99 protein-coding genes and 2 pseudogenes (1 of these 101 running past the window's edge) are annotated in these 104660 nt (G+C 65.9%); 41 read left to right on the forward strand and 60 right to left on the reverse strand.

Features of this window, described 5'->3' with window-relative positions:
• Together E1N52_RS23870 and E1N52_RS23875 are read left to right on the forward strand one after the other, a co-directional pair.
• Positions 1-115, forward strand: partial view of an enoyl-CoA hydratase gene (locus E1N52_RS23870; protein WP_133185199.1) — the final stretch only. 671 nt of this gene lie to the left of the window's left edge; the window shows 115 of its 786 coding nt (coding positions 672-786); the start codon falls outside the window, past its left edge; its stop codon occupies positions 113-115.
• A gap of 3 nt (positions 116-118) precedes the next feature.
• Entirely contained in the window at positions 119-1267 is a 1149-nt protein-coding gene (locus tag E1N52_RS23875; RefSeq protein WP_133185200.1) for an enoyl-CoA hydratase/isomerase family protein, read from the forward strand.
• Between the two features lie 4 nt (positions 1268-1271).
• On the opposite strand, the gene E1N52_RS23880 is transcribed toward E1N52_RS23875, so the two are convergent.
• Positions 1272-2708: a chloride channel protein gene (locus tag E1N52_RS23880; RefSeq protein WP_133185201.1), complete on the reverse strand. Its 1437-nt coding sequence runs from the start codon at positions 2706-2708 to the stop codon at positions 1272-1274.
• Between the two features lie 106 nt (positions 2709-2814).
• Positions 2815-3135: a pyrimidine/purine nucleoside phosphorylase gene (ppnP, locus tag E1N52_RS23885; RefSeq protein ID WP_133185202.1), complete on the reverse strand. Its 321-nt coding sequence runs from the start codon at positions 3133-3135 to the stop codon at positions 2815-2817.
• A gap of 235 nt (positions 3136-3370) precedes the next feature.
• On the opposite strand from ppnP, the gene E1N52_RS23890 reads away from it, so the two are divergent.
• Positions 3371-5632 (forward strand): TonB-dependent receptor, encoded by a 2262-nt coding sequence (locus E1N52_RS23890; protein WP_133185203.1) that lies wholly within the window; start codon positions 3371-3373, stop codon positions 5630-5632.
• Between the two features lie 97 nt (positions 5633-5729).
• Here E1N52_RS23890 and E1N52_RS23895 read toward each other — a convergent pair whose 3' ends face one another.
• Together E1N52_RS23895 and E1N52_RS23900 are read right to left on the reverse strand one after the other, a co-directional pair.
• Entirely contained in the window at positions 5730-6530 is an 801-nt protein-coding gene (locus E1N52_RS23895; RefSeq protein ID WP_133185204.1) for a family 1 encapsulin nanocompartment shell protein, read from the reverse strand.
• Positions 6523-7608, reverse strand: coding sequence for a Dyp-type peroxidase (locus E1N52_RS23900; protein ID WP_133185205.1), 1086 nt, complete (start codon positions 7606-7608; stop codon positions 6523-6525). The genes E1N52_RS23895 and E1N52_RS23900 overlap by 8 nt, the downstream gene beginning before the upstream one ends.
• Positions 7609-7756: 148 nt before the next feature.
• Here E1N52_RS23900 and E1N52_RS23905 point away from each other — a divergent pair, with 148 nt between their 5' ends.
• Entirely contained in the window at positions 7757-8029 is a 273-nt protein-coding gene (locus E1N52_RS23905) for a hypothetical protein (protein WP_069261746.1), read from the forward strand.
• 16 nt (positions 8030-8045) lie between these two features.
• Here the strand turns inward: E1N52_RS23905 and E1N52_RS23910 are convergent, their stop codons facing one another.
• The 5 genes from E1N52_RS23910 to E1N52_RS23930 form a co-directional block, all read right to left on the reverse strand.
• Positions 8046-10130 (reverse strand): VTT domain-containing protein, encoded by a 2085-nt coding sequence (locus tag E1N52_RS23910; RefSeq protein ID WP_133185206.1) that lies wholly within the window; start codon positions 10128-10130, stop codon positions 8046-8048.
• A gap of 282 nt (positions 10131-10412) precedes the next feature.
• Positions 10413-11627 (reverse strand): CaiB/BaiF CoA transferase family protein, encoded by a 1215-nt coding sequence (locus tag E1N52_RS23915; RefSeq protein ID WP_133185207.1) that lies wholly within the window; start codon positions 11625-11627, stop codon positions 10413-10415.
• A gap of 58 nt (positions 11628-11685) precedes the next feature.
• The gene (locus tag E1N52_RS23920; protein ID WP_133185208.1) at positions 11686-12822 is read right to left on the reverse strand and encodes an acyl-CoA dehydrogenase family protein; all 1137 of its coding nucleotides are present in this window, start codon (positions 12820-12822) and stop codon (positions 11686-11688) included.
• A 19-nt stretch (positions 12823-12841) separates the two neighbouring features.
• Complete coding sequence (locus tag E1N52_RS23925) at positions 12842-14038, reverse strand: acyl-CoA dehydrogenase family protein (protein WP_133185209.1); 1197 nt, start codon at positions 14036-14038, stop codon at positions 12842-12844.
• A gap of 26 nt (positions 14039-14064) precedes the next feature.
• Positions 14065-16188 carry a 3-hydroxyacyl-CoA dehydrogenase NAD-binding domain-containing protein gene (locus E1N52_RS23930; RefSeq protein WP_133185210.1) on the reverse strand — a complete coding sequence of 708 codons (2124 nt, stop codon included), beginning with the start codon at positions 16186-16188 and terminating at the stop codon, positions 14065-14067.
• A gap of 147 nt (positions 16189-16335) precedes the next feature.
• Between E1N52_RS23930 and E1N52_RS23935 the strand changes: the two genes are divergently transcribed.
• Complete coding sequence (locus tag E1N52_RS23935; protein ID WP_133185211.1) at positions 16336-17244, forward strand: LysR family transcriptional regulator; 909 nt, start codon at positions 16336-16338, stop codon at positions 17242-17244.
• 52 nt (positions 17245-17296) lie between these two features.
• On the opposite strand, the gene E1N52_RS23940 is transcribed toward E1N52_RS23935, so the two are convergent.
• The 12 genes from E1N52_RS23940 to E1N52_RS23995 all read right to left on the reverse strand — a co-directional run bounded on the left by E1N52_RS23940 (position 17297) and on the right by E1N52_RS23995 (position 30022).
• Positions 17297-18091 carry a DUF4397 domain-containing protein gene (locus E1N52_RS23940; RefSeq protein ID WP_133185212.1) on the reverse strand — a complete coding sequence of 265 codons (795 nt, stop codon included), beginning with the start codon at positions 18089-18091 and terminating at the stop codon, positions 17297-17299.
• A 298-nt stretch (positions 18092-18389) separates the two neighbouring features.
• On the reverse strand, positions 18390-18782 hold the full coding sequence (locus E1N52_RS23945) for a Na+/H+ antiporter subunit G (RefSeq protein ID WP_133185213.1): 393 nt from the start codon (positions 18780-18782) through the stop codon (positions 18390-18392).
• A 9-nt stretch (positions 18783-18791) separates the two neighbouring features.
• Positions 18792-19067 carry a K+/H+ antiporter subunit F gene (locus E1N52_RS23950; protein WP_069261755.1) on the reverse strand — a complete coding sequence of 92 codons (276 nt, stop codon included), beginning with the start codon at positions 19065-19067 and terminating at the stop codon, positions 18792-18794.
• Positions 19061-19555 carry a Na+/H+ antiporter subunit E gene (locus E1N52_RS23955; RefSeq protein WP_133185214.1) on the reverse strand — a complete coding sequence of 165 codons (495 nt, stop codon included), beginning with the start codon at positions 19553-19555 and terminating at the stop codon, positions 19061-19063. The genes E1N52_RS23950 and E1N52_RS23955 overlap by 7 nt, the downstream gene beginning before the upstream one ends.
• Before the next feature lies 1 nt (position 19556).
• Positions 19557-21221 carry a monovalent cation/H+ antiporter subunit D gene (locus tag E1N52_RS23960; RefSeq protein ID WP_133185215.1) on the reverse strand — a complete coding sequence of 555 codons (1665 nt, stop codon included), beginning with the start codon at positions 21219-21221 and terminating at the stop codon, positions 19557-19559.
• Positions 21218-21571 carry a Na+/H+ antiporter subunit C gene (locus E1N52_RS23965; RefSeq protein WP_133185216.1) on the reverse strand — a complete coding sequence of 118 codons (354 nt, stop codon included), beginning with the start codon at positions 21569-21571 and terminating at the stop codon, positions 21218-21220. Before E1N52_RS23965 ends, E1N52_RS23960 begins: the two co-directional genes overlap by 4 nt.
• Complete coding sequence (locus E1N52_RS23970) at positions 21571-24384, reverse strand: monovalent cation/H+ antiporter subunit A (RefSeq protein ID WP_133185217.1); 2814 nt, start codon at positions 24382-24384, stop codon at positions 21571-21573. The genes E1N52_RS23965 and E1N52_RS23970 overlap by 1 nt, the downstream gene beginning before the upstream one ends.
• A gap of 168 nt (positions 24385-24552) precedes the next feature.
• Positions 24553-25026 (reverse strand): carboxypeptidase regulatory-like domain-containing protein, encoded by a 474-nt coding sequence (locus E1N52_RS23975; protein WP_133185218.1) that lies wholly within the window; start codon positions 25024-25026, stop codon positions 24553-24555.
• Positions 25027-25241: 215 nt separating this feature from the next.
• Positions 25242-26945, reverse strand: a complete 1704-nt coding sequence (locus tag E1N52_RS23980; protein WP_133185219.1) for a lactate permease LctP family transporter — start codon at positions 26943-26945, stop codon at positions 25242-25244.
• 91 nt (positions 26946-27036) lie between these two features.
• On the reverse strand, positions 27037-28503 hold the full coding sequence (locus E1N52_RS23985; RefSeq protein WP_133185220.1) for a LutB/LldF family L-lactate oxidation iron-sulfur protein: 1467 nt from the start codon (positions 28501-28503) through the stop codon (positions 27037-27039).
• A complete protein-coding gene (locus E1N52_RS23990; RefSeq protein WP_133185287.1) occupies positions 28500-29219 on the reverse strand; it encodes a LutC/YkgG family protein in 720 nt (239 codons plus the stop codon). Before E1N52_RS23990 ends, E1N52_RS23985 begins: the two co-directional genes overlap by 4 nt.
• An 11-nt stretch (positions 29220-29230) precedes the next feature.
• Positions 29231-30022, reverse strand: coding sequence for a (Fe-S)-binding protein (locus tag E1N52_RS23995; RefSeq protein ID WP_133185221.1), 792 nt, complete (start codon positions 30020-30022; stop codon positions 29231-29233).
• Positions 30023-30227: 205 nt separating this feature from the next.
• Here E1N52_RS23995 and E1N52_RS24000 point away from each other — a divergent pair.
• The 5 genes and pseudogenes from E1N52_RS24000 to E1N52_RS24020 form a co-directional block, all read left to right on the forward strand.
• Positions 30228-30881, forward strand: a pseudogene (locus tag E1N52_RS24000) (FadR/GntR family transcriptional regulator); the annotation flags it as partial.
• Positions 30882-31125: 244 nt separating this feature from the next.
• Positions 31126-31506: a VOC family protein gene (locus tag E1N52_RS24005; RefSeq protein WP_133185222.1), complete on the forward strand. Its 381-nt coding sequence runs from the start codon at positions 31126-31128 to the stop codon at positions 31504-31506.
• Between the two features lie 89 nt (positions 31507-31595).
• Positions 31596-32546, forward strand: coding sequence for a polyphosphate kinase 2 (ppk2, locus tag E1N52_RS24010; protein WP_133185223.1), 951 nt, complete (start codon positions 31596-31598; stop codon positions 32544-32546).
• 100 nt (positions 32547-32646) lie between these two features.
• Positions 32647-32979: a type II toxin-antitoxin system RelE/ParE family toxin gene (locus E1N52_RS24015; RefSeq protein WP_133185224.1), complete on the forward strand. Its 333-nt coding sequence runs from the start codon at positions 32647-32649 to the stop codon at positions 32977-32979.
• The gene (locus E1N52_RS24020; RefSeq protein ID WP_133185225.1) at positions 32966-33253 is read left to right on the forward strand and encodes a helix-turn-helix domain-containing protein; all 288 of its coding nucleotides are present in this window, start codon (positions 32966-32968) and stop codon (positions 33251-33253) included. Before E1N52_RS24015 ends, E1N52_RS24020 begins: the two co-directional genes overlap by 14 nt.
• A 72-nt stretch (positions 33254-33325) precedes the next feature.
• Here the strand turns inward: E1N52_RS24020 and E1N52_RS24025 are convergent, their stop codons facing one another.
• Positions 33326-34915, reverse strand: a complete 1590-nt coding sequence (locus E1N52_RS24025) for an inorganic phosphate transporter (RefSeq protein ID WP_133185226.1) — start codon at positions 34913-34915, stop codon at positions 33326-33328.
• A 161-nt stretch (positions 34916-35076) separates the two neighbouring features.
• Between E1N52_RS24025 and E1N52_RS24030 the strand changes: the two genes are divergently transcribed.
• On the forward strand, positions 35077-36702 hold the full coding sequence (locus tag E1N52_RS24030) for a GGDEF domain-containing protein (protein ID WP_133185227.1): 1626 nt from the start codon (positions 35077-35079) through the stop codon (positions 36700-36702).
• A 44-nt stretch (positions 36703-36746) separates the two neighbouring features.
• Here the strand turns inward: E1N52_RS24030 and E1N52_RS24035 are convergent, their stop codons facing one another.
• The gene (locus E1N52_RS24035; protein ID WP_028209627.1) at positions 36747-37151 is read right to left on the reverse strand and encodes a helix-turn-helix domain-containing protein; all 405 of its coding nucleotides are present in this window, start codon (positions 37149-37151) and stop codon (positions 36747-36749) included.
• Positions 37152-37956: 805 nt separating this feature from the next.
• On the opposite strand from E1N52_RS24035, the gene E1N52_RS24040 reads away from it, so the two are divergent.
• Both E1N52_RS24040 and E1N52_RS24045 read left to right on the forward strand, forming a co-directional pair.
• Complete coding sequence (locus tag E1N52_RS24040; protein WP_133185228.1) at positions 37957-38355, forward strand: hypothetical protein; 399 nt, start codon at positions 37957-37959, stop codon at positions 38353-38355.
• A 59-nt stretch (positions 38356-38414) separates the two neighbouring features.
• Complete coding sequence (locus tag E1N52_RS24045; RefSeq protein WP_133185229.1) at positions 38415-39029, forward strand: hypothetical protein; 615 nt, start codon at positions 38415-38417, stop codon at positions 39027-39029.
• 25 nt (positions 39030-39054) lie between these two features.
• On the opposite strand, the gene E1N52_RS24050 is transcribed toward E1N52_RS24045, so the two are convergent.
• The 5 genes from E1N52_RS24050 to E1N52_RS24070 all read right to left on the reverse strand — a co-directional run bounded on the left by E1N52_RS24050 (position 39055) and on the right by E1N52_RS24070 (position 44908).
• The gene (locus E1N52_RS24050; RefSeq protein ID WP_245623541.1) at positions 39055-39300 is read right to left on the reverse strand and encodes a DUF2964 family protein; all 246 of its coding nucleotides are present in this window, start codon (positions 39298-39300) and stop codon (positions 39055-39057) included.
• Positions 39301-39619: 319 nt separating this feature from the next.
• Complete coding sequence (gene fliD, locus E1N52_RS24055; RefSeq protein ID WP_133185230.1) at positions 39620-41062, reverse strand: flagellar filament capping protein FliD; 1443 nt, start codon at positions 41060-41062, stop codon at positions 39620-39622.
• A gap of 157 nt (positions 41063-41219) precedes the next feature.
• On the reverse strand, positions 41220-41813 hold the full coding sequence (locus E1N52_RS24060) for an IMPACT family protein (RefSeq protein WP_133185231.1): 594 nt from the start codon (positions 41811-41813) through the stop codon (positions 41220-41222).
• A gap of 795 nt (positions 41814-42608) precedes the next feature.
• Positions 42609-42926, reverse strand: coding sequence for a hypothetical protein (locus E1N52_RS24065; RefSeq protein ID WP_133185232.1), 318 nt, complete (start codon positions 42924-42926; stop codon positions 42609-42611).
• Positions 42927-43237: 311 nt separating this feature from the next.
• The gene (locus tag E1N52_RS24070; RefSeq protein WP_133185233.1) at positions 43238-44908 is read right to left on the reverse strand and encodes an acyl-CoA synthetase; all 1671 of its coding nucleotides are present in this window, start codon (positions 44906-44908) and stop codon (positions 43238-43240) included.
• A 211-nt stretch (positions 44909-45119) separates the two neighbouring features.
• On the opposite strand from E1N52_RS24070, the gene E1N52_RS24075 reads away from it, so the two are divergent.
• On the forward strand, positions 45120-45872 hold the full coding sequence (locus E1N52_RS24075) for a Crp/Fnr family transcriptional regulator (RefSeq protein WP_246089199.1): 753 nt from the start codon (positions 45120-45122) through the stop codon (positions 45870-45872).
• A 119-nt stretch (positions 45873-45991) separates the two neighbouring features.
• Positions 45992-46345 (forward strand): DUF4148 domain-containing protein, encoded by a 354-nt coding sequence (locus tag E1N52_RS24080; RefSeq protein ID WP_133185235.1) that lies wholly within the window; start codon positions 45992-45994, stop codon positions 46343-46345.
• Between the two features lie 8 nt (positions 46346-46353).
• On the opposite strand, the gene E1N52_RS24085 is transcribed toward E1N52_RS24080, so the two are convergent.
• Both E1N52_RS24085 and E1N52_RS24090 read right to left on the reverse strand, forming a co-directional pair.
• Positions 46354-48138, reverse strand: coding sequence for a peptidoglycan D,D-transpeptidase FtsI family protein (locus E1N52_RS24085; protein WP_133185236.1), 1785 nt, complete (start codon positions 48136-48138; stop codon positions 46354-46356).
• Positions 48139-48357: 219 nt separating this feature from the next.
• Complete coding sequence (locus E1N52_RS24090) at positions 48358-49905, reverse strand: methyl-accepting chemotaxis protein (protein ID WP_133185237.1); 1548 nt, start codon at positions 49903-49905, stop codon at positions 48358-48360.
• Positions 49906-50322: 417 nt separating this feature from the next.
• On the opposite strand from E1N52_RS24090, the gene aepX reads away from it, so the two are divergent.
• Genes aepX through E1N52_RS24105 form a run of 3 tightly spaced genes read left to right on the forward strand, consistent with a single transcriptional unit; the run spans position 50323 to position 54303 of the window.
• On the forward strand, positions 50323-52029 hold the full coding sequence (aepX, locus tag E1N52_RS24095) for a phosphoenolpyruvate mutase (protein WP_133185238.1): 1707 nt from the start codon (positions 50323-50325) through the stop codon (positions 52027-52029).
• Positions 52026-53225 carry a phosphonopyruvate decarboxylase gene (gene aepY / locus E1N52_RS24100; protein ID WP_133185239.1) on the forward strand — a complete coding sequence of 400 codons (1200 nt, stop codon included), beginning with the start codon at positions 52026-52028 and terminating at the stop codon, positions 53223-53225. Before aepX ends, aepY begins: the two co-directional genes overlap by 4 nt.
• Positions 53226-53235: 10 nt before the next feature.
• A complete protein-coding gene (locus E1N52_RS24105) occupies positions 53236-54303 on the forward strand; it encodes a 2-aminoethylphosphonate aminotransferase (protein ID WP_133185240.1) in 1068 nt (355 codons plus the stop codon).
• A 63-nt stretch (positions 54304-54366) separates the two neighbouring features.
• Here E1N52_RS24105 and E1N52_RS24110 read toward each other — a convergent pair whose 3' ends face one another.
• Genes E1N52_RS24110 through E1N52_RS24120 form a run of 3 tightly spaced genes read right to left on the reverse strand, consistent with a single transcriptional unit; the run spans position 54367 to position 57514 of the window.
• Positions 54367-55824, reverse strand: coding sequence for a YfcC family protein (locus E1N52_RS24110; RefSeq protein ID WP_133185241.1), 1458 nt, complete (start codon positions 55822-55824; stop codon positions 54367-54369).
• A 23-nt stretch (positions 55825-55847) separates the two neighbouring features.
• Positions 55848-56618, reverse strand: a complete 771-nt coding sequence (locus tag E1N52_RS24115; RefSeq protein WP_133185242.1) for an IclR family transcriptional regulator — start codon at positions 56616-56618, stop codon at positions 55848-55850.
• A complete protein-coding gene (locus E1N52_RS24120; protein ID WP_133185243.1) occupies positions 56615-57514 on the reverse strand; it encodes an N-formylglutamate amidohydrolase in 900 nt (299 codons plus the stop codon). The genes E1N52_RS24115 and E1N52_RS24120 overlap by 4 nt, the downstream gene beginning before the upstream one ends.
• Positions 57515-57959: 445 nt before the next feature.
• Here E1N52_RS24120 and E1N52_RS24125 point away from each other — a divergent pair, with 445 nt between their 5' ends.
• Positions 57960-59060 carry a porin gene (locus E1N52_RS24125; RefSeq protein WP_133185244.1) on the forward strand — a complete coding sequence of 367 codons (1101 nt, stop codon included), beginning with the start codon at positions 57960-57962 and terminating at the stop codon, positions 59058-59060.
• A gap of 17 nt (positions 59061-59077) precedes the next feature.
• Here E1N52_RS24125 and E1N52_RS24130 read toward each other — a convergent pair whose 3' ends face one another.
• The 6 genes from E1N52_RS24130 to E1N52_RS24150 form a co-directional block, all read right to left on the reverse strand.
• Complete coding sequence (locus tag E1N52_RS24130; protein ID WP_133185245.1) at positions 59078-60307, reverse strand: PepSY-associated TM helix domain-containing protein; 1230 nt, start codon at positions 60305-60307, stop codon at positions 59078-59080.
• Between the two features lie 263 nt (positions 60308-60570).
• On the reverse strand, positions 60571-60720 hold the full coding sequence (locus E1N52_RS44155) for a hypothetical protein (RefSeq protein ID WP_165822772.1): 150 nt from the start codon (positions 60718-60720) through the stop codon (positions 60571-60573).
• A gap of 121 nt (positions 60721-60841) precedes the next feature.
• Positions 60842-61429: a nucleotidyltransferase family protein gene (locus E1N52_RS24135; RefSeq protein ID WP_133185246.1), complete on the reverse strand. Its 588-nt coding sequence runs from the start codon at positions 61427-61429 to the stop codon at positions 60842-60844.
• Positions 61430-61573: 144 nt separating this feature from the next.
• Positions 61574-63805, reverse strand: a complete 2232-nt coding sequence (locus E1N52_RS24140; protein WP_133185247.1) for a xanthine dehydrogenase family protein molybdopterin-binding subunit — start codon at positions 63803-63805, stop codon at positions 61574-61576.
• Entirely contained in the window at positions 63802-64818 is a 1017-nt protein-coding gene (locus E1N52_RS24145) for an FAD binding domain-containing protein (RefSeq protein ID WP_133185248.1), read from the reverse strand. Before E1N52_RS24145 ends, E1N52_RS24140 begins: the two co-directional genes overlap by 4 nt.
• 16 nt (positions 64819-64834) lie before the next feature.
• Positions 64835-65551 (reverse strand): (2Fe-2S)-binding protein, encoded by a 717-nt coding sequence (locus tag E1N52_RS24150; RefSeq protein WP_133185249.1) that lies wholly within the window; start codon positions 65549-65551, stop codon positions 64835-64837.
• A 20-nt stretch (positions 65552-65571) separates the two neighbouring features.
• Between E1N52_RS24150 and E1N52_RS24155 the strand changes: the two genes are divergently transcribed.
• Positions 65572-65772: a hypothetical protein gene (locus tag E1N52_RS24155; protein ID WP_133185250.1), complete on the forward strand. Its 201-nt coding sequence runs from the start codon at positions 65572-65574 to the stop codon at positions 65770-65772.
• A gap of 127 nt (positions 65773-65899) precedes the next feature.
• On the opposite strand, the gene E1N52_RS24160 is transcribed toward E1N52_RS24155, so the two are convergent.
• Positions 65900-67552, reverse strand: a complete 1653-nt coding sequence (locus E1N52_RS24160; protein ID WP_133185251.1) for an FAD-dependent oxidoreductase — start codon at positions 67550-67552, stop codon at positions 65900-65902.
• A 163-nt stretch (positions 67553-67715) separates the two neighbouring features.
• On the reverse strand, positions 67716-68684 hold the full coding sequence (locus E1N52_RS24165) for a LysR family transcriptional regulator (protein ID WP_133185252.1): 969 nt from the start codon (positions 68682-68684) through the stop codon (positions 67716-67718).
• Between the two features lie 71 nt (positions 68685-68755).
• Here E1N52_RS24165 and E1N52_RS24170 point away from each other — a divergent pair, with 71 nt between their 5' ends.
• Entirely contained in the window at positions 68756-69835 is a 1080-nt protein-coding gene (locus E1N52_RS24170; RefSeq protein WP_133185253.1) for a zinc-binding dehydrogenase, read from the forward strand.
• Positions 69836-69909: 74 nt separating this feature from the next.
• On the opposite strand, the gene E1N52_RS24175 is transcribed toward E1N52_RS24170, so the two are convergent.
• Positions 69910-71205: an aspartate carbamoyltransferase gene (locus tag E1N52_RS24175; protein ID WP_133185254.1), complete on the reverse strand. Its 1296-nt coding sequence runs from the start codon at positions 71203-71205 to the stop codon at positions 69910-69912.
• Between the two features lie 140 nt (positions 71206-71345).
• Between E1N52_RS24175 and E1N52_RS44160 the strand changes: the two genes are divergently transcribed.
• Together E1N52_RS44160 and dapA are read left to right on the forward strand one after the other, a co-directional pair.
• The gene (locus E1N52_RS44160) at positions 71346-71519 is read left to right on the forward strand and encodes a hypothetical protein (protein WP_165979436.1); all 174 of its coding nucleotides are present in this window, start codon (positions 71346-71348) and stop codon (positions 71517-71519) included.
• 137 nt (positions 71520-71656) lie between these two features.
• A complete protein-coding gene (gene dapA / locus E1N52_RS24180; protein WP_133185255.1) occupies positions 71657-72511 on the forward strand; it encodes a 4-hydroxy-tetrahydrodipicolinate synthase in 855 nt (284 codons plus the stop codon).
• A 199-nt stretch (positions 72512-72710) separates the two neighbouring features.
• On the opposite strand, the pseudogene E1N52_RS24185 reads toward dapA, so the two are convergent.
• The 6 genes and pseudogenes from E1N52_RS24185 to E1N52_RS24210 form a co-directional block, all read right to left on the reverse strand.
• Positions 72711-72941 (reverse strand): annotated as a pseudogene (locus E1N52_RS24185) (DUF2866 domain-containing protein); the annotation flags it as partial.
• Between the two features lie 264 nt (positions 72942-73205).
• Positions 73206-73406, reverse strand: a complete 201-nt coding sequence (locus E1N52_RS24190) for a DUF3562 domain-containing protein (RefSeq protein WP_133185256.1) — start codon at positions 73404-73406, stop codon at positions 73206-73208.
• Between the two features lie 273 nt (positions 73407-73679).
• Positions 73680-74741, reverse strand: coding sequence for an alkene reductase (locus tag E1N52_RS24195; RefSeq protein WP_133185257.1), 1062 nt, complete (start codon positions 74739-74741; stop codon positions 73680-73682).
• A gap of 101 nt (positions 74742-74842) precedes the next feature.
• Positions 74843-75166, reverse strand: coding sequence for an ArsR/SmtB family transcription factor (locus E1N52_RS24200; protein WP_133185258.1), 324 nt, complete (start codon positions 75164-75166; stop codon positions 74843-74845).
• A gap of 107 nt (positions 75167-75273) precedes the next feature.
• Entirely contained in the window at positions 75274-76554 is a 1281-nt protein-coding gene (locus tag E1N52_RS24205) for an MFS transporter (RefSeq protein ID WP_133185259.1), read from the reverse strand.
• 26 nt (positions 76555-76580) lie between these two features.
• Positions 76581-78035 carry a M20 family metallopeptidase gene (locus E1N52_RS24210; RefSeq protein WP_246089196.1) on the reverse strand — a complete coding sequence of 485 codons (1455 nt, stop codon included), beginning with the start codon at positions 78033-78035 and terminating at the stop codon, positions 76581-76583.
• Between the two features lie 134 nt (positions 78036-78169).
• On the opposite strand from E1N52_RS24210, the gene E1N52_RS24215 reads away from it, so the two are divergent.
• Complete coding sequence (locus E1N52_RS24215; protein WP_133185261.1) at positions 78170-79069, forward strand: LysR family transcriptional regulator; 900 nt, start codon at positions 78170-78172, stop codon at positions 79067-79069.
• A 12-nt stretch (positions 79070-79081) separates the two neighbouring features.
• Here the strand turns inward: E1N52_RS24215 and E1N52_RS24220 are convergent, their stop codons facing one another.
• Entirely contained in the window at positions 79082-79663 is a 582-nt protein-coding gene (locus E1N52_RS24220; RefSeq protein ID WP_165979437.1) for a cytochrome b, read from the reverse strand.
• A gap of 261 nt (positions 79664-79924) precedes the next feature.
• On the opposite strand from E1N52_RS24220, the gene E1N52_RS45305 reads away from it, so the two are divergent.
• On the forward strand, positions 79925-81406 hold the full coding sequence (locus tag E1N52_RS45305; protein WP_133185263.1) for a methyl-accepting chemotaxis protein: 1482 nt from the start codon (positions 79925-79927) through the stop codon (positions 81404-81406).
• A gap of 145 nt (positions 81407-81551) precedes the next feature.
• A complete protein-coding gene (locus tag E1N52_RS24230) occupies positions 81552-81986 on the forward strand; it encodes a hypothetical protein (protein WP_069261799.1) in 435 nt (144 codons plus the stop codon).
• Between the two features lie 201 nt (positions 81987-82187).
• Here the strand turns inward: E1N52_RS24230 and E1N52_RS24235 are convergent, their stop codons facing one another.
• The gene (locus E1N52_RS24235; protein WP_133185264.1) at positions 82188-82883 is read right to left on the reverse strand and encodes an NADPH-dependent F420 reductase; all 696 of its coding nucleotides are present in this window, start codon (positions 82881-82883) and stop codon (positions 82188-82190) included.
• Between the two features lie 103 nt (positions 82884-82986).
• Here E1N52_RS24235 and E1N52_RS24240 point away from each other — a divergent pair, with 103 nt between their 5' ends.
• The gene (locus E1N52_RS24240) at positions 82987-83958 is read left to right on the forward strand and encodes a LysR family transcriptional regulator (RefSeq protein WP_133185265.1); all 972 of its coding nucleotides are present in this window, start codon (positions 82987-82989) and stop codon (positions 83956-83958) included.
• Positions 83959-83963: 5 nt separating this feature from the next.
• On the opposite strand, the gene E1N52_RS24245 is transcribed toward E1N52_RS24240, so the two are convergent.
• Positions 83964-84797 carry an isocitrate lyase/PEP mutase family protein gene (locus E1N52_RS24245; protein WP_133185266.1) on the reverse strand — a complete coding sequence of 278 codons (834 nt, stop codon included), beginning with the start codon at positions 84795-84797 and terminating at the stop codon, positions 83964-83966.
• A gap of 302 nt (positions 84798-85099) precedes the next feature.
• On the opposite strand from E1N52_RS24245, the gene E1N52_RS24250 reads away from it, so the two are divergent.
• Complete coding sequence (locus E1N52_RS24250) at positions 85100-86095, forward strand: LacI family DNA-binding transcriptional regulator (protein WP_133185267.1); 996 nt, start codon at positions 85100-85102, stop codon at positions 86093-86095.
• Between the two features lie 35 nt (positions 86096-86130).
• Here the strand turns inward: E1N52_RS24250 and E1N52_RS24255 are convergent, their stop codons facing one another.
• The gene (locus E1N52_RS24255; RefSeq protein ID WP_069261804.1) at positions 86131-86877 is read right to left on the reverse strand and encodes an IclR family transcriptional regulator; all 747 of its coding nucleotides are present in this window, start codon (positions 86875-86877) and stop codon (positions 86131-86133) included.
• A gap of 196 nt (positions 86878-87073) precedes the next feature.
• Here E1N52_RS24255 and E1N52_RS24260 point away from each other — a divergent pair, with 196 nt between their 5' ends.
• Entirely contained in the window at positions 87074-88261 is a 1188-nt protein-coding gene (locus tag E1N52_RS24260; RefSeq protein WP_133185268.1) for a pyridoxal phosphate-dependent aminotransferase, read from the forward strand.
• On the opposite strand, the gene E1N52_RS24265 is transcribed toward E1N52_RS24260, so the two are convergent.
• From E1N52_RS24265 to E1N52_RS24275, 3 genes are all read right to left on the reverse strand, one after another.
• A complete protein-coding gene (locus tag E1N52_RS24265; RefSeq protein WP_205965660.1) occupies positions 88258-88662 on the reverse strand; it encodes a nucleotide triphosphate diphosphatase NUDT15 in 405 nt (134 codons plus the stop codon). The two genes, E1N52_RS24260 and E1N52_RS24265, sit on opposite strands and share 4 nt — an antisense overlap.
• Before the next feature lie 100 nt (positions 88663-88762).
• Positions 88763-88996: a hypothetical protein gene (locus tag E1N52_RS24270; protein WP_133185270.1), complete on the reverse strand. Its 234-nt coding sequence runs from the start codon at positions 88994-88996 to the stop codon at positions 88763-88765.
• Positions 88997-89034: 38 nt separating this feature from the next.
• Positions 89035-89499 carry an Lrp/AsnC family transcriptional regulator gene (locus tag E1N52_RS24275; RefSeq protein WP_133185271.1) on the reverse strand — a complete coding sequence of 155 codons (465 nt, stop codon included), beginning with the start codon at positions 89497-89499 and terminating at the stop codon, positions 89035-89037.
• Positions 89500-89635: 136 nt separating this feature from the next.
• Here E1N52_RS24275 and E1N52_RS24280 point away from each other — a divergent pair, with 136 nt between their 5' ends.
• Positions 89636-90262 carry a LysE family translocator gene (locus E1N52_RS24280; RefSeq protein WP_133185272.1) on the forward strand — a complete coding sequence of 209 codons (627 nt, stop codon included), beginning with the start codon at positions 89636-89638 and terminating at the stop codon, positions 90260-90262.
• An 89-nt stretch (positions 90263-90351) separates the two neighbouring features.
• On the opposite strand, the gene E1N52_RS24285 is transcribed toward E1N52_RS24280, so the two are convergent.
• Positions 90352-90858: a DUF1993 domain-containing protein gene (locus tag E1N52_RS24285; RefSeq protein ID WP_133185273.1), complete on the reverse strand. Its 507-nt coding sequence runs from the start codon at positions 90856-90858 to the stop codon at positions 90352-90354.
• 353 nt (positions 90859-91211) lie between these two features.
• On the opposite strand from E1N52_RS24285, the gene E1N52_RS24290 reads away from it, so the two are divergent.
• From E1N52_RS24290 to E1N52_RS24295, 3 genes are all read left to right on the forward strand, one after another.
• Positions 91212-91808, forward strand: coding sequence for a hypothetical protein (locus E1N52_RS24290; protein WP_246089197.1), 597 nt, complete (start codon positions 91212-91214; stop codon positions 91806-91808).
• A 176-nt stretch (positions 91809-91984) separates the two neighbouring features.
• Complete coding sequence (locus E1N52_RS45310) at positions 91985-92116, forward strand: hypothetical protein (RefSeq protein WP_281282714.1); 132 nt, start codon at positions 91985-91987, stop codon at positions 92114-92116.
• 42 nt (positions 92117-92158) lie between these two features.
• Entirely contained in the window at positions 92159-92428 is a 270-nt protein-coding gene (locus E1N52_RS24295; RefSeq protein ID WP_133185274.1) for an RNA-binding protein, read from the forward strand.
• A gap of 17 nt (positions 92429-92445) precedes the next feature.
• Here the strand turns inward: E1N52_RS24295 and nadE are convergent, their stop codons facing one another.
• Entirely contained in the window at positions 92446-93324 is an 879-nt protein-coding gene (gene nadE / locus E1N52_RS24300) for an ammonia-dependent NAD(+) synthetase (RefSeq protein WP_133185275.1), read from the reverse strand.
• Positions 93325-93503: 179 nt separating this feature from the next.
• On the opposite strand from nadE, the gene E1N52_RS24305 reads away from it, so the two are divergent.
• Positions 93504-94742, forward strand: a complete 1239-nt coding sequence (locus tag E1N52_RS24305) for a L,D-transpeptidase (RefSeq protein WP_133185290.1) — start codon at positions 93504-93506, stop codon at positions 94740-94742.
• 47 nt (positions 94743-94789) lie between these two features.
• Here the strand turns inward: E1N52_RS24305 and E1N52_RS24310 are convergent, their stop codons facing one another.
• Positions 94790-95704 (reverse strand): DMT family transporter, encoded by a 915-nt coding sequence (locus E1N52_RS24310; RefSeq protein WP_133185291.1) that lies wholly within the window; start codon positions 95702-95704, stop codon positions 94790-94792.
• 203 nt (positions 95705-95907) lie between these two features.
• A complete protein-coding gene (locus tag E1N52_RS24315) occupies positions 95908-97482 on the reverse strand; it encodes an ABC1 kinase family protein (protein ID WP_133185276.1) in 1575 nt (524 codons plus the stop codon).
• Positions 97483-97670: 188 nt separating this feature from the next.
• Between E1N52_RS24315 and E1N52_RS24320 the strand changes: the two genes are divergently transcribed.
• The 7 genes from E1N52_RS24320 (at position 97671) to E1N52_RS24350 (ending at position 104324) form a co-directional block, all read left to right on the forward strand.
• Positions 97671-98426, forward strand: a complete 756-nt coding sequence (locus tag E1N52_RS24320) for a DeoR/GlpR family DNA-binding transcription regulator (protein ID WP_133185277.1) — start codon at positions 97671-97673, stop codon at positions 98424-98426.
• A gap of 422 nt (positions 98427-98848) precedes the next feature.
• Positions 98849-99931: a 2-aminoethylphosphonate ABC transporter substrate-binding protein gene (phnS, locus tag E1N52_RS24325; RefSeq protein WP_133185278.1), complete on the forward strand. Its 1083-nt coding sequence runs from the start codon at positions 98849-98851 to the stop codon at positions 99929-99931.
• A gap of 129 nt (positions 99932-100060) precedes the next feature.
• A complete protein-coding gene (gene phnT, locus E1N52_RS24330) occupies positions 100061-101170 on the forward strand; it encodes a 2-aminoethylphosphonate ABC transport system ATP-binding subunit PhnT (protein ID WP_133185279.1) in 1110 nt (369 codons plus the stop codon).
• Complete coding sequence (locus E1N52_RS24335) at positions 101148-102062, forward strand: 2-aminoethylphosphonate ABC transporter permease subunit (protein WP_133185280.1); 915 nt, start codon at positions 101148-101150, stop codon at positions 102060-102062. The genes phnT and E1N52_RS24335 overlap by 23 nt, the downstream gene beginning before the upstream one ends.
• Positions 102052-102927, forward strand: coding sequence for a 2-aminoethylphosphonate ABC transport system, membrane component PhnV (gene phnV, locus E1N52_RS24340; RefSeq protein WP_133185281.1), 876 nt, complete (start codon positions 102052-102054; stop codon positions 102925-102927). Before E1N52_RS24335 ends, phnV begins: the two co-directional genes overlap by 11 nt.
• A 157-nt stretch (positions 102928-103084) precedes the next feature.
• The gene (locus E1N52_RS24345; RefSeq protein ID WP_246089201.1) at positions 103085-103696 is read left to right on the forward strand and encodes a GntR family transcriptional regulator; all 612 of its coding nucleotides are present in this window, start codon (positions 103085-103087) and stop codon (positions 103694-103696) included.
• A gap of 73 nt (positions 103697-103769) precedes the next feature.
• Positions 103770-104324, forward strand: coding sequence for a phosphonate degradation HD-domain oxygenase (locus tag E1N52_RS24350; protein ID WP_133185282.1), 555 nt, complete (start codon positions 103770-103772; stop codon positions 104322-104324).
• A 39-nt stretch (positions 104325-104363) separates the two neighbouring features.
• On the opposite strand, the gene E1N52_RS44595 is transcribed toward E1N52_RS24350, so the two are convergent.
• Positions 104364-104660 (reverse strand): hypothetical protein (locus E1N52_RS44595; RefSeq protein WP_205965593.1); only part of this gene is annotated, 297 nt, incomplete at its 5' end.

Below are 104660 nucleotides of genomic sequence, written 5' to 3' on the forward strand. Positions count from 1 at the left end.
CGCGGTCGAGCGCGAGCGCTTCGTCGATCTGTTCGATTCGCCCAACCAGCGCGAAGGCGTCAACGCGTTTCTGGAGAAGCGCAAGCCACGCTGGCATATTGAAACGGAGAACTAGGCAATGAATGCAACACCCGCTTCCGCCCAGGCTGCAACGGAAGCCGAAAAGGAGGTGCTGTTCCGCGTGGTCAATCGCGTGGCGATCGTCACGCTCAACCGGCCCGCTGCGCTCAATGCGCTTTCGCACGCCATGGTGCGCGAACTGGCCGTGCTGCTGGAACGCGTGCGCACGGACGACGGCATCGTCGCGCTCGTGCTGGAAGGTGCGGGACCGAAAGGCTTTTGCGCGGGCGGCGACGTGCGCGCGATCTATCGGCTTGCACGCGAGAAGGCGCGCGAAGGCGCAAACGGCTGGCAGCAGTTCTTCGTCGACGAATATCGCCTCGACTACGCGCTGCATACGTTTTCCAAGCCGCTCGTCGCGCTCCTCGACGGCGTGACGATGGGCGGCGGCATGGGTCTCGGCCAGGCGGCGGCGCTGCGCGTGGCGACTTCGCGCACGAAGATCGCGATGCCGGAAACGCGTATTGGCCTCTTGCCCGATGTGGGCGCGACGCACTTCCTCGCGAAGATGCCGGTGGAGATGGCGCTTTACGTGGGTTTGACCGGCGCGATGCTCAGCGGCGCGGACGCGCTGCATTGCGGCCTTGCCGACGCCTGCGTGCCGGGCGAATGGCTCGATGGCTACGAGGCGCGTCTGCGGGCGGCGCAATGGTCAGGCGATGTGCATGCTTCGTTGCGCGAAGTATTCATCGCGCCGTGTCACGAGGCTAACGATGGAGCGCTCGCTTCCTTCACGCCGCTCATCGTGCGGCACTTCGACCGCCGTCTGCGTGTCGAACAGATCGTCGCCTCGCTGCGCGCCGACCTCGAAAGCGAACACTCGCATGCCGAACAAGCGTGGCTCGAAGCCACACTCGAAGCGCTCACACACTATTCGCCGACGATGCTCGAAGTCACGCGCGAAGCGCTGTTGCGAGGCCGCCAGATGACGCTCGCCGAATGCTTCCGCATGGAGCTTGGCATCGTTGGCCGTGCGATCGAAGAGGGTGACTTCTGTGAGGGCGTGCGCGCGCATCTCGTCGACAAGGACCGCAAGCCGCGCTGGGCGCCCGCCACGCTCGTCGAAGTGCGGACCGAACGCGTGCAGCATTTTCTTGCGTCGCCGTGGCGCGGCGAGGCGCATCCGCTGGCGGACCTCGGCGCATAACGGTTCAGTCGGACGACTCGCGCGCCGACGGCTCGCGCAGGGCGGCGAGCCGCAGTTCACGTTCGGCGCCAGCTGCTGGCGTGCCGTGAGAAGGACCCTGCGCACGCGTCAGCAGCCGCAACGTGGCGACCGAACCTGCCACGGCGAGCAGCAGCGGAATCGCAAGATCGTGATTCGCGTGAGTGAATTCGAGAATCAGCACGGTCGCGGTGATCGGCATCTGCATAGAGGACGCGAGAAACGCACCCGCGCCGACGATCGCAAATGCACCCGGCGATAGACCCGGCCACACGTGATTCACGAGCCCCGCGATCACGATGGCGAGCAGCGCGCCGTTCGCGAGCCCCGGCGTGAGCAGGCCGCCCTTGGCGCCCGCGCGCAACGTGGTCGTCGTGATGAACACGCGCAGCACGAGCAGCGTGGCCGCGAGGCCGATGCCGAGATTGTCGTCGAAGCTCAGGCCGGCCGCGCCCTTGCCGTTGCCGAGCAACTGCGGAAACCAGATGGCCAGCAGGCCAATGCCCGCGAAATTCACCAGCGTGTAGAGCGGCAGCCGCCAGTCTTTGGGCGAGGCGTCGCGCGCGCGGCTCGTCACGCGTGAGAAAGCGTGCGCGGCCGCGCCGAACAGCGGCCCGCAAAGCACCGACCACACCACGAGCTGCGCATTGATGCCATAGGCGGGCAAGTGGTATTGCTGCGCGTCGCCGAGACCGATCCATGCGATCACGGCCGCAATGGCCGAGGTGCTGATCGCGGGCACCGCCACAGACCAGCCGAACGTGCCGAGCAGCACTTCGAGCACGAACATCGCACCGCCCAGCGGGACGTTGTAGACCGCCGCGAGCCCCGCACCTGCGCCGCACGCGATCATCACGCGGCGCTCCGCAGCGGTGAGACCCGTTTGCTTCGCGAGCCAGCTCGCGAACGCGGCGCCGATCTCGCGCGGCGCGACTTCGCGCCCGAGCGGCGAACCCATCGCGACGGTCACGATCTGCAGCAGCGCGTGCACGGTGGTCGCAAAAATGGGCATGCGCTTGCCGCCCGGCTTGATCGCCGCACTGATGCTCACGAGCGGGCGTGCGTAGCGATAGAGCGCCCACCATCCGCCTCCGCCGATCAGCCCGCACGCCACGAGCACCGCGACGCGCCGCCAGGGCGCGGTATCCGTCACGCCCTGCAGAAAGCTCTCCTCGCTAATGATGTGCCCCGCGCCGTAGCCATAGGCGACGTGCTGGATCGCGTGCAGCAGCAGCGCGAGCAGCATGCCGGAGAGACCCGCGCCGATGCCGGTGAGCACGGTCACGATCGCCAGCGTGACGAGCGGGCTGCGTGGAGGCGGACGATCTGCGTTGGCGCGAGGGCGCGGCGAGGGTTGGGGTGTGAGGGATGACACGGCGGGAAGACAAGCGTGGGAGTCGCCAGGCGACGGGCTGGCGCCCATTGTAGCGAGGGCATGGGGGCGGCGCGTCCAGCGCGTTCAGCGCACCCGGCAAAAGCGAAAACGCCCGCCGCGAGTCACGCGGCGGGCGTTCGAATCGATGCAGCGCTTACAGGTAGCTGCAAACGTAGTCGAGCGTCTCGACCACTTCGATGTCGAAACGGCTCTTGCCCGGCACCGAGAACGACTCGCCGGCGCTGTAGGTCTTCCACTCGTCGCTGCCTTCCAGGCGGATGCGGCACTGGCCGGCCTGCACTTCCATCAGTTCGGGGGCGTCGGTGCCGAAGTTCAGCGTGCCCGGCAGGATCACGCCGAGCGTCTTGCGCGAGCCGTCGGCGAACAGCACGGTATGCGAAACGCACTTGCCGTCGAAGTAGACGTTGGCGCGTTTGATTACGGAAACCTGGTCGAATTGTGCTGCTGCCGTCATGGCGGTCTTCCTCTGTCTTCGTGAATGGAACCGGGCGCCGGGACGACGCGTCGTCCGGGGCAAGGCCGCCATCATACCGGCAGTCGGGCGCGGCGGGCGCATGGCACCGCCGTGCCGCCGTACGAATTGCGAATTGAATATTTACAAACAAATGACGAGTTATTACAATCGATATCACAAATGAGAATCATGCGCATTTGCAACTACGACAATTCGCCGACCAACTCGCCTACTCATGTCCGTCCATTTCCCGACCCGGATGCGTGCCATCGCCTCCGTCGCTGCGCTCTATTGCTCCGGTTTCTTCGCCTCGCCTCTCGCACACGCGCAAACCGCGCCCGCTGCCGATAGTCCCGCCGCCGCGAGCGCAGCGGCAGCCACGCCTGCATCGTCCGCCGCGGCCGCCGAAAGCACGCTGCCCGCGGTGAAGGTCGTTTCGGCGCCTTCCGACATGCAGACCAAAACGCTCGAGTCGTACAAGTTCACCGCGCCGCTCATCGACACGCCGCGCTCCATCACGGTGATTCCTGAGGAGGTGCTCAAGCAGAAGAACGTCACGACGTTCCAGGACGCGCTGCGCACGGTGCCCGGCATCACGTTCCTCGGCGGCGACGCGGCGGCGAATCCGTCTGCGGACCGGCCCGTGATTCGCGGCTTCGAGTCGCGCAACTCGATCTTCGTGGACGGCATGCGCGACTCGGGCGTGCAGAACCGCGAAACCTTCGACGTGCAGAACATCAGCATCATCAAGGGCCCGGACTCGGTGTATGCCGGGCGCGGGTCGGTCGGCGGCAGCATCGACATCACGACGAAAACGCCGCAGGCCGACAATTTCATCAATGGCAGCGTGGGCCTTGGCACCGATAGCTACAAGCGCGCCACCATCGACTGGAACCAGACGCTCAACGACACCACCGCGTTCCGCCTGAACGCCATGGGCCACGACGCCGACCAGGCCGGTCGCACCGACGTGTACAGCAAGCGCTGGGGCGTGGCGCCCTCGATCGCGTTCGGCCTGAACACGCCGACCACGGTCACGGTGAGCTACTACCACCTGAACACCTACGACATGCCCGACTTCAGCGTGCCGTTCCGCTCGACGGGCGGCACTCCCGTGTCGTCCAACCGTGGCCAGTTCTACGGCCTGAACTCGCGCGACTACCGCTACGGCCAGACCGATACGGGCGAAGTGAAGGTGGAGCACCGCATCAACGACGCGTGGAAGATCAAGAACACGACGATGTTCGGCCGCTCGACACTCGACTATGTGGCGACCAATCCGCAGTTGACGAACGCGACCTCGAACATCCTCAGCCTGCAGGCCAAGAGCGGCAAGTACGCGACCAACAGTGTCGCGAACCAGACCGAAGCGAACGGCAAGTTCGATCTCTACGGCATGCGCCACACGTTCACGGCGGGCGTGGAATTCAGCCACGAGCAGGACCTGTACGAGGGCTACCTCGTGACCGATTCGGCGGGCAATAACATCCGCTCGGGCGGCCCGTGCTCGGTTGCGTACAACTGCGCGTCGATCAACAACTGGAACCCGAATAACCCGTGGACGGGCAGCATCGTCCTCAACGGCGACAAGAGCTTCCCCGGACCTGCCACGCATACGCAGACGAATATCGCTTCGGCGTACATGTTCGACAGCGTGCAGCTTTCGGAGCGCTGGATCTTCAACGCGGGCTTGCGTTTCGATCGCTATGACGTGAGCGCACAGCAGGCGGGCGTGGCCGATCTGTCGAACACGTCGAATCTCTTCAGCTACCAGTTCGGCCTCGTGTTCAAGCCGGTGCCGACCTTGAGCCTCTATGCGTCGTACGGCACTTCGGCGAATCCACCGGGCTCGAATTCGGGTCTCGGCGGCGGCACGGACCAGATCACGGCCACGAACAAGGACCTCGCGCCCGAGCGCTCGCGCAACATCGAAGTGGGCGCGAAGTGGGACGTGCTCGATCAGCGCCTCTCGCTCACCACGGCGTTGTTCCAGACCGACAAGACTAATGCGCGCGTGAGCGACGGCCTGGGCGGCACAATCAACGCGGGCTCGCAGCGAGTGCGCGGCTTCGAATTCGGCTTCGCGGGCAACGTGACGAACAAGTGGTCGGTGTTCGGCGGCTATTCGTACCTCGATGCGATCACGACCGATGCAGGCCCGGCCAGCCCGACGCTCTCCGGCTTGCCGATGGTGATGGTGCCCAAGCACAACTTCACGCTGTGGACGAGCTACGACGTGTTGCCGAAGCTCACGGTGGGTGCGGGCGCAACGGTTTCGAGCCTGACGTATGCATCGGTTTCGGCGACGTCGCGCAAGTGGACACCGGGCTATGCGCGCTTCGATGCTGCGGCGACGTGGCGTGTGTCGAAGAAGGTCGATCTGCAGCTCAACGTGAACAACATCTTCGACAAGGAGTACTACCAGAGCGCCTATCCGATCTACGCAACCTGGGCGCCGGGCCGCTCGGCGGTCGTGACGGTGAACTTCTATCAGTGATCGCGAACGCCGCTAGCGGCGGTAACGGCGAGTCATGAAAAAAGGGGCGCTCGAAATGAGCGCCCCTTTTTCGTGGCCTGCGAGAATCAGCGCAGGCTTACTCCGGCTTCACCGCCACCGAAGCCTCGGCAGTCAGCATCATGAACGTGAAGCTTTCCTGCAGATACAGCTTCACGCTCTTGTCGTCATGCGACGAATAGCCGATCGACACGTCCTGCCCGAGGTGGAACGCGAAATCGCCGCCACGCGTGCTCAGGATCGCGCCGCCCTCGATGGCCGGCGCCCAGATGATCTCGCCATTCACGAGACGGCGAATGTGCTCGAGAATCGGATAGCCCATGTCGCTCGCTTCGCTCACCGCCGTGTACGCGTCGGAGCCGAGCAGCACCGCATACGGGCCGTCCACGCCTTGCAGGCGCAACTGCTCGAGCGCCTTGGCGATGACCGTGGGGTAGTCGGCGATGTCGGCGGGCATCGGCAGGATCGGGTTCGACGAGCCTTCGCGAATGCCCGTGATCTGCGCGGCCGTGTAGCCGTCGAAAATCGCGCGGTCTTCCGCGAACGCGAGGCGCGTGGCCGCGTCCTTGGCCGGCTGCCAGTCGGAGTCTTCTGCGCCGCGCTCGACGTCGTCGATGGCTTCGCGCGAAAGTTCGAACGGTATGCGCAGTTCCACGATCGCCTTCACTTCGCGCTGGCGCGCACGGATGCCTTCGAGCGGCGCTTCGATGCCGTTCTGGTGGCCGGTGCCGACTGCCGCAAGCGCCGGGCCGCCGGGGCCCTCGACGTCCACGACGCGGCGGCCCGCGAGCGAGCGCTTGAAGGTGCGCGCAACTTCTTCTTCGATTTGCGACCACGCGGCCGTGGAAATGGGCGCCAGCTCGCGATGGAGGTTATTCATACCGGGGTGCTCCTTTGAGGGATCCGATGGCGAGCGAGCCGTCCGTGCTGGGCGCGGCGGCAGACTCGGTTTCTGTTTCTGATGCGTTGGCGGCGCTCACCTCGATGGTGGGCGCGGCGCCCGGGTCGACTTCGGCGAGCGCTTCGAGCAGCGTCTGCGACGGCACGAAGAAGAGGCCCCCCGTGACGGCGCGGCTGAAGTCGAGCAGCCGGTCGTAGTTGCCGGGCGGCAGGCCGACGAACATGTTTTCGAGCATCTGTTCGATCGGCTCGGGCGAGCGCGCGTAGCCGATGAAGTAGGTGCCGAATTCGGCGGAGCCGGGCCGGCCGAACGGCATGTTGTCGCGCAGGATCTTGATCTCGTTGCCCGCGTCGTCTTCGAGCGTGGTGAGCGAGCTGTGCGACCAGCTCGGCTTCACGGCTTCGTCGAGTTCGATGTCCTGGAGCTTGGTGCGGCCGATGATGTGCTCCTGCGCCTCCACGGAAAGCGCGTTCCAGCCTTTCATGTCATGCATGTACTTCTGCACGAGCACGTAGCTGCCGCCGCAGAATTCGGGATCTTCGTTTTCGCCGATCACCGTGAAATGAACGGCTTCGTTGCCCGTCGGATTCTCGGTGCCGTCGACGAAGCCGATCATCGCGCGCATGTCGAAGTTGCGAAAGCCGTGCACTTCGTCCACGGTCGTGACGGCGCCTTCCAGGCGCGTCATGAGCTGCGTGGCCAGCTCGAAGCACAGGTCGGTTTCGTCGGCGCGAATATGCAGCAGGATGTCACCGGGCGTGGCGATGGCTTTGCGCTCGCCCGTGCCGAATTCGCGGAACGGGTGCAGCCCGGCCGGGCGCGGCTCGCCGAACAGCTTGTCCCATGCGTCGGACGAAAAGCCGACCACGCACGACAGATTGCCGGCGGGTACGCGCTTGCCGACCGCGCGCACGAGGTTGGCGACGTCGGCGCACCAGGCGCGCACGGTGGCGCGGCTCGCGGCGTCTTCGTTGACGGTCGCCACGATAAAGAAGGCATTGCGCGTGACGGCGCTGGAGACGGACTGCGGTTCCTGCGTGAGAGAGGCCGGCGTCATGATGTGGGGGATCGCTTGTGAGTCCAGAGTCGGGTTTGGGTTCTGCTGTGCCCGCATAGTTTAGCCAAACTCGGGGAAAAGGGCCGTTTGCAGGCGAGAGGGGTGCCGTGCGAGGATGTTGGTGTCATGGCCATCGTGGAGACGCACCATGTGGGACCACACCGAGCATGAAGGCTTCGAGATCTGGGTGCTGCCGATTCCGGCGTTCGGGCCGCGCGCGCCCGAGCCGCTGTTCCACTACAGCGGCTACATCTGCCGCCACGGCGCGGACGCCCATGTCGAAGGGCGCAGCGTGCGCTTTCACGACATGATGCGCAACTACACCGGCCCCGACGCCGCGCTCGACGCCGCCTACGCGGACGCCCGCAAGCGCATCGACCGCTTCCATGCCACGGGAAGCTGGGCCGAGAGCACGGCCTGAGCCTTCAATTTCCCTTTCAGCGGCCGCCCTGCACGATCAGCTTCACGGGCCGTCCTTCGCAGCTCACCTCGCCCGGCAGCGCGAGCGTACGCCAGCCCGCCGGCTGGCCGGGGGCGCTGAGGTCAGCGACGTCGTCGGGGTAGGTCGTGACCACATTGAACGGCCACGACCCGCGCCGCAGCCGCTCGTGGACGAGCGAGCCGACCCAGATCGGCGTGGGCTCCCCGTCGCTCGCGTGGCCATCGCCACTGCCGCCGTTCCCAATGCGCCGCGGCGCGAGCGCGTAGCCCGATGGCCAGAAGCGCAGCACGTCGCGGCGGCTGCCCGGCTCGCCTGCGTCGCCGGGTTTCCCGGCGAGGCGCGCGCGGGCGAACACGAGCGGCGAGGGCAGGCCGTTGTTCAGCTTCGGCAGCAGCGGCAGCGACATTACGTCCACATTCGGTGCGACGAGCGACAGCACGCTTCTCACCGAGATCTGTGGACCTTCGGCCCAGCCCGCGTCGCGCAGTGCCGTGCGCAGGTCGTCGGCGCTCGCGGCCCACTGGATCGTCATCGGCTCGCGGCGCGCGCCTTTCATGTCGAAGCGATAGCACGCAAACGTCCTCCACAGCGAATCGCTCCACTGCATTTGCGAGAGGACGACAGGCGGCGCCGCCGCCGCGGTCGTGGGCGGCGCGGGCGTGCGCCCGGCCGGCACCGTCTGCAGCAGGACGGCGCCGACCAGCACGAGGAGCACGATGGGCGGCACGTATGCGCGTTGCGGCGGCCGCTTGGGGTAGCGCCAGAGCGAGGTGAGCACCACGATCGCCACCCAGATCGCGGCGAAGGCCGCGCCGCCGATGGCGTCCGAGAACAGGAAGCGGTCGAAATAGAGCCCGGCGAACGCCACCGCCACGATGATCCCGTTGCCGAGCGCGGCAACGAGCGCGGCCTCCAGCATGCTCGCGCGGCGCACGAGCAGGAACATCACGAAACCGTAGACGATCACCATCGACGACACGCGATCGCTCGGGAACACATAGGCCTCGACGGCCTGGCCGCCGCCCGGCGACGTATGGTGGATCACGAAGCGCAGGATGAGGATGAGCAATTGCGAAACAGCCGCCGCAATCATCCAGTAAGCGATGGTGCGCCAACGCCGCTCCAGCACCATCCAGATGCCTACCGTCGCGACGAGCGCCGCGAGCGTCCAGGTGCTGCCGAGCGTTTCGACGCGCGCGAGGGCCGCGTCGGCCCAGGTGGTGCGGATCGACTGCAGGAACTGGCGCACGGACTGGTCGATCTGCACGAGCGGCGCGCCGCGCAGCACGTTGCCGAGCACGTAGGAAAACACGGCCGCGCAGACCGGCACGAGGCCCGTGATCACGATGACGGGGGCGAGCGCGGGCTGTGCCGGATCGAGCAGGCGGGCGATGCGCTTCGAGGCCCGCCCGGGATGCTGCGCCGCCCACTCAGCAGCGCTGCGCCGCGACGCACCGGCCCAGTTGTCGATGTGCAGGAGCAGCATGCGCACGAAGCGCCAGATGAGCCAGACCGCGAGCGCGACGATGCCGATGACGACCACGAGCCGGAACGACACCGCGCCTGCGAGCTGGAGCGATGCGCCGAACACTACGCCGGGCACGATATGCGCGGGCGCCCAGATGAGCGCGGAGATCACGTTCATCATGAAGAAGCGCATGGGCTTCATGCCGGCCATGCCCGCGACGATCGGCACCACGGCGCGCAGCGGCGCGATGAAGCGTGCGAGGATCACGCTGCGCGTGCCGTGGCTCACGAAGTAAGCGTGCGCGCGCTCGAGAATGGCGGGGTGGCGGCTGAACGGCCACATCTGGGCCAGCGAGCCGCGGTAGCGATGGCCGATCCAGAAGCTCACGCCGTCGCCTGCCACGGCGCCCGCAATGGCGCAGACGAAGAGCCAGCCGAGGTTGATCGTGCCCGTGGCGGCGAACGCGCCGGCAATGAACATCGCCGTGCTGCCTGGAATGAAGGTGCCGACGAACGCGAGCGATTCGAGGAAAGCGGCGACCACGACAAAGGCGAGCGTCCACGTAGCGTGCGCGGCGAGAAGGTGCAGCAAATGATCGTAGGCGTGCTCCATGAGCGGGGCGGGTTCGTTTGCTGGGGCTCGCGGGAAGGGCGCGAGATCGGGCGGGTGCCGGTTCGCACCGGCCTTGCGCAACTAGCCGCAAGCGGCGTGCGAGACCATCAGGCGCAATATAACCGGGCGCGCGCAACTACGTGCGACACGAGGCCAGGCGGGGCGCAGAGAGGGTGCGAAGACGGGGCCGCGTCGCGCGGCGGCGACGCTCAAGGGGGGCGACGGATTGGGCGGCGTATCAGCTGGGTGAGCCAGCGAGTCCCGGCACGACCGGGACCAGATTCAGATAACGCCTTTCTCTTTCAACCCGGCCAGTTGTTCCGCCGAATAACCGAGCATCGACTGCAAGACCTCCTGCGTGCCTTCGCCCAGTTGCGGAGGCGCGTGCCGCACGGGCATGCGTTCGCCGTCGAAGCGCCACGGCGGCGCGAGTACCGGCGTCGTGCCGCTTTCGGTATGCGGATGCGGCTGTTGCGTGACGAGCCCGCCAAGCGTTGCGCGCGGCGACAGCAGCGCCTCGCGCAAGCCCGCCACTTCGCCGCACGGAATGCCCGCGCGCGCGAGCCGTTCGAGCAGCAGTTTGCGCGGACGGCTGCCCAGTTCGCGCGTGAGTTCGGGCACGAGCGTATCGCGGTTCTGCCCGCGCAGGATGTTGGTCTTGTAGCGCGCGTCGTCGGCGAGATCGGCGCGCTCGATCACTTCGCGGCAAAAGCGCTCGAACTGCGCGTTGTTGCCGACGGTGATGACGAGCGGACCATCGGCCGCATCGAACACGCCATACGGCACGATCGACGGGTGCGCATTGCCGTAACGCGGCGGGTCCTCGCCGATCAGCAGCGCTTCGAGGCCGTAGTAAGCGGTAATCATGAGGCCGCAGTCGAACAGCGCCATTTCGATGTGGCGCCCGCGGCCCGTGCGCTCGCGCTCGTAGAGCGCGGCGAGCATCGCCTGTGCGGAATACATGCCCGTGAAAAGATCCACGGCCGCCACACCGAATTTGAGCGGCGGCTGGTCGGCTTCGCCGTTCATCGCCATGAGGCCCGTTTCGCCCTGCACGACGAGGTCGTAGCCGGGGCGTTTCGCTTCGGGTCCCGTGCGGTCGTAGCCCGAAATCGAGCAATAGATGAGACGCGGATTCTCTGCGCTCAACTGCTCATAGCCGAGCCCGAGCTTTTCCGCGCCGCCGAACTTGAAGTTTTGAACGACGATGTCGCTGGTTTTCGCCAGCTCGCGCACGATCTGCTGGCCTTCGGGCGTTTGCAGATCGAGCGTGATCGAACGCTTGTTGCGATTCACGCTGTTGAAGTACGCAGTCTCAGTCTTGCCGACGCGCACGCCCCAGTCGCGCGTGTCGTCGCCGCGGTCGGGATGCTCGATCTTGATGACTTCAGCGCCGAGGTCGCCGAGCACCATCGCGCTCCACGGCCCGGCCAGCACGCGCGAAAGATCGAGCACGCGAACGCCCGATAGAGGCAAGCTGTTTTTGTCCGTCTGCATCAACAGGTACTCCTGGTTCGTTGTCGGGGGCAACTGTATGCCGTTGCCCCTTCATGGCTCACGCCGCCTCACGCCCCAATGCGATATAGCGCGCGAGATGATGATCCTCGTCGCCAAGCTGATGATCGATCATCACGAGCCGCTTTGCATAGTGCGCGAGCGGCAATTCCCACGTCATGCCGATGCCGCCATGCAGTTGGATCGCTTCTTCGGCCACGCGCGCACCAATGCGCCCGATCGTGTACTTGGCGGCCGAAAGCGCACGTTCGCGCTGCGCGCGCGGCGCGTCGATCGCGGCTGCCGCGTTGATGACCGCCGAGCGCGCCTGCTCGATTTCGAGCAGCACGTCCGCCATGCGATGCTGCAGCGCCTGGAAGCTGCCGATGGGCAAACCGAACTGCTTGCGCGTGCGCAGGTATTCGAGCGTGAAGTCACGCGCGATCTCCATCGCGCCTACGGCCTCCGATGCGAGCGCGACGATGCCGTATCCGCGGGCGTGTTCGAGCGTCGCGAAGCCGCTGCCTTGCGCGCCGACGAGCGCATCGGCATGCACCTTCACGTTGTCGAGCGCCACTTCCGCTGCGCGGCCGCCATCGATCTTGCCGTAGCCACGCACGCTCACGCCCGCTGATTCGCGCGGCACGAGGAAGAGGGAGATGCCTGCTTCGTCGAATGCATCGCCAGCGGTACGCGCCGAAACGAGGAGCACGTCGGCGTGTTCCGCGTGCTGCACGACGCCCTTCGCGCCTTGCAGCACCCAGCCATCGCCGCTTTTCTCCGCGCGCGTCGCCACGCGTGCGTCCTCGTAGTGCGAACCCGGCTCGTCGTGCGCGAGCGCGGCGATTTGCGAGCCGTCGATGAACGAGGCAATGCGCGCGCGCTGCGTTTCGCTGCCCGCATGGGCGAGCGCGCGGCCCACGATCAGGGTATCGAGGAACGGCTCGATCACGAGTCCGCGCCCGAGCGCTTCGAATACCACCGCGACATCGAAGCCCGCGCCGCCAAAGCCGCCGTCGGCCTCGTCGAACAGCGCGCCGATCACGCCGAGTTCGGCGAAGCGCTGCCACATGTCTGCGCTAAAGCCTTCTTCGGAGCGCGCGATTGTATCGCGCGTATTGAAACCGTATTGCTCCGTGATGAAACGATTGAGCGTATCCGCAAGCATGCGGCGGTCTTCTGTGTGCTGGAAGTCCATGGCGTGCCTCTCAAAGATCTCAAAGACCGAGAATCATCTTGGAGATGATGTTCTTCTGAATTTCGTTGGAGCCGCCGAAAATCGACAGCTTGCGGTTGTTGAAGTATTGCGCGGCGGCGCTGGCGGCATCGTCGGGCCCGATTGCCTCGCCCGCATAGCCTGCTTCGAGCGCTTCCTCGACGAACGGCGCGGCATACGGTCCCATCGCGCGGCGCAGCAGCGAGGAAATCTCCTGTCGGATCTCGGTGCCGCGAATCTTGAGCATCGAGCTTTCCGCACCGGGCACGCCACCGCCCGCCACCGCAGCGATCACGCGCAGGTTCGTCGTCTTCATGTTCTCCAGATCGATCTCGACCTTTGCGATGCGCGCCGCGAATTGCGGATCTTCTGCGAGCGGCTTGCCGTTGCGCGTGATTTTCTGCGCGGCGCGCTTCAGGCGCGCGAGCGCCGCCACCGAAAAGCCTACGCCCGCGATATTCGTGCGCTCATACGTGAGCAGATATTTCGCGTAGGTCCAGCCCCTGTTCTCTTCGCCAACGAGGTTCTCCACCGGCACACGGACGTCGGTGAAGAACACTTCGTTCACCTCATGTTCGCCATCGAGCGTGATGATGGGGCGAACCTCGATGCCCGGCGTGTTCATGTCGATCAGCAGGAAGCTGATGCCTTCCTGCTTGCGCACGTCGGTGGCGGTGCGCACGAGGCAGAAAATCATGTTCGCGTAGTGGCCGAGCGTGGTCCACGTTTTCTGGCCGTTCACCACGTAGTGGTCGCCGTCACGAACGGCGGTCGTGCGCAGCGAGGCGAGATCCGAGCCCGCGCCCGGTTCCGAATAGCCCTGGCACCACCAGTCCGAGCCGTCGAGAATACGCGGCAGCCAATAGCGTTTTTGCGCCTCGCTGCCGTACTTGATGAGCACGGGCCCGAGCATGTTCACGCCGAACGGCACGATGCGCGGCGCGCCCGCGATCGCGCATTCGTTCTCGAAGATGAACTTCTGCACGGCGCTCCAGCCGGGGCCGCCGTATTCCTGCGGCCAGTGATTCGCGAGCCAGCCTTTTTCGTGGAGGATGGCGTGCCATTGCGCCATGTCGTCGCGCGTGAGGTGCCGGCCGTTGCTCACCTTGCTGGCAAGGCTCTGCGGCAGGTGGTCACTAAGGAACGCGAGCACTTCGCTGCGGAACGCCTCTTCTTCGGCGGTGAATTTCAGGTCCATGTGTGAAAAGCTCCTTCAGGGCACATTCAGGCCGATTGATTGAGGCTCGCGAAATTCTCGCCGCGCGCGACCAGCTCGACGAGCAGCGGCGAAGGACGCCAGAACAGCGGATCTTCCTTCGCACACTCGCGGATATCGGCGAGCACGTTGGCGAGGCCCACGGTATCGGCGTACTTCATCGGACCGCCGCGATAGCGCGGGAAGCCGTAGCCGTAGAGCAGCGTGACATCGACATCGAGCGGGCGCAGCGCGATCTTTTCATGCACGACGTTCGCGCCTTCGTTGATCATTGCGGCCATGTAGCGGCGCATGATGGCTTCGTCGCTGAAGCTGCGCGGCTCGACGCCGGCGCGCTCGCGCTCAGCGCGGATGATGGACGCGACTTCGGGGTCGGGCGTGCCCGTGCGTGCGCCTTCCGGGTAGAGATAGAAGCCGCGGCCCGTCTTCTGGCCGAACCAGCCGCGCTCGCAGATGCGGTCGGCGATCTGCACGTAGCGCGCCTTCGGGTCGCGCGTGGCGGCGCGGCGCTTGCGCGTGGCCCAGCCGATGTCGCCGCCCGCGAGATCGACCACCTGGTACGGGCCCATCGGAAAACCGAAATCGCGCACGGCCTTGTCGATCTGGTACGGCGAAGCGCCGTCTTCCATCAGATGATCCGCCGCGGTGCGGAACACCGCCAGAATGCGGTTGCCGATGAAGCCGTCGCACACGCCGGCGCGCACCGGTACCTTGCGAAGCTTCTTCGCCAGCTCGAATGCCGTGGCGACCACATCGGCGCTCACCTGCTTCGGCACGACGATTTCGAGCAGCTTCATGATGTTGGCGGGCGAGAAGAAGTGCAGGCCCACCACGTCCTGCGGACGTTTGATGCTCGCCGCAATGGCGTCGATGTCGAGATACGACGTGTTGGTCGCGAGCACGGCGCCGGGCTTGCACACGCGATCGAGTTCGGCGAACACGGCCTGCTTCACGGCCATGTCCTCGAAAACGGCTTCGATGACGAGATCGGTGTTCGCGAGCGCGTCGTACGAGGTGCTGCCGCTCAAGCGCGCGAGGATCTGCGCTTTCGCTTCGGGCTTCATGCGGCCCTTGGCGATGAGGCCGTCGTAGACCTTTTCCACATGGGCGCGGCCGCGCGCGAGCGAGGCGTCGTCGCGTTCGATCATCGTCACCGGCAGGCCCGCGTCGAGCACGGCCACGGCAATGCCCGCACCCATCGTGCCGCCGCCGATCACGCCGACGGTTTCGATCGCGCGCGGCTTCGCGCTCTTCGTTTCAGGGGCCTTCTGCACTTCGCGCTCGGCGAAGAATGCGTGCACGAGACCTGCGCGCTGCGGGCTTTCGAGGCATTCGAGGAACTGCTTGCGCTCGAAGCGCAGACCTTCGTCGAACGAAAGATCGAGCGCGGCCTGCACGCAATCAACGATCTTCAGCGGCGAGAAGAGACCACGCGACTTCTTCGCGGTTTCGGCGCGCGCGGCGTCGATCGCGGCTTGCGCCTGGGCACGATCGGCGAGCGCCTGGGTGTCGCGCGTGCGTCGCACCGGCGCATGACCCGCGAGCAGTTCCTGCGCGTAGGCGAGGCCTTCGGCGAGAATGTCGTCGCTCGCGCCCACCCGGTCGACGAGGCCGAGCTTATGCGCTTCCTGCGTGCTCGCATGACGGCCGCTCAGCATCAGCGAGAGCGCCGCTTCGGCGCCGATCAGGCGCGGCGTGCGTTGCGTGCCGCCGGCACCAGGCAGCAGGCCCAGCTGCACTTCAGGCAGGCCGAGCTTCGCGCCCGCCACGGCGAGCCGATAGTGCGCCGCGAGCGCCACTTCGAGGCCGCCGCCGAGCGCCGCGCCGTGAATGGCTGCGATCACCGGCTTGTGGCAGCCCTCGATGCGGTTGCACACGTCGGGCAGCGCGGGCGGTTGCGGCGGCTTGCCGAACTCGCGGATGTCCGCGCCGGCAATGAAATTGCGCCCGGCGCCGACGATCAGCACGGCCTGCACGGCGTCGTTCGCTTCGGCATGCTCGATGGCGGCGGCGAGGCCGCGGCGCACGTCCACGCCCAGCGCGTTGACGGGCGGATTGTCCACGGTGACGAGCAGCACCTTGCCGCGCAGTTCATGAGTGACGGGGGAGGCGTTCACGGGATCGGATGCCATGGCGATGCTGTCTCCATAATGAGGGCCGGACTGGCGGGCCAGACGGCAGTGTTTCATGTTCGCGTCGATTCTCGGCGCGCCAGCGGCAATTGACAATCCCATCGCTCGTTGACAGACTGTCAAAATACCTTTGACAGTGGATGTGCCATGGACGTCAATGCGCTGACCCTGCTCGTCGAAATCCTCGACGCGGGCAACCTGAGCGAGGCGGCGCGCCGGCTCAAGATGAGCCGCGCGAACGTCAGCTACCACCTCAACCACCTGGAGAAGTCGATCGGCCTGCAACTCGTGCGCCGCACCACGCGCCGTGTAGAGCCGACCGAAATCGGCCTGAAGCTCTACGAGCACGGCCGGGCGATCCAGAACGCGCTGCTCGCTGCGCGCGAATCGGTCTCCACGCTCGGCCAGAGCCTGCAGGGGCGCGTGCGGCTTTCCGTGCCGAGCGGCTACGGGCAGCTCGTGATGTCGGACTGGCTCATCCAGTTCAAGCGGATGTACCCCGGCATCGTGCTCGACGTGATGTTCGAAAATCGCGTGGAAGACCTGCTGCGCGACGAAGTCGATATTGCCGTGCGCGTGATGCACGAGCCGCCTCAGAACCTCGTGGCGCGCGACATGGGGCCGGTGAAGTACATCGCGTGTGCGTGCACGGAGTGGGCCGAAAAGCACGGCATGCCGCAAACGCTGGAGGATCTGGCGCGCGCACCCGTCATCACGGCGACGGTGGTGGGGCGGCAATTGCGCCTTGCGGGTTATCTGAACGACGACCGGCACGAGGTGTTGCTCGAGCCCTCGATTATTTCGGAAAACTTTCTATTTTTGCGCCAGTCGATTCTCGCGGGACTCGGCGTGGGCATCGTGCCCGACTACGTGATGCACGACGACATTCGCGAGGGCGCTGCCGTCACGTCGCTCGACGCATGGCGCTTGAGCATTTTCGGCACGCATATGTACATGCTCTATATGCCGAATCGCCACCACACGCGGGCGGCGTCCACCTTCATCGATTACGTGCTGGGCGAGGCCCGCAAGACCGGGCGCGGCGCGGCCGCGTGAGCGGCGCATCTAGCGCGTCGCCGCTTGCCGCGCAGGTTGCATGCGCAACGAACTACTGGCCCGTGAGCGTGTTGCTGTACTCCACCGCTGGCTGCGAGGTGTTGCCGCCCTGTGCGACGAGCAGGTGAATCTGCCCCGGCAGGAGCTGCGAGAGCGTACCCGAGATCGGCACGGTCGTAATGAGCCAGTCCGCATTATTCGCGAGGTTGAAAGAGGCCGACTCGTAGATCGCCGTCTTGCTGCCCGCTGTCGTGACGATCGCCACGTAGTTGCCGCCGTTCATGTAGATCGAGTCCTGGCCGCTCGCGGGCACGGCATTCTTGTATCCCACGGCCGCCAAGGTCGGCTGCACGGTGTTGATGTCCGTGCCCGGCGCGACGATGTAAATGTCGAGATTCTGCGCATTGACGGTGGCGTTGAACGCGCGCAGGCGTGCGCTGCTGGAAAGCAGGCCCTTGTCGAACGGATCGTCGATCAGGCCGATGTCGCCGCCCGTGAGCGCGGGCAACGCGAGCACGGTGTACTCGTGACCCTTCGCCACGTCGGCGAAGGCGCCGCCTGCAATCGGTGTGGTCGTGCCCGTGCTCGCATACGAGACGTTGGTGTTGCCGGTGTTGATGTTGGCGAAGTTCGTGACCTGCTTGTACGCGATGTTCGTCTGCAGGGCGCTGCCATTCACCAGAAAATCGACGTTCGGGCCGCCCGGCAGGGCATGCACGAAATGTATCTCAGGGTTCTGCACGCCGATTTCCTTGCCTACGTCGTTGCTGCTGCTGCCGCCGCCGCCGCATGCCGTGAGCAGGGCTGCCGCGCTCGCAAACGCGAGCAGGGTGCGTATCGTCTTCATTGTTCACCTCATTCGTTTCGTTCAGGCTGCACGGTGTACGGCCTCGATTGCGGCCGCGCGTTGTTATCGCGCCCCTGCGCGAGCCGGGACGGCGGCGCGATGCTGCATGGGCGCGAGCACGATCAGCAATTGGTGTGCCGTGCGTTGCGATTCGACGCGATGCATGCGCGCGCAACGGGATGAGGGGAGGGGGATCGATGGAGGGCCGGCGCTCGAATGAAGCCCGGCGCGCGCGACCTATACGTCCTTTGCGACGTTCGATAGCAGCTTTTACCGGCGCGGAGATCCGCGCCGGTATTCAGGCGTCCTGTGCGGCATTGTTGTCCGGGTTCGCGTCTTGCTCGCCGCCTGCACTGGCGCCGGCGGCATCCGGCCGTCCGCGTGTGACGGACGAAACGGCGACGCGTTGCTGAATCCCGGCCTTGGTGAGCATATGCGCGCTGATGGGCGCGGTGAGAAACAGGAACGCCGGAATCAGCACTTCGTGCAGGCTCGCGAAATTGTTGTGCGCACTGAAGTACACGACGGAAGCGAGCACGACGCCGCCTACGCCGAGTGTGGTCGATTTGGTCGGTCCGTGCAGGCGCATGTAGAAGTCGGGCAGGCGTGCGAGGCCTATCGCGCCGATCAGCGTGAACGCGCTGCCGAGCAGGAGGAGCACGCAGACGATCGCTTCGATGACGGTTTGCATGGCGAAGCCCTAGTTCAGTTCGATGATATCGCCGCGCTGCAGGTACTTGGTGAACGCGACGGTCGCCACGAACCCCATGACCGCGATGAGCAGCGCGATTTCGAAGAAGACCGTCGAGCGCAGCATGATGCCGTAGACGACGATCAGCGCGATCGCGTTGATATTGAGCGTGTCGAGCGCAACGAGACGGTCCGGCAGCGAAGGCCCGCGCACGAGGCGCACGAGCGTGAGCAGGAACGCGAGCCCGAGGATCGCGAACGACACCGGAATGACGATGGCTAGCATGCGAAGATCTCCATGAGAGGCGCTTCGTAACGGGACTTGATCAAGGCGACGAGCGCGGCTTCGTCTTCGAGATCGAGCACGTGCACGACAAGGCGCCTGCGGTCGTCGGAAAGCTCGGCGCACAGCGTGCCGGGGCTCAGCGAGACGATGCTGATGAGCGCCGAAAGCGCGATTTCGTGAGTGCTGTCGAGCGGCACGTCAATGAAGGCGGGGCGCAGGCGCTTAGTGGGGCCAAGCACGAGCAACGCGACTTCGAGATTCGCCACGAGGATGTCGTAGAGCACATGCCCGAAGAGCCGCACGAGCAGCCACGGCTTGCCGAAGCGTACGGGCGCGAGCCACAGCCCTTCGCCCACGCGGTAGGCGATGACGGTCCCGAGCACGACGCCAAGGAGCAGGTTGCCCGGCGACACGTCGTTCATCAGCAGGACCCAGCATACGAGCAGCACGACGGTGAGCCAGGGGTGCGGAAAGAGCTTCTTGAGCATGTCAGCTTCCTCCGCTCTGTGACGTTTGCGTGGCCTGCGCGGGCAGGAGAGCGTGAACGTAGGCTTCGCGGTCGAGCAACTGCGCGGCGGTGGCGTCGAGATACTGCTTGAGCGGGCCGGCAAATACCGTTGCGGCCACCACGCCCGCGAGCAGCAGCGCACACGCGGCGAGCTTGGCGCGGCTGCCGCGCGGCGCGGTGGCGGGTGCGCCGTCATAGGCGCGCGCAGCGGGTGCCGCCCACAGCAGGCGTGTGCCTGTGCGGCTGAGCGCGACGATCGACAGAAGGCCCGCAACCAGCACGGCGGGCCAGAGCACGACCGCCTGAGAAAGCGGCGTGGCGGCGAGTACCAAGGCCTTACCCAGAAAGCCCGAGAGCGGCGGCAGGCCGACTGCGCCAACCGCTGCCGCGAGATAGAGCACACCGGCGATATTCGAGGGCCAGGGCGCAGGCGTTTTTCCAGGGTTCGCCGCCTTGGCAGGCGTTGCGACTGGCTCGCCGTCCGCTTCGGGCGTGATCGCGGGCGCGGTGGCGTCGTCGAGCGATTCGAGCGAGGCGGGTTCGCGTGTTTCGGGTGCAGCGGGCGCGAGCGCAGGCTCGTTTGCTTCGGACTCCAGCGTATCGGCGAGCATGAACAGCGCGCCCGTGCAGAGCGTCGTGCTGATGAGGTAGTACAGCAGCGCGCTCCACGCGAGCACGGTTTGCAGCGTGACGGCCGCAATTAGCAGGCCGACCGAGACGAGCACGAGAAAGCCGGTCGTGGTCTTGAGGCTCGATACCGCGAGCGCGCCGAGCGCGCCATAGACGATCGTCGCAATCGCAAGCCACCACGCCCATTGATGCAGGAACGCGTCGAGCACGCCGCCCGCTGCGCCGAACACGAGCGCATCGCAGCGAAGCATCGCGTAGATGCCCACCTTGGTCATGATCGCGAACAGCGCGGCTACGGGCCCGATTGCGCTTCGATACGCCTGTGGCAACCAGAACGACATGGGGAACACGGCGGCCTTGAGGCCGAATACGAGCATGAGCGTCGCGCCTGCGAACTGCGCGAGGGGCAGCGAGGCGGCGTCCAGATGCGCGAGCCGCTCGCCCATGTCGGCCATGTTGAGCGTGCCCGTGAGGCCGTAGAGCACGCCGAGCGCGATCAGGAAGAACGACGAGCCCACGAGGTTCAACAACATGTAGTGCAGGCCGTTGCGCACGCGGCGGCGGCCGCCTCCCTGCAGCAGCAGCGCGTACGAGGCGATCAGCAGCAGCTCGAAGAATACGAACAGATTGAAGAGATCGCCGGCGAGGAACGCGCCGTTCAGGCCCATCAGCTCGAACTGCACGAGTGCGCGATAGTAGCGCCCGCGCCGGACATCGGCGCTCGTGGTGCCGAGCAGGCAGCAGCACGCGAGCAGCGCGGTCAGCACGAGCATGAGTGCGCCGAGGCGGTCGATCTGCAACACGATGCCGAACGGCGCGGGCCACGCGCCGAGCGCATAGCTGGCGATCTGTCCTTGCGCTGCGAATTCGGCGAGCGCCACCGCGATGGGCAGCAGCGCGAGCGTGGCAATCACGTTGATCGCACGCTGCAGGCGCTTCGCGCGCAGCGGCAGCGCAACAATCGCGCCGGCCGCGAAGAGCGGAATCAGGATGGGGAGGATGAGAGCGTGATTCATTCGCCGCGCATCTCCAGGCCGCTGCGCTGCGGGTTATCGCCGTCCACATGATCGGTGCCGTCGATCGCGAGCGCGCGCAGTGCGAGCACGACCGTGAAGGCCGTCATGGCGAAGCCGATCACGATCGCGGTCAGCACGAGGGCCTGCGGCACCGGGTCCGCATACTGCGCGCCGGGCGTGATCACGGGTGGCTTGCCGGTGGAGAGCCGGCCCATGCCGAGCAGGAACAGGTTGATTGCATACGAGAACAGCGTGATGCCGAGGATCACCGGCAGCACGCGCGCGCACAGCAGCAGGTAGATGCCGCTCGCGCAGAGCACGCCGAGCGTAATGGCGAAGGCGGCTTCCATCAGCTTTTCTCCACGGATTGCATGTCTTTGTCGCGCACGCCGAGATGCGAGACGATCGTGAGCGTCGTGCCGACCACGGCGCCAAGTACGCCGAGGTCGAACAGCATCGCCGTGCTCAGTTCGATTTCGCCGATCAGCGGCACATGCAGATGGCCGAACGCGCTGGTGAGGAAGGGCTGGCCGAGCACGATCGCGCCCACGCCCGTCGCGGCCGCGACCAGAATGCCGAGGCCCGCGAGCCCGCGGTAGTTGATGCGGATGCGCGACTCGGTCCACAGCACGCCGCTCGCCACGTATTGCAGCAGCAGCGCAATGGAGACCACGAGCGAGGCGATAAAGCCGCCGCCCGGCAGATTGTGGCCGCGCAGAAAGATGAACACGGCAACGAGCAGGGTGAGCGGCAGCATGAGGCGCGCGAGAATGGCGAGCAGCAGCGGATGCGATTGCGACGACCACGGCAGGCCTCCCGGGCCCGTATCGGGCGACTTCAGGCGCAGGCCGCGCAGCAGCGCCTTCACGGCGAGCCCCGCCACCACCAGTACGCTGATCTCGACCATCGTGTCGAAGCCGCGGAAATCCACGAGGATCACGTTCACGACGTTGTGGCCGCCGCTGCCCGGCAGTGCGTTCGCGAGAAAGTACTGGCCGACGCCAGCGATGGGCGCGCGCGTCATCACCGCATATGCCACGCCGCCGATCAGCGCGCCGCCCGCGAGTGCGAGCACCGCGTTGCGGGTACGCGCGGCTGGAGGCTCCTGCGCGCGCTGCACGACAGGCAGAAAGTAGATGGCGAGCACGAGCAGCAGCACCGTGACCACTTCCACGGAGATCTGCGTGAGCGCGAGGTCTGGCGCGGAAAAACGCACGAACGCCAGCGTGACGAGGAGCCCGCAGGTGCTCAGCATCACGAGTGCATAGAGCGTATTGGCGCGCACGAGCACGACGCCCACGGCCATCAGCGCCATCAGCACGAGGTCGACGAGCGTCATCGCGTCGAGCGGCGCCGAGCGGTACGCGCCGTCCAGCGAAGCAAGCGCGAGCAGCGCTGCGCCCGGCACGATCAGCATCGACGCAATCATCCACGCGAGATAAGCCGGCAGCGAGCGCGTTTCGAAGATATTGACCACGTAGCCCGCGGCCTTTTCGAGCTGCTGCACCAAGCGGTCGAAGCCTTCGCTCGCGTTCATTTCGGAAAGCACCGAACGGTGATGGCGGAACGCGTCGCGGCGATAGAAGAACAGCAGCGCGCCCGCCACGAACGATACGCAGCTCATCACGAGCGGCAGATTGATGCCGTGCCACAAGCTCAGGCTGTACGTGGGCACGACGCCGCCCAGCGCGAACCACGCCGCGGACTCGAGCATCCTGCCAATGGTCTGCTCCGGCACGAGACCCACGAGCAGACAGATGACGACGAGAATCTCGACGGGCAGCTTCATGAAGCGCGGCGGTTCGTGCGGCGGGTAGTGCGGCAGGTCGTGCGGTGTTTCGCCGTCGAAGAACACGCCCCACACGAAGCGCAGCGAGTACGCGACCGAAAGCCCCGCCGCGATGACGGCGAGCGCGGGAATGATCCAGTTGAAGTCGCCGAGGAGCCCTTGTGCAAGCGTTTCGCCGAAGAACATCTCCTTCGAGAGGAAGCCGTTGAGCAGTGGCACGCCTGCCATGGCGAGCGATGCCACGGCGGCCAGCGCGGCGGTATGCGGCATGAAGCGGCGCAAGCCACGCAGGCGGCCCAGGTCGCGCGTGCCCGTTTCATGGTCGATGATGCCCGCCGCCATGAAGAGCGAAGCCTTGAATACCGCGTGATTGAAGGTGTGAAATAGCGCGGCGACGGTGGAGAGCTGCGTGTCGAGACCGAACAGCAGCACGATGAGCCCGAGATGGCTGATGGTGGAATACGCGAGCAGCCCTTTGAGATCGCGCTGCACGAGCGCCATGGCCGCGCCGCCCGTGAGCGTGACGAGGCCGATCAGGCTCGTCACGTAGAAGAACCAGTCGGTGCCTTCGAGCACGGGGTAAAAGCGCGCGATGAGGAAGATGCCCGCCTTCACCATGGTCGCCGAATGCAGGTATGCGGAAACGGGCGTGGGCGCCGACATCGCATGCGGCAGCCAGAAGTGGAACGGGAACTGCGCCGACTTCGTGCAGGCCGCGAAGAGAACGAGCAGGAGAATCGCCGGATACAGCGGATTGCGCTGCACAAGGCCCGCATGCGCGAGCACGACATCGAGGTCGTAGCTGCCGCAGACATGGCCAAGCAACAGTACGGCGGCCAGCAGCGCGAGGCCGCCCGCGCCCGTGATGGTAAGCGCCATGCGCGCGCCGCGCCGCGCTTCGGGGCGCGAAGGCCAGAAGCCGATCAGCAGGAACGACACGATGCTCGTGAGTTCCCAGAAGATCACGAGCAGCAGCAGGTTGTCCGACAGCACCACGCCGAGCATCGCGCCCATGAAGAGCAGCAGCAGCGCGTAAAGGCGCGGCAGCGACTCGCTGCCCGCGAGGTAGTAGCGTGCGTAGATAAATACGAGCAGGCCGATCGCGAGCACGAGCAGCGCGAACATGAACGAAAGACCGTCCAGACGCAGCGCGAACGAGAGGCCGAGCTGCGGGATCCAGTCGGCTTGCCAGTGCAGCACGCCATGGGTGGCCATGCCCACGCGTTCGCTGCCCAGCAGTCCCAGGCCGAAGAGCGCCGCCGCGAATGCGACCCACGTACCGGAGGCGGACGCCCAGCGTCCAAGGAGCGGCCCCGCGAACGCGACGAGCGCTGCGGCGACGAACGGTAATACGACGAGCCACCCCATTGCCATTCGACACTCCCCGTGAATCCGACAGGGCGCCGAGCCGCCGCGCCGCAGTTCACGATCATAGCCGCAAACGGGGACGGAGTTCATTCATGTGGCATCAAGGCGGCCACGGAGTGTCATACGAAAGAAGGGTGCGCCAGCTCCTCCTGCTTGGGGGCTCGTCGATGATCGTCACATCGGCCAGACGAAAGTTTCGTGAGCGCGTGTCGTTTTGCCGATGTCCACCGTGCGCCGCTCCGTGTTGCCGCCATGGCTCGCGGTGACTATATAGCGGCCGTCCGGAATCGAAACGAGCATGAACGGGCCGCGCGTGCGCGTGGAAAGGAGCGGCGTGCCGTGCATGTCGGCGATCTTCACGGGCACGTTCGCGAGATACTCGTTGCCGCCCGCGGCTTGCCGCGCGAATTCGAGCGAGAGCGGGTATTGGTGCATCGCCGACTTGAACGCCGCCGACTGGTCGCTGCCGATGCCGCCCGATAGATACGCAATGTCGCCCTTGTGCTGGGCGGGCGGTAGGACGCCCGCCGTTGCGGACGTGACGCTTGCGTTGCCGGCTGCCGGGGTTGCCGCCCACGCGAGCGGCGCGCCGAACACCACGGCGAGCGCGAGCGCCGCGCCGATCCACGGAGTTGAGCGTGCTTTCATTTAACACCTCCATCGATTCGTTGACCGGATGCCGGCCCGCGTCTCGCGTTGCCGCGTGCGAATGCGTGCCGGACGAATCGAGCGTAGGCAGGGCGGCTTAAAAGCCGCTTAAAGCCCGCGTTTTTGCGCCCGCATGGAAGAAGGCCGTCGCCCGCGTGCGGCGGGAGACGGCCTTCGTCACTTCGTTACGGCGCGTTGCACCGGCAACTACGTAATCACTGCGGAATCATGCCGGTCAGCACATAAGCCTGAATCAGCGTGACGACGCCCACGACAGCCGCGAAGAACAAGCTATGACGCACGGTAAAGCGGAACAGCGACGATTCCTTGCCGACGAGGCCGGTTGCCGCGCAGGCCACCGCGATCGACTGCGGCGAAATCATCTTGCCGCTCACGCCGCCCGAAGTGTTGGCCGCGACGAGCAGCGTGTCCGACACGTTGATCTGGTGCGCCGTGGTGTGCTGCAGCGAGCAGAACAGCGCGTTCGACGACGTATCGGAGCCCGTGAGGAACACGCCGAGCCAGCCGAGGAACGGCGAGAAGAACGGGAAGGCGGCGCCGGTGCCCGCAAGCGCGAGGGCGAGCGTGGACGACATGCCCGAGTAGTTCGCGACGAACGCGAAGGCGAGCACGAGACCGATGGACAGCACCGGGCGGCGCAGTTCGCCGAGCGTCTCGAAGAACGCGGCCACGGCGGCGCGCGGCTTCATGCGCAGCAGGATCGCGGAGAGGATCGCGGTGATCATGATCGCGGTGCCCACGGCGGAGAGCCAGTCGAGCTTGAAGACGGCTTCGTACGGCTTGGGCGACGCGACGATCGGCGCCGTGCGCACCACGAGCTGGTCGAGACCCGGCACGTGCAGGCTCAGAATCGTGCCTGCGAGCGGCCCCTTCGCTGCGAAGAGCGCCTTGAACGGCTTGACACTCCACACGGTCACGATGACCGTGAGCAGAATGAACGGCGACCATGCTCGTACGGTTTGCGCGATGGTGTACGGCGAAGCCTTGCGGCTCGAAGCCGCCGCACGCGAACCGCCGCCGCCGAAGCCGCCCAGCGCAGCGGCACCGCCGCTCACCTTCACGCTCGTGCCTTGCGTTGCCCGGCGCGGCTGCCACACGTTGAGGAACGCGGCGAGCGCGACGAGGCTCACGAGCGCCGAGGTGATGTCCGGCAACTCGGGCCCGATGTGGTTCGACGTGAAGTACTGCGTCACGGCGAAGCTGCCGCCGGCGACGAGCGCGGCGGGCCACGTTTCCTTCACGCCGCGCTTGCCGTCCATGATGAAGACGAGCCAGAACGGCACGAAGAGCGAGAGCAGCGGCAACTGGCGGCCCGCCATCGCGCCGATCAGGAACGGATCGATGCCCGTCACCTGGCCCGCAACGATGATGGGAATCCCCATCGCGCCGAACGCAACCGGAGCGGTATTGGCGATGAGGCAGAGGCCCGCGGCGTAGAGCGGCTCGAAACCGAGGCCGACGAGCAGCGCCGAGGTGATCGCCACCGGCGCGCCGAAGCCGGCCGCGCCTTCGAGGAACGCGCCGAACGAGAAGCCGATCAGCAGCAGCTGCAGGCGCTGGTCATCGGTGATCGAGAGCACTGAGGCGCGGATGATCTCGAACTGTCCCGTCTTCACGACGATCTTGTAGAGGAACACCGCGGTGACGATGATCCACGCGATCGGCCAGATGCCGTAGGCAAAGCCGAAGCCCGCGGAAACGAGCGCCTGGCGCACGGGCATGCCGTATTCGAAGATCGCCACGGCGAGCGCGAGCAGCAGGGTGATCGCCGCGGCGACATGGCCTTTCATGCGCAGGCCAGCGAGCGCGACGAAGAAGAACAGAATGGGAATCGCGGCCACGAGCGCGGATAGCCACAGACTGCCGAGCGGTGTGTAGATCTGGTACCAGGGTTGCACTACGGTCTCCTCCGATGATGCGGGTAGAAAATTTATGTGAGGCCGTCAGGCTTGCTTTGAGAGTTATTTCGCAGGCCTGACGACATGAACGCTATTGCGGCTGGTCGCGCTCGCGCAGCAGGTCGTGCAGGCTGCGCGGCGCGGGCTTGAGCGGCGTGCGGTGCTGCGTCCAGCCCATTTGCTGCGAGGGCGCGAGACCGCGCAGACGCGTCACGGCCCAGCGCAGCGCACGATAGGCGCGCGGATGCGCGAACGCACCGCTCCAGAAGCGCCAGATGAACTGCTCGCTCCTGCTGTGATTCGCGCCCTGGCCGCGCAACGGATGCGCGACGCTTTCGTCGGGGTCGCGGTTCGCCTCGGTGCGAAGGCGCACGAGCAGCTGCGGAATCGGAATGCGCACTGGGCAGACTTCGCCGCATGCGCCGCACAGGCTCGAAGCGGTGGGCAGCTCCGCTGTCGCGTCGAGCCCGAGCAGATGCGGCGAAATGATCTTGCCGATCGGCCCCGGATATGTCGTGCCGTACGCATGCCCGCCGATGCGCGTGTACACCGGGCAGTGGTTCATGCACGCGCCGCAGCGGATGCATTGCAGCGTGGCGCGCAATTGCTCGTCGGCGTAGGCCTGGCTGCGGCCGTTGTCGAGCAGGACGAGATGCACCTCGCGCGGGCCGTCTTTCTCGCCTTCGCGGCGCGGGCTGCTAATCAGGTTGAAATACGTCGTGATGGGCTGGCCCGTGGCCGAACGCGTGAGCAGGCTCGAAAGCGGCACGATGTGCTCGAGCTTTGCCACCACCTTTTCCATCCCCATGATCGCGATATGCACGTCGGGCACTGTGGTGGAAAGGCGGCCGTTGCCTTCGTTTTCCACGAGCCAGAGCGTGCCCGTGTCGGCGGCGGCGAAGTTCACGCCGGAGAGGCCGATCTGCGCATCCACGAAGGCGCGGCGCAGCGCGCGGCGCCCCGTTTGAATGAGCGTGTCCACGTCCTCGGTAAAGGGCGTATCGGGAATGTGCTCTTCGAACAGGTGCCCGATGTCGCCCTTCGTCTTGTGGATGGCGGGCATCACGATGTGCGAGGGCTTCTCGCCCGCGAGCTGCACGATGTACTCGCCCATGTCCGACTCGATGCAGTCGACGCCGCGCTCGGCGAGGTAATGGTTGAGCTCGATTTCCTCGCTCGCCATCGACTTGCCCTTGATCACGCGCGTGGCCGCGTGACGCTGCGCGATGGCATGGACGATGCGGTTCGCGTCATCGGCGGTCTCGGCCCAATGCACCTGAACACCGTTCGCGCGCAGCTTCGTTTCCAGTTGCTCGAGTAGTTCAGGCAGGCGCGCGAGCGCATGCTGGCGCACCGCTTCGCCGAGATCGCGCAGGGCTTCGAGTTCGTCTGCTTCGGGGAACTGCGCGGCGCGCTTGCCTTGCAGGAAATCCATCGCGCCGCGAAAGCTCTTGCGCAACTGCGGATCGTCGAGCGCCGTGCGTGCGCGCTGGCGGAATTCCGCAGTCGGGACGAAATGGAGCGTGTTTTCCTGAGATGTCTGCGTGGTCGTGCTCATTCGGCGGCTCCGTGCTGCGCACGCGTTTCGCTATCGTCATCAGTCACGACGACGACCCACAGGGCGCGGGGACCATGGGCGCCGTACGCGGTGGTCTGCTGGATATCCGAGGTCTTCGAAGGCCCGGAGATCATCACGAGATTGGTGGGCATGCCGTCACGCCAGCGCTCCGCCGCCACGGCGGCATGCAGATCGGCGTGCAGCGTGCACGCGTGGATCAGCGCGACGTGCAGCGGCGGCACGAGCGAGACCGTGCGCGGCGCGTTCGCGTCGGGGGCGACCACGAGCGTGCCCGTCGCCGCGAGACCCGAGCGCGCGACCGTGAAGCCCGCGTCGATGGTGTCGAACAGTTCTGCCTTCCACTGCTCGATCGGCTGCGCGTAACTGCGCGCCTGCACGACGGAAGGCAGTGCCGCTTCGAGCGCCTGGCCTTCGGCGCAGGCGGTGTCGAGCAGCAGGTTGCGCACGCCCGCCGCCGCGAGGCGTTCAGCGAGATCGACGGCCCACGTTGCGGCGCTCGCGCAGATCACTTCCGCGTGCGCGGCCTCGAGCATGCGCTGGAACTGCGCGATGCGTTCGTTCAGCGCCAGCGGGGCGAGCGCCCGGCGCTCGGTGAAATGCGCGTCGATGCGCGCGTCGAGCGCTTCGAGGGTCGTGGAGGGCGCTGCGGGTGCATGGCCGCGCAGGCGTTGCAGCATGCGCGCACGCGCGCTCATCGTATCGACGTTCATGCGGCCTCCCCGCCGGTGCGGCGCCAGAGGAACGAGGCGAGGTGCTCCACGGCGAGCGGCGCGCCCTTGTGCGCCGCCGCGTGGCCGATGTTGAGCAGGCATCCGCAGTCGGCGGAAACCAGGCGCTCGCAGCCCGTGGCGCAGGCGGAGGCGATCTTGTCGGCGACCATCGCGCCGGAGATGTCCGGGTGCTTGAGCGAGAACGTGCCGCCGAAGCCGCAGCATTCCGATTCGCGTTCGTGCTCGATGCGTGTGACGCCAGGCAGCGCATCGACGACTTCGACGCCGTGCACACGCGTGCCCATCTCGCGCCGCGCGCCGCATGAGGTGTGCAGCACGACGCGTTCTTCGGGCTGCCGGACGGAACCCTTCGCGCCATACGCGTCGAAGTCGACGTTCAGCACGCGCACGAGGAATTCCGTGAGTTCGTACACGCGCTCCGAGAGTCCCTCGGCGCGCGCGGCGTTGGCGGCGTCGTCATCGAACAGTGCGGGCCAGTGGTGGCGCATCATGCCCGCGCACGAACCCGAAGGCACGATCACGGGCCATGGCTTTTCGAAGAGTCCGAGTTGCGCGAGCGCGACCTCGCGCGCCTGGCGCGGGTTGCCGCTGCTGTACGCAGGCTGGCCGCAGCAGCTCTGGCTGCGCGGGAAATGGACCGTGAGGCCTTCGCGTTCGAGCAGCTTCACCGTGTCGAGGCCGGCTTGCGGCACGAACAGGTCGACGAGGCAGGTGGCGAACAGATAGACGTCGGTGGGGCGCTCGGTGGGGTATTGCCGTGGCTTCATGTCTCGCTCGGTGTCTTTGCGCGCTTTCGTGCTCCTTCCCAGGGCCCTGGGTCGGGCAGCTTGAGGACGAGCGCTGGTTTGGGCGCATAATTCCCGCTTCGGGCGCGTGGTTCAAACTGGTTGGACCACTTGCCGCAAGCTAGAACGAGACTCGGGTATGACAATGAGGGACAGGGCAGGCTCGCGTGGGCGCGTGGAGACTGTGATGCGCCAGATGGAGACGTCGCTGCTCGACGGCACCTGGCGCGCGGGAGCGAAGCTGCCTTCCGAGCGGGTGCTCGCGCTGGAATACGACGTCGCGCGCAACACGGTGCGCGAGGCGATCCAGCGCCTGGCTGCGCGCGGCCTCGTGCAGAGCCGGCCGGGCGCGGGCGTATTCGTCACCGACCAGTTGCGCACGGGCTTTGCGTCGCCCTGGGGGCAACTCGTGGCCGATCATCCGGCCTTGCGCGAAGACATCCTCGAGTTTCGCCGCGTGCTGGAAGGCGCGACTGCGTATTTTGCGGCGCTGCGTGCGAGCGACGACGATCTCGAGCGCATTCGCGCGCTCATGCAGGAACTGGAGCGCACGCGCGAAGTGGACGACAAGGCCGCCGAAGCCGACACCGACGCGAAGCTGCACGAAGTGATCGCGCAGGCCTCGCACAACGCGATGTTCCTGCATCTGCACACGAGCGTGCTGGGCGTGCTGCGCGAACACATCACGATCAACGGCACGGGGCTGCGCGTGCAGAACGAAGACGCGCCGGACCAGTTGCTGCTGCAGCACCGCACGCTGTGCGACGCGATCGTCGCGCGGCGTCCCGAGGAGGCGCGTACGGCGATGCAGACGCACATCGACTTCGTACGCACGCGGGTGGGAGACGAGATCGGCTGGCCGGAAAGTGGTCCAACCAGTGACGATGCGCCTCGTGCCACGGCAGTACCCGCTCAGGCGGGTAAGCCGGCGCGCAAAACCGCGCGCAAGACGTCGGGCGGCGCAAAGGAAAAGCCAGCAGCCCGCGCCGGGCGCGCGAACGCTGCTAAAGTTGGCTGATCGGGCCGACGGGCATCATTCCGGGCCGCACGCAGTAGCTGGCCGCATGAGCGGGAGGAGCAGATAAATGAACGAGCGCGCCTCGCAAATCGTAGCGTTGAGCGCCGTGACGCTGACCGTCAGCGACATCGCGCGGTCGGTGCCTTTTTACGAGGCGCTCGGCTTCGTGCAGAGAGCCGGGCCGGCGGTGCCGGGCTTTGCGTCGTTCGAACTGGGCGGCGCGGCCGGCGTCTGCTATCTGAACCTGCTCGAGGGGCCGCACGGCGCGGTGAACGGCTGGGGCCGCGTGATCCTCTACGTCGCCGACGTGGACGCCTTCTACGCCGACGCACTGGCGGCCGGCGCCAAGCCCGAGTTCGCGCCGCGCGACGCGCCGTGGGGCGAGCGTTACTTCCATCTTGTCGATCCGGACGGCCACGAACTGAGCTTCGCCAAGCCGCTCACTTGAGCCGCCGCAATGCATTTGAAATATTCGTGACACTCGCTGCGCCGATAGTGGCGCGAGTTGACAGCATATCGACCAAGGAGAGAGTCGCCATGAACGAATTAGACCGCACGATGGACGCCGGACAACGGGATGCGCAGCAGCAGGAAGCCGAACTGCATCGCCGCCGGCGTCTGGATGAAGAACTCATCGACGCCTACGACGAAGAGCTCGAAATGGAGGTCGACGACCGGCTGCAGGAAAGCGGTCTGCAGATCAGCGACGAGGCGCGTGCGCTGCGCCGTGTCTATTTCCGCGAGCTGATCCGTCTGCAGGGCGAACTCGTGAAGATGCAGGACTGGATCGTGAGCACGGGGCACCGGCTCGTCGTGATCTTCGAGGGACGCGACGCGGCGGGCAAGGGCGGTGTCATCAAGCGCATCACACAGCGTCTGAACCCGCGCATGTGCCGCGTCGCCGCGCTGCCCGCGCCGAACAACCGCGAGCGCACACAATGGTATTTCCAGCGCTACGTGCAGCATCTGCCGGCGGGCGGCGAGATGGTGCTGTTCGATCGCAGCTGGTACAACCGCGCGGGCGTGGAGCGCGTGATGAACTTCTGCACCGACGACGAATATGAAGAGTTCTTCCGCTCGGTGCCCGAGTTTGAAAAGATGCTCGTGAGGAGCGGCATCCAGATCGTCAAGTACTGGTTCTCGATCACCGACGACGAGCAGGAAGTGCGCTTCCAGAGCCGCATCGACGATCCGCTCAAGCAGTGGAAGCTCTCGCCGATGGACCTCGAAAGCCGCCGCCGCTGGGAGGCCTACACGCACGTGAAGGAAGTGATGCTGCAGCGCTCGCACATTACCGAGGCGCCGTGGTGGGTCGTGCAGGGCGTGGACAAGAAGCGCGCGCGCCTGAACTGCATTAACCATTTGCTGAGCCAGGTGCCGTATCACGAGATCGAGCACCCGCACGTCACGCTGCCGGCGCGCGTGCATCATCCGGATTACATTCGCCAGCCGGTGCCGCAGGACATGTTCATTCCGGATATTTATTGAGGGGTTGCCCGCCTTTGATCTGATTTTGATCTGATCGAAGGCAAAAGCGGCGAATTTGGGATGCCCATGGCGTAGTAACATATTTGTTACTATAATGGCCATGGGATACCGGATCGACTTCTACAGTGAACGCGTCGAACGCAGCGTCTACGCGTTGCCGAAAATGCTCGCGGTGCGCTTTGTGGCGCTTGCCGAGCGCATGGAACAACACGGTCCGAACCTTGGAGAGCCGCACACCAAAGCGATGGGTGACGGCTTGTTCGAACTTCGGCTCAAAGGGGCGGAAGGTATTGCAAGGGTGTTCTACTGCGCAATTGTGGATCGTCGTGTCGTGATGCTTCACTGCTTTGTGAAGAAGACGCAGCAGACCCCGCACAAAGAACTGGAAATTGCGCGTAAGCGGCACCAGGAGGTAAAGAGTGGGAACCTTTAGGGAATTGCGCGAGCGAGTCCTCGCTGATCCCGAGGCGCGGGCGGAATACGACCGGTTGAATCGGGAGGAATTTGCGCTGCTCGACCAGATGCTGGCAGCCCGCCATCAAGCAGGACTAAGCCAGGCGCAGGTCGCCGAGCGCATGGGCACGAAAGCGCCGGCGGTTACGCGGCTCGAGCGCGCGCTTGCATCAGGCGAGCACTCGCCTTCTATCGACACATTGCGCAAGTACGCGCAGGCGTGCGGCAAGACACTAAAAATCTCGATCGTCTGAACGCAGTCGCACAATGCAAAAAAAGCCGCGCTCCCCTTACAGGAAGCGCGGCTTTTTTCTGGCCGTTCGAGTTCAGAACACGTGCTTGAACACCCAATAGAGCGCCCCTGCCAGCACGATCGAAGCGGGCAGCGTGAGCACCCACGCCATCACGAGGCTGCGCACCGTATTCCATTGCAGGCCCGAGCCGTTGGCGGCCATCGTGCCCGCCACGCCCGAGGAGAGCACGTGCGTGGTCGAAACCGGCAGGCCGTACACGTCCGCCGCGCCGATCGTCACCATCGCCACGACCTCCGCGCAGCCGCCCTGGCCGTAGCTCAGATGCTGCTTGCCGATGCGCTCGCCCACCGTCACGACGATGCGCTTCCAGCCCACCATCGTGCCGAGTCCCAGTGCGATCGCCACGGCCACCTTCACCCACGTCGGGATGAATTTCGTCGCGTGGTCGATCTGGCTGCGGAAGTTGTTGATGGACTTCAGGTCGTCGGGTGAGAAGGGCACCGCCTTCTGCTTGTCGAGCAGGCGGATCGCTTCGGAAATCACGTACATGTTGTTGCGCACGTTATCGACGACCGATTGCGGCACCGCCGCGAGCGAGCCGTAGCCGCGCACCTGTTCGCCCACCTGGCCGGAAAGCGCGGCGAGCGCGGGCACGGTCGTGCTCGACAACGTGCGGCTGCCGATGAAGCGTTCCACTTCGGCGCGCGGATCGGCGGGCGCGGCAACGCCGTTCGTGTAGCGCTCGAGTGCGCGCGTGGCGTCGTGCGCAACGGCGATGAAGGTCTGCGTCTGCTCGGCCGTCACGGCGCGGTTCAGCGCATAGGCCGTGGGCACCGTGCCGATCAGGATCAGCATGATGAGGCCCATGCCCTTCTGGCCGTCGTTGGAGCCGTGCGCGAACGACACGCCCGTGCACGTGAGGATCAGCAGCGCGCGGATCCAGAACGGCGGCGGCTCCTTGCCCTTCGGCTCCGAGTAGAGCGCGGGCACGCGCACGACGGCCTTCAAGATGAGCAGCAGCAGGCCGGCCAGCAAAAAGCCGACGATCGGCGAAAACAGCAGCGACTTGCCCACGCCGAGCGCCTGGCTCCAGTCCACGCCGCTCGTGCCGCTCGCGCCGTGCATGAGCTGGTTCATGAGGCCCACGCCGATGATCGAGCCGATCAGCGTATGCGAGCTCGACGAAGGCAGGCCGAAGTACCACGTGCCCAGGTTCCAGATGATCGCGGCAATAAGCAGTGCGAACACCATGGCGAAGCCCGCGCTGCTGCCCACCTGCAGGATCAGCTCCACAGGCAGCAGTTGCAGGATGCCGAAGGCCACCGCGCCGGTGGAGGTGAGCACGCCGAGGAAATTCCACGCGCCCGACCACATCACGGCGATATTGGGCGAAAGCGAGTGCGTATAGATGACGGTCGCGACCGCATTCGCGGTATCGTGGAAGCCGTTCACGAACTCGAAGCCGAGGGCGATCAGGAGTGCGATGCCGAGCAGGATCCACGGCATCGCCGAGCTTTCGCGCACCGGCGAGAGGTCGTCGGCGAGATGCATCCCCACGTACACGGCGCCTGCGGCGATGACGATGAGGAAGGCGAGCAGGCTGGCATTGCGCCCGCGCGCGGGGGCTGTGCCCGGTTGCGGTGACAGGGAAAATTCTGGCATGGCAGGCGGGCTCCTGGGGGAGGGAGTGGGCAAAGGTTTCGTCTCCGATCGTGAACCGCCCAGGTGTCCGTTTAATGACGGATTCGTGCCAGTCATGCCCGATGCATGCCCGATGGAACGGCGCCCCATCGATTCGCGCCGTCAGCAAGAGGATTGCGCAGATGCCAAAACGGGTTCTTTCGCTGCGTCTTCTGGTGCACCGCTGGGCCCACGTTCGGGCGAAGGCGGCGACGCGCCTGATCGGCAACTATCCCTTTTTCGCGGGGCTTTCCGGCACGCTCGTCGCGACGGTGATGGCGATCTTCACCTACGCGGCGCTCTACGAGGGCCGCGCCGAGGAGTTGCGCCACGCGCAGGAGAACTCGCGCAACCTCGTGCAGCTCATCAGCAACGACATTGCCCGCAACGTCGAGATTTACGACCTGTCGCTGCAAGCCGTGGTCCAGGCGGCGCAGCAGCCGCAGACCTGGAGCATGCCCGAATCGCTGCGCCAGCGCGTGCTGTTCGACCGGGCGACGGCGGCGTCGAGGCTCGGCGGGGCCTATGTGATCGACGCCACGGGCCATGTGAAAGCCTCGCGCAGCAACGCCTTCGACGCTTCACCCGCCGGCATTTCGTTCGCCGACCGCGATTACTTCGTCGCGCAGCAGCGCGACCCGCATGTGGGCCTGTTCTTTTCGAAGCCGTTCCATTCCCGCCTGCGCGGCGGCGCGCTCACGATCGGCCTCACGCGCCGCATCAACGCGCCCGACGGCTCGTTCGCGGGCGTCGCGCTACTCGGAGTGCGCCTCGACTATCTCGATCAACTGCTCGAGCGCATCGACCTGGGCCCGGGCGGCCACCTCTTTATCCTGATGCGCGACGGCACATTGCTCGCGAGCAAGCCGCCCTCGATGCGCGGCGCCGGTTCGAACTACGCGGACCTGCCGAATTTCGCGTTCTTTGCGCGCCGCGACGCCGGGACCTATACATCGCACTCGGCAATCGACGGGGTCGAGCGCATCTACACCTTTGCGCACGTGGGCAACTCGCCGTTCATCGTCGTCGTGGCGCCCGCCGTAGGGGACGTGCTCGCCAGCTGGCGGCGGCGCAGCTATATCGCCCTCGTGATGACCACGGTGTTCGGCGGCGCGTGGGTCGTGGTGTCCTGGATGCTCGCATTCGCGCTGCGCGACAAGGTGGTGGCCGAGGGCAAGCTCCTGCGCCTCGCCGTCACCGATCCGCTCACGGGTCTCGCGAACCGCCGCGCGCTCGACAGCCGTCTCGCGGAGGAATGGCATCACGCGGTGCGCGAACGCACGCCGCTTTCCGTGCTCTTTTTCGACATCGACCACTTCAAGCTCTTCAACGACACCTACGGACACGCCGCGGGCGACGAGGTGCTGGTGTTCGTGGCCGGACGCATCGCGTCAGGATCGAGGCGCGCAACCGATCTCGCCGCGCGCTTTGGCGGTGAAGAGTTCGCGGTGGTGCTGCCGGGCACGGGGCTCGACGCCGCGACGCGCATGGCGGAGAAGATCCGCAAACGCATCGAGTCGGACAATCTCACGCTGAGTGGTACGCACCATGGGTGCGTGACGGTGAGCGCGGGGTGTGCGAGCTGCAATCCGCCAGAGGGCGGCAGCGGCGCGAAGCTGCTAGCAGCCGCCGACCGCCTGCTCTACGAGGCCAAGGAAGCGGGCCGCAATCAGGTCCGGTCGCAGCAATGGACGGGCGAGGGGGCGCAGCCGCTGGTGGATTCCGATGCCGGAAGCCGAGGCCGCGATGCGCCAGCAACCCGGGGCTGAGGCGCGCCGGCTTCTCGTGCGGCGCGCGACGCCCTCCATGCCGTTCAGCGCGCTGACTTCGACAGCCGGTGGCCGAGGCCGAGGTTCGAGACGATCTGCCAGGTATAGACGCGCGAATAGTGCACGCCGAACTGGCGGCCGATCAGCTCGCGCACGCGGCTGTTGGTCCACGCATCGCTCGGAAAGCCGTGATCGCGCGCGGAGCCGTGCAGGGCGCTCGCGATCCAGCCTAGCGCGGCCTGATCGAGCACCGAAGGCCGGCCGCCCACGCTCATCTGCTGGAGCGCAGCGAGCCCGCCGTCCTCGACGATGGACTTGTAGCGCCTCACCGTCTGGGCGGAAAGGTGGAGTGAGTCGGCGACGCTATTCACGGTCGCGCCTTCCATCAACATCTGGCCGGCGGCCATTCTTCTCGCGACGCTCGGCAGGTTCTCGGTTCGGGTAAGCATGTGTTCACTCGTCGACGAAAGATTCCGGACACGCGGCAATGCGGATGTGCCGCTCCTGTAACCCTTCCTGCAAGCGGGTCTTGTCGCTTGCCATGGACCCGGCGCCGGTGCGGTGACGCGAGAGCCATGACGGACGGCGAAATCGACGCCCGGTGAAGGGCGCTTGTTGCGAAACGCCTCGGTGTTCCGCAGCGGATATTAATAATTGTTTTTGTAGGGAATGTGTATAGCTAGCGGAAAAATAGTCTGCTTGACTTGTGGATAATCCTGAACTAATGGGAAAAAACAACCGACTCGCGTCGGTCAACAATGCACGTTGGCATTTCGCGTTGATCCCGCAATGCGAAGTTTGCTCCCATTTTCAGCCAGTTAACCTGACTTAATTGCTCAAACATTGGAAAGCAACACTCCGCGTTGTTTTGTATGACTAATTCAGAATTCAGCATATATTGAGTTGAATCAACGTTACCCAATATGGATTAAATCGCGGCGGTCGCACCTCGGATGTTTGTTAGCGTTTTCGGCCACTGCCGACGCAAATTGGCGTAGCTCGCCATGGGTGACGACGGCAATGGAGCAATTTCGGGGAGTGATTTGGTTTTTTTGTGCAGAATGTTTTCGCAAACATTTCGAATCGATTCGAATGCAGATTGGATTCGAATGCGCGAATGCAGAATGCCGGATTCGCCGCGCGGTGTATCGCGTAGCGAAACGGGTCCCTGAATCCTGCCGGGCCGCCACATGCTTCCGTGCTCTTCGTCAAACGACGCGGTATGGGTGGCGGTCCGCTTTCTGGCCGCTGCGGATGACTCAAGAAATCGATGAAAAGGTAGGTCGTTTGTTGCGCCGCGCTGCAAGCCGGCGCTCGCTCGTGCCGTACGGTGCGTTTCATGCCCTGTTCGCGGGCGACGTGCCGCTGCGGGTGCGTTACGAAAAGCTCGAGACGGCCGCGGCCGCGTTGTGCGAACCGCGCGAGGCCGACTATGCCTCGCTGCTCTCGACCGATTCGGGTCTGCCCGGCCCGGACTTCTATACGCGCTTCAAGCGCCTGCATTCCGAGCGCTACTACGAAGCGCTCGGCGCGGACCGGCATCGCATGCTGCGGCTTGCCGAAAAGCGTCAGCTCGCGGCCGAGGAACGCGAGCGTGTGTATGCCCATTACCTGCGCTGTGCGGCCGAAGAGGCTTGCACGCACAGCGCTTGATGCGTAGGAGCGGCGCGATGCCGCTCTCTTGCCATTCACGATCCACACAAGGAGGCTACATGTCCACGCGCTCTCGTTCTTCCGCGCCGCTGCTCGGCGCCATATTGGTGCTTGCCCTCGGCGTGTCGCCACACGTGCCGCTGTTTGCGCAGACGGCGTCCGATGCCGCGCCTGAAAGTGCGCCGAATGCCGCGCTGCAGATCGGCGAGGTGCAGACCACGGCGACGGTCGTGAGCATCGACGCGGCCACCAACTCAGTTACGCTGCGCGGCGCGCGCCGCAACCTGGTGACGGTCGCGGTCGATCCCGCAGTCGGCGACGTGAGCAAACTCAAGCCCGGCGATCATGTGAACATCCTCTACAAGGAGGCGTTGCTGCTGCGCGCCGAAAAAGTGGCCACGCGGGGCATACGCTCACGCGTCGATACGGTCGCTACCACGCCCGCTTCCGGTGGCGTGACGGCGACGGCGCGTAGCGTGCAGGTGATCGCGACGGTGGAGAAGATCGACCGCAAGAGCCGCAAGGTCGCGTTGCGCGGACCGAACCGCACGGTCGTGGTGGTGGCGCCGCCGGACGTGCCGCTCGAATCGATCAAGGTAGGCGACAGCATTCGTGCCGACTACGTGGGCGCGACGGCCATACAGGTCACGCGTGACGGCCAGAACTTGCAGTGAGGCAGTGACGCCTGGGCGGTGTGCGCTAGTCGGCGCGATTGCGGTCGCGCACGAGGATCGATACGTAGATCGCCGTGCAGACGATGATGACGGCCACGCCGGCAATCACCTTCTGGTGGTCGAAGTTGATGAGGCCGACCACCGCGATGGCGATGCCGGCGGCAGAGCCGAGCGTGCCCATTGCAGCCACGAAAATGCGCACCTTGCTCCAGACGCGATGGCGCCGCTCGGGACCTGCGCCTTCCATAAACCGATGCAGTCGATCAAACATGGCGGCTCTTCCGGGTTGGGTAGAGGTCGGTCATGCGGGCGCGAATGAATGAGCGGCCCGCACCTGATCAAGTATAGCCAGCCCATTATTACGCGTTCTTTCAATTGCCTGCGCCTGGCGCGCCGGAATTCCCGATCGTTTTTTGCGCGCGTTTAAGTTTGTCTTAATTTTGGCTCGCCATGATGGAGCGGTCGGGTCGATTCGATAGTTCGATTCGCGGTTGTTCTTCACGTCCCCTGTTGGCCGCCGATCAGTTCGGCGGCCTTTTTTTTCGTCTGACGTCGACGTTTGCTAGCGTCGAGCCCCGCGCATTCCAGCCTTATTTGTGATTCGTTGCAAGGGCACCCGCGCTGTTTGCGCCGCCAAAGAGCTGTGTCAGATATTGCTGGTTGTTGTTCATGATCGACATGAGGTTATTGAGCGCGGTGAACTGGCGGTTGAATTTCGCAGTGAGCTGGGTTGAGCGCACATCGAGCATCGACGACTGCTTTTTGATGTCGTCGAGTTCCTTGTTGATGGCAGTGCTGCGCCGCTCGATGATGCCGCTCGACTGCACGTAGGGCGTAATGGCGCTGTTGAGCTTCGTGGTCATGCCGCTGCTGCCGAAGAGCGCCGCAATCGCAGTGTTGCCCGGTTGCAGCGCCTTCTTGAACGTGTCGTCGTCGATTTCCAGCTTGCCGCTCTTGTCGAGCTTGATGCCGATCTCGCCCAGCGAATGGGTCACGCCGTCGCTGCCTTTCACGCCCGCCGAAACGACCGCCGGCAAACTCGCCGCGAGTGTGCGCGCGATCGAGTCGCCGAGCAGCGCGCCCGCTTGCGCGCTCGTCGAACCGGTTGCGGCCGTGTAGGAGGTCAGCCCGTTCAGGGCATCCACGTAGCTGTTGTACGCCTTCACGAACTCGCGGATGGATGTGCCCGTCGCTTCGGTGTCGGGGGTGATGGTGAGCGTTTGCTTCGTGCCGACCGAGGCGCTTTCGAGCTTGATCGTGATGTCGCTCACCACGCCCTCGAGCGTGTTGCTCGCGCTCGTCACGCGCGTGCCGTCTATGCGCAGCTCGGCGTCGGCGGCGGCCTCGACTTCGCGCATCTGCGAGGAAGCGAGGCGCGTATCGACGCCTGTGCCCGCCTGCACGTCGATCGCGTTGGCCGCGCCGGTCTTGTTCGCGCTCAGCACGAGGTGCTGACCGTCGGCGCCGTTGACGACCGACGCCGTGACGCCGGGGTTGTCCTTCGCCCGGTTGATCGCCGCGACGACGTCGGTGAGCTTGTTGCTGCCCGCGGCGATCGTCAGATGCATGGTCTTGCCGCCCATCGAGATGTCGAGGGTGCCTTCTCCGAGCGTCTCGCCGGTGTCGAAGCTATCGGAGGTGAGCTTGTGCGCCGTGGCCAGGCGATCGACTTCGACCGTGAAGCTGCTCGCCACGGCGTTCTTGCCGGCCACCGCGCTCAAGCCTTTGTCCTTCTCGCTGGCCGTGGCGGTGAAGCGTTGCAGCGCGGCGCCGTCCTTGAACGGCGTGAGTGCTGTCTGGAGCGAAGCGAGCGCCGACTTCAGCGTGCCGAGCGCAGATAGCGTCGTGTTGCTGGCGGTCTGCTTCGCGCTGAGGATGGCGCTTGGCCCCGCGATCTTCGCGTTGACGAGCGCCTTGACGAGCTGGTTGACGTCGAGTGCAGAGTTGGTCGCGCCGCTGATGATCGACTGGGCGGCGTCGCTCAGCGCGCTGTTCGCGCTGGCGGTCGTGGTGTTCGTGATCGTGCTTGCCATGAAAGAAGTCCGTTCGTTCTGGTGCGTCGAGTCGACGGAACGCGCAAATGCGCGGCCATGCTTTCATTACGGCAAGCTTTCATGAAACTTTATGAAAGAATCGAAAAGATTTTGAAAAATACGCGATCGGCACTTTGGATGCGGGCGGCCGCCCGCTTCAACGGTGCTCGGGGAAGCCCGAGCGGCCTTGCGTGAGGTCGGTCAGCGTGAGGCGCGCGGCGTCCACGGCGGTGGCGGGCAGCTGGATCGTGAGGCGGACCGTCATGGCGTACAGGCTCTCCACGAGCGTGAACTGCTCCTGGTCGATCCAGTGGCGCACGCGGGTTTCGTCGGGATAGCCGAGTTCGACCGTGAGGCGCGCCTGCGCGATGCGCTCGACGCGCTCGGCCCCCTGCAGGGCGCTGGCAATGGCGTCGGTATAGGCGCGCACGAGGCCGCCCGCGCCGAGCTTCACGCCGCCGTAGTAGCGCACCACGGCGGCGAGCACGCCGTCCAGGTCGTGATGGCGAAGCACTTCGAGGATCGGGCGCCCGGCGGTGCCGGAGGGCTCGCCGTCGTCGGACATGCCGGACTGGCCGCCCGCTAGCAGCGCCCAGCAAACGTGCGTGGCGGTGGGATGTTCGTCGCGCAGGCGGCGGATTTCAGCCATGGCCGCTTCGCGGTCGGCAACAGGAATGGCGTGCGCGATGAAGCGGCTCTTGCGGATATCGAGTTCCGCGGTGACGGGATGGGCGAGCGTGAAAGTTGGCACAAGCGGGGTGGCACTGCAGGCGAAACCCCCATGTTAACCGATGCTCATGGGCCGGCTTTCGACGTCCGTCCCCATATCTTGCCAGTTTGCGTAATGGTTCTTTGCGTCAGATGCTAGTGACGCCCCGGCCTTCAGCCCGGATAATGCACGGCATGACGGATCTAGCTCTGGCTGGAGCGAAGCCGAACTCCTCATTCGGTGATCCGTCATAGTTCTTTCTCTCGCGGCGCCGTTCCGGCCGACGCGATTCTCCAGAAGCACAGAAGCCAAAAAAATCCCCGGTCGGACTGTGTCACGACCGGGGGTCACAAGGCTCGCCTGTTCTCAAGAGGCAATCCCACCTTACGTCCGCAAAATTGCGTCCGCAATCGGAAAAAAAACCTGGTGCGCCTGGCACCCGAAGGGCGCTAGTGTTCTCATTCGCGCGCAAAAAAAATCCCGGCCATCTCTGGCCGGGCAATGAGAATACACCGTGCGCTCCGGGGAACGAAACGCCCATCAACGTTACCCGCGGGGCGTGCGGGCGGCAACACTTCCGCATTACCTGCAATTACTGACGTCTGCCTTTCTTGCCGCGCCCAGCGTGCGGCATGGCAGGCCGGATTCGCCGTGTGGCGGGCCTTTCCGTCAAATTGATTCGCATGCCGAATGATATCAGGGCAAGCGCACGCGCATGGCGAAGTAAGGCGCCGAAATGCGCCGAGGCCGGTCTCCCTTGGGGAAGACCGGCCTCGGTGTGCCGCTTCAGCCGCCTTCGGCGAAGGCGGCCCTTAGATCACGCGTGCGTCACGCGGATCAGTAACGCGGCGGGGGCGGCGGACGATGGTCGTCGTCGCGGTAGTGCGGGGGGCCCGGATCGCGCGGGTGATGGTGCATCCACTCGTCGTGTTCCCAATAGCGGTGGCCGTCGTAATAACGGTTGTCGTGCCAGCCGATCGAGACGTGCGCGTCCACCGGCATCATGTGCGGTTGACCGTATTGCGGCGCCGATTCGGCACGCAGCCCATACGGTGCGGATTGAGCGAAGGCGCTCGATGCGCCCATCAATGCGCCGCCGGCGATCAGTGCTGCGGCGATGGCGCGGGCGGGGGTCTTCCAGCTCTTCGTGTTCATGAGTTACCTCCTCGTTGGTTGCGTCGTCAGTCACGCGGCATCGGGATGCCTTTGTGTTGCGACCACGGTTCAAAGCTTATCGGCCTGGAGCGGAGGAAAACGTGACCACTTGTAAGCTTTCGTTTCATACGATTCTTCATGCAAAAAAAGCCGATCTAACACTCGGCCCTTGATGCAAAAAGGATTAAGCGCCACACCTGACAATCGGGAACAAGCCGTAGGGGGTCGGGTTGTCAACTGACGTTACATTCGGGCGACGTGGGCCGCCCGAATGTGTCACGTGTACCGGCCAGCAGGTCACACTGTCGTTCTTACCGAGGTGTTTTCGGCGCGGGTTGTGAGCCAGCCACGTCGATCGCGCTTTGCGAACCTAGTTGCGCGCGCAACTCATATTTCTGGATCTTGCCCGTTGCGGTGCGCGGCAGTTCGCCGAATCGCACGGCGCGCGGCACCTTGAAGTGTGCGAGAAAGAGACGGCAGTGCGCGATGATTTCCTCGGCCGTGGCGCTCGCGCCGGGCCGCAGTTCGACGAACGCGCAAGGCACTTCGCCCCACTTCGGGTCGGGCATCGCCACGACGGCGGCGAGCGCGACGGCCGGATGGCGATACAGCGTGTCTTCCACCTCGATGCTCGAAATGTTCTCGCCGCCCGAGATGATGATGTCCTTGCTGCGGTCGGTAATGCGCACGTAGCCGTCGGGCGTCATCACGCCGAGGTCGCCCGTGTGGAACCACCCGCCGCGGAACGCGTCTTCGGTCGCGCGTTCGTTCTTCAAATAGCCCTTCATGCAGATGTTGCCGCGGAACATGATCTCGCCGAGCGTTTCGCCGTCGGCGGGCACGGGCTCCATCGTCTGCGCATTGCGCACGCTCACGCCGCTTTGCAGGTGATAGCGCACGCCCTGGCGAGCGGCGAGTCGCGCCTGTTCCTCGTCGGGCAGCGACTGCCAGCGCGCCTGCACCGCACACACGGCAGCGGGGCCATACACCTCGGTCAGACCATAGACATGCGTGAGTTCGATACCGATCGCCTTCATCTTCGCGATCACGGCCGGTGCGGGCGGCGCGCCTGCCACCATCGTGCACACCGTGTGCGTGATGCCTTCGCGATACTCGGCGGGGGCGTCGGCGAGCGCGCCCTGAACGATGGGCGCGCCGCAATAGTGCGTGACGCGCTCGCTGCGAATGAGGTCGAACACGAGCTTCGCGTCGAATTTGCGCAGGCACACATTCACGCCCGCGCGCGCGGCGACGGTCCACGCAAAGCACCAGCCGTTGCAGTGAAAGAGCGGCAGCGTCCAGAGGTACACGGCGTGCTTGGGCATGTCCCATTCGAGGATGTTGCTCACTGCGTTGAGGTACGCGCCGCGATGGTGATAGACCACGCCCTTGGGGTCGCCCGTCGTGCCCGAAGTGTAGTTCAGCGCAATGGCGTCCCATTCGTTGCGCGGCGGCTCCCAGACGAAGTCGGGATCGCCTTGTTCGAGGAACGCCTCGTAGTCGATTGCGCGCGGGAAGTACTCAGGGTCTGCGGGCGCGATATCGGCCACGCTGATGATCTTGAGGTTGGGGAATTCGAGTGCCGCGCGCTGCGCGAGCGCCGCGAATTCGGTATCGACGATCAACGCCTTCGCTTCGCCATGGCGCAGCATGAACAGCATCGTTGCGACATCGAGTCGCGTATTGAGGGTGTTGAGCACCGCGCCGAGCATGGGCACGCCGAAGTGCGCCTCGACCATCGCGGGGATGTTGGGCAGGAGCGCCGCCACCGTGTCGCCGCGGCCGATGCCCGCCTGTGTCAGCGCGCTCGCGAGCCGCCGCGTGCGCGCATAGGTTTCGCGCCAGTTGCGGCGGACGTCGCCGTGGACCACCGCCAGGCGGTCGCCATAGACTTCGGCGGCGCGAGCGATGAAATCGATCGGCGTGAGCGGCACATAATTGGCTTCGCGTTGCGCGAGCCCTTCTTCGAACGGGTGCAACATGGCGGTGTCTCCAGTGTCGATCGCCGATGCCGGCCTCAAGCCGCGCCGCGGTCAGTCGAAGGTTTGTAGGTATGATTCGCGCTACCGTAGCAGGGCCGCGCACGCCAGTCTGTCGCCGGCGCGACAGAGCGGGCCGCGACGCACGATCCGCTCGACAAGATCGACCCAAAGATTGACCTAACCCCAGGAAAGCGCGATGTCGCAATCCATTATGCCCCCGGATGGGACACCGCCCGCCCGCGATTCATGGCGCGAAGGCGAGCGCATCGACGCCGCAAACGCCGCGCGCCTGGCGGCGCTATTCGAGCGGTGCGCTTGGTTCCGCGCGCTCGCGCCCGAGCATCGCGAGTGGGTGCTGGCGTCCTCGCATGCGCAGGGCTATGCCGCGGGCGCGATCGTCGCCGCGCGCGAAGCGCCCTCCGACTGGTGGCTCGGCGTGAGTTCCGGCCTCGTGAAGCTGGCGATCTTCAACGCTTCGGGGCGCGGCTGCACGTTCTCGGGCGTGCCGCACGGCGGCTGGTTCGGCGAGGGGAGCGTGATCAAGCGCGAGCCGCGCAAGTACGACGTGATCGCGCTGCAGCCGTCGCTCGTGATGGCCGTCGCCACCGATACGTTCCACCGGCTCATGGACAGCAGCCTGCCGTTCAACCGCTTCGTGATCCATCAGCTCAACAATCGCATGGGCGAATTCATCGCGTTGATCCAGAACAGCCGCTTGCTCGACGTGGATGCACGCGTTGCGCAGTCGCTCGCGCAGATGTTCAATCCCTATCTTTATCCCGAGACGGGGCGTGCGCTCGACATCTCCCAGGAGGAGATCGGCATGCTGGCGGGCGCGTCGCGTCAACGGATCAACCAGGCGCTGCAGACGCTCGAGCGCGAGGGGCTCGTCGCGCTCTCGTACAACCGCGTGGACGTGCTCGATCTCGACGGGCTGCGCGCGTTTGGCCGCGACCAGATCTGAGGATCGCAGAACTCCTTATCAATCTTGCGGGGAATAGAAGACTCTCTCCTCCGCGAGCCGGTTTTTAGGCGTGGCCGTGCTGCGTAGACTTTGCTCATCGAATACATACGGAGAGCAAGGTGAAAAACGCAATGCTGCGCGCGGCGCTGGTGTCGATGATGGCGATCGTTCCGGCGGTGCCGTTTGCCCAATCCGCCGACACGCACAACGGCCCGGTAACGCGCGCCCAGGTGCTTCAGGAATTGGTCGATCTGGAGTCGGTGGGGTACAACCCGGCTTCGGCGAACGACGCCACTTATCCGGAAGATGTGCAGCGCGCCATGGGCCGGCTTGCCGAAAAGCGCGCCAACGAAGCGCGCGTGGCGCAGGAGCAGGTCGCGCAATCGGGCTACGGCGCATCGCCCGCGCCCAATACAGAAGCAGGCGCGCCCGCCGCGTCAGGCAGTGAACCGCCCGCTTATCGCCACCATTGATTGAGGCGCTAGCCGCGCCCTGAGCCGGCCTGGGTGCCGTTGGCACCCTTGGCGTTCTCGGGCCCGGCCGCGACATCGGGCGGCACGCCGAGCAACTGGAGCGTGCCCGCCGTCACACCCGAGAACACCGGTCCCGCGACTGTGCCGCCGTAGAACGCCTTGCCCGCCGGATCGTCGATCATGACCGCGACGATCACGCGCGGCGCGCTCATCGGCGCCATGCCGACGAATAGCGCCCGATAACGGTTCTTCGCGTAGCCCGCGCCGATCTGCTTGCGCGCGGTGCCGGTCTTGCCGCCCACCCGATAGCCTTCAACATTGGCGGCGCGCCCCGTGCCGCCGTCGCTCGTCGCCATTTCCAGCATTTTGCGCATGGCGGCTGCCGTGGCCGGTGTCGTGATCGCGCGTTCCGCAGACGCAGTTGAACTGGCCGCATCGCCTGGCGCTTCGCGCAGCAGCATGGCCGGATGCAGCTTGCCGTCGCCGGCGTAGGCCGTGTAGATCTGCGCCATCTGCAACAGCGAAGTGGAAAGGCCGTAGCCGTATGCCATCGTCGCCTGCTCGATGGGGCGCCAGCGCGCCCATGGACGCACGCGGCCAGGCGCCGCGCCAGGGAACGTGACGCCGGGCCGCTGCCCGAGCCCGTACTCCTGATACTTGTCCCAGATCGTTTCTGCGGGAAGATTCAGTGCGAGCTTGGCGAGTGCGATGTTGCTCGACTTCTGGATCGCCTCCGCCACCGTCATGCGGCCGTGATTCGAGGTGTCGTGGATCGTCGCGAGGCCAATGCGGTACGTGCCCGGCGAGGTGTCGATGAGCGTGTTCGCGTTGACCTTGTGCAGGTCCATGGCCAGCGAAACGACCACGGGCTTGATGGTCGAGCCGGGCTCGAACGTGTCGACCACGGCGCGGTTGCGCAACTGCTTGCCCGTGAGCCGCGTGCGGTCGTTCGGGTCGAACGACGGCCAGTTCGCGAGCGCGAGGATTTCGCCGTTCTGGGCGTCGAGCACGACGACGCTGCCCGCTTCCGCATGATTCTTCGCCACAGCGGCCTTGAGCTGCGTGTACGCGAGTTGCTGCACGCGGCGGTCGATGGTGAGCTGCACGGTGTCGCCGTTGCGCGGCTGCACGCGCTCGCTCGGCTCCGAAATGACGCGCCCGAGCCGGTCGCGGATCACCTCGCGCTGGCCCGGCGTGCCGCGCAGGCGCGCGTTCGCGGCAAGCTCCACGCCTTCCTGGCCGGCGTCTTCGATGTCGGTGAAACCCACCACGTGCGCCGCCGATTCGCCTTCGGGGTAATAGCGCTTCGAGTCGGCGATCAGGGTGATGCCGCCCATGCCCATCTCGTCGATGTGCGCGGCGGTTTCGGCGTCGACCTGACGCTTGAGCAGCACGAAAGAGCGGTCGCCGGCAACGCGCCGGTCCATTTCCGCGAGCGGCATGTCGAGCAGACGCGCGAGCGGCGCGTGCGCGGCGGCGTCAAGGAGCCGCGGATTCACCCAGACTTCGAAGGTCGCGAGGCTCACGGCCAGCAGCGCGCCGTTGCGGTCGACGATGCGCCCGCGCATGGCGTCGAGCTCCAGCGTGCGCTGGTAGCGCTTTTGGCCCTGCTTCACGTAAAAGCCGTGATTGGCGACCTGAATCCAGAACGCGCGCCCGGCCAGCGCTGCAAAGGCCGCGAACGTGATGAACACGATGAACTTTGAGCGCCACGCGGGCAGGCGCGGTGCAAGCATCGGGTGACGGGTCGCGGTTGCGTGCGGGTCGCGCGGCGGTTTCCTGGAGCGGATCATCGGCAAGGCGGGGTGGCTGGCAGAGTCATATTGTAAACATGATGTAATTTAAATGAAATGATAGGTGCGCAAGGTCGCAAGGCAATCGGGCGTGCGTTGCGTGCCGTCATGCGGCGCGAGCGGTGCAGGGGAGCGGGCGAGGCGCAAAGCGAAACGGGCCGCGAATGCGGCCCGGCGGGTAGACAGGCAAACCGGCGTCGAGCCGGTATGGCGAGAGCGTTACGCGTGCGCGGGCAAGCGGAAGCTCGCGATCGACTCGCGCAGCACGCTTACCTGATCCTTGAGCGAATGGGCGGCGGCGGCGGCCTCTTCCACGAGCGCCGCGTTCTGCTGCGTCACCTGATCCATCTCGCCCACGGCGCGGTTGACCTGCTCGATACCGGCGCTCTGTTCGCGCGAAGCGTTGCTGATCTCTTCGAGAATCTCATGCACGCGTCGCACCGATTGCACGATCTCCGTCATCGTCGAGCCCGCGTTGGTCACGAGATGCTGGCCTTCGGTCACGGTGCCGGTCGACTTTTCGATCAGCGCCTTGATTTCCTTGGCCGCGGTGGCGGAGCGCTGCGCGAGGCTGCGCACTTCGGCGGCCACTACCGCGAAGCCGCGACCCTGTTCGCCCGCGCGCGCCGCTTCGACTGCCGCGTTCAGGGCGAGAATGTTGGTCTGGAACGCAATGCCGTCGATCACGCCGATGATGTCGCCGATCTGCTGCGAGCTCGTCGTGATGTCGCCCATCGTGCGCACCACGTCGTCGACTACGGCGCTGCCGCGCGTCGCGACATCGGCGGCCTGGCTCGCGAGCGACGCCGCATGCTGGGCGCTATCCGCATTCTGGCGCACATTCGCCGTCATCTGATCCATGCTCGACGCCGTTTGCACGAGGGCCGCCGCCTGTTCCTCGGTGCGTTGCGAGAGATCCGTGTTGCCCGCCGCAATCTCGTTCGCGCCCACATTGATGTTTTCCGCGCCGCTGCGCACGCGCGAGACGGTTTGCACGAGCGCTGCCTGCATCGTTGCGAGCGCACGCATCAGGCTGGTCTCGTTCGTGCCCTGCACCTGCAGGCGCAAGGTGAGGTCGCCCTGGGCGATGCGATTGGCCGCGTCCACCGCGCCTTCCAGTTCGCCGCCGATGCTGCTGCGCACGCTGCGCACCACGAGCACCATCACGGCCGTGGCGGCCCCGCCCAGCAGGAAGGTCACGCCGAGCCAGCGCATCAGGCTGCCGTAGAACTCGGCGCGCACGTCGTCCATGTACATGCCCGTCACGATCACCCAGTCCCACGGCACGAAGCGGTGGCCGTAGCTCAGCTTGGGAACGGGCTCGCTGTGGCCGGGCTTGGCCCAGAGGTAGTCGAGGAAGCCGCCGTCCGGGCCGCTCGCGGCATTCACGAGCCCGGTGAACACGTGGGTGCCCGCGGGATCGGTGAAGTCGCTGAGGTTCTTGCCGTCGAGCTCGGGCTTGATCGGGTGCATCAGCATGACCGACTGCGAGTTGTTGATGCTCAGATAGCCGTCGGTGCTGTAGCGGATCGAGCCGATCACGGTCAGCGCCTGCTTCTGGGCGTCGGCTTCGGGCATGACGTTGCGTTGCGAGAGGCCGTAGTAGTAGTTGGCGATGCTCGTCGCTTCGTCGACGAGCGTCGTGAGCTGCGCGCGCCGCTCGCGGATCATCGCTTCGCGGCTTTGCCAGGCGCCAAAGGCGACGATCAACAGCAGGCCGATCCAGAGGATCGCGATCATCGAGCGGAGCTTTTTGTTGAGGGTCATGTTCTGCATGGTCGGTCGGTGTTTCACAGGGCTGGAGCGGTACGACTGGCGATGCGTTGCCGCCAGACTGTGTTTACGGCCCACGCAAACGTGCGCGAGACCCAGGGGGAACCCTGCTTAGGCAGCTTTTCTTCATACAAAACAACGACCTTTGACCTGGCTCATATGACGCGCCGCTGAAACACCGGCGATTACGCCGATAAAAGCCACAAATTTCACAGTAACTCCATGATTTGCCACTCTTTGCAGTGATCGACTGCGGATAGGAATCATTTCCGATATAGTCGCGACTTTGTCCCCGGCCGGCCTGACTTCGAGGCTTGCGATCAAGCCGGGATGAAGGACCTTTCACAACGATGCGACGCACACGGCGCAGTTCCCGCTGCCGCCCTCATGACGTCCACTGGAGCAACAAGAATGAACGCACGCGAACCCGTCCTGGTCCCCGCCGCTGTCACCACATCGCGCAGCGCGCGGCTGCGCCAGATGCTGACCAGCAACGAACTCGAATTCCTGATGGAAGCGCACAACGGCCTTTCCGCACGTATTGCGCGCGAGGCGGGCTTCAAGGCGATCTGGGGCTCGGGCCTCTCGATCTCCGCGCAGTTCGGCGTGCGCGACAACAACGAGGCGAGCTGGACCCAGGTGGTCGACAACCTCGAATTCATGGCCGACGCGAGCGACCTGCCCATCCTGCTCGACGGCGACACCGGCTACGGCAACTTCAACAACGTGCGCCGTCTCGTGCGCAAGCTGGAGCAGCGCGGCATTGCGGGCGTGTGTATCGAAGACAAGCAGTTCCCGAAGACCAACAGCTTCATCAAGGGCGAGGCGCAGCCGCTCGCCGATATCGACGAGTTCTGCGGCAAGATCAAGGCCGGCAAGGACTCGCAGACCGACGAGCACTTTTCGATCGTCGCGCGTGTCGAGGCGCTGATCGCGGGCTGGGGCATGGACGAAGCGCTCAAGCGCGCCGAGGCGTATCGCCAGGCCGGCGCGGACGCGATCCTCATCCACAGCAAGCTCTCGAAGCCTGACGAGATCCTCACGTTCGCGCGCGAATGGGCGGGCCGCGGCCCGCTCGTGATCGTGCCGACCAAGTACTACAGCACGCCGACCGATGTGTTCCGCAAGGCGGGCATCAGCACGGTGATCTGGGCGAACCATCAGATCCGCGCGGCCGTTTCGGCCATGCAGGCCGTCACCAGGACGATCTACGAAACGCAAACGCTCGTCGATGTCGAAGACCGCATTGCTACGGTCAACGAAATTTTCCGCCTGCAGGACGCCGACGAATACTCGGAAGCCGAAGACCGCTACCTTTCCGCCACGTCGCGCGGGGCAGGCTCGGCGATTGTGCTGGCCGCGAGCCGCGGCTCGGGCCTCGACGCCTACACGGAAGACAAGCCCAAGGTCATGCTGCCGGTTGCGGGCAAGCCGCTCCTGCGCTGGCTCGTCGATGCGTTCAAGAAGCAGTCGGTCAACGACATCACCGTGGTGGGCGGCTATAAGGCCGAAGCCATCGACACAGCGGGCATCAAGCTCGTGCGCAACGAGCGCTTCGCGCAGACGAACGAACTCGCTTCGCTCGCGTGCGCGGTCGGCGCGCTCGACAACGACACGGTGATCTCGTACGGCGACCTGGTGTTCCGCAGCTACATCCTGCGCGACCTCGTGGAAAGCGAAGCGGACATCAGCGTGGTGGTGGATTCGTCGCCTGAGTCGGAGAACAGCAGCACGCGCGACTTCGCATGGTGCTCGGCCGCCGACGAGCGCGATCTGTTCGGCAACAAGGTGTTCCTCGAGCGTGTGGCGAGCGATCCGGCCGCAAACGGCGCGGCCCCGCACGGCCGCTGGATCGGCCTCGTGAACGTGCGCGGCGCCGGCCGCGCGAAGCTCGCGAAAAAGCTCGCGCAACTGCAAACGCGCGCCGATTTCGACACGCTCGACATGCCGGCGCTGCTCAACGCGCTGATCGCAGACGGCGAGAAAATCGAAGTGCAATACGTGCACGGCCACTGGCGCGGCGTGAACGACCTCGAAGACTTCCGCCGTGCGGGAGATTTCGCTCAGGGCGTCTATACGCACGCGCAAACGCCGCTGGGCGCGGAGGGGCAGGCATGATCGAAGCTGCACAGTTTGTCGAAGCGGCGCGCTCGCGCGGCTTCGAATGGTACGCCGGCGTGCCGTGCTCGTACCTCACGCCGTTCATCAACTACGTGCTGCAGGACGACTCCCTGCATTACGTGAGCGCGGCCAATGAAGGCGACGCGGTCGCGGTCATCGCGGGCGTGGCGCTCGCGGGCAAGCGCGGCATCACGATGATGCAGAACTCGGGCCTCGGCAACGCCGTGAGCCCGCTCACCTCGCTTACGTGGACGTTCCGCCTGCCGCAACTGCTGATCGTGACATGGCGCGGCCAACCGGGCGTGCCCGACGAGCCGCAGCACGCGCTGATGGGCCCGGTCACGCCGCAGATGCTGGAAACGATGGAAATTCCGTGGGAGACGTTCCCGACGGAAGCCGACCAGATCGCGGCGGCGCTCGATCGCGCCATCAAGCACATGGACGAAACGGGCCGCCCGTATGCGCTCGTCATGCAGAAGGGCAGCGTGGCGCCGTACGAACTCAAGGGCGGCGGTGCGATGCCGGCAAAGCACGCGCTGCCGGTCGCGCAGGTCAAATGGACCGGGCGGACGCCTGATCAACTGCCCACGCGCCAGCAGGCGCTCGAGCGCGTGATCGCCGCGACGCCTGCCGAGTCGACGGTGGTCGTCGCCTCGACGGGTTTCTGCGGCCGCGAACTCTACGCACTCGACGATCGCTCGAACCAGCTCTACATGGTGGGCTCGATGGGCTGCGTCACGCCGTTCGCGCTCGGCCTCGCGCTTGCGCGGCCCGACCTGAACGTGCTCGCACTCGACGGTGACGGCGCGGCGCTCATGCGCATGGGCGTGTTCGCCACGCTTGGCGCCTATGGCCCCGCGAACCTCACACACGTGCTGCTCGACAACGGCGCGCACGATTCGACGGGTGGCCAGGCCACCGTGTCGGGGCAAGTGTCGTTCGCGAACGTGGCCGCCGCGTGCGGTTACGCCGAGGCCGTGGAAGGCGACGATCTCGCGATGCTCGACAGCGTGCTCGCCGCCGCGCGCGAACGCGCGAAGGGCGCTTCGGGTGTCGAAGGCACACGCTTCGTACGCCTGACGATTCGCCGTGGCACGCCAGACGGCTTGCCACGCCCCACGATCACACCGCCCGATGTCAAGACTCGCCTCATGCGCCACATCGGCGCTGCTGTCGACACGTCTGCCAAATAAGGAATTACCGATGCTGCTGCTCAATCCCGGCCCGGTCACGCTGACCGAACGCGTGCGCCAGAGTCTCCTCCAGGAAGACCTGTGCCATCGCGAAAGCGAATTCTTCGACGTGCAGGAAGAGGCGCGCACGCGTCTCGTGGGCGTCTACGATCTCGATCCCGCGCAATGGCAGGCCGTGCTCATGACGGGCTCCGGCACGGCTGCGGTCGAAAGCATGATCTCGACGCTCGTGCCTGCGAACGGCAAGCTGCTGATCGTCGAAAACGGCGTGTATGGCGAGCGCATCACCGCGATCGCGAAGCAGTACGGCATCGCGCATGAGGTCGTCAAACACGACTGGATGCAGGCGCCGGACCTCGCGCGCATCACGGCCGCGCTCGATGCCGACAAGTCGATCACGCACGTCGCCATCATTCATCACGAAACGACGACGGGCCGCCTGAACGATCTGCGCGCACTGGGCGAAGCGTGCCGCGCGCGCGGCGTGCAAATGCTCGTGGACGGCGTGAGCAGCTTCGGTTCCGAAGCGATCGATTTCGGCGACACGAGCATCGCGGCGGTGGCGGCCACGGCGAACAAGTGCCTGCACGGCGTGCCGGGCGCGGCCTTCGTGGTGGTGCGCCGCGCCGCGCTCGCGCAAGCACATAGCCGCGCGTACTACCTCGACCTCAAGCGTCTTGCCACGCTGCAGGATCAGCGCAATACGCCGTTCACGCCTTCCGTGCACGCGTATTACGCGCTCGTCGAGGCGCTGCGCGAACTCGCCGATGAAGGCGGCTGGCAGGCGCGTCACGCCCGCTATGCGGCGCTTTCCGAGCAGGTGCGCGCAGGGCTCGCCGCGCGCGGCATGGAGAGCGTGCTGCGGAAGGACGAATCGTCGGTGGTGCTGCGCGCGTTCCGCCTGCCCGCGGGCGTCGATTATCCGTTGCTGCATGACGCGCTCAAGGCGCGCGGCTTCGTGATCTACGCGGGGCAGGGCGGCTTGTCGGCGGAACTGTTCCGCATTTCGACGATGGGCGACATTCACGCCGCCGATGTCGAGCGCTTGCTGGCGGCGTTCGATGAAGTGACACGTTAAGGGCGTATTTCGAAAGCGATTGACGGGCGGCTTCGGCCGCCCGTTTGCTTTGGTGGCTGCGCTTCAATATCCCGTGAGCACCGCAAGTGCAAGGGTCGCCGAAGACAGCACGAGCAGCACGAGAAAGAGCGGCAGAATGAAGCGTATCCACTCGCCAAAGCCCACACGCGCCGTGGCGAGATACGCGAGCAGCATGCCGGAGGTGGGCGTGACCATGTTCGTGAGGCCGCCGCCCAGCACGAATGCCAGCACCGAGGTCTGGCCGCTCACACCCGAAAGCTGTGCGATGGGCCCGATGATCGGCATGCTCACCGCGGCCTTGCCCGACACCGAGGGAATGAACACGTCGAGCAGCATCTGCACGGCCATGAGTCCGTTGGCGACCCAGACGCTGGAGCGTCCTTGCGCGAGGCGCGTGAAGTAGTCGATCAGCGTGTCGAGCACGAAGCTGTTCTGCAGGATCAATTCGACGGATGCCGCAAGCCCGATCAGGAGGCCCGCGAGCACCATGCCCTTCATGCCGTCGACGAACGCCTCGGACGCGCTGCGCGAATCGAGCCGCCCCACGACCGCCGTCACGATGCTGATTGCTACGTAGAACGCTGCAAGCTCGACGTTGCCCCACTTCAGTTCGCGCGTGCCGAACACGAGTGCGGCGGCCGCAACGGCGAGGATGACGAGCGTCGCCTTGTGGCGGCGCGAGAGTGGCGTGGGCGCATGCAGCGCCTCGACGGCGGCCTCGCGCCGATAGCCGCTGCGACGCACATAGAGCAGCAGATACGCGACGCCGATCGTCAGGAACACCACGAACACGCCGAGCCGCAACGCCAGCCCGCTGAAGAGCGGCACACCGACGATGGGCTGCGCCACCGCGAGCGAAAGCGGATTCGTGACCGACGCGATATAGCCGATCTTCGCCGCAATCGCGACGAGCGCCACCGCGAACAGATTCGAGAGGCCGAGCCGCTTCGCGAGCAGCATCACCATCGGGATGATGACCAGGTACTCTGAAATGAATCCGAGCAGGGTGCTGCCAAGCCCGATCAGGATCATGAGCAGCGGCGCGAGCACGTAGACGTTCCCGGCGGTGAGCTGGAGCAGGCGGTCGATGCCGGCGTCCACTACGCCCGTGCGTTTCATGACGCCGAACATGCCGCCCACGAACATCACCATGACGATGAGCGGCGCGTTCTTGATGAGCCCGTTCGGTATGGCGACGAACACCGAGACGAGGCTCGCGGGCGCAGCATGGTCCGGCGTGCTCTTTGTCACTGCCGGCGCGACGAGCGTGGCGAGATCGCCGCTTTTCGGCACGACATGATAGGTGCCCGGAATCACGAGCTTGTCGTGGCGCTCGAAGCGGCCCGCGTCGACGAACCAGGTCATCGCCAATGCGGCGGCGAGCACCCAGAGCATCATGACGACAGGGTGCAGCATCTTGCCGTGCGGCCTGGTTTCCGGTTTTGCGTCTTCTGTGGGTGTCGTGTCTTCACGCGGGGAAGAGGGCGGAGCGGCGATCATGATGAGGATTCCTCCGTGCGTGCTCAGGCGGAAAGCGCCGCGGCGCGTGCGCCCGCATAGCCGAGTTCGGCGGAGATCGCATCGGCGCAGGCTTGAAGGCGTTCGAGGTAGTCGGGAATCTCGGCGCGGCCGATGCGCATTTCCGGCCCCGAAATGGCGACGGCCGCCACCGTCGCGCCCGACATATCACGCACGGGGGCAGAGATCGCCACCGCGCCGGCCGTCACTTCGCCGAGACTCACGGCGTAGCCCTTGCGCGCGATCGCATCGAGTTCCTCGACGAGCGCGATCAGGTCCGGCGCCTCCGGCATCTTCTTCATGCGCGCGAGATAGTCGGTGCGCACGGCACCCGGTGCGAACGCGAGCAACACCTTGCCCGAAGCGCCGTGGTTGATCGACCGGCGGTTGCCCACCGCGCCTACGGCGCGCACCTGGTGCGTGGTCTCGCAACGCGCGACGCAAACCGTCTCGAGGCCCTCGCGCACGCGCAGCACGATCGTCTCGTTGATCGCCTGGTTGAGCGCGAGCATGTGGCGCGAGGCTGAGCGTACGAGCGTGTTCTGCTGCGTGGCCGCCACGCCGAGCACGAAGGCTTGCGGGCCGAGTGCGTAGGTGGAGGATTGCGCGTCCTGCACGACATAGCGATGCAGTTCCAGCGTGCAGAGCATGCGATAGGTGCGCGATTTGTTGATACCCAACTGCGTGGATAGCTCCGTTACGCCAAGGCCCGGATGCTCAGCCACATAGCTGAGCAGTTTGAGCGCGTTGTCGACGGCATCGACGATGTAGGTCATGGCCGGCCTCCCTTGGCGTTGAGTTGCGCGCGCACCCAGTTGGCGAGGGCGTCGGCAAAGGCGTCGAGGTCGCGCTTGAGCGTGTCGAAACCCGCATGCTTCGAACACGCGGCCTCGTCCATGTAGAGCGCGCGGTTCAGTTCGATCTGGATGCTGTGGCGGTTGCGCGCCGGATCGCTCACGGCGCGCAGCAGGTCGCCGCCCTGATAAGGCTCGTTGATCTGCACGCGATAGCCGGCGGCCGCAAAGTGATCCGCGACCCATTGCGTGAATGCCGGATCCGACGTCGTGCCGCGCCGGTCGCTGATGACGAAATCGGGGCGCGCCTCGCCCGAGTCGACGTTCATTTCGTTGCCGCGCGATTTCATGGAGTGACAGTCCACGTGCCACAGGGCGCTGTGCTGCGCGTAGGCCGCATCGGCCGCCTGCGCGAGCGCCGCGCGATAGGGGCGGTAATACGCGTCGATGCGATGACGGACTTCAGCGACAGAAAGCTTGCGATCGTAGAGCGGCACGCCGGGCAGCGCATAGCGGCGGATCAGGCCCATGCCGCGCTGCGTGTACCGTTCGGGCGCGAGCGGCTCGGGCCACGGCTCGGCTAGCAGTTCGGCGTCGATGTCCGTAATGGCGCGATTTGGGTCGATATAGGCGCGCGGAAATCGTGCGCCGATCAGCACGCCGCCGCGCGCGGGAATGCCGCCCCACAGTTCGTCGACGAACGCGTCCCACGACGTGAGGATCGCCTCGCGCGGCGCGACGGTGCCGAAGTCGTCCGGCAACGTAATCCCGCTATGCGGGGAGTCGAACACGATCGGCAGCGGCGCGGCCTGTGCCGCAAGGGTGAAGCAGGGCGCGTGTTCGTCTGCGTGGGAGGAAGCTGGGCTGGTGTTCGTCATCGCTAGTCAGTTGCTTGCCGCGTGTTTTAATGATTAAAACAGCGTTTTAATTTCAAGAGACAGCGTAGCGCGCGGTAAAAATTGGGCCGATTGGGGTTTCCCCTGGAATGGCTCGGTAAAAATGGCGAATTGAACCGGCTGTAAAGGATTACAGCGTTTTTGACGGACGCCGCGACGCCCTGCGTCGTGTCGCGGGTTTTTGACAGCTTCTTGACGGGACGGAAAGCCGACCCGAATAATAAATAATACGCTGTTTTAAACAATAAAACAAGCGGGTGGTGAGGCAAGCCATCGCCAACGGGGAGCGCGAGCAGGTAACCGTGGCTCTGCGCTGCGCAGCGATGCCGTTTCATCAGGACTGCAAAAGATAGATCGCACCTCGCGGCGCGCATCTGGAGATCAACGTCAATTCACGGCACATCGAATGCCAGAAGGAGAAAAACGCATGTTTCACGCATCCCGGCGCACCCTCGCACTCGTCATCGGCGGTCTCGGCCTCGCGGCCTCGCACGCTTACGCGCAGTCGAGCGTCACGCTCTACGGCATCGCCGACGGCGGTTTCACCTATACGAGCAACCAGGGCGGCAAGTCGAACTTCCAGGCGACGGCCGGCAGCGAGCAGGGCTCGCGCTGGGGCCTGCTCGGCAGCGAAGATCTGGGCGGCGGCAATCGCGCGATCTTCCGCCTCGAGAACGGCTTCAACCTGCAGACCGGCACCGCGAGTGCGAACGGTCGCATCTTCGGCCGCCAGGCGTGGGTGGGGCTCGCGAGCGACCGCTGGGGCTCGCTCACGTTCGGCCGCCAGTACAACGCGGCGCAGGATTCGCTCGAGCCGCTGCAAATGGCCGTGGAGACTTCGCAGTACGGTACGCACCCGTTCGACACGGACGATCTGAACAACACGTTCCGCACCGACAACTCCGTCAAGTACGTCACGCCGAATTTCCATGGCCTGACGATCAACTCGATGTACGGCTTCAGCAACAACGCAGGCAACTTCGCGACGAATCGTTCATGGAGCGTGGGCGCGAGCTACGCGGGCGGGCCGCTGCAGTTTGGCGCAGCGTACGTGCAGCTCGATCATCCGGCCACGGACACGACCGGCGCGATTCCTTCGGACAACTACTTCACGTTCCTGAAGGGCATTACGCAGCAGCGTATTTGGGGCGCGGGCGGCGTGTACACCTTCGGCAATCTCGGCGTGGGCGCGATGTACACGAACGTCGCATTCGAGCTGACGCCACAAAGCCAGTACCAGCACTATCAGAACGCGGAAGTCAGCCTGCGCTATGCGATCACGCCGTCCATTCATGCCGCCATCGGCGAGACGTGGACGGGCGTGAACGCGAACGGCCAGAAAGATAGCTGGCACTACTGGCAAACGACCAGCGCGCTGCAATACTTCCTCTCGAAGCGCACGGACATCTATCTCGACCTCATCTATCAGCGCGCAACGAACGCCGTGGCGCAGATCGAAGGGACGTCGGGCGCATCGAGCAACGGCAATCAGTTCCTCGCGGTGACGGGCATCCGCCACAAGTTCTGATTGGCTGACCCTGGCGGTCAGTTCGCGGCGCGCTCGCGCGTGCCGATCGTGCTGGCCGCCTTCGCCTGCTTCGCGGGCTTGCGCCGCGCACGCGCTTTCTTGAGCCAGATGAGCACGCCGGTCACGCTGAGCATCGCGACGACAACGCCGGTAAAGCTGACGGCGATGCGTCCCGGCAGCCCGACGATGCGGCCCGAGTGCAACGGAAACTGCGCCTGCATGAAGATGTCACCCGCGCTGCCCCGGCCCGGAATCTGTCTGCCGACCACCTGGCCCGTGCGCGCGTTCACGATGAGCCACGCATTGCCGAGCCCCGCATCGCCGTGATCGTTGCCCGCCGCGTAGTAGCCCACGCCATATACGCCCGATGTGGGCAGCCCGAAGAGTCCGCCCGGCGGCGCCGTGATGCCTTCGCGGCGGCCCACAACGGCGGCTTCGGCCACGATGCGTTCGCGCGCGGCCGCGGCTTCAGCGGGCGTGAGCGCGGGGCCCGGTGCGACGATGCGGAACGGGTCCGGCGCGAGCGTCGAGAAGACCGACACCACGGGGCGCACGACCTGAGCGCCGAGGTTCATAGAAATCGACGTGACGGCCACGACGATCAGGAGTCCCCAGAGCCACACGCCGCCCGAGCGGTGCAGATCGAACGTGAGCGCATACCCACCGCGCTTCACGCGAAAGGCGAGCGATTTGCGCCAGCTTTTCAGGTTGGGGAACGCGAGCACGATCGCGATGAAGCCGTCGAGAAGCCATACCATCCCCACCACGCCCATCGTCCACACGCCGAAGTCGATGCCCATCTTCGTCGGCATGAACAGCGTGTAGTGGAGCCGGTAAAGGAAGGGGATCAGGTTCTGGCGGGCCAGCGAAGCCTTGCCCCACATGCGGCGGCCTTGTTCTTCGCCCGTTACGGGATCGAGTGCGACCTGGTTGAAGTCGAGCGTATAGGGCGTCTGGCTTGCAGGGTTCAGGCGCGGCGCCACCTGCGCGATCCAGGTATGGCCGGGCTCGACGGCAAGCGGCATGAAGGTCACGACCGCGTGCGGTTCCGCGGCCTCGAGACGCTTCGCGAGTTCGAGCGCAGGCAGCGGCGTGCCCGGCGTCGCGCTACGGAAGAACGATGGGTTAAGCAGCGCGTCGAGTTCGTGGTCCCACGCGATCACCGCGCCGGTGAGTCCGGCGAGGAACAGGAAGGCCGCGGTGCCAAGACCGAACCAGCGGTGCAGGCGGACCAGCAGCGGTCTCATGCGAAACCTCGGCTCGCCGGCCGGCGAGCGGGGGCGAACGCGATCACGATTGGGCTCACGGAAATCTTGAAAAATACTGCAAATAGGAATCGTTTGCATTCTACGGATCGACCGTCGAAGGCGCAAGCTTTGCGAAAGGCGGGGATTTGGGGGCGGAATAGTCGCGCGGCGCGCAGGAACAACCGTGGCGCTTGCGAACCGGCGTCGCGAGCGCCGCTACGGCCGTGAGACGCAATACCCGGCCGTTGCGACCGGGCGTGCGATTACACGGGGTCTTTGTCCGGCGGTCCCTCTGGCTGCTGTGGTTCGTCGTTGTGATGGCCCGGCGCCGGCGGGGTGAGCGGGTCGCGTTCGGGGTCCCGCGTCGGATCGGCGAGTGGATCGGGAAGCGGATTCGTGTGCGAGCAGATCATCGCGAGGTCCTCTTGCGCTATTGCGTGTGGCCGTGTGGTGCGCGTCACCTTATAGCCTAGGCGATCGATTGCATGCCTGGCACTCGCAATTGAATAATCGCAGCGCGTGAGTGTGCGCGAATCAAAGCCCGTTGAGGTCGGCCGGCGTATCGACGTCGCGCAGAATGCCTGGATCGTCGACTTCGACGCGCGTCAGCGGGTGTGAGCTCAGCAGGGCGCGTGCGCCCGCGTCGCCATCGAGCGCGACGAGCGCCGCGCGATGCTGGTAGCCGAAGCCCACCGGATGTCCGCGCTGCCCGCGATAGAACGGCGCGACGAGCGATGCGCCGCCATCCAGTGTGCGCGCCACGGCTTCGATCGATTCGACGGCAATGCAGGGCATGTCGGCCAGCGCGACGATCCAGCTTTCCGCATCATGATCGGTTTCCACGCCGGCGGCGAGGCTCGCGCCCATGCCGCGCGCGGCGTCGGGGGCGAACACCACGTCGCAGCCCGCGTCGTTGAGCACGTGCGCGAGTGTTTCCGCCCCGGGACGTACAACGGCGATCACTTTGGGTACGACACGTAGCAGCCGTTGCGCGGACTCGCGCGCGACGCACGTGCCTTCTGGAAGGGGAGCGAGGAGCTTGTTGCGCAGTCCGTTGGGATCGAAGCGCGAACCGGTGCCGGCGGCGAGCAACACGCCGGTGGCGAACGAAGCATAGGCCATGGGTGTGGTACGCCCGCGAAGAGGGTGAGCAGTGATTGTGCGGCGCAAGCGCGCGCGAGGCAAGCCCCGCGCGCGGCATCTGCCTTGCTTTGTTCCTCCATTTGCCGACTGCGCATGCACTATACGGGTGCAGGCCGGTGCCAGTCACGCAAGCGAATTCATCTGTGGAACGACCTTGTCGAGCGTGATCGGCAAATCGCGCACGCGCACGCCAGTGGCGTGATACACGGCGTTCGCAATGGCCGCCGGCACGCCGGTAATGCCAATTTCGCCGATACCGCGCACGCCAAGCGGGTTGAAGCGCAGATCCGGCTCGCCGACGAACAGCACATCCAGCTCGCCGATATCCGCATTCACGGGCACGTGGTATTCCGCGAGGTTGTTGTTCGCAATGCGGCCCATGCGCGTGTCGAAGAGACCCTCTTCATGAAGGGCCGTGCCCACGCCCCACACCATGCCGCCCATTAGCTGGCTGCGCGCCGTTTTTTCGTTGAGCACGCGTCCCACGTCGTATGCGCCGACGATGTGCGCCACGCGGATCGTTCCGGTATCGGCATCGACGTGTACTTCGGCGAACACGGCGCCGAATGAGTGAAACGCATACTGCTGCTTTTCCGCGCCTGGCTTCGCCGCGGCCTGTGCCTCGACAGGCTGGCCGCCCGCGCGCGCGATGATGGCGGCGGCCGGATCGCGTCGCGAGCTGTCGCTGCGCCTCACGACCCAGCCGTCCTGCACGGTCACGTCGTCGGCGGCGAGCCCGTAGACGGGCGAGCCGCGATCGGCGCGCGCGAGCGCGATGAGCTTGTCGCGCACGGCGGCGCATGCGGCCTGCACGGCGGGCGAGACACTTGCCGCCGATTGCGAGCCGCCCGAAACGGGCGCGATCGGCAAGGTCGAATCGCCCAGCGCAAAGCGGATGCGGTTGGGCGGGAAGCCGAGCGCGTCGGCGGCCACCTGGGTCATCACCGTGTAGGTGCCGGTGCCGATGTCCTGCGTGCCCGACGCGACCATCGCGTTGCCGTCGGGCAGGATGCGCGCCACGGCGGCGGCTTCGCTGCGATTCGCGGGATAGGTCGCGCTCGCCATGCCAAGTCCGATGAGCGTGTTGCCGTTGCGCATGGCGCGCGGCGTGTTGACGCGCCGCGACCAGTTGAAGCGTTGCGCGCCCGCCTCGTAACATTGGCGCAGCGCTTTCGACGACCACGGCTTGCCGTCTTGCGGCTCGCTTTCCGCGTAGTTCTTCAGGCGCAGCGCAACCGGGTCCATTTTCAGTTGCCACGCCAGCTCGTCCATGGCCGATTCGAGCGCGAACGAGCCAGTGGTTTCACCGGGCGCGCGCATGAAGGTCGGTGTGCCGACATTCAGGGGTACGACACGATGGCTCGTGCTGCAATTGGGCACCGCGTACATGATGCGCGTGACGAGGCCGCACATCTCGAGCCAGTCTTCGAACGTGGACGTGTGGGCGAGCGTGTCGTGGCGCAGGCCCGTGAGCGTACCGTCCGGGCGCGCGGCGAGCGACAGATGCTGCTCGGTGTGCGGGCGCGAGCCGACCGGCCCAAACATCTGCGGCCGCGCGAGCGCGAGCCGCACGGGGCGTCCCGTCTGCTTCGCGGCCATCGCGCACAGGCTCACATGCGACCACGACGAACCCTTGCAGCCGAAGCCGCCGCCGAGGAATGGCGAGATCACGCGCACGTTGTCCGGCGCGATGCCGAACACGGCCGACACCGCATTGCGCGCGCCGCTCACGCCCTGGGTGGCGTCGTAGAGCGTGAGATCCGGGCCGTCCCAGTGCGCCATCGTCGCGTGCGGCTCCATCGGGTTGTGGAACTGCGTGGGCGTGGTGTAGACGGCCTCGAAGCGCACCGCGCCTTCGTGCAACCCGGCTTCGACGTTGCCGCGCGTCGATTCGACCGGACGGCCCATCATGCTTGGCGGCGCGTGCGCGTCGCCTTTCGCGCGGTTGAAGTCGAGCGTGGCCTGCGTCGGCGCATAGGCGATGCTGACGTGGCGCGCGGCATCGGTGGCGTGTTCCAGCGTGTCGGCCACCACGACCGCAACCGGCTCGTTGCTGTAGCGCACGACGTTGTCCTGCAGCAGCGTGAGGTGCCGTCCCGCTGGTGGTTTGAGCGGTGAGCGCCCGCCGTTGGGCAGGCGCATCGCGGTCTGGTACGTCATGACGAGCAGCACACCGGGCATGGACTGCGCGCGGCTCGTGTCGATCGATGTGATCGTGCCGCTCGCAATCGTGCTGGTGACGAGCACGGCATGCGCGAGCCGCGTTTCGGGGAAATCGCTCGCGTAGAGGGCGCCGCCCGTGACCTTGAGCATGCCGTCGATGCGGTCCATCGGTTGTCCGGTCAGCGTGCTCATGCGAAATCTCCGGTGTTGTTGCCTTGCGTGCCGGCGGCGGCGAGCATCGTCGAGCGGACGATCGCGCGTTGCGCGAGCCCGAGCTTGAAGGCATTGCCGCTCAGCGGCTTTGCCTGCGCGAGTTCCGCCGCGGCAGCCTCGCGTAGCGTCGACGCGGTGAGCGTCTTTCCCGCGAGATGCTGCTCCGCCACGCTCGCGCGCCAGGGCCGATGCGCCACGCCGCCCAGCGCGATGCGCGCCGTGCGTATGTGGTGGCCGTCGAGTTGCAGCGCGCTTGCAACTGAGACGAGCGCGAACGCATAGCTCGCGCGGTCGCGGATCTTGAGGTAGTGCGCGTGCTCGCTGAACAACTGTGGCGGCAGGTCGACCGAGGTAATCAGTTCACCTGACTGAAGCGTCGTGTCGAGATCGGGCCGGTCGCCTGGCAGGCGATGAAACGACGCGAACGGAATGGTGCGTGACCCGCTCGGCCCGCTCACCTGCACAGTGGCGTCGAGCGCCGCGAGCGCGACGCTCATATCGGACGGGTTGACGGCCACGCATTGTGCGCTTGCGCCGAGGATCGCATGCATGCGGTTGAAGCCGTCAATCGCCGCACAGCCGCTGCCGGGCGCACGCTTGTTGCATTGGGTGAACGCGGTGTCGTAAAAGTACGGGCAGCGCGTGCGTTGCATGAGATTGCCGCCGACGGTCGCCATGTTGCGCAGCTGCGGCGAAGCGCCGGCGAGCAGCGCCTGCGAGAGCAGCGGGTAACGCGTGCGCACGAGCGTGTGATTGGCCGCTTCGCTGTTGCGCACGAGCGCGCCGATGCGCAGGCCGCCGTCGGGCAGCGTTTGAACTTGATCGAGCGCCGCGATGCGCGTGATGTCGATGAGCGTCACCGGATGCGCGACGCCGCCTTTCATGAGATCGAGCAGATTCGTGCCGCCGCCGATGAACACGGCACCGGGACGCTGCGCGGCGGCGATCGCACCGTTCACGTCGGCGGCGCGCTGGTACGAGATGGCATCCATATCTGTGCCTCCGTACTCAGGCGCCGGCCGTGTGCGCGTCGCGCACGGCGGCCACGATGTTGACATAGGCACCGCAGCGGCAGATGTTGCCGCTCATGCGCTCGCGTATTTCGGCATCGCTCAGTTGTGCTGGGCGTGTGCGCACGTCGGGCGTGACGGCGCTCGCTGCGCCTGCCGCGAATTCGCTCAGGCATGCCGTTGCGGAACACAACTGGCCGGGCGTACAGAAACCGCACTGGAAGGCGTCGTGCTCGATAAAGGCACGCTGCACGGGACTCAACGTGGCCACGCCCGCGAGCCCTTCGACCGTGGTGATGCGCTGACCTTCGTGCATCACCGCGAGCGTGAGGCAACTGTTGATGCGCCGTCCTTCGACGAGCACCGTGCAGGCGCCGCACTGGCCGCGATCGCAGCCCTTCTTCGTGCCGGTGAGGCCCGCATAGTCGCGCAGCGCATCGAGCAGCGTGACGCGCGGTTCGATATGCAGCGTGTATGCGCGGCCGTTGATGTCGAGCCTGACCGGTTGCGCGGGCGCGGGCGGCGCCGCTTCCGAGGGGGCGGTGGCCGGCGGCGCATTCTGTGCTTGCAGATGAGGCGTCGCGCTCAACGCGGCAGCGGCGGCTGCCGATTGCAGGAAACGGCGGCGTGTGACGTCAGCGGGCGCGCGGGAGGGGGAAGCTTGAGAGGCGTCGTCGCAATCGCACGGCGCATCGAGGGGACGTTCGTTGGACATGGCGATCTGCGGACTCCAGGATGAAGACGGAACATAATCCGGGACTTCAGGCGCTGGCCGCGCGGGCTTGCGCAGGGCTTCGTCGCGCAGCGGCGCGCCTCTTTCGTGAAGCAATTCCGATGCCGCGGTTGCTCGACCGGGCATTGCAGAACTGCAAATTGCACTTCTCGAACACGAAAGTAAAGCGCTTACGTGTGAATTTTTCGCTGCATATTGTTTGATGGCGCAACGCTGTCGCATGGCTGACGCCAGCCCGGCGCAAAGCTGGCGCCGTGGACAGAAATGCAATGCAGCAAGAGGGAAAAGCGTATTGAAAGATCGTCGCGCGCCGAGGTGTTCGGCGCAATGCTACGCGCGGTCTTCCTGAAGGTAACGATGCACGAAGGCGATCGCCATGCTGCCTTCGCCAACGGCTGATGCCACTCGCTTGACCGGACTCAGGCGCACGTCGCCGCAGGCGAAGATGCCGGGTACGCTCGATTCGAGCAGGTATGGATCGCGCGTGTGCGACCAGCGCCCGGCTTTCACGGCATCGTCGCCGGTCAGCACGTAGCCGCGCTTGTCGCAGGCGATCTCCGGCGGCAGCCAGCCCGTTTCCGCGTCTGCGCCAATGAATACGAACAGACCGCCACATTCGCGGCGGCTCACGCTTTCGCTGGCCGTATTGAGCACGTCGATGGCGTCGAGATGCGTCTCTCCATACACGCCGACCACTTCCGAATTCAGCTCGACGCGGACGTTCTCCTTTGCGGCCAACTGCTCGACGAGATAGCGCGACATCTTGTTTTCGAGCGACTCGCCGCGAACAACGAGCGTCACGGCGCGCGCATGATTCGCGAAGTACAGCGCGGCCTGTCCCGAAGAATTGCCGCCGCCGATCAGATACACGTCGAGTCCGTGCGTGCCGCTCGCCTCGCTGCGCGCTGCGCCGTAATAAATGCCTTTACCGATGAAGCGGTCGAAGCCTTCGATCGCCAGACGCCGCCAGGTGACGCCCGTCGCGAGTATGAGCGTGTGCGCGCGCACCACGTCGCCGCCGTCGAGGTGGACTTCGCGCGCCGCAGTATCGACGCGTGCAACCGCGCGCGTGACGAGGATTTCGGCGCCGAGGCGCCGTGCCTGCTGCAACGCGCGGCTCGCCAGTTCGTCGCCGGAAATGCCGCCAGGAAAGCCCAGATAATTTTCGATACGCGAAGAGGTGCCGGCCTGGCCACCCGGTGCTTCACGCTCGACCACGATGGTACGGAGTCCTTCCGACGCGCCGTAGACCGCAGCGGCAAGGCCAGCCGGGCCGCCGCCGATGATCAGCGTGTCGTATTCCGCGAGACGCGGTTGGGTTTGAAGCCCCAGCCGCTCCGCCAGGTCGCGCGTCACGGGGCGGCTCAGCAGGGTGCCATCGGCGAGGCGCAAGGTGGGGCAGTGCTGTTCTTCGGGGCAGGGGCCGTTCCAGCGTGTTTTGAGTTCGGGCGCGTCGGGCGTCAGCCACTCGCAGCTGATCTGGTTGCGCGCGAGGAACTGGCGCAGGTTCGCGCAAGCCGGGTCCCAGCGCGCGCCAACGAGCGTCACGCGTGTTTTCGGCGGCTCCGCGGAAAGGCCCTGCAAGCCGCCGATGCGTTCGCGGGCGAGCGCGCCCATGCGCGTTGCGACATCCGAGGAGGCGGCGGCGAGCGCGTAGTAATGCTGCGCGTCCACGCGCATGACGCGCGAGGGCACGGCTGCGCGGTACGCGCCGGGAAACGGCGAGCTGAGCGCGAGCGGCACCTCGCCGAAGATCGTGCCGGGCAAGCGCCATCCAAGCGTGCGTTCGATGCCGTCGAACAGCTTGACGACCTCCATCTTGCCGGACAGCACGGCATAGAGCGCACGCTCGCCGCCTTCGTGCACGGCGTATTCACCGGGACTCAGATGCAGGTCGGCGGAGGTGTGGGCGAGACGTTCGAGTTCGGCTTCGGGGAGCGTGGAGAAAAGCGGGATCGCGCGGATTTCGTCTGTGGTCAGCATGGCTTCGCAAGTCGCGGGCAAGCAGGAAACGACGATGGGACAGCGGCGCGGGGACCGAGCGTTCGTGTTGCAGCGCGGCCGTTTTTTTGACGTCTCATGCAGTATAGGCGGCGCGCATGCAGACATTCGCCGAATTAATCGACTGACGAATTGCGCACGAGTGTCATTCGAGAGGATCGCTAACCATGTCACCTGTGCTTAGCGCAGCCACCGCCTCGCGTAGCCACACGAGCGCCGGATCGGCGTGATTGCGTGGATGCCATGCCGCATGCATCGAAAAGCCGCGCGCCTCGAACGGCAGTTCGAACAGGTCCACGCGGTCCTGGTAGCGTGCGATGAGCCGGTATGGCAGCGTCGCCACGTAGTCCGTGCGCGCGAGCACCTCGGGCACGAGCGTGAAATGCTGCACCGAGTGCGCCACGCGGCGGCGGCGGCCGAGCGCTTCCAGATGTTCGTCCATGAAGCCGAAGAAGCTCGCGCCGCTGGTCGAAACGAGCACGTGCTCGAGCGCGCAATAGCTATCCAGATCGAACGGGGCAGTGCCGCGCGGGTGGCCTTTGCGCTGCGCCACGACGAAGCGTTCGTCGTAGAGCTTTCTGGCTTTGAGCGTTGGGGGCACCTGCTGCGCGGAGCCGAGCAGCAAATCGATTTCGCCGCGCTCGAAGCGCTCCGCGAGCGAGCCGGATTCAACGGCGATGAACGCCAGTTGTAGCCCCGGCCCCGCCAGACGCGGCCATTCGATCATCAGCGGCAAGCCGAGCACGGCCACGCACTGGTCGCTCGCGGCGACCACGAAGCGCCGTGTGCCCGTGAGCGGATCGAAGGCGCTCTCGCGGCGCACCACCGTTTCGAGCGTCTTGAGCGCCGCATGCAGCGGCTCCATCAGTTCGAGCGCGCGCGCCGTGGGCGTCATGCCGCGGCCATTGGCGGCGGGAAGGAGCAGCGGGTCGTCGAAGAGTTGGCGCAGCCGGGCAAGCTGCGCCGAGACGGCCGGCTGCGTGAGATTCAGGCGCGCGGCGGCGCGCGTCACATTCAACTCGGCGAGCAGGGCGTCGAGCGACACGAGCAGGTTCAGGTCGATGCCAGAGAGATCAATCACGGTGATAGGTGGAATGTCGACGATTGATTTCAAGAATACGTCTCGCTCGCCTAGAGTTCAATCCGTCGGATCAACCGTCAAAACCCTTTCCGCTAGGAGAAGCCATGAAAGCCTGGATGCTCGATCAACCCGGCCAGCCGCTCGCGCTGCGCGACGTACCGCAACCCGAACCGCGCCGCGGCGCGCTGCTGGTGGGCGTGGAGGCCGTGCCGCTCCTGAGCTATACGCGCCAGTATGTGCAGGGCAAGCTGCCCTACGGCTACCCGCAGGGGCCGTTCTCGCCGGGGACCAACGGCATCGGCCGGGTGCTCGCGGTCGGGGAAGGCGTGTACGGCTATCGCGTCGGCCAGCGCGTGGCGCTGAGCCCCTACTGGATCGCCGACGAAGCGCTGCGCGAGCCCGCCCAGGCGCTGCTCGGGCTCACGGCGATCAGCCCGGACAGCGGACCCATGCTCGGCGATTTTCCGCACGGCACGCTGCGCGAGGCGGTCGAGTTTCCGGCCTCGACGGTGTTTCCGCTCGATGGCCTCGATCACGTGCCTTCGGCGCAGCTCGCGGCGCTCGGCAAGCTCGTGGTGCCGTTCGGCGGCTTGCGGCGCGGCCGGCTCGCGGCAGGCGAAACCGTGGTGGTGAACGGTGCGGCCGGCGCGTTCGGCTCGGCGGCCGTGCTCGATGCGCTCGCACTCGGCGCGGGCCGTGTGGTGGCGCTCGGGCGGCGCGCCGCGGCGCTGGCGCCACTCGCGAAGCTCGGCGGCGGCCGCGTGGTCACCGTCGCGCTCAGCGGCGAGATGGCGCGCGACGTGGAGGCCATCCATGCCGCCGCGAATGGCGGCGCCGATCTCGCCTTCGACATGGTGGGCCACGCCACCGACCCGGGCGCCACGCTCGCCGCGCTGCGCAGCCTGCGCCGCAACGGCCGCATGGTGCTGATGGGCAGCATGGAGGTGGATCTGCCGATCAAGTATGGCGAGATGCTCATCAACAACTGGGAGGTGATGGGCCACTTCATGTACAGCGGTGCGGACTACCGCGCGCTGATCGCGCTCGTGCAGTCCGGGCAATTGCCGCTAGACGCGATCGAAGTGCAGCGCCACGCATTCGATGCGCTGGAGACCGCGATCGACGCGGCGGAAAAAGCCGAAGGGCTGACCTGCGTGACGGTTTGCACGTCGCCGGGCGCTTGAGCGCGCCATAAACAAATCGGCCCGCAAGCGCGATTGACGCTTGCGGGCCGATGATGTTGCGAGTGCAACGAGGCTCAGTCGATGCCGTGGAACACGGCGTCGTCCGGGCCGAGGTATGCAGGCGGACGCCACACTGCGTCGCGCATCGAATGCTGCACGAGATTTTCCACGCCCAGCAGCACCGCGAAAATCGCCATGCGCACCGGAATGCCGTTGTCGGTCTGGCGGAAGATCGCGAGGCGCGGATCGTGGTTCAAATCGGTCGAGAGATCGTTCGCGCCCGGGCGGCTGTCGCGCGGCAGCGGGTGCATCACGAGCGTTTCAGCGCTGCAGCACTCGTCCATCGTTGCCTGGTTGATCTGGAATTCGGGCGTGTAGCCTTCGAACGACTCGTCGGCGAAGCGCTCCTTCTGGATGCGCGTGGCGTACACCACATCCGCGCCGCGCAGGCCCGCGCGCAGGTCGTGCGTCTGCTCGACCACATGGCCGTTGGTCGAGATCTTGTCGACGATGTATGCCGGCATTTCGAGCTGCGGCGGCGAAATGAGCGTGAACTTGATGCCACGATACAGCGCGAGCAGCTTCACGAGCGAGTGCACCGTGCGGCCGTACTTGAGGTCGCCCACGAGCGCGATATGCGCACCGTCGACGATCTTGCCGAGGCGCGAGAACTCGCGCTGGATCGTGTAGAGGTCGAGCAGCGCCTGGCTCGGGTGCTCGCCGGGACCGTCGCCGCCGTTGATCACGGGGATGTTCACGGCGCGCGCGAATTCGGCCACCGAGCCTTGATCAGGATGCCGAATCACCATCGCATCCACGTAGCCGGCCATCACGCGGCTCGTGTCATAGATCGATTCGCCCTTGGCCATCGAGGAGAACGTGAAGCCGGTCGTGTCGCACACCGAACCGCCCAGCCGGCAGAACGCGGCGCCAAAGCTCACGCGCGTGCGCGTGCTGGCTTCGAAGAACAGGTTGCCGAGCACTGCGCCTTCGAGCACGCGCGAGATTTTCCGGCGGCGCGCGATGGGCTGCATGATGTCGGCCACGCGGAACAGGGCTTCGACGGAGTCGCGCGAGAACTGGTCCACGGAGAGCAGTTGCGGCTTGCCCTCGAACTGCATCTGGCTGGCGAGCGAGCGCGTCGAGTCTACGCTTTGCGTATAGTCTTCGCGCGGCTCGCCGTTGCCGACGATTTCCGAAACGAAGCGCTCGACGATCTCCGGCATGGCGCGCGATTCCTGCGACTCCTCGGGCAGCAGCCATGTGTCGAGGGCACGACGCGACACGCCGATGCGGCTCGCAAATGCGTCGCGGGTCATGTTCAGACGCCGCATGGCGTCACGGAGGAAGGCTTGTTGCGGAACGCTCATGCTGGCACCCGTGATTTCTGGTTAATGTACGCGGTGCGTATATTAGTTCGGTGGCGCGAGAAGTCAAGTTCTTTTGTCGGAGGAGCGCTCGAGAAGCCGTTCTGCGCGCGTGAGGACGTACCGCGCGCGCAGCACGCCGCTTGCTGGCGCCCGCCCGCAACTGCGCGATCTCGGTTACACTGCGCGACATGCTACGTAACCCGCTCCGCCACGACCTGCCGAATCTCACCGCCGCCACGCGCGCGGTGTCGTCGCTCGCGCAGGCCGCATCGGTGTGGGTGAAAGCCAAAGCCAAAAAACAGCCGCTCATCTGACCGGAGTCTGCTGTTCCGTCAGATGTGCGACGGAACAGCCAGTCGAAGGCGCCCTGCCTTCCGCCTCACTCCCGGCTTGCTTCCCTCCTGCGCACCGCTGAACGGACCTTCCATACGGTCGAGTTCAAGGGAAAGTCATGTCTGAGTTTTCGGGTATCTGGATTCCGCTCATCACGCCGTTCAACGCCGGTGCAGTCGATCACGCTGCGCTCGACGCGCTCGTGCGCCACTACGTCGAGGCCGGCGTGGCCGGCTTCGTCGCGCTCGGCACGACCGGCGAGCCCGCCGCGCTAAGCGACGAGGAAGCGGACGACGTGCTCGCCACCGTGCTGGCGTCGGCGGGCGGCCTGCCGGTCGTGGCGGGCGTGAGCGGCAATCACACGGCCGCCGTCTGCGAGCGGATCGCGGCGCTCAACGAGCGGCCCATCGCGGGCGTGCTGGCGGCCGCGCCTTACTACATCCGCCCATCGCAGCCGGGTGTGATCGGCCACTTCGCGGCGCTAGCCGATGCGAGCCGCAAGCCCCTGATCGTCTACGACATTCCCGCGCGCACGGGCGTGCGCATCGAATTGCCGAGCCTGCTCGAACTCGCCGCGCACGAGCGCATCGTCGCGGTGAAGGACTGCGGCGGCTCGCTCGACAAGACGCTCGCGCTGATTCTCGACGGCCGTTTGCAGGTGCTCTGCGGCGAGGACATCGACATGTTCGGCGCGATGTGTGCGGGTGCGAGCGGGGCGATCGCGGCGTCGGCGCATTGGCGGCCGGAGCGTTTCGTGGGGATGGCGCGCGCGTTGCAGGAAGGGCGTCTCGCCGATGCACGCGCGATCTGGCACACGCTCGTACCGCTCGTGCACGTGGCGTTCGCGGAGCCGAATCCGGGGCCGGTGAAGGCGGGGCTGGCTGCGTGCGGGCTGATCCGCAATGAGCTGCGCGCGCCGATGACGCGTGTGAGCAGTGAACTGGAGGCGTCGCTGGCGAGCCTCGTGGTGTGACGCTGCCCGTGCTGGAAGGGCACGTGGCGGGATGAGATGCCGGCGGTGGAAGTACAAAATGCGGCTTGTGCCGCCGTGAGTACGCCGCCCGGAAGCGGCGCTTCTAGCGCGCCGCGCGTGCGTTCGCGGCGCTGGACGCGCGGCGGCGGCGCGTGCGAGGCCGTTCGACTGCGGCGGGTTCGCCGTTTAGCAGAATGCGGCGGCCGGGCACGTGCTGCGCAACGAGGCGCGCGATGTCGAGCGCCGTGCTTTCGGCGGGCACGACCTGGCGGCGGGCGCTGTCGTCGAGCGGCGTCGTCCATTCGACGAGCCGGTAGGCGCGGCCCCACGGATGCTGGAGTGGCGTGGAGACCCGGCACGACGCGACCGTCGAAGCGGCGCCGTCTCGCAGCAGGGACTGCAGGTGCACCAGCACATCGTCTTCAACCATGACCTCGCTCCTCCTAGGCTTGCCGCGCAAAAAAACGCCGCCGATGTTCCGGCGGCTCAACAGGGGTTGAGCCTATGTTTGCAGCAAAGAATTAAACCAACCTTAAGAGAGGGAGCTGGGCGATGTGTGCCCGAGTGTGACCGGGTGGGCCAATGGATGCGGCGGCGCGAGCCCTATGCGGGCGCGCACCGTCCAGAAAAATGCCGTGGGACAGAACGGCCGGCCACCGTGCGGCCGGCAAAAAGACAAGCTGACAGGCAGCGGCTAGTGCGGCTTCGTGCCACTTTGCCGCAGCGTCGCACGCGTCTTGCGCGCGGCGAAGAGCGGCAGATAGTCCTGGATGCGTGCTTGCGCCCGATATTCATTGAGCGTGTCGGTGTAGATGCGCGCGACCGTTTCCTCCGGCGTATTGGTCTCTTCGGCGATGGTATGGACGATCTCGGCAGCATCGGCGGTCTTTGGCATGACTGGGCTCCGGTCAGCGAGGGTGGGACGGTAGGCGGGTTTGTATTCAAGGATATCCGGGCGCGGGATACCAATTGAATCCGTCTATCGAGCAAAATCGCCGCACGCGTCGAAAGCGCGATCTGTCTGAGCATTAGTGCCTGCTCGCACGTGCGTCCGTCCCGTACTTCCAGGACTTCCAGCGAAAAAACGGCCACGGCGAGACAGAATGCCTGCGCCGTGGCCGCCTATGGCGTGCGGCAGCGTGCCGCACGCGTTCTGCTTGTGTCAGCTTTACGCCGCGGTTTCGAGCGACGGATAGTCCGTGTAGCCCGTTTCGCCGCGCGCGTAATACGTCGACGGATTCGGCGCATTGAGCGGCGCGTTCAATTCGAAACGGCGCGGCAGGTCGGGGTTCGCGATGAAGAGCTGACCCCACGCGACCGCGTCGGCTTCGCCTGCCTCGAGTACGGCCTGTGCCGATTCCAGCGAGAACTTTTCGTTCGCGATGAACGGACCGCCGAATTCGGCTTTCAGCTGCGGCCCGAGACGGTTGTCGCCAAGCGATTCGCGCGCGAAGAGGAACGCGATTTTGCGCTTGCCGAGCTCGCGCGCCACGTAACCGAACGTCGCCGCCGGATTCGAATCGCCCATCGTGTGAGCGTCGCCGCGGGGTGCGATATGCATGCCCACGCGACTCGCGCCCCACACATCGATACACGCGTCAGTAATTTCGAGCAGCAGACGCGCGCGATTTTCGATCGAGCCGCCATAGGCGTCCGTGCGCTGGTTGGTGCTGTCCTGCAGGAACTGGTCGAGCAGATAGCCGTTCGCGCCGTGAATTTCCACGCCGTCGAAACCGGCCGCCTTCGCGTTGACAGCGCCCTGGCGGAACGCCGCGATCACGCCGGCGATCTCTTCGGTTTCGAGCGCGCGCGGCGTGACGAAGCCGCGCTGCGGACGCACGAGGCTCACGTTGCCTTGCGGCGCAATGGCGCTGGGCGCCACCGGCAGGTCGCCGTTCAGGAACACAGGGTCGGACACGCGACCGACGTGCCACAGTTGCATGAAGATGCGGCCGCCCGCGGCATGCACCGCGGAGGTCACGATCTTCCAGCCTTCCACTTGCTCTTGCGACCAGATGCCCGGCGTTTCGGCATAGCCGACGCCTTGCGGCGTCACCGAGGTCGCCTCGCTGATGATGAGGCCGGCCGTTGCGCGCTCGGCGTAGTACTTCGCCATGAGTTCGTTGGGCACGCGTACTTCGCCAGCGCGTTGACGCGTGAGCGGGGCCATGATGATGCGGTTCGGCAGCGTGAGGTCGCCGATCTGGATGGGGTCGAAAAGCGTTGCCATGTGTAGTGTCACCTTGTCTGCGGGCGCGGCCCGCGGGCTGAAAAGCGATAGGGAATCGAAACGGACGATGCGTATTCAGCAGATGTTTCGTCGCTGAAGACTCACAACTGCGCGTTCATATGGGCGATAAACGCCTCGATGACCGGCTCGTTGCGCTTAAAAAACACCCACTGCCCCACGCGTTTGGACGTGACGAGTCCGGCCTTCTGCAACACGGCCAGGTGCGCGGACACCGTGGATTGCGAAAGCTCGCAATGCGCGTCGATCTTGCCCGCGCAAACGCCGTTGTCTAGCGGCAGCTCCTGGTCGCCGAAGTGCACCTGCGGCTCGCGCAGGCACGCAAGAATCTCGCGGCGCACCGGATTGGAGAGCGCCTTGCAGATCGCGTCGACGTCGAGAGCGGGGGGAGTTGGGGAATTCTTCATTGCGGTTGCATCGTAACTGTCCGAATCATATATCGTGATTCTACGATATGGGCGATGACACTCATTTCAATAGGGTTGTCGGCAAATTTCGCTTTCCCTCGCTCGATCTACGCCGTCGCCTGCTGCGCAACCGTGGCCGCGACGCGCACGCGGCTCACATACGCCAGCGCGGCCAAACTGATCATGGCGGTCGCAATCAGCCAGTAACTCGGCGCGCTCTTGTCGCCGGTGGCGCTCAGCATCCACGTGACGATGGCCGGGGTGAAGCCGCCGAACACGGTCACGCCGACGTTGTAGCCGATCGACATGCCGGTGGCGCGAGTCGCGGCCGGGAAGATCTCGGCCATGAGTGCGGGCAGGGCGCCGAAATAGATCGACTTCAGGAGCGCGAGCCACGCAATCAGCACGAAGAGCGGCACCGCACTCTCCTGGCTGGTTGCCCAGGCGAAGCCGGGGTAGGCGCTCGCGAGAAAGAGCAGCGCCACACAGGTCATCTGCGTGCGCCGCCCGATACGGTCGGACAGATGCCCCGCGAACGGCGTGACGACGGTGAGAATGACGCCGCCCGCCATCGTCGCCGCGAAGCCGGTTGCCGCAGGCAGATGCAGCTGGCGGATCGCGAACGTGGGAATGTATTGCAGCAGATAGTTGACCGCCGTCGAGACAGTCAGCAGGCCGATCGCCGTGAGCACGAGCCGCTTTTGCTGGCCCAGCACTTCGCGCACGGGCGTTTCAGTGCGCGCGCTGCGCTTGAAGTCCTCGGCGTCTTCAATGAAGCGGCGCAGATAGAGGCCGACCGGACCAATCAGTAATCCGAAGAAAAACGGCAGGCGCCAGCCCCAGGTGGCGAGGTCGGCGGGCGCCATGAGGCGCGCGAGTCCATAGCCGAACGAGGCCGCGAGCAGCGTGGCGAGGCCCTGCGTGGCGAACTGCCAGCTCGCGAGAAAACCGCGACGGTGCGGCGCATGCTCGATCAGCATGGCCGTGGACGCACCGAACTCGCCGCCCGCCGAGAAGCCCTGGATGAGCCGCGCGGCGAACACCGCGAGCGGCGCGGCGAGGCCTATCGTCGCGTAGTCGGGAATCAACGCGATGATCGCTGTGCCGACCATCATGAGGCTGACCGAGAGCATCAGCGCGGCCTTGCGTCCGCTGCGGTCGGCATAGGCGCCGAGCACCGCGCCGCCGAGCGGGCGCACGAGATACGACGCGCCAAAGGTGCCGAACGTGAGCAGCATCGAAACGGTTTCGTTGACTGCCGGAAAGAAGTGCTTGCCGATGTACACCGCGAAGAACCCGTAAATGGCGATGTCGAACCATTCGAGCGCGTTGCCGGCGGAGGTGGCGATGACGAGCCTGACAAGGCTCACGGGTTGTTTTGCGGACATGGCGGCAGGCACCTTTATCGTTGTCGTTAGACGAGGGCGTCGGTGGGTCGCGTCGTGCGCGCTTGCGCTTGCGCCGATGCGCGGCTCGCGGCGAGACGCGCGGCATCGTCGCCGAGGTCCCACCAGAGTCCGGCCATCACGGCGAGCGCCTCGCGTGCGACGGAGCCGAGCAGGTGTTCGTTCGGCGCGTGCTGCGCGCAGGCCGGATACGAGTGCGGAACCCAGAGCGTCGGCAGGCCGAGCGTGTACGCGAATACATCGTTCGGCACCGTGCCGCCGAGATTCGGCAACAACGCCGGCTTCTTTCCAGTCGAAGTGCGCAGCGAATCGAGCGCCCAGTGCACCCAGGCGTCGTCGGGGTCGAGCCGCGTCGCGGCGGACGTTTGCGTGACACGTACCTGCACGTCGTCAAAGCCAAGCCGCGCGAAGTGCGCTTCGAGGTGCTCGCCCACGCGTGCGGCGTCGGTGCCCACCACGAAGCGCAGCTGGCAGGTGGCCTTGGCCGTGGGCGGGATCGCGTTGACGGGGGCATCGGGGTTGCCGGTCTTGAATGCGAGCACTTCGAGCGTGTTCCAGGCGATCACGCGCTCGGTGGGCGTGAGGCCGGGCTCGCCCCAGTCCGGGTCGATTGCGGGGGCGTCTTCGTCGCCGCCGAGCACGATGTCGGCAAGCGCCTCGCGCACGCTCGCGGGCACGGGCGGCGGACGCAGCCCGTCCACGACGATGGCGCCGCGCCGGTCGACGAGGCTCGCAATCGCGTGCGACAGCACGATGGCCGGGTTGCGCAGCGCGCCGCCCCAGTTGCCCGAGTGATGCGCACCTTTGCGCAGATCGACGAGCAGTTCGAACGTCACGCCGCCGCGCGAGCCGAGGAACAACGTGGGCCGTTCGGCCAGCACGCGCGGGCCATCGGAGGCGATGAACACGTCCGCTGCGAGCGCGTCGCGATGGGCGGCGCAAACGGCGTCGAGGCCCGGCGAGCCGATTTCCTCGCCGGTTTCGAAGATCAGCTTCACGTTGTAGCCGAGCTTGCCGCCGCGCGCGTCCAGCACCGCGGCGAGTGCAGCGAAGTTCACGGAGTGCTGGCCCTTGTTGTCGGCCGTACCGCGGCCATACCAGCGGTCGCCTTCGACGGTGACGGTCCAGGGCGCAAGGCCTTCGCGCCACTGCTCGTCGTAGCCGCGCACGACGTCGCCGTGGCCGTAGGTCAGCACACTGGGAAGCGCAGGGTCTTCGATGCGCTCGGCGATCAGAAACGGCGCGCGGGAGCCCGCGGGGTTCTCGATCACGCGGCATGTGAAGCCGAGCGGCGTGAGGGAGGGCATCACCTCGTCGGCGAGATAGGCGACGAGTGCGCGGGCCTGCTCCGGGTTCTGGCTTTCGGTGCGAAAGCCCACGCGGCGCTGGAGGTCGGTGAAGAACGCGCCGGAATCGTAGACGCGCAGGGCGCGGTCGATGGCGGTTTGTCGGGTCTCGTTCAAAAGGGCTCCTCTCATGCCTGGGTACGGGGAATGAAAGCAGTCTAGGAACGTCAAAAATTCGCAACAATTTCAAATTTTGCGGATAGCATTGCCGAATTGGCAACGCAACGAGCACCCACTGAACGGATAAACCGATGCTTCATGGAATCGCCTTGCGCTACTTCGTCGAGGTCGCGCGTACCGGGTCGCTGGCTGCGGCCTCCGAGAACCTGCACGTCGCCGTTTCGGCGATCAGCCGGCAGATCAGCAAGCTGGAGGAAGACGTGGGCACGGCGCTCTTCGAGCGCATGCCGCGTGGGATGGTGCTGACCGAATCGGGCGAGCGGCTGGCCGAGCACGCGCGGCGCGCGCTGCTGGAGGGCGACGCGGTGCTCGCCGAGATCGCGACGGCCAAGGCGCTCGGGCACGGCATCGTGCGAATCGGCTGCACGGAGGGCTTTACGCGCTCGTTCCTGCCCCACGTGCTCGCGCAGCATCACGCGGCCGCGCCGCACGTGCATTTCAATCTGCGCTCGGGTACGCCTTCGCAGGTCGAGCAGTGGGTGGCCACGGGCGAGGCGGATCTCGGGCTGGCATTTTCGAGCGGAGACCCCGCGAAGGTCTACGTGCAGTACAGCGCACAGGCGCCGGTCTGCGCGCTGCTCGATCCGGGGCATCCGCTGGCGCAACGCGACTCGCTCACGCTCGCGGACTTGAGCGACTATCCCGTCGCGCTGCTCGAACGCGGCAACACGGCGCGCCAGCTATTCGACGAATGCTGCGCGCGGCACGGCGTCAAGCTCGAGCCCATTCTCACGAGCAACAATTCGAGCGCCTTGCATGCGTTCGCCGCGCTGGCGGGCGCGATCACGCTTGGCAGCCGGCTCTCGCTTTCGGGCCTCGCGGACGATCTTTCTCTGGTGGCGAAGCGTTTCGACGAACCGACGCTCAACCAGCGCAACCTGTGTGTGATGACGATGCGCGACAGGCGACTTTCACGCCCGATCGAAGGCGTACTGAGGGCGCTGATCGATGCGATCGAACGCGTGTTGTGAAGGCCCGGCGCCTCAGCGCTTGCCCGCGCGGCCCGTCATGCGTCCCAGGATATCAACGCGTTGCACCAGTTGATGGTAGATCACCGCGAGCACGTGCCCGGCGATCAGTGCGTACGTCAGGTACGCCAGCCAATAGTGGATTTTCGAGCCGAGATGGCCGAGCGCCTTGTCTGCCGGCACGACGGCGGGCACCTGATACAGCCAGAACCAGTTCACCGGATGGCCGCCGCCATACGAGTTGATATATCCACTGATCGGCATGGCAAAGAGAATCAGATACAGCAGGCCATGACCGATATGCGCGAGCTTCTGCTCGAACACCGGAATGCGTTGCGGCAGCGGCGGCGCATTGCCCGCAAGCCGCGTCACCACGCGGATCAGCGTGAGCAGCAGGACGGTCAGGCCAATCGATTTGTGGAAGTTCACCCAACTGCCGTGCGACGGGTCATGACGGTCCATCGTCGTCATGTACCACGCCACGGGGATCACCACGAACATGCATAGCGCGGTCAGCCAATGCAGCACGCGCAGCGTCAAGCCATATGTGGGACGTGCGAAAGACAACGCAGAAACGGAGTGCGGGCTTCGGGACATGGTAAAGGCCTTTTCGCGGTCGAATGAGCCAAGCCTGCCACAAAAACGGCTCTGCGGAACATCCTCGGCCGATGCAGTTTTGTTAGGTCCGGTTACAACGGCTGTCGCCAAAATGACATTGGATGATAAGTCAACCATAATTCCTCAATGGATTTCCCTTATCTAGCTGCCGGTTCACCTGCCGATAACTGCGTAATGTGATTCGGCCGGTCTGCCTCACCTGGCCATAAGTTGCATTGTCAATCAGGAGTCGGGAATTCCATGTCCAGCAATTTCGCAGAAGCCCCGTTTGGCGAGGCCTACGCCCCAGCCAATGCCGCTCGACGGGTAGCGGCCGTCGAAAGCCCGCTCATGAACGCGCGCAAACGAGCCGACAGAGCTTGCGCGCTCGTCAACTGGATTCTTCTGGCGGGCGCCTTGGGAATCGGCTGGCACTTCGACGCGCTCACGCCCGTGCTCGTCGTCGGATTGCCGCTAGCGCTCATTTCCACGCTGCTCGCACTTGCTCTGCCAGGTCTCAAGATCACCAGAATGGGATCCGCGCTCACCTTCATGGGCGGCGCGGCCCTACTGATCGACGTGGGAGGCGGACAGGACGAGTTTCACTTCGTCGTGTTCATCCTGCTCTCGCTGCTGCTCGCCTATCGCGACGTGCAGGTGGTGCTGCTCGCCACCGCCTTCATTTCCGTCCAGCAACTCGCGTTCAACTATTTCCAGGCATGGGGCTGGCCGGTCAGGGTCTATTCGCAGACGGGCTTCGACGTCGTGGCGCAGCACTGGGCGTTTCTCTGGCTTCAAACCTTGTTCATCGCGGCGATTTCGGCGCGCCAGGAGCGCGACGCAAACATCGCCGGCGAACTCGCGGCCATGTCGGAGGGGATCGGCCAGGCCTCGGGTTACATCACGCTGGGCGAGCAAACGAGCCGGCCCGCGAGCGATGTGGCCGGCGCATTCCACGCCACGCTCGCGGCCGTGCGTAAAACGCTGCTGCAGGTGCGCGACAGCGTGAGTGAAGTTTCGGAGTCCGTAGCAGGCACCAGCGCGCGTAACGCCGTCCTTTCCGAGCGGACCGAGCAACAGCGCCATTCTCTGGAAGGCATGGTCGCGGCGATGGAGCAGCTCAAGCAAAGCGTGCATGAGAGCGTCGATCACGCAATGGCGGCCAGCGCGCTGGCGGGCTCCGCGAGCGAAGTCGCGACCCAGGGGCGCGGGGCGATCAAGGCGGTGATCGATACGATGGGCGACATTTATCGCTCGTGCGAACGCATTACCGACATCATCGGCGTGATCGACGGCATCGCGTTCCAGACCAACATTCTCGCGCTCAACGCGTCGGTCGAGGCCGCGCGTGCGGGCGATCAGGGGCGGGGGTTCGGGGTGGTGGCGGAGGAGGTCCGTACGCTGGCCCAGCGCAGCGCCTCGGCTGCGAAGGAGATCCGGGCGCTGATCGGGGAGTCGGTCGAGCGCGCACGCACGGGCAACGGTCTCGTCGAAAGCGCGGGCAATACGGTGGGCGAGGTGCTCGAAAGCGTCACGCGCCTGTCGGCCATCGTTCACGAAATGGCGACGGCCACCGGCGCGCAGCGCGCGGGCATCGACCAGATGGGCGAGAACATCGCCCACATCGACGCGGCGATACGCGAGAACGCGGCGCATGTCGCCGACACGGTCGAGCAGGTCGAGCAGCAGCATCGCCAGACGGCCTTGCTCGCCAGCGCGGTCAAGGTGTTCAGGCTGGATTGAGCGGCGTCGCGACGCGTTTTCGGGGCGCGACCCCAAAGTAGACCATTTTGTTACACCTCTTACGGCGCCAGGCCTATGGCGTTACAAAGCCCTTTCACGTTGGCCGCTATACTCGGTTCCGTCTCAAAAACGTAAGAGAACAACTATGTCGAAGAAAATCATCCAGATGGTTGCCGTTGCTGCGCTGACTGCTGCAGCCTCGCTGCCGGCGCTCGCCGGCGATATGAACAACGCACTGGGTGGCGCGCTGGGTGGCGTCGCCGGCGCGGCTTTGGGCGGCGCCGTGGGCGGTAGCACCGGCGCGGTGATCGGCGGCGCAGTGGGCGGCGGCGCGGGTGGCGCAGTCACCTCGAATCGTCGCGAACGCACGGGCGCCATCATCGGCGGCGCGCTCGGCGGCGGCGCTGGCACTGCCGCGGGCAACGCTATGGGCGGCCGCACCGGCGGCCTGATCGGCGCGGCCGTGGGCGGCGGTGCTGGCTCGGCGCTCGGCGGCAATGTTTCGCGTTCGAACTCGTACGCCGACGACTATTCGCGCGGCTATCACGGCAAGCACCACAAGCATCGTCACTACGACTAAGCACGGCTTGCCGGGCGCAACGGCCACTCGCCGCTGCGCCTGGTGATTCGCGCCGCCGCATCCGGCGGCGCTCGCCGGGCCGTTCTGGCCCGCGCGTAACTTCCTCCCTATTCGAGTTAGACCTCATCCGGGTGTCGGATCGCGGCGGCTTCGTGCTGTTTGATTCGGTATGCCAGGCGATTTCCCAGGTATCGGTGAGCGTCAATCCTGTCGCGGTTTGCGGCGCCACGAGCCATGCGGCAGTTCCTTGTCGCGTTCGGCCGCGGTGAGCGCGGCGCGCAACTGCGTGTGGTTCAGCGGAATGCAATAGGCCGGTTTTGCGCGCTCGAAACGCCAGCTGTCGGCAAGCGAACCCGCGTCGAGCACGTCGAAATCGAGCTGTTCGTGTAGCGCGGCCACGAGCGCCTTCGCCGCATTATCGTCTGCCGCGACGGGTAGCGCGCGCCGTCCGCCTTCGACAGGCGGACGCTCTTCGCGCGGCAGGTCGTACGCAAGAATCGCACTGAACGCCTTGACCACCCGTGCCCCATTCAACTGCTGTGCAACGCGCTCGCTCGTGGCCTCGCGGTGTTCGTCGAACGTAGCAATGGCGCCGTCGCGCGCCGGGTAGTAGTTCATGGTGTCGATGACGACTTTGCCGGCGAGCGTTTTGACCGGTATCTCGCCGAGCGCGGACAGCGGCAGCGCCGCGATCACGATCTCGCCGAACGACGCGGCTTGCTCCAGCGTGCCGATTTCGCAGCCCAGCGCCGCCGCCTCTGCCGCGCGCGCCTTCGGATCACGCGACGAGAGCATCACTTCATGCCCCGCCTGCGCGAGCAGTTTGCCCAGCGTCGAGCCGATCTCGCCCGCGCCGAGAATGCCGATAGCCAATCGATGTTCACGATGTTCGTTCATGGGAAGCCCCGTGTTTCGTAATGGAGACCTCAGCGTATCGCTGAAACTACCATGCGATAATCAGGCATCCGGGTGAAACACTTGAAACGGCAGATTTCCAATCGTGGACAAATTGACCAGCATGACCGTGTTCGTGAAGACCGCCGAATCCGGTTCGTTCACGGCGGCGGCGCGCATGCTCGCGATGACGCCGCAAATGGCGGGCAAGCATGTCGACGCGCTGGAAAAGACGCTAGGCGTGCGCCTGCTCCAGCGCTCGACGCGCAAGCACGCGCTCACGGAAGCCGGTCGCGCCTATTTCGAAGCCTGCCGGCGGGTGCTCGAAGAGGCAGCCGCCGCTGAGGCCGTCGCGCTCGCGCAAACCGCCCACCCGCAAGGCACGCTGCGCGTGACGGCGCCCGTCTCGTTCGGCGCTTTCCGGCTTGCGCATGAAATCAAGGCTTTTCTCGCGGATTGCCCGGACGTGAAAGTCGATCTCGTGCTGAGCGACCGGCAGTTCGATCTCTTGCAGGACGGTTTCGATGTCGCGTTTCGCATCGGCGCGCTGCCCGACTCGCAACTCGTCGCGCGGCCGCTCGCGCCCTATCGGCTCGTGCCTTGCGCCGCGCCGGCCTATCTCGCCACACACGGAACGCCGGCGCATCCGCGCGAACTCGCGCAGCACGTGTGCCTCGATTACGCGTTCGACAGCTTTCCGGCGCCCCAAACGTGGATCTTCAAGGACGGCGACACGCAGATCGAAGTCGAGCCGCGTGGCCAGCTGCGCAGCAACGACACCCGCGCGTTGGTCTCGGCGGCGGAGGCGGGAGTGGGAATCGTGCTGGCGGGCGAGCCGAATCTCGCGCCGTCGGTAGCGGCGGGGCGGCTCGTGCCGCTGCTCGAGGCGTATGCCGCACCGGTGCGGCCCATGCATCTGCTTTACGCGGATCGCCGCGCGCAGGCTCCCAAGCAGCGCGCGTTCGTGGCGTGGGCTCTGGCGTGCTTTGGCGAAGGCGGCAGCGTCACCGGCGCGCGGGCGCCGGCGCCCGCGCGGGTTCGTCGTCCGGCGCGCAAGCCTCGCGCGTCACGCACGTAGCGTGATTAGCTCTCGCCACGGAAGACGCCATTGAGCGTCGCGCCGGGGGCCGCCCCTTCGAAACCGTCGAAACGCCCTTCGTTGAGCCGTTGCGCCGCGTGCATGAAAGCGCCCCATGCGGTGCGCGCGAGCGCGCCGCCCACGCTCACACGGCGCACGCCGAGCGCGGCGAGATCGTCGAGCGTGAAGGCCGACTTTGCGCCGATCAGCACGTTCACCGGTTTCGGAGCGACAGCGGTGACGACGGCCTCGATCTGCTCGCGCGTCTGGATGCCGGGCGCATAGAGGCAATCCGCGCCCGCCTGTGCGTACGCCTGCAAGCGCGCGATGGCATCCTCGAGGTTGGGCACGCCCGCCACGAAGTTCTCCGCACGGCCGACGAGCACAGTGTCGCCGCCGCGCGCATCGATGGCGCGCCGCGCCGCGCGTATGCGCTCGACGGCGACGTCGATCGGCAGCAGCGGCGCTGCGTCGTTCCCGGTCGAATCTTCCACGGAAAGTCCGGCGACGCCGGTCTCGACGGCGAGTCCGACGCTTTCTTCGACGCCTGCGGGATCAGCGCCAAAGCCGCTTTCGAAGTCGGCGTTCACGGGCAGGTCGGTGGCCGTGACGATTTCGCGCAGGTGCGCGAGGATCGCGTCGCGCGGCAGCGTGTTGTCGGCGTGCCCGCGCGACCAGGCGAACCCGGAGCTGGTGGTCGCGAGCGCCTTGAAACCGAGGCTCTGGAGATAGCGCGCGCTGCCCACGTCCCACGGGTTCGGCAGCACGAAGCAACCGGCGGCGTGCAGCGCGCGAAAGTCGGCGCGTTTCTCGGCAATGGTGCGGGCGGGTCCTGACATGGCAAGTTTCCTCCTGGCTCGTGGGTGGGCGGCGGGGCGTCTGCGCGGGCGTGCGCATCCTCCGGTGCCGACCACCGATTGTGACCGAATTCCTGGATTCCCGAATCGAACGGCGCTTGCGTGCGCAGCGATTTCGCAAGAAGATAAGGATCGCGAATTAAATGAATGCCTACGAAGGCGATGGCATTCGTAGGCTAGAAACGAGGAAAAGAAGGGCGCAGCCGTTATGATATGCGTTCTTTTTATTTTGCCGTCCAGCCGCGATGTCCAAAACCAGCGCTCCGAAAGCCACGCCGCCCCGCATGTCCGATGTCGCTCGTCTCGCGGGCGTTTCGAAGATGACGGTGTCCCGCGTGATGGCGGGGCGCAGCGCATCGGAGGCGACCCGCGAGCGTGTGCAGCGCGCGATCGACGAGCTGGGCTACGTGGCCGACGCGGCGGCCGGCGCGCTTTCCTCGGGGCGCTCATCGTTCGTCGCCGTGCTCGTGCCGTCGCTTTCCAGCTCCAACTTCTCGGACACCGTGAGCGGCCTCACGGCGGTGCTCGAACCGCAAGGGCTCGAACTGCTGATCGGCGACACCGACTACTTTCTCGATCGCGAAGAGCGTCTCGTGCGCCAGATGCTGCGCCACCAGCCGCGCTGCATCGCGCTCACGGGCGCGCAGCACACGGACGCCACGCGCACGCTGCTGCAGCGCTCGGGCGTGCCTGTCGTCGAGATGTGGGACCTGCCCACGGAGCCGATCGACATGGCCGTGGGCTTTTCCAACGTGAGCGCCGCGCGCGAGATGGTGCGCTATCTCGCGGACAAAGGGCATCGCCGCATCGGCTTTCTTGGCGGCGCGGGCGACCTGGACCGGCGCGGTCTCGACCGCCTCAAGGGCTTTCAGATGGAGATGAAGGCGCTCGGGCTCGAAAAGCACCGCGTCGTTCAACTCGGCGACTCGCCGGTCACGATGAGCCACGGCGCACCCGCGATGGCCGAACTGCTCGAGCGCTGGCCCGACACGCAGGCCGTGATGTGCGTGAGCGACATGTCGGCGTTCGGCGCGATCATGGAGTGCCAGCGGCGCGGCCTCAGCGTGCCTCGCGATATGGCCGTTGCCGGCTTCGGCAATTTCGAGATCGCGGCGTGCTGCTATCCGGCGATCACCACGATTTCGGTCGATGCCTACGGCATCGGCCAGCGCACCGGCGAGGCGATCGTCGCCGCCCTCGCGGCAGCGGACGGCTCGAGCGCGTCGCATCCCTTGAAGACACGCATTCAGTACACTGTCGTGCCGCGCGCGAGCGCTTGAGCACGCGGCGCGAGCGTGCCCAAGCGCTCTCGTCGTCAAAGTCCCTTGGCGATACGCTGCGCCATCTCGACCACCGCGATGGCCAGCCGCTTTTCTCGCCGCGCGTCCAGCCGCTCCAGCGGCAGGCTCGCGCTGACCGCCACACGCTTGCCGAGCGCCGTCACGCCGACGAACGCCGCGAAGCACGCGATGCCCGCCGTCACTTCTTCCCGTTCGTGCGCGAGGCCGGAGCGGCGTATCGCGGCGAGCGCCGCGATGAGGTCCTGCTTGCGCGTGATGGTGTTGGCCGTCACAGCGGGAAGCTGGCGCGGCAGGATGGCGTTGACCTCATCATCGGAAAGGCTGGCGAGCAGCGCCTTGCCCAGCGCACTGCAGTGAGCGGGCAGCCGCGAACCGAGATCGGAGACGAGACGCACGGGCCGAGCGGGGTCCTCGCGTGCGAGATACACGACTTCCGCACCGTCCAGCACCGCAAGCTGAACCACTTCGTTATGCGTCGCGACGAATACGGTCGCTTCCTGGCGGAACACTTCCTGGAGCCGGTCGTGCCGCACGTAAGCACTGCCTAGCTCGAACAACGTGAGGCCGACGATATAGCCGTCGGCGCGCTTTTCGATCCACCGTCGGCGCTCGAGCGAGTCGAGCATCAGGTAGAGCGTGCTGCGCGAGAGGCCGGTGGCCTGCGCAATTGCCGCCGCGCGCATCGGGCCTTGAGCGTGCGCGAGCACGTCGAGAATGTCGTGTATGCGCCGTAGCGCCGGGACTTCGTAGGGTGAGGACATGGAGCTGCGCGCCGGGTTTGCCGACAAAAGATCATCCAACAGGCTGGACATACTAACACCACGTTGGATAGGCGCATGAGCGCATCGACATTTCTCAGCGGCATCGTTCCTTGGTATCGTTGCACACACGAATCAACGGGAACGGTTTGAACGCCACGGCGTAGAGCGCGCCGTATGTTCGGGAGAGTCGCGAAAGATGAAGTATTCGAATCTGGTCGAGCGGTTGCAGGGCCGTCGCACGACGGCGTGGGAGATCCATCACGCAGCGGTGCAGGCCGCGGCGCGTGGCGAGGATGTGATCGTGCTGAGTGTGGGAGACCCCGACTTCGGCACGCCCGCGCCGATCGTCGAGCGCGCCGTGGCCGCGCTGCGCGAAGGCGATACGCACTACTCGGCCATCATGGGCCGTGAGCCGCTGCGCGAGGCGATTGCGCGCGAGCATGCGCTGCAAAGCGGGCGCGTGGTCGGCGCACAGAACGTGATTCTCTGTGCGGGCGCGCAGAACGGCTTGTTCGCGTCGTCGCTCTGTTTGCTGGAGGCCGGCGACGAAGTGCTCGTGCCCGAGCCGATGTACCTGACGTACGAGGCGGCGATTCGCGCATCGGGCGCGACGCTCGTGCCGGTGCCTGTCGATCCCGAAAACGGCTTTCATCTCGATTGTGACGCGCTCGATGCAGCCGTCACGCCGCGCACGCGCGCGATCTTCTTCGCGACGCCGTGCAACCCCACCGGCGCGGTGATGCCACGCGCGCACCTCGAACGCGTCGCGCAACTGGCGAAGCGTCACGACCTGTGGGTGCTCTCCGACGAGGTCTACGCCGACCTCACGTTCGAGCGCGAGCACGTGAGCATCGCCGCGCTCGACGGCATGGCGGAGCGCACGGTCACGCTTGGCAGCCTTTCGAAGTCGCATGCTATGCCGGGCTGGCGCCTCGGCTGGGTGATCGCGCCGGAAACGATGATCGCGCATCTGGCGCGGCTCGCGCTCTGCATGCTCTACGGGCTGCCCGGTTTCATTCAGGAGGCGGCGATCACGGCGCTCGACAACCGCGCGTCGATCGTCGCGGAAATGCGCGAGATCTATCGCCGCCGACGCGACATCGTTTACGAGCGACTGGCGGGCGTGCCGGGGCTCGAGTGCCTGTTGCCGGAAGCGGGCATGTTCATGATGATCGACATCCGCGGCACGGGCCTCGACACGCAAGCGTTCACCTGGCAGCTGTTCGAGGCGCAGAAGGTTTCCGTGCTCGACGCAAGCGCGTTCGGCGAGACCGCAAACGGCTATGTGCGGCTTGGTTTTGTCGTGGACGAAGCGAGGCTCGTCGAGGCCTGCGAGCGTATCGCGGCGTTTGTCCAGGAGCGCGCCGCAGCCGCGGCGCGCTAGCGGGTCTCGAAGTAGAGGCGCGTGGGCTCGAACAGATCGGCGGGCAATGCATCCCGCGTGAACCACGCCCACTGCGCGCATTTGTCGGGCTCGACGACGACCGGCGTGCCCGGTGCGGCCGCCTCGACGAACAGCGTCACATGACGCACGCGGCCGGCTTCGAGCCAGCCGCTCGCCCAGCCGGCGGCTTGCGCCTCCACCAGTTCGAGGCCGGTTTCCTCGCGCAGCTCGCGCGCGGCTGCGGCGAGCGGATCCTCACCGGCGTCGACCTTGCCGCCCGGGAAGGCCCACGTGTCGTGTCCCCAAGTGCTCTTGCGCTGGCCGAGCAGCCACGCATCGCCGTTGCGTACGACGACGCCCACGCCGAGCATGGTGACGGGAGCGTTCAAGTCATCGGTCATGCTTTGCGGTTGTCGATCTGGAATGCGATTCATTGGCGAAGCCGATCGCGCGCTGCACGCCGTTACGCTTTCGCCGGGCGCGCAGCAAACGCGGGCGGATTCAGCGTTCGCCGTCGAAGAGATCGTTGAGCATCTCGTCGAAGGCGGCCTGGGCGTCTTCCAGTTCCTGGAGCGCCATGTCGAAGGTCTGCAGCGCGAACTGCGTCGGCTTGCCGTCGCCTTCCGGCGGAAACTGCGACTGCAGTGAGGTGAACGCCGACTTGACGCGCTGGGTCGCGGTCAGGACGCGCTCCATGGCGGCGGCTTCTTCGGCTCGTGCCTGTTCTGGGGTCATCGAAAGCTCCGTTCTTGTGTGAATAGGGTTGGGTGTGTTCAGGGCAGGGGCAGGCCGCCCTCGGCCTTCACTTCGCGCAGCGACAGCGCCGATTCGACTGAGGTGACACCGGGCAAGCTGCGCAACTGGTCGCGCATGAAGGTGCCGTAGTCGTCGAGATCGCGGGCTACCACCTGCAAAATATAGTCTGCCGTGCCGGCTACGTTGTGGCACGACAGAATGCGCTCGATCGCCAGCACTTCGCGCTCGAACCGGTCGGCGAGCGCGCGGTCGTGCACGGCGAAGCGCACCGAGACGAATCCCACCACGCCATAGCCGAGCGCGCGGCGCGAGAGTACCGCGCGGTAACGCTCGATATAGCCCTCTTGTTCGAGCCGCTTGAGGCGTCGCGCGCACGGCGTTTCGCTCAGGCCCACCGTTTCGGCGAGCCGCGCGTTCGGCATGCGCCCGTCGGTTTGCAGCGCGCCGAGTATCGCCCGGTCGAGTTTGTCGAGGTCACTCATGGCGGTTAGGGGAGTTCTGGTGCGGATTCGAAAATCTTAGCGCATTCCGCCAATCTCTGCCGTAGGTGGTATGAAAAACGCCAGAAATCTCTCCGTGTGTAGCGGCAATATAGAGCCTCTTTCACGCGAGGCCAACATGATTTCCGCCCACCTGCTGTTGATGTTCATCGTCGCCCTGATTATCGTCTGCGCGCTGCCCGGCGCCGACATGGCGCTCGTGATGCAGACCAGCATGAGCCGCGGCACGCGCAGCGGCTTCGCGGCGGCCTGCGGCCTGGGACTTGCGCGCGCGACCCACGTGACGCTTTCGGCCTGCGGTCTCGCGGCCTTGCTGCGCAACGCGCCGTGGCTTTATGAGGTCGTGCGCTACGTGGGGGCGGCGTATCTCACGTGGATCGCCGTGCAGATCTTCCGCGCGCCGGCGTTCGCGATGCCCGAGCAGGAGGGCGTGGCCGTCGCGCGGCCGCGCCGCGCCGATTTCGCCAAGGGGCTGCTCACGAACCTGCTGAACCCGAAGGCGCTGCTGTTCTGCTCGGTGCTGCTGCCGCAGTTCATCCGGCCCGAGGCGGGCTCGGTCTGGCTGCAGGTGTCCGTGCTGGGCGTGATGCTGGTTGCCGTATGCGCGCTCTTCGACGTGATCTACGTGCTGGGTGCGGCGCGCATCGCTGTGTGGCTGCGCGGCAATCCGCTCGCGCAGACGGTCCAGAAGTGGGCGTTTTCGTCCGCGCTGATCGGCTTCGCGCTGCGGCTCTCGCTCGATTGAGGTCGCAGCCGGCAAAGACGGTTGCGAGAAGGCGTGCGGCGCGCAAGGCGCCGCACGCTTTTTTTATTGCTCGTGTTTAGCGGCTCGCGTTAGCGCCCGCCAAGATAGTCGAGCTTGCCCAGTTCCACGCCGTTGTGACGCAGGATGTCGTAGGCCGTGGTGACATGGAAGAAGAAGTTGGGCAGCACGAAGCCCAGCAGATAGCTCTGGCCCGTGAACTCGATCGGGCCGCTGCGCATCTTGAGCGTAATGCTGCGCGCTTCCGTGCCGTCGATCTGCTCCGGCTTGAACGTGTTCAGATACTCGATGGTCTTCTGGATGCGGGCGTGCAATTCGTCGAAAGTGACTTCGACGTCCTCGAATTTCGGGGCCTCCACACCGGCAAGGCGCGCGGCGCAGCCCTTGGCGGTGTCGGTGGCGATGTGGATCTGACGCAGGAGCGGCAGCATGTCGGGGAAGAGCCGCGCGCCCGTCAGCACAGAGGGGTCGATCTGCTTTTCCGCCGCGTGCGCCTGCGCCTTGCCGATGATGTTTTGCAGATTGGTGAGGCCGCGCACGAGCACGGGCACCGATGCTTGGTACATGGAAATGGACATGGGGTTTCCTCGTTTCTTCGAATGCGCGCGATGCGCTCCGCGTTGGAGCTGACCGGGCGGCCCATTATGCGCTATCGCGTCGCCTGCTGCCATCGGCCAAACGGCCAGCGTGAACGCGACGCCCAGGCATCTCGCCGGGCGCATAAATTACCTGGGATTACAGAGCAAAAATCCCTTGTTAAACCTTGAGCTTGCGAGTGCTTGCGGCGAGGGAGTGTGCGGGCCGGCGCGCGATGTGCGAAACGGTGCGCCTCCAGGCCGATGCGCGCAATTGCCCCGACAAAATTTGATTGTGGTTTAATAGCCCGGCATCAACCATCCATTGCGCATCGTGCTGCACGATGCGATCAACCATGAACGCAGAAAAGGCAGCAATACGCCGCATCGCGCGCCGCATGGCAGAAGGCATTGTTTGTCGCACTGGCGCGCCGTACTGGCGCGCGCGAGTGTTGCGCGTTTCGCTGCTGGCGCTCGCTGCGGGCAGCGCGGTACAGGCCGCATTCGCGCAGGATCCACGGCTCCTCGATACGCGCGTCACGCAGGAGTCGGTGACGGATACGATCTGCCGTCCGGGCTACGCAGACACCGTGGCGCCGCCGTTCGACCAGACCATGGCGCTGAAGGACCGCATGCTTGCGGCGCGCGGCATCGACGCCGACGAAGGCGTGGGCTACGCGCTCGACCGGCACGTGCCGATCGTACTCGGCGGGTCGCCGGACGCGACGGCCAACTTCGACCTGCTTCCATGGGGCGGCCACGCCGGCGAGCGCCGCAAGTCGCTGCTCACGGTGCGCCTGAAGCGCTGCGTCTGCGCGGGGCGCATGACGCTAGCGCAGGCACAGGCCGCGATCACCGGCAACTGGGTGCATCAGTACGATCGCCTCACCCGCATGGACTGCGGCGGTTCAGCCGACGAGACGACCTCGGCAAGCCGCGACGACGGGTCCTGAAGCGCCGTTTCGCGCGCACCATTCCTTCCTCGGGTACGCTGATTGCGGACCGGCTCAGGCATGCCTGGCAATCAGGTGTCGATCAGTTGGCAATCTGTCGCCAGACAATATGCCGCAGCACACCGCTCAGCAAATGAGACTATGCTGACATTCATCAACAACAGGGAGTCACAACAATGCTTACGTCCAGCCTTTTACTGCTTGGCGTCGCTGCCGTGCTCGGCCAGGTGGCGTGGACCCGTGCTCGCGCGCGTGCGAGCCTGCAGCCCGTGCGCGTACGCGCGACGCAACCCCGCCGGTTCCGCTGAGCGCTGCACGTCGAGTCTGAATACTCCGCGAGGTAGGCCGTCATGCACCTGACTGTCTGGAATGTTCCCGAAACCTGCAGCGAGCAGGATGTGCGCAGCTTCTTCGAGCGCGAACTCGGCAAGTACGCCAAGGGCATCACCGTTTATGACGCGGGTACGCCCAACGCCCACGCGGACCTCGAACTCGATTCCGAAGTGCCCTACGTGGCCGAGGCCGTGGCGCGCGAACTTCAATCCCGCCGCCTCGCAGGCGTTGCGTTGAGGGTGAGCGCGCCGCCGTTCGAAGACGAGGAGCGGCCGCAACGCCGCTGAGCCGTTCGCGCCGCGCTTCAGCGGCCGTCGCCGGTGGTGTCGTACGGTGTATAGGGCAGCGCCCGCTTGTGGCGCGTCGACTCGTAAAAGCGAAAGATCGTCTCGTACGCGCGTTCGCTCACCGGTTTGCCTTCCAGAAAGTCGTCGATCTCGTCATAGCCGATTCCGTAGGCGTCTTCGTCAGGATGCAGCGGGCGCAACGTTTCCAGATCTGCCGTCGGCGTTTTCTCCACCAGCGTGGCCGGAGCGCCAAGCGCCCGCGCAAGCGCGCGCACGCGCCGCTTGTTCAGGCCCGCGAGCGGCAGCACGTCGGCGCCGCCGTCGCCGAACTTCGTGAAAAAGCCCATTAGCGATTCCGCCGCGTGATCCGTGCCGATCACCAGTCCCGCTCGCGCACCGGCCACCGCGTACTGCGCGATCATCCGCTCGCGCGCCTTGATGTTGCCGTGAACCTTGTCCTGCTCGCTCTCGTCGGCGAAGGCGAGGCCGCTCGCCGTGAGCGAGGCGAGCATCGCGTCGGCGGCGGGGCGCATATCGACAGTCAGTATCTCGTCAGCGGCGATGAAGGCGAGCGCGGCGGTGGCGTCCGCTTCGTCGTGCTGGGTGCCGTAGGGCAGACGCATCGCGATGAAACGTGCCGCCGTCTGACCTTGCGCGCGCAGGCCTTCTACGCACAGTTGTGCGAGCCGCCCTGCCGTTGCGGAGTCGATGCCGCCGCTGATGCCCAGCACGAGTGTCTGCAGCCCGCTCGCCTGGAGGCGCTGGCCGAGAAAGCGCACGCGGCGCTCGATTTCGGCTTGTGCGTCAAAGTGCCCGGCGACGTTCAGCTCGGCGATGATGCGTTGCTGGCGGGCGAAGCGGTCGGCTTCGAGGTTGACGTCCGGTTGGGTGGGCATGGGCGGTTCCTTTATTGGCTGCGCACGCGACATACGCGCGCAGTCTGCGTTGTCTGGTCTAATGTCGGGTGGTCGTGGCGCTGTCAGCGACGCCGCACGGCACGGCGCCCGACGTATCCGACTTCAGACAAGACGCACAATCGGCCGGACTCACGATGAACGACAATTTTTCGCGGCGCATGGGCGCTCGCGTACGCGGTAGCGTCCGGGGCGACGCACCGAAACTTCCCCATCATAGAACGCGGTGGTTGGGCGCGCCGGCGCGCCGCGCAATCGCTGCCGCAGTCTGCACCTGGCTCTGCGCTTCGTGGGCGGCAAGCGCCGCTTACGCCTCCGACGCGGCGACGGCTTCCAGCGCGCACGTTGCCTCGGGCGCCGTGCGCAGCGCGCCGGCACATGCGGCGTCGAAGCCGTCCGTTCCGGGAGTAGCTGCAGCATCGGCTGCTTCGGGCGCATCGGCGGCTCCGCCGGTTGCCAAAGCGGCTTCGGCGGCTTCCGCTGCTTCAACGCCTGCCGCTGCATCGGCGGCTTCAGGCGCTTCAGGCGCGTCTGCCGCTTCGTCGGCTCAGCCGGCTTCCGCGGCCTCCGCGCCTCCCGCGCTCGTGCTGCCCATTCACCGGATGCTCACGCCGCAGGAGGCCGCAGAGGAAACCCGCGGCGCGCTCGAAATGCGCAAGCGCTTCGCGCGCGACGTCAACCGGCGCCTGCATGTGCCGCTGGCCGACCAGCGTGCCTACGGCCAGCGCCTCCAGGCTGCACTCGAAGAGAAGAACCTCGGCGCGCTGGCCGGCGAGTTCGTCATCCTCGTCGATCGCAGCGCGAATGTGCAGGCGCTCTTTATCTACTTCCGCGCGATGCCCGACGAGCCGTGGCTCATGATCGGCGCGTCGCCGGTCGCGACGGGACGCCCCGGCGAGTTCGACCACTTCCTCACGCCGCTCGGCGTGTTCGAGCACACGCCGCTAAACATGGACTTCCGCGCGGAAGGCACCATGAACCAGAACAACATCCGCGGCTACGGCCGGCGCGACATGCGCATCTACGACTTCGGCTGGGTGGACGGCGAACGCGGCTGGGGCAAGGGCGGCTATTCGCAGATGCGTTTCCAGATGCATGCCACCGATCCTGACCGCCTCGAGCCGCTGCTTGGCATCCGCCATTCGAAGGGCTGCGTGCGGATTCCGGCGACGCTCAACGCGTTCATCGACCACTACGGCATCATCGACGCCGAATACCAGGCGCTGGTCGACGCGGGCAAGTCGCTGTGGGTGCTCCACTCGGACCGCGAGATCACGCCGTGGGCAGGGCGCTTCATCGTCGTGGTCGATTCGGAGCGCAAGACGCGCCCGGCGTGGTCGCCCGCCCCCGGCGGCAAGGCGCGCGCGAAGGTGCCGGCCGGCGCCGACACCGCCGACTGAGCGCTCGATCCGGCGAGGGCACGCCAGCGCTAGCGCATGCGCTGGCGTTACGCGCGCCGCGCGAGCAGTACGCCTGCGAGCGCGACGCCGAAGCCCGCCATCTGCATGGGTGTGAGCGTTTCGCCGAACAGCAGCCAGCTTTCGAGCGCCGCGAGCGGCGGCGCGAGAAAGAGCAGCGCTGTGGCCCGGGCGGCGTCGCCGTGGCGCACCATCCACACGAGCAGCGTCACGCCCGCGCCCGAGAGCATCGCGATGCCCCACGCCAGCGAGAACCACAGGGTCGGCGTGGCGATCCAGCGCGTCTCGCCAAGCACGAGCGCGAGCACGGCGGCGACGATGGCCGCGCCCAGGTTCTGCACGGCGCTCGCGCTGCGAATGTCGGCTTGCGCGAGCGAAGTCTTCTGGTAGAGCGTGCCCGCCGTGATCGATCCGACCGACACCACCGCGACCACCACCACGAGCAGCGGATTCGCGTGTGCGTGCATGTGCGGGGTAGCGGCAGCGGCGTCCGCGATCGCACCGCCGCCGGCATGCATGACGGCGTACAACTTCGGGCTCAGCACGAGCACGACGCCGGCGAGGCCGAGCGACATGCCGGTCCAGCGCCGCGGCGGCAGGCGTTCGCCGAACGTGCGTGCCGCGATGGCGGCCGTCAGGAGCGGCTGGAGCGCGCCGAGGAGCGCCATCACGCCCGCGCTCAAGCCTTGCGCGACCGCCCAGTAGCCCGCGCCCAGATAGACGCCCTGCAGGAGCGCGCCGGCGAATAGATGCTTGCCGATTTCGCGTCCGCGAGGCCATGGCGCGCGCATCGCCAGCGCGACGATCGTGAACAGCGCCGCCGTGCCCGCGAAGCGCGCCAGCAGGAACAGGTTGGGATCGGCGTAGGGGGCAATGGCGCGCGCGACGACGAAACCCGTCGACCACAGGAAGACGAAAAGGGTGGGCGCGAAAGTGGCGAGCATCGGAGTCGAAGAGGGTGCGCGCTGACGCTGCACGCGTAGAAACACGAAAGGCTCGGAGTATCGCGCGACGTGCAGGTTGCGGTCTTGTTCAGGACTGCACTGGCCCGGACGTGCGCCGCTCGATGACTTGAACGCAACTAACTGCCTGCCCCATGCCACGCCGGCCAATGCAAACATCGCCCGGCCGGAAACGCTAGTAGCGGCTAGCTCGCAAACAACACCGCCGTCACGCCGATCAAGCCGCCGCAGATCGCACAGGCGAGCAGCAGCGCGCGCGTGCGCCGATGCTCGCGGCGCCAGGCATCGAGCAATGCGGCCTGCTGCGCGGCCTGTCCGGCAGCGGGACCGTGGCCGCCCTTCGCGTGGTGGTCAAGGAAGCGGAACACCATCTGCGGCACGCGCGGTGCGATTTGTGCGAGGTGCGGCAACTCCTGCGAGAGTCGCCGGATCCAGCCCTGGTGGCCGAGATCTTGCCGGGCGATGTCGGCGAGCGTGTGCCGCGCGATACCCCACGCATCGACGCCCGGATGAATCGAGCGGGCCAACTGCTCGGCCTGGCCAAATGCACGCTGCGCCGCCACGAGGTGCGGTGAGACTTCACCGCCGAACGGCTGCACCGAATGCAGCAGATGATGAAACAGCGCCCCCGCGCTGCGCTCGTCGGTGTCGCTCGCGAAATGCGCTTCGCTGCGTGTGCGCAATTCGGCCTCGATCTGTTCGGTGCGCGCATGCGTGGGCACGTGACCGGCCACGTGATGCAGCGTGGCGAGCCGGCCGTAGTCCTGTTCGAACAGCGCGGTCGCGCCGTGCACGAAGAATTCCCGTTCAGGCGAAGAAAGGCTCGTCATCAGCGCCGCGCCCGCGAGCACGAGGCGGCCGCGCGTCTCGGGCTCGACGCTCACCGCGACCCGGCTGGCGTCGAGGGCTGCATGGAAGAAACCGTGTTCGAACGCCTGGCGCGTGACCACTTCGATCAGTCGCGCCGCCACCTGCGTGACGTTGATGTGGTGCTCGGCAAGCCCGGCGAGATCGGTTGCGCGCACGGTGTCGATATGCTGCACCGCGATCGTCTGAGGGGTGCAGAGGTCCCAGATCACGTCGGGCACGACGATACGCGGGTCGTCGCCAAGCTGATGGCCGCTCTGGCTCAGGTTCGCGGCCTGGGCGCGCAGGTCGAAGCGGCGGTGCAGGTCGTCTCGCAGCGCCTGTGCGAGCGCGTGCAGCTGCAGCTTGCGCGCGGCGCGCGAAAAGCGCTCTATCCAGCGGGCCACGCCACACAGGAGCGCGGCGTCGTCGTCGACTTCCTGGACCTGCTGTGCGCGCAGCACGCGCAGCGTGATCGTCTGGTGGCCGTTCACCGGCAGTGCGAGCCGCGCGATATGCGTCTGCTCGCACCAGCCGTTGTGGGCCGGCTTGGGGTCGATCCACGTGAACACCGTTTCTGGCGGCTTGCCGAGCGCCGCACGCAGTGTGGTGCTGAGCGCCTCGTCCGCAAGGGGCGCTTCGAAATGCTCGATGGCATCGATCGCGTCGTGCAAGGTCGCGCCCGCGAGTTCGGGGCGTGTGGCGAGCGTTTGCGCGAAGGCCGCGGCAAGCGGCGCGAGACGCGGCAGCGAACCGTGAAGGCGCGAGGCAAGACGCGGGTCGCCGTGCAGGTTCGAGGCGAGCGTGAGGAACCAGTGCAGCTTGTGATGCTCGGGTGCTGCGAGCCAGATCAGCCTGAAGCCATAACGCAGTGCACAAAACAGCAGACGCAATTGACGAAGTCGTGAACGCATGAATTCCAATGGTCGGCAAAGCGGGCGTCGCGTGAGCGCGCGGTCTTCACGAGATTAGCAGGGATGCGCACGCGATGGCAGGGCAGGCTCGTTGCGCGCATGCGTAATACAATACGGCGGCTTTTCCGGATTCACGCCGGATTCACTTCATTACCCGCGGTTTTTCCACGCACGACCGGCCCACCGAGATGCTCGCAGAACAACGTCACCAATACATCCTCTCGCAAGTGAACCGGACAGGCGCGCTTTCCGTGGCGGATCTCGTGCGCGAACTGCGCGTCTCGCGCGAGACGATCCGGCGCGACCTCAATACGCTTGCGGAGCGCGGGCTGCTCGTCACGACCCACGGCGGCGCGCTCTCGAGCGACCGCCGCGAGCCCGATCTCGACGTGCGCGAAGCCGCCAACGCCAGCGCCAAGCGCGCGATCGGCGAGCGCGCTGCGGAATTCGTGCCCGACGGCGCCTCGGTCATCATCGATTCGGGCAGCACCACGCATGCGCTCGCGCGCGCGCTCACCGACCGCCATCGGCTCACGGTCTATACCAACGACTGGCGCATCGCGCTGTTGCTCGGCCGCCGCAACGAAAACCGCGTCACGCTGCTGGGCGGCGAGCTGTCCGACCACGAGGAAGCGACCTTCGGCCTCGACACCGTGCAACAGCTCTCCCAGTACCACGCCGATTTCGCGTTCGTCGGCGCCGGTGGCATCACCGCCGACGGCTGGCTCACCGACTACTCGCGCATGGTCGCCGAGGTGCGCAGCCGCATGCTCGCGGCCACGGCCTGCGCAATCGTCGTCGCCGACCATTCGAAGTTCGGGCGCGTCACGCCTGTGCGCATCAACGGTTTCGAGCAGGCGCGCTACGTCATCACCGAGCTTGCGCCCGAAAAGAGCGTTGCGCGCGCCATCACGGCACGCGGGCCCGAACTCGTCATCGCCTGAGTCCGTTTGCGGCGCGCGCTGCGTTTGCCCGTCTACACGTCTGTATGCCTGCCGCCAACGCCTGAGTGGCACAATCAGCACGCATATGTGGCTTGTCGAATATTGGCGAATTGTGGAATTTTTTGACAAACGCCACAATCGTCACGCGCGTGTCATCAAAACCTGTGATTCTTGCGGGGCCCGTCCAGACGGGCCGGTAAGCGAGGTGAGCGGCAATTCCGCGGCTTCGCCGGGCCGGCCGGTTCAGGTGGAAAGTGGCGGATTGTAGACAATCTGCAATCCGCGACGTCAGACCACCGGGAGGCGGGTAACGACAGGCGGCGCAGTCCGCCGAAGTTCGGATTGTTCAGCTCAGTTCGATCCATTCAATCACAAACGCATCGGGTATCCCGAGCAACTGGTTTTTGCCTTCGGAGAGTGACATGAACCACACGAATTCCCATCGCGCGGGTTTTGCACGCAAGCTGCTGCCGATCGCGGCCGCCGCGGCGCTGCTGGGCGCAGCAGCGAGCGCGCACGCGGCCGACGCCGTCGTGCTGTACACGGCCGACGGCCTCGAAAATCTCTACAAGGACGTGCTGCCGGCCTTCGAGAAGAAGGAAGGCGTCAAGGTCAACATCGTGACGGCGGGCAGCGGCGAAGTGGTGAACCGCGCGAACGTCGAGAAGGACTCGCCGAAGGCCGACGTGATCGTCACGCTGCCGCCGTTCATCCAGCAGGCGCAGCAAAGCGGCCTGCTCCAGCCGTACCAGAGCGTGAACTACAAGAACGTGCCGGCCATCGCAAAGGCGACCGACGGTTCGTGGGCGACGTTCGTGAACAACTACTTCTCGTTCGCGATCAACCCCGATGTCGTGAAGAACGAGCCGAAGACGTTTGCTGACCTGCTGCACCCGGACTACTCGGGCAAGGTCGCGTACTCGAACCCGGCCACGGCCGGTGACGGCATGGCCGTGATCATCCTCACGACCTCGCTGATGGGCGAAGACAAGGCGTTCGACTACCTCAAGAAGCTCGAGCAGAGCGCGAAGTTCCACACGAAGGGCACGGGCTACCTCGACGTGCTGCTCTCGCGTAACGAAATCGCGGTGGCCAACGGCGACCTGCAGATGGACCTCGACGACGCAGCCAACGGCGGCCTCTCGCTCAAGCCGATCTTCCTCGCTGCCGACGCTGGCGGTCATCCCACCACGTTCCAGCTGCCGTACGCAATCGGCCTGATCAAGAACGGCCCGAACCAGGCTGAAGGCAAGAAGCTGATCGACTACCTGATGTCGACGGACGTGCAGTCGAAGGTGCCGGACATCTTCGGTATTCCGGGCCGCACGGACGTGGCGCTCACGGGCAAGAACGGCGAAGCCGTCAAGCAGGCCATCCAGGGCGTGAAGCTGATTCCGGTGGACTGGAACCAGGTGATGGCGAAGAAGGCCGACTGGACGACGCGCTGGAAGAACGAAGTGATCGGCTCGTCGGGCAAGCAGCTCGAAGTCGTGAAGCCGAAGTAAGCAGCAGCGATTTGTAATTTTGTATGGGATGGGACCTGGTGCTTCGGCGCCAGGTCCCATCGACAGCTTTGCATAGGACCAGAGTCAGGCGTTTAAAGCGCCCACTCTGGTCGATAGGAGATGAACCCGGTGAATACCGCAAGCCTCGCGCCGGCCGGCATGGCCCGCGCGCTGCCGGATGTGTCCGGACTGACTGACGCCACGGACGCCTCCGGCGTTGCGGGCGTGCAGATCGACCACCTGAGCGTGCGCTTCGGCGCGCGTACTGTCCTTGACGATCTGTCGCTCACGATCCGACGCGGCGAACTGTTGACCGTGCTGGGCCGCAGCGGCTGCGGCAAGACCACCTTGCTGCGCTTCATCGCCGGATTCATTGAAGCCGATGGACTCGCAGGCACGCTCACCGTGGCGGGCCACGATCTGACCCATGTGCCGCCGCATCAGCGCAACCTGGGTCTGCTGTTCCAGAGCTATGCGCTCTTTCCGCATCTCTCGGTGTTCGAGAATGTCGCGTTCGGGTTGAAGGCGCGCCGCGTGCCGTCGCGCGACATCGCGCGGCGCGTGGCCGATGCGCTCAAGCTCGTGCAACTCGGCGACGCGGGGCACATCATGCCCGCGCAGCTCTCGGGTGGCATGCAGCAGCGCGTGGCGCTCGCGCGTGCGCTCGTGATCGAGCCGGATGTGCTCCTGCTCGACGAGCCGCTCTCGGCACTCGACGCCAATCTGCGCGCTTCGGTGCGCTCCGAATTGAAGGCGCTGCACGAGCGTTTGCCCGATCTGACGATCGTCTGTGTGACGCACGATCAGGACGACGCGCTCGTGCTCTCCGACCGCACGCTGCTGATGCGCGATGGCCACATCGCGCAGCTCGGCACGCCGCAGGAACTCTACGACGCGCCCAACGACGCCTACGTGGCCCGTTATCTGGGCGCGGCGAACCTGCTGCCGCCGAACGTCGCGTTCCCGGTGGGCGACGCGCGCCACGACGTGCGCGACAAGCTCGCGTGTCTGCGCCCCGAAAGCCTGCGCATCGTGCCGCTCGGCGAAGGCTCGCTGCACGGCACGATCGAATCGGTCGAGTGGTATGGCTCGGTCCTCTCGGTGCCGGTGCTGCTCGACGCGATGCCGAACGAACCGGTGCTCGTCACCATGCAGCGCGGCCACGGCATGACGCCGGCGAAAGGCATGCGTGTGTCCCTGCGTTACGAGGCTGACGATGTCGTCCTTATCAACCCCTGATTCCGCCCTCGCTCTGCCCGGCGCCGAAGCTCACGCGGCCGCCGTGCGTCGTCGCGAGCGGCGCGCGCAATGGCATATCGCGTTTCTGCTCGTGTTCGTGCTCGGGCCGCTCGTGGTCTATCCGCTCGTGCGGCTCGTGCTGCTGAGCCTCTCGGGCGCGCATGGCTTGAGCTTCCACGCGTACGAGACGTTCTTCGGCAATCCCGATTCGCGCGGCGTGATCGCCACGACGCTGTGGATCCTGTTCCTGAGCGCGGGTCTGGCTTCCGTGCTCGGCGTCGCGCTCGCCGCGCTGCTGTTCTTCAAACCGTTTCCGGGCGCGCAGCTCGTCACGCGTTTTCTGGAACTGTTCGTGGCGTTCCCGTCGTTCCTCGTCGCGTTCACGCTGATCTTTCTGTACGGCTCGCAGGGCTCAGTGAGCATCGGGCTGCAACGCCTCTTTCATTTGCAGGCGCCGCCGCTCGACTTCCTGTTCGGCATCGGCGGGGTAGTGCTCGCGGAAGTGGTGTTCTATGCGCCGTTCGTCGTGCGCCCGACGCTCGCCGCGTTCGCGCTGCTCGACATGCGTCTGATCGAAGCCGCACGCAGCCTCGGTGCGAATAGCCGCATGGTCGCCCTGCGCGTGATCCTGCCGCTCGCATGGCCGGGTATCGCGGCCGGCACGATCCTGTGCTTTCTGCTGACGTTCAACGAGTTCGGCATTCTGCTCGTGCTCGGCAGCGCGCACCTCATCACGCTGCCGGTGGCCATCTACAGTTCGGCCACGGTCGACCTCGACCTGCCGACGGCGGCCGCAGGCGCCGTGGTCATGCTCGCGATGTCGCTTTCCCTGTATGCGCTGTATCGGCGCGTGAATCGCCGCAGTCATGGAGGCGCGCGCAATGTCAACTAATCCTGTCGCCGGTTCCGACCGAATCGCGCTGCCGCCCAAGCATCTTCGTGCGCGGCCTGTTGAGCGCAACCTCTTCTCGCGCATTGCCAGCGCGACATTGCTTGGCCTCGCGGCGCTGCTGTGCTTCTGGCTTTTCGTGTTGCCGGTGATCGTCGTCGCGTTGTCGAGCGTCGCGTCGCACTGGTCGGGCACGATCTTGCCCGACGGGTTCAGCACGCGCTGGTTCGAACGCCTCGGCACGACCGACTTCGATGCGCTTGCAACGAGTCTCGAAGTCGGCTTCGGCGTGGCAGTGCTCGGCACGGCGCTCGGTCTGTGGCTCGCACTCGCGCTCGAAGGGCGCGACCGCCGTGGTCTGGGCGCAATCGTCGACACGCTCGCGATGGTGCCCAACGGCGTGCCGAGCGTGGTGCTCGGCCTCGCGGTGTTGATCGCGTATCACAAGGCGCCTGTCGATCTGTCGAGCTCGGCTGCAATCGTTGTGTTCGTGCAGCTCGCGCTAGTACTGCCGTTTTGCTATCGATGCGCGTCCGCAGCGCTGCGTCCCGAGCTGACCGTGCTGCGCGAAGCGGCAGCGAGTCTCGGCGCGCCGCCTTCGATGGTGCTGCGCCGCGTGGTGCTGCCGCAGCTCGTGCCGGCCATCCGCGCGAGTCTCGCGCTGGGCTTCGCGCTGTCGCTCGGCGAACTGGGCGCGACGCTGACGGTGTATCCGCCGGGCTTTGCGACGGTGCCGATCGTCGTGGTGGGCGCAGTCGAGCGCGGCTACTACCTGCCGGCTTCGGCGCTCTCGCTGGTCCTGTTGCTCGTCTCGCTGGCGGCGCTGCTGCTGATCGCAGCACGTGTGCCGCGCCGGCGGGCGGACTGAGCGGATGGATGCCATGCGGTTCGATGCGCCGCAGGCGCGCAACAGGCGGGAAACGCAGGACGTGCAAGATCCGATGAGCAATGGGCACGAGGGTGGCGGCAACGCGGGTGATCCGGGTCACGACCCTCAGGCGTTGTCCGACACGACGCCGCTCGCCATGGTGCGTCAGCATTCGCTCACCGCGCTCGTTCGCGACGAGATCGAACGACGCATCGCGGAGGGCCTGCTCGCACCCGGCGACAAGCTCAACGAAGCCGACTGGGCGGCTCGCCTCGCCGTATCGCGCGGACCTGTGCGCGAAGCGTTTCGCGCGCTGGAGCAGGCGGGCCTCGTGCGCAACGAGAAACATCGGGGTGTGTTCGTGCGCAGCGTCGGCGCGGCTGAGGCCCAGGAACTGGATGTAGTGTGCGCGGCGTTGCGCGAAGCGGCGTGCCGGATGCTGGCGCCGCGCATCGACGCGGCGCAGGTCGCCGAGTTGCGCGAGCACCTCAATGCGATGCGGGATGCGGTGGTCGCCGAGAAGGGCGAGGCCTTCCTGCAAGCGCGCGACGCGTTTCGCGCATCGCTCTTCGTAGCGGCTGGCAACGCCAGGTTGCGCGAGACCTACGAGGGGACCGTGAGCGAGTTGCGGCTCTCGTCGCGGCATGCGGTGCTGACGCACAGCGCAATGGACGCATCGTACGCGGGGCATCGGGCGTTGTTGAGCGCGCTCGCGTCACGCGACGCCGACGCATCGGCCAATCGCATGCGCGAGTCCTGCGGCGACTGAGCGGAGAAGGAACGATGGGCGACGCGCTGGTGTGGGCCGTCGCCGTATTCACGTATTAGAGGAGCTGAAGAAGATGGCACTGAGCCTCGCGGATATTCGTGGGCTGTTCGAGACGTACGGCGCCCTGGCCTATAGCGGCGAGCCGGTCACGCAGCTGGAACATGCGCTGCAAAGCGGCGCGCTGGCAGAGGAAGACGGCGCGACCGAGGAGCTGACCGCCGCGGCGTTCCTGCATGATCTGGGTCACCTGCTCAATCGCCAGGGCGAAACGCCGACCGAACGCGGCATTGACGATCTCCACCAGTACTACGCGTTGCCGTTCCTGAGGCCCGTGTTGCCCGATAGCGTGCTGGAACCGATCCGCTTGCACGTGGATGCGAAGCGCTACCTCTGCGCCGTCGATGAGGCGTATTTCGGCTGCCTCTCCGCGGACTCGGTGCGCAGCCTCGAATTGCAAGGCGGCATCTTCAATGCCGATGAGGCGCGCGATTTCGCTGCGCGTCCCCACGCCGAAGACGCGGTGCGCCTGCGCCGCTGGGACGATCTCGCAAAGGTGGCGGGCAAACCGACGCCGGATCTCGACCACTATCTGCAACTCGTCGAACGCGTCATGCAACGCCACATTTGAGGCGATTGCCCATACGCGTTTTTCCGATTTTCAGGCGAGTCAAAAAACCGCTTGCAAGATGTCACCTGCGTGACTAGAATTCCGGTCTTTCGCGCTTTCGATGAAGGCGCGGGGAGACGGGAAGCCCAGGCGAAAGCCTTGTGGCGACTGGGTCTGCGGGTGATTGGAAGTTAGGCGGCAGGTTGAACGAAGTAAAAAAACCTGTTGACAGATCGCCAGACAGTCTTCATAATCTCGTTTCTCTGCTGCTGACGCAGCAACGCAGAAAGAAGCCGGTAGTTGAGCAGTTTTAACGGCGCTTTCGCGAACGATCTTTAAAAATTTACAGCCGATAAG

It is taken from the genome of Paraburkholderia guartelaensis (assembly GCF_004353905.1).
In the GTDB taxonomy this organism is placed as follows: Bacteria; Pseudomonadota; Gammaproteobacteria; order Burkholderiales; family Burkholderiaceae; genus Paraburkholderia; species Paraburkholderia guartelaensis.

Excerpts from the sequence above, each read along its gene's own strand:
- E1N52_RS23875 (WP_133185200.1), top strand. The coding sequence starts at position 119 with ATGAATGCAACACCCGCTTCCGCCCAGGCTGCAACGGAAGCCGAAAAG.
- E1N52_RS23880 (WP_133185201.1), bottom strand. The coding sequence starts at position 2,708 with ATGGGCGCCAGCCCGTCGCCTGGCGACTCCCACGCTTGTCTTCCCGCC.
- ppnP (WP_133185202.1), bottom strand. The coding sequence starts at position 3,135 with ATGACGGCAGCAGCACAATTCGACCAGGTTTCCGTAATCAAACGCGCC.
- E1N52_RS23890 (WP_133185203.1), top strand. The coding sequence starts at position 3,371 with ATGTCCGTCCATTTCCCGACCCGGATGCGTGCCATCGCCTCCGTCGCT.
- E1N52_RS23895 (WP_133185204.1), bottom strand. The coding sequence starts at position 6,530 with ATGAATAACCTCCATCGCGAGCTGGCGCCCATTTCCACGGCCGCGTGG.
- E1N52_RS23900 (WP_133185205.1), bottom strand. The coding sequence starts at position 7,608 with ATGACGCCGGCCTCTCTCACGCAGGAACCGCAGTCCGTCTCCAGCGCC.
- E1N52_RS23905 (WP_069261746.1), top strand. The coding sequence starts at position 7,757 with ATGTGGGACCACACCGAGCATGAAGGCTTCGAGATCTGGGTGCTGCCG.
- E1N52_RS23910 (WP_133185206.1), bottom strand. The coding sequence starts at position 10,130 with ATGGAGCACGCCTACGATCATTTGCTGCACCTTCTCGCCGCGCACGCT.
- E1N52_RS23915 (WP_133185207.1), bottom strand. The coding sequence starts at position 11,627 with ATGCAGACGGACAAAAACAGCTTGCCTCTATCGGGCGTTCGCGTGCTC.
- E1N52_RS23920 (WP_133185208.1), bottom strand. The coding sequence starts at position 12,822 with ATGGACTTCCAGCACACAGAAGACCGCCGCATGCTTGCGGATACGCTC.
- E1N52_RS23925 (WP_133185209.1), bottom strand. The coding sequence starts at position 14,038 with ATGGACCTGAAATTCACCGCCGAAGAAGAGGCGTTCCGCAGCGAAGTG.
- E1N52_RS23930 (WP_133185210.1), bottom strand. The coding sequence starts at position 16,188 with ATGGCATCCGATCCCGTGAACGCCTCCCCCGTCACTCATGAACTGCGC.
- E1N52_RS23935 (WP_133185211.1), top strand. The coding sequence starts at position 16,336 with ATGGACGTCAATGCGCTGACCCTGCTCGTCGAAATCCTCGACGCGGGC.
- E1N52_RS23940 (WP_133185212.1), bottom strand. The coding sequence starts at position 18,091 with ATGAAGACGATACGCACCCTGCTCGCGTTTGCGAGCGCGGCAGCCCTG.
- E1N52_RS23945 (WP_133185213.1), bottom strand. The coding sequence starts at position 18,782 with ATGCAAACCGTCATCGAAGCGATCGTCTGCGTGCTCCTCCTGCTCGGC.
- E1N52_RS23950 (WP_069261755.1), bottom strand. The coding sequence starts at position 19,067 with ATGCTAGCCATCGTCATTCCGGTGTCGTTCGCGATCCTCGGGCTCGCG.
- E1N52_RS23955 (WP_133185214.1), bottom strand. The coding sequence starts at position 19,555 with ATGCTCAAGAAGCTCTTTCCGCACCCCTGGCTCACCGTCGTGCTGCTC.
- E1N52_RS23960 (WP_133185215.1), bottom strand. The coding sequence starts at position 21,221 with ATGAATCACGCTCTCATCCTCCCCATCCTGATTCCGCTCTTCGCGGCC.
- E1N52_RS23965 (WP_133185216.1), bottom strand. The coding sequence starts at position 21,571 with ATGGAAGCCGCCTTCGCCATTACGCTCGGCGTGCTCTGCGCGAGCGGC.
- E1N52_RS23970 (WP_133185217.1), bottom strand. The coding sequence starts at position 24,384 with ATGGCAATGGGGTGGCTCGTCGTATTACCGTTCGTCGCCGCAGCGCTC.
- E1N52_RS23975 (WP_133185218.1), bottom strand. The coding sequence starts at position 25,026 with ATGAAAGCACGCTCAACTCCGTGGATCGGCGCGGCGCTCGCGCTCGCC.
- E1N52_RS23985 (WP_133185220.1), bottom strand. The coding sequence starts at position 28,503 with ATGAGCACGACCACGCAGACATCTCAGGAAAACACGCTCCATTTCGTC.
- E1N52_RS23990 (WP_133185287.1), bottom strand. The coding sequence starts at position 29,219 with ATGAGCGCGCGTGCGCGCATGCTGCAACGCCTGCGCGGCCATGCACCC.
- E1N52_RS23995 (WP_133185221.1), bottom strand. The coding sequence starts at position 30,022 with ATGAAGCCACGGCAATACCCCACCGAGCGCCCCACCGACGTCTATCTG.
- E1N52_RS24005 (WP_133185222.1), top strand. The coding sequence starts at position 31,126 with ATGAACGAGCGCGCCTCGCAAATCGTAGCGTTGAGCGCCGTGACGCTG.
- ppk2 (WP_133185223.1), top strand. The coding sequence starts at position 31,596 with ATGAACGAATTAGACCGCACGATGGACGCCGGACAACGGGATGCGCAG.
- E1N52_RS24015 (WP_133185224.1), top strand. The coding sequence starts at position 32,647 with ATGGGATACCGGATCGACTTCTACAGTGAACGCGTCGAACGCAGCGTC.
- E1N52_RS24025 (WP_133185226.1), bottom strand. The coding sequence starts at position 34,915 with ATGCCAGAATTTTCCCTGTCACCGCAACCGGGCACAGCCCCCGCGCGC.
- E1N52_RS24030 (WP_133185227.1), top strand. The coding sequence starts at position 35,077 with ATGCCAAAACGGGTTCTTTCGCTGCGTCTTCTGGTGCACCGCTGGGCC.
- E1N52_RS24035 (WP_028209627.1), bottom strand. The coding sequence starts at position 37,151 with ATGCTTACCCGAACCGAGAACCTGCCGAGCGTCGCGAGAAGAATGGCC.
- E1N52_RS24040 (WP_133185228.1), top strand. The coding sequence starts at position 37,957 with ATGACTCAAGAAATCGATGAAAAGGTAGGTCGTTTGTTGCGCCGCGCT.
- E1N52_RS24045 (WP_133185229.1), top strand. The coding sequence starts at position 38,415 with ATGTCCACGCGCTCTCGTTCTTCCGCGCCGCTGCTCGGCGCCATATTG.
- E1N52_RS24050 (WP_245623541.1), bottom strand. The coding sequence starts at position 39,300 with ATGTTTGATCGACTGCATCGGTTTATGGAAGGCGCAGGTCCCGAGCGG.
- fliD (WP_133185230.1), bottom strand. The coding sequence starts at position 41,062 with ATGGCAAGCACGATCACGAACACCACGACCGCCAGCGCGAACAGCGCG.
- E1N52_RS24065 (WP_133185232.1), bottom strand. The coding sequence starts at position 42,926 with ATGAACACGAAGAGCTGGAAGACCCCCGCCCGCGCCATCGCCGCAGCA.
- E1N52_RS24070 (WP_133185233.1), bottom strand. The coding sequence starts at position 44,908 with ATGTTGCACCCGTTCGAAGAAGGGCTCGCGCAACGCGAAGCCAATTAT.
- E1N52_RS24075 (WP_246089199.1), top strand. The coding sequence starts at position 45,120 with ATGCCCCCGGATGGGACACCGCCCGCCCGCGATTCATGGCGCGAAGGC.
- E1N52_RS24085 (WP_133185236.1), bottom strand. The coding sequence starts at position 48,138 with ATGATCCGCTCCAGGAAACCGCCGCGCGACCCGCACGCAACCGCGACC.
- E1N52_RS24090 (WP_133185237.1), bottom strand. The coding sequence starts at position 49,905 with ATGACCCTCAACAAAAAGCTCCGCTCGATGATCGCGATCCTCTGGATC.
- aepX (WP_133185238.1), top strand. The coding sequence starts at position 50,323 with ATGAACGCACGCGAACCCGTCCTGGTCCCCGCCGCTGTCACCACATCG.
- aepY (WP_133185239.1), top strand. The coding sequence starts at position 52,026 with ATGATCGAAGCTGCACAGTTTGTCGAAGCGGCGCGCTCGCGCGGCTTC.
- E1N52_RS24105 (WP_133185240.1), top strand. The coding sequence starts at position 53,236 with ATGCTGCTGCTCAATCCCGGCCCGGTCACGCTGACCGAACGCGTGCGC.
- E1N52_RS24110 (WP_133185241.1), bottom strand. The coding sequence starts at position 55,824 with ATGATCGCCGCTCCGCCCTCTTCCCCGCGTGAAGACACGACACCCACA.
- E1N52_RS24115 (WP_133185242.1), bottom strand. The coding sequence starts at position 56,618 with ATGACCTACATCGTCGATGCCGTCGACAACGCGCTCAAACTGCTCAGC.
- E1N52_RS24120 (WP_133185243.1), bottom strand. The coding sequence starts at position 57,514 with ATGACGAACACCAGCCCAGCTTCCTCCCACGCAGACGAACACGCGCCC.
- E1N52_RS24125 (WP_133185244.1), top strand. The coding sequence starts at position 57,960 with ATGTTTCACGCATCCCGGCGCACCCTCGCACTCGTCATCGGCGGTCTC.
- E1N52_RS24130 (WP_133185245.1), bottom strand. The coding sequence starts at position 60,307 with ATGAGACCGCTGCTGGTCCGCCTGCACCGCTGGTTCGGTCTTGGCACC.
- E1N52_RS44155 (WP_165822772.1), bottom strand. The coding sequence starts at position 60,720 with ATGATCTGCTCGCACACGAATCCGCTTCCCGATCCACTCGCCGATCCG.
- E1N52_RS24135 (WP_133185246.1), bottom strand. The coding sequence starts at position 61,429 with ATGGCCTATGCTTCGTTCGCCACCGGCGTGTTGCTCGCCGCCGGCACC.
- E1N52_RS24140 (WP_133185247.1), bottom strand. The coding sequence starts at position 63,805 with ATGAGCACGCTGACCGGACAACCGATGGACCGCATCGACGGCATGCTC.
- E1N52_RS24145 (WP_133185248.1), bottom strand. The coding sequence starts at position 64,818 with ATGGATGCCATCTCGTACCAGCGCGCCGCCGACGTGAACGGTGCGATC.
- E1N52_RS24150 (WP_133185249.1), bottom strand. The coding sequence starts at position 65,551 with ATGTCCAACGAACGTCCCCTCGATGCGCCGTGCGATTGCGACGACGCC.
- E1N52_RS24155 (WP_133185250.1), top strand. The coding sequence starts at position 65,572 with ATGAAGACGGAACATAATCCGGGACTTCAGGCGCTGGCCGCGCGGGCT.
- E1N52_RS24160 (WP_133185251.1), bottom strand. The coding sequence starts at position 67,552 with ATGCTGACCACAGACGAAATCCGCGCGATCCCGCTTTTCTCCACGCTC.
- E1N52_RS24170 (WP_133185253.1), top strand. The coding sequence starts at position 68,756 with ATGAAAGCCTGGATGCTCGATCAACCCGGCCAGCCGCTCGCGCTGCGC.
- E1N52_RS24175 (WP_133185254.1), bottom strand. The coding sequence starts at position 71,205 with ATGAGCGTTCCGCAACAAGCCTTCCTCCGTGACGCCATGCGGCGTCTG.
- dapA (WP_133185255.1), top strand. The coding sequence starts at position 71,657 with ATGTCTGAGTTTTCGGGTATCTGGATTCCGCTCATCACGCCGTTCAAC.
- E1N52_RS24190 (WP_133185256.1), bottom strand. The coding sequence starts at position 73,406 with ATGCCAAAGACCGCCGATGCTGCCGAGATCGTCCATACCATCGCCGAA.
- E1N52_RS24195 (WP_133185257.1), bottom strand. The coding sequence starts at position 74,741 with ATGGCAACGCTTTTCGACCCCATCCAGATCGGCGACCTCACGCTGCCG.
- E1N52_RS24200 (WP_133185258.1), bottom strand. The coding sequence starts at position 75,166 with ATGAAGAATTCCCCAACTCCCCCCGCTCTCGACGTCGACGCGATCTGC.
- E1N52_RS24205 (WP_133185259.1), bottom strand. The coding sequence starts at position 76,554 with ATGTCCGCAAAACAACCCGTGAGCCTTGTCAGGCTCGTCATCGCCACC.
- E1N52_RS24215 (WP_133185261.1), top strand. The coding sequence starts at position 78,170 with ATGCTTCATGGAATCGCCTTGCGCTACTTCGTCGAGGTCGCGCGTACC.
- E1N52_RS24220 (WP_165979437.1), bottom strand. The coding sequence starts at position 79,663 with ATGTCCCGAAGCCCGCACTCCGTTTCTGCGTTGTCTTTCGCACGTCCC.
- E1N52_RS45305 (WP_133185263.1), top strand. The coding sequence starts at position 79,925 with ATGTCCAGCAATTTCGCAGAAGCCCCGTTTGGCGAGGCCTACGCCCCA.
- E1N52_RS24230 (WP_069261799.1), top strand. The coding sequence starts at position 81,552 with ATGTCGAAGAAAATCATCCAGATGGTTGCCGTTGCTGCGCTGACTGCT.
- E1N52_RS24235 (WP_133185264.1), bottom strand. The coding sequence starts at position 82,883 with ATGAACGAACATCGTGAACATCGATTGGCTATCGGCATTCTCGGCGCG.
- E1N52_RS24245 (WP_133185266.1), bottom strand. The coding sequence starts at position 84,797 with ATGTCAGGACCCGCCCGCACCATTGCCGAGAAACGCGCCGACTTTCGC.
- E1N52_RS24250 (WP_133185267.1), top strand. The coding sequence starts at position 85,100 with ATGTCCGATGTCGCTCGTCTCGCGGGCGTTTCGAAGATGACGGTGTCC.
- E1N52_RS24255 (WP_069261804.1), bottom strand. The coding sequence starts at position 86,877 with ATGTCCTCACCCTACGAAGTCCCGGCGCTACGGCGCATACACGACATT.
- E1N52_RS24260 (WP_133185268.1), top strand. The coding sequence starts at position 87,074 with ATGAAGTATTCGAATCTGGTCGAGCGGTTGCAGGGCCGTCGCACGACG.
- E1N52_RS24265 (WP_205965660.1), bottom strand. The coding sequence starts at position 88,662 with ATGACCGATGACTTGAACGCTCCCGTCACCATGCTCGGCGTGGGCGTC.
- E1N52_RS24270 (WP_133185270.1), bottom strand. The coding sequence starts at position 88,996 with ATGACCCCAGAACAGGCACGAGCCGAAGAAGCCGCCGCCATGGAGCGC.
- E1N52_RS24275 (WP_133185271.1), bottom strand. The coding sequence starts at position 89,499 with ATGAGTGACCTCGACAAACTCGACCGGGCGATACTCGGCGCGCTGCAA.
- E1N52_RS24280 (WP_133185272.1), top strand. The coding sequence starts at position 89,636 with ATGATTTCCGCCCACCTGCTGTTGATGTTCATCGTCGCCCTGATTATC.
- E1N52_RS24285 (WP_133185273.1), bottom strand. The coding sequence starts at position 90,858 with ATGTCCATTTCCATGTACCAAGCATCGGTGCCCGTGCTCGTGCGCGGC.
- E1N52_RS24290 (WP_246089197.1), top strand. The coding sequence starts at position 91,212 with ATGAACGCAGAAAAGGCAGCAATACGCCGCATCGCGCGCCGCATGGCA.
- E1N52_RS45310 (WP_281282714.1), top strand. The coding sequence starts at position 91,985 with ATGCTTACGTCCAGCCTTTTACTGCTTGGCGTCGCTGCCGTGCTCGGC.
- E1N52_RS24295 (WP_133185274.1), top strand. The coding sequence starts at position 92,159 with ATGCACCTGACTGTCTGGAATGTTCCCGAAACCTGCAGCGAGCAGGAT.
- nadE (WP_133185275.1), bottom strand. The coding sequence starts at position 93,324 with ATGCCCACCCAACCGGACGTCAACCTCGAAGCCGACCGCTTCGCCCGC.
- E1N52_RS24305 (WP_133185290.1), top strand. The coding sequence starts at position 93,504 with ATGGGCGCTCGCGTACGCGGTAGCGTCCGGGGCGACGCACCGAAACTT.
- E1N52_RS24310 (WP_133185291.1), bottom strand. The coding sequence starts at position 95,704 with ATGCTCGCCACTTTCGCGCCCACCCTTTTCGTCTTCCTGTGGTCGACG.
- E1N52_RS24315 (WP_133185276.1), bottom strand. The coding sequence starts at position 97,482 with ATGCGTTCACGACTTCGTCAATTGCGTCTGCTGTTTTGTGCACTGCGT.
- E1N52_RS24320 (WP_133185277.1), top strand. The coding sequence starts at position 97,671 with ATGCTCGCAGAACAACGTCACCAATACATCCTCTCGCAAGTGAACCGG.
- phnS (WP_133185278.1), top strand. The coding sequence starts at position 98,849 with ATGAACCACACGAATTCCCATCGCGCGGGTTTTGCACGCAAGCTGCTG.
- E1N52_RS24335 (WP_133185280.1), top strand. The coding sequence starts at position 101,148 with ATGTCGTCCTTATCAACCCCTGATTCCGCCCTCGCTCTGCCCGGCGCC.
- phnV (WP_133185281.1), top strand. The coding sequence starts at position 102,052 with ATGTCAACTAATCCTGTCGCCGGTTCCGACCGAATCGCGCTGCCGCCC.
- E1N52_RS24345 (WP_246089201.1), top strand. The coding sequence starts at position 103,085 with ATGGTGCGTCAGCATTCGCTCACCGCGCTCGTTCGCGACGAGATCGAA.
- E1N52_RS24350 (WP_133185282.1), top strand. The coding sequence starts at position 103,770 with ATGGCACTGAGCCTCGCGGATATTCGTGGGCTGTTCGAGACGTACGGC.